This is a genomic window from Pseudarthrobacter sp. MEB009 (assembly GCF_030208875.1).
In the GTDB taxonomy this organism is placed as follows: domain Bacteria; phylum Actinomycetota; class Actinomycetes; order Actinomycetales; family Micrococcaceae; genus Arthrobacter.
The window spans coordinates 56,199-171,541 of sequence record NZ_JARVTC010000010.1; the positions used below are offsets into that span (position 1 = coordinate 56,199).

Sequence of the window (115,343 nt, forward strand, 5' to 3'; positions counted from 1 at the left end):
CGTGGCGCACGAGGACCTGATGTATGTGACGGCCATGAACCGGCTGCGCGGCGCCTACGTTGACCTGGATCCCGGCGTGGCTCCCTACCTGATGGCCGGTTACCACGACGACCAGGCCGGGATGGACACTACTTACTACTTCTTCGGGGGCCGCAGCAAGTTCAGCCACGTGGCAGGCAGCAGCATGCTGTTTATCATCACCGCTAACGGCGCCCTCCTGGGTATGCTGGCAGGCGTCCTGCTGGCGGTCCTCGGTGCAGGCACGATCACGTCGTTCCTCGCCGGCGCTGCCGTCGGCCTGGCGTTCATCGCGTGGTCATCGGTGAGCGGCGCGCGCTCCTACCAAGGAATCCTGCGGCGCCACACGCCACTCTCCCCCACGCCGGCCGCCCCGGGCCCGTGACGTGACCCCTGGCCGGTGATTGGCCGGTGATTGGCCGGCAGGCGGACGGTACACCGGAGGACGGTACACCGGCGAGCGGTCCACCCGGCGGCGTAGCTCCCGCAGCGTAGCGCTGGGTCAGTCGATGGCCGCCATAAGTTCAACCACGCGGTCCAGGAACGCGTCCACCTGGGTTTCCTCGTAGCCGTCGGCGCCGGCGGCGGGGCGGAAGACGGCGCGGCGGACGTTGTCCACGCTCAAGGGCTTGTCGTTTTCGAGGTAGGCCACGAGTTCGCTGCAAAGGCTGTCCACGTCAGCCGTGTTGTAGCTGCGGACTTTGCTCTTGGCGGGCCGGCGGAACCTTTCGCCGTCAGGCCGGTGCAGACGGCCCCGGAGGATGCCGGACAGGTTGCCGATCTCCCGCAGCCAGGCTTCTTCGCCGCTGGCGGCGATCAGTTCATCGCGTTCCCGGCGGGCGAAGGCGTCTTCCAGCCGGTCCAGCGCGGCGTCCACCACGGTGGCGGAGTAGCCGCCCTTGACCGGGTCAAAGGACACTGCACGCACGTCCGAGCTGTGCACCGGCCGGTTGGCGGGTTCCGGTGCCTCGAGGGACACCCTGGCCTGCTGCAGGAACTTGTCCACCTGTTTGGCGTTATAGCCGTAGTCGCTGCGCTGTACGCGCTCGAAGGACGCGGGGATGTGCCGATGAATGTCCAATGCCACTTTCATTCCTTCAATGCTTTGGCCGGCCCGGCTTCTGTGCGGGGCCCGGCTGCGGTTGGGTCAGGCCCCGGAGAACAGGACGTACAGGACAAAAACGAGGGGCGAGGCAAAAACGATGGAATCCAGCCGGTCCATCACGCCGCCGTGGCCCGGGAGGATGTCGCTCATGTCCTTGACGCCGAGTTCACGCTTGACCATGGATTCGGCCAGGTCCCCGATGGTGGCGGCCACGACCGTGCCCACGGCCAGGGCGACACCCACCCACCAGGGCTTGTCCAGGATGAAGATGCACGCCAGGATCCCAATCAGCATCGCGCCCGCCACCGAGCCGGAAAAACCTTCCCAGGTTTTTTTGGGGCTGATTTTGGGTGCCATGGGGTGTTTGCCCAGGGACGCGCCCACCAGGTATCCGAACGTGTCGTTGGAGACCACCAGAAGCAGCATCACCGCTACCTGCCAGGCCCCTTCGGGGATGGTTCCGCCCGGCCACAGGCCCAACGGGGTCGCCCCGCCGGCCACGTGCAGCGGCAGGGCCGCGAAGCTGATGAAGAACGGCACCCAACCCAAAGTGAAGACCCCGGCGAAGATGCTGTTGGCCGAGCCAGCGGCGCTTTCGATGGACCGCCATAACAGCACCGCAATGCAACTCGCCAGCATGGCGAACAGCAGGCTTTCGATGCCGCCGAGGTAGGCCACAAACGGCATGGCCACTGTTCCGGTCATCACCGGAATGATGGGCATCCTGGTGCCGTTGGCTTCCAGCGCCCGGTAGATCTCCCAGACCCCGAAGACGCCGAACGCGGTGGTGACCGCGACAAACCCGAGGGGCAGGAACAGCAGCCCGCCCAGGACCGCAATGAGCATGGCCAGCCCCACCACAACGGCGGCGGGCAGGTTACGCCCGGCCTTCGGGGTGGGATTGGGCCTGGGCTGCTTCCCCCGGGTGCGCGGCCCTGGTGCCGGGGCCTGTTCTGCCTGGCCCATCAGACTTCGAGCAGCTCTGCTTCCTTGCGCTTGAGCAGCTCATCGATGCCGTCCACGTGCGCTTTGGTCAGGCCGTCCAGTTCCTTTTCGGCACGGTTGCCGTCATCCTCACCGGCCTCGCCGTCTTTGACCAGGCGGTCAAGGGTTTCCTTGGCCTTGCGGCGGATGTTCCGGATGGACACCTTGGCGTCCTCGCCCTTGTTCTTGACGATCTTGACGTATTCCTTGCGGCGTTCCTTGGTCAACTCCGGGATGGTGATCCGGATGACGTTGCCATCGTTGGACGGGTTGGCGCCAACCTCGGAGTCGCTCAAGGCCCGCTCGATGTCGCGCAGGGCGGTCTTGTCGAACGGGGTGATGAGGATGGTGCGGGCGTCCGGGATGGCGAAGGAGGCCAGCTGCTGCAGGGGCGTGGGTGAGCCGTAGTACTCCACCAGGACCTTGTTGTAGAGGCCCGGGTTGGCGCGGCCGGTGCGGACGGAAGCGAAATCGTCCTTGGCTACCTCTACGGCCTTGTCCATCTTTTCTTCGGCTTCGAGCAAGGTTTCTTCGATCACGGCATCTCCTGACGGTTCGGGTGCAGTCCGGGGCGCCGGTTTCCTGCACACACGTGGTTCTTCTGTTGCTGGTTCCGGCCCCGCCTGCAGGGCGGGGAACGGAAGGGTCCTGAAATCATCCTAGCCGCAGCTAGGCGGAGACCAGGGTGCCCAGCTTTTCGCCCTTGATGGCGCGGGTGACGTTGCCTTCGCCTTCCATGCCGAACACAACCATGGAGAGGTCGTTGTCCTTGCACATGGTCATGGCGGTCTGGTCCATCACGCGGATGTCGCGGCGCAGCGCGTCGTCGTAGCTGAGCGTCTCCAGCCGCTCGGCGGTGGGGTCCTTCTTGGGGTCCGCCGTGTACACGGCGTCCACGCCGCTCTTGGCCATCAGGACCACGTCTGCGTGGACTTCGAGGGCGCGCTGGGCGGCCACGGTGTCGGTGGAGAAGTACGGCAGGCCGGCGCCGGCGCCGAAGATGACAACGCGGCCCTTTTCCATGTGGCGGATGGCGCGGCGCGGAATGTAGGCCTCTGCGACCTGGCCCATGGTGATGGCGCTCTGGACGCGGGTTTCAACGCCGGCCTGTTCCAGGAAGTCCTGCAGGGCCAGGCAGTTCATCACGGTTCCCAGCATGCCCATGTAGTCGGCGCGGGAACGGTCCATGCCGCTCTGGGACAGCTCTGCCCCGCGGAAAAAGTTGCCGCCACCCACCACGATGGCCACTTCAACGTCCGGCACGGCTGCGGCGATCTGCTTGGCGACGTCGCGGACGGTCTCGGGGTCAACACCGAGCTTTCCGCCGCCGAAGACCTCACCCGAGAGCTTCAGGAGGACCCGCCGCTTGTTTTTTTCCGGTTGGATTACACTGTTGACGGCTTCCATGATGCCTTCCCGTTGATGAGTCTGAAAAAAGGTTATCCTGCCGGGGCCGATGCCCGGTAACGGCCGGTTGCATGCAAAAGGGGCAGCCACCGAAGTGGCCGCCCCTTGGCAGGATCGGCTAGGAGCCGACGCGGAAGCGCGCGAACGCGGTTCCCTTGACACCGGCCTCTTCGAGGACCTGTGCCACTGACTTCTTGGCGTCCTTGGCGAAGGACTGGTCAACCAGGACCTCACCCTTGAAGAAGCCCGTTACGCGGCCTTCAACAATCTTGGTGAGGGCGGCTTCGGGCTTGCCTTCGGCCTTGGCGGTCTCCTCGGCGATGCGGCGCTCGGAGTCAACCAGGTCGGCCGGAACGTCCTCGCGGGTGAGGTAGTTCGGGGCCATCGCGGCGATGTGCACGGCAACGTCGTGGGCGGCGGTGGCGGCGGCTTCGCCTGCACCGTCAACAGCGAACAGCACGCCGACCTGGGCCGGAAGGTCCTTGGAGGTCTTGTGCAGGTAGGCGTCAACCGTGCCGCCTTCGATGCGGGAGATCCGGCGGACAACAACCTTTTCACCCAGGATGGCGCCCTCTTCGACGACAACCTCGGACAGCGGCTTGCCGTCAACTTCGGTGGCCAGCAGGGTTTCGAGATCGGCAGCGCCGGACTCGACAGCAACAGCCAGGACCTGGTCGGCGAGCTGGATGAACTTGTCGGCCTTGGCCACGAAGTCGGTTTCGCAGTTGACTTCGATCATGATGCCGACGCCGTTGCTGACCTTGGCAGCAACCAGGCCTTCAGCGGTGGAACGGCCTTCGCGCTTCGTGGCACCCTTGAGGCCCTTGATGCGGATGATTTCGATGGCCTTCTCGGCGTCACCGTTGGCTTCGTCAAGAGCCTTCTTGACATCCATCATGCCGGCGCCGGTGCGCTCACGCAGGGCTTTGATGTCCGCGGCAGTGTAGTTCGCCATGTGAACCCCTCTGTCTAGAAATTTGATGTGGTGTACGGACTGACAGGATGGCAGCCCACACCGTGGGCGGCCATCCTGTCAGTGGCTCCGGCTGCACGCAGCGCGGAGAGTCCGGATTTACTTGTGTTACTTGGCTTCTTCGGCAGGAGCCTCGGCGGCGGGAGCCTCGGCAGCAGCCGGGGCTTCCTCTGCAGCGGCTGCAGCCGGAGCTTCTTCGGCGGCGGGAGCAGCAGCTGCGGCTTCCTCGGCCTTGTTGCCTTCGAGGAGCTCGCGCTCCCACTCGGCCAGCGGCTCTTCCGGAGCTTCCGTGGTACCGGTTGCACGCTGGTTGCGGGCGATCAGGCCCTCAGCAACGGCGTCGGCAACAACGCGGGTCAGCAGGTTGACGGAGCGGATGGCGTCGTCGTTACCCGGGATCGGGAAGTCGACTTCGTCCGGATCGCAGTTGGTGTCCAGGATGGCCACAACCGGGATGTTCAGCTTCTTGGCCTCGTCAACGGCGAGGTGTTCCTTCTTGGTGTCCACGATCCAGAGCACGGAGGGTGCCTTGGTCAGGTTGCGGATACCACCGAGGTTGGTTTCCAGCTTGGTCAGTTCACGGCGAAGGAGCAGCAGTTCCTTCTTGGTGTACGCGGAACCGGCGACGTCGTCGAAGTCGATCTCTTCGAGTTCCTTCATGCGCTGGATGCGCTTGGAGACCGTCTGGAAGTTGGTCAGCATACCGCCGAGCCAACGCTGGTTCACGTAGGGCTGGCCCACGCGGGTTGCCTGCTCGGCGATGGATTCCTGCGCCTGCTTCTTGGTGCCGACGAAGAGTACGGTACCGCCGTGTGCAACGGTGGCCTTCACGAACTCGTAGGCACGGTCGATGTAGGACAGCGACTGCTGCAGGTCAATGATGTAGATACCGTTGCGCTCCGTGAAGATGAAACGCTTCATCTTCGGGTTCCAACGGCGGGTCTGGTGTCCAAAGTGGACGCCGCTGTCAAGCAGCTGGCGCATAGTTACGACGGGCATGCCGACGCTCCTTCCGGCAGGTCATTCATGAGAGAGCCCATGGCTCTCTTACCCTGCCAATTGTTGACGGTTGGTTTAGCGTGACCCGGGTTGGGCCGTGCTCCTGGCATCCATCACGCTTCCCATCAGGACCGGTAAGGTCCTGACCGCAGGAGGCGCGATCCTCCCAGGGAAAGCCGGAGCTTTCCCGCAGGAGGGCTGGATGCGCGTAGTCAGCCACCGCTCCCCCACACTCCTGAATGAGATGTGCCGACGCGCCCCGGACAGGGGTGTACACCGCTGGGGTGGACCACCGGGACGGGAGGCGTTGAGGGCGCAGCAAACTGCTCCGTCAAGTGTACTACAGCCGCCCGCTTCCGCTGGACACCGGGAGCGGCCCGGCAGGACGTTTTCCACATGGCCAGGCCGGCAGCTTCCGGGGCGTCCCCGGCAGGTGGATGCTGGGTTGATGAAGAGCTTACTGCTCCTGGCGGCACTGGTACTGGTGGCCGGAACCACGGTGCCGGCGGATACGCCGCGGGCCGGCTGGCAGTGGCCGCTCTCCCCCCGTCCGCAGGTGCTGCGTCCGTTCGCACCGCCGCCCCAACCGTGGCTCAGCGGGCACCGCGGGGTGGACCTGGTCGCAGCGTTCGACGGCGCCCCGGTCGCCTCGCCTGCCGCCGGCACCGTGTCCTTCGCCGGGGTGGTGGTTGACCGGCCGGTGCTGACCATCGACCACGGAAACGGACTGCGGAGCAGTTTCGAACCGGTACTCAGCACCCTTCCGACGGGCACGGCCGTGACCGCCGGACAGGTGGTGGGGCAGCTGGCGGGGACCGCCGCGGGCGGGCACTGCGGCTCCGTTCCCTGCCTGCATTGGGGCGTCCGGCAGGGAGGCGCCTACCTGGACCCGCTGGAGTTTGTGATGGACCTGCGCCCATCCGTCCTGCTGCCGCTAAGCGGCGAACCGCCGTGAGGCACGGATCGCTAAAGAGGGACAGCGGAGTGGGCCCCGGTCAGACGATCGCTGAGATCCCGGTAACGGCACGGCCGGTCACCAGGGTGTTGATCTCGTGTGTTCCCTCATAGGAGTAGATGGCTTCGGCGTCCGCGAAGATCTTGGCCATACCGTAGTCGGTGACGATCCCGTTGCCGCCCAGGATGTTCCTGCCGATTGCCACACTGTCCCGCATCCGTTCGGTGGTGAAGGCCTTGGCCAGGGCCGACTGCTCATCCTTGGCCTGACCCGCGTCCTCCAGCTGGGACAGCCGGACCATCATGCCCATGGAACTGACGGCGTTGCCCAGGATGCTGACCAGCTGGCTCTGGACCAGCTGGAAGGATGCCAGCGGCCTGCCGAACTGCTGGCGCTCCACGGCATAACTCCGGGCCACGTCGAACGCTGCCAGCTGCTGGCCTACTGCCTGCCACGCAACGCCGAGGCGGGTGACCTTGAGGACTTTGTTGACGTCGCGGAAGCTGTTGGCGTGCGCCAGCTTGAAGAAGTCGGGCACCACCACGTTGGTCAGGGTGATGTCGGCATTCTGGACGGTGCGCAGGGAGATCTTGTTCTCGATCTTTGTGGCCGAGTAGCCCGGCAGGCTGGTGTCCACCAGGAAGCCCTTGACCTTGTTGTCGTCCAGGTCCCGGGCGTAGATGACCACCCAGTCCGAGAAGGTGGCGTTGCCGATCCAGCGTTTTTCACCGTTGAGGATCCAGGAATCGCCGTCGCGGCGGGCTGTGGTGCGGGTCCCGCCGGCCACGTCGCTTCCGCCCAGCGGCTCGGTCAGGCCAAACGCGCCGATCTTCTTCATGGCGTAGATGTCCGGCAGCCAGGCATCCTTTTGTTCCTGCGAGGCAAGGGCTTCGATGGAGCCGGTAAACAGGCCATCGTGGACGCCGAGGAAGGTGGCGATGGAGGCGTCGGCGCGGGTCAGTTCGGCGTGAACCAGCCCCGCGAAGAGGTTCGAGTGGCCTTGCCGCCGGACGGGGCTGATCAGGTCGATTTCCGCGAGCTTGGGAATCAGGTCCATGGGGAACTCGCCGCGGTTCCAGCAGTCAACGGCGATGGGCTTTACTTCGCGGGCCAGGAAGTCCCTGATCTCAGCCAGCCGGTCCTGCTCCTTCTGCGTGAGGAGCTGCTCGAACGCGAAGAAGTCGCCGTCGGCGTACGGAAGGGTATTAAGGCCTGCAGGGGTGGCGGACATGGTTACCTCACAGCGGAATCGTCGTTGACCGGGGATCGCCCGAAAAAGCAGATGTTACTGGTCAGTAACTTACCGCACGAAGGCTGAATAGCCAAGCACCGCGGCCACCCTTCCGCAGTTGACTCACCCTGTGGAGCCATTGGGCATAGGCTCAGCGACGATGCGAACTGATCCGGCGGGGGCGCAGGGCACTGACCCTAACGCCGGCTCTGGAAAGCGAAAAAATGCCCGGTCCGCCGACAGGTGTCGGGAACCGGGCATTACTTGAGCGGTAGGGCTACTCGGACTTGAACCGAGGACCTTAGGATTATGAGTCCCGCGCTCTAACCAGCTGAGCTATAGCCCCGTGATGCCCGGCGCCGGGTGGGCGCCTGCCGGTGGACCGGAGGGCAAAAACACTCTAGCAAACCTGCGAAAGCGTTCAGACCACCTTGTCCTCGTAGCAGGCTCCCCGGTAGAGGTCCTCGAAAGTCTGCAGCGTCCCTTCGATGCTGTGCGGTTCCACCATCCTGCGGCTCGCCTGGCCCATGGCGGCCCGCTGGTCAGCCGGCAGTTCGAGGATCTGGGTGATCTTCTTGGCCAGGTCATCGCTGTCGTTGGGGATGAAGAGGTAACCGTTGGCGCCGTCCCGGACCAGGTGCGGCAGGGCCATGGCGTCCGCGAGGACCACGGGCGTGGACGCCGACATGGCTTCCAGGGTCACCAGGGACTGCAGCTCGGCGGTGCCCGGCATGCAGAACAGGTCCGCCAGGATGTAGGCCTTCCGCAGGTCCTCGTCGGTGGCAAGGCCCAGGAACTTCACCCGGCTGCCAAGGCCCAGCTTTTGGACCAGCGCTTCGAGGGCAGGACGCACCTCGCCACCGCCCACGATCTCCAGGTGAACGTTCAGTTCCGGAGGCGTCTTGCCAATGGCCCGGATCAACACATCAACGTGCTTCTCCTCCGCCAGCCGGCCGGCAAACATGACCGTGGGATGCGGGTGCGGCTCCAGCTGCTCCCCGGGCTGCAGTTCGTAGGCGGCCGAATCGATCCCGTTGGACAGCGGCAGGACCTTGCCCAGGAAGGCGTGTTCGTGCATGGCTTTGGCTGCCAGCGGGGTGGGGGTGGTGATCACGTCCGCCTGGCCCATCACTTTGCCCATGTCCCGCCAGGACACCTTGCCCACAATGTCCTTGAACCACTGCGGGAACGGCAGGAACGGGTTGAGGTTTTCCGGCATGAAGTGGTTGGTGGCAATGATCCGGATGCCGCGTTTTACGGCCTCGTACAGGACGTGCTCGCCGATCATGTAGTGGCTCTGGATGTGCACCACATCCGGCTGCACCCGGTCGAAGAGGAGGCTGATCTCCTTTTTGATCTCCCACGGCAGGCAGATCCGGAACGATTCGTGGGTGAAGGCCCGGTGGGAGCGCAGCCGGTGCACGGTGGCCTCGGACCGGAATTCGGTGTAGCTCTTCCCGCTCTCCGGGCGGCCGGCCAGCACGTGCACGTTGTGGCCTCGCCCGGTCATCCCCTTTGCCAGGCGGTAACCGAACTGGGCGGCGCCGTTGACATTGGGCGGGTAGGTTTCGGCGGCAATAAGAATTGTCAGCTTCTGCTGGTCTGCGGGCGTGGTCATGGGGACTTCTCCTGATGGTCACGGTGCGGACAGCGGAGGCTGACAGCACGGTTGGCTGCCGGCAGGGGTGGCGCCGGGCCTCGTGGGCTTACTGGACTGCTGGGCTTACTCGACTGCTGGGCTGGTTTGGTTCACGCTGGTGCGGTTCACGACGGCGGCCGGCCCGCGGCCTTCCGCGCGTCCTTCCTGCGCTTGGTGACCTCGGGATGGTGCCGCGAAAGGGCAATCACCCCAACGATAGCAAGGGAAGCGGCGGTTCCCATGGCAATCGCCATGACGGCGTGCACATCCGGGCGCAGTTCGCCGAGGATCACAATGCCGATCGCGATGCCCACGATCGGGTCGATGACCGTCAGCCCTGCAATCACCAGGTCCGGCGGTCCTGCCGAGTAGGCACTCTGCACAAACCAGGACCCCAGTCCGCCGGCAGCGATGATGGCCACCACGGTGTACCACTGGACGTTCAGCAGGAACTGCCCGTTCGGGTCGAGGAGGTGCTTGCCGATGATGCGGGTAAGGACGGCGACAAAACCAAAAAGCACGCCGGCGCCCAGGATGTAGACGAATGCGTTCAGCCGGTGCCGGAACAGGACGGCGAGGGTGCCGAACAGCCCCACGGCCAGCGCCAGCAGCAGCACGATGGTCAGCTCGTTGTCCACGCTCACGTGGTGGTTTTCCTGGGTGACGTTGACCGCCAGGAGAACAAACAGGGCGGAGCCTGCCACGCAGGCGCTGATGGCCACCACCGTGGCCCGGTTGATGGTGAGATCCTGGTCCCTGGCATTGACGATGGTGGTGATGACCAGGGCAATGGCCCCGATGGGCTGGACCACCGTCAGGGGTGCAGACACCAGCGCCACGGCGTTCATGCCCATGCCCACCGCCAGCAGGACCAGCCCGAAAACCCAGCGCGGGTTCCGCAGCAGGCGCAGGAAACTGTTCGAGCTCAAGGCAAGGCCGCCGGTATCGGCCTTGACGGCGCTCCCCTGGCGCTGGGCGCCCAGCGCCAGGCAGAAGGCGCCCAGGACCGCCAGGATGACGGCAAGCCACACCATCAGGCGTTCCCGCCGTCGGTAGCGGCATGCAGCCGGCCTTTACGCAGGATGGCCCAGAAATAGTTGTAGGCGGCAATCCAGTGGCCGATCAGGCCCAGGATGAGCACAATCCAGGCCGCGGTAAACAAAGCGGCGGAGGATCCGGTATCCAGCCGGGACAGGAGCAGCATGGGCGTGCCCAGCAGGAGCAGGCCGGTGCGGATCTTCCCGACGGAACTGACCGGCAGGTCCGGGTGGCCGCGAAAGAAGAACAGCGTAAGGACCAGGAGCACGGCGTCCGGAACCACCAGTGCGGCCAGGTACAGCCAATGCACAACACCGGCGATCACCAGGGTGACCGCGACGGCGATCAGCGCCAGGCGGTCGGCGATGGGGTCCATGACCCGGCCCAGTCTGGAAGCCTGGTCGAAGCGGCGGGCCACATAGCCATCAACCCAGTCGGTGCCGGCCATCACCGCCAGGACCACTACCCCGGCACCGTACTCCTGCCGGGCCAGCACCAGCCAGATGAACAGCGGGACACCCATGAACCGGATGACGGTGAGCAGGTTGGGAATGGTGAAGATGAGGTCGTGGTCCACCTGGGGGCGGTCTGGGCTGGAACCGGCGCCAATAAACTTCACCAGGTCCCCTTCCCTTGTTCCGCGTCATGCGGTTTTCTTGTTGTGCTGTGATCCGGCGGCCGCTGCGTGCTGCGGGGGCTAGTAGGTGCGGATGAGTTTCCGGATCAGGACCACCAGGGCGGCGCCTGCGGCGGCCAGGGCTGCCAGCGGCTTCCACCGGTTGGGCAAGTCAGTCGATTCGGAGAAACCGGCCAGCTTCCGGCCGGCCACGTCCGCCCCGTGCGCGGCTGCGGCCTGTCCCTCGCGGGCCTTGTCCTGCGCCACACCCAACAGGTACCGGGACTGGGTCCGGACGTCCAGCTGGGTGCCGAGGTCGTCGCGGACCTCGGCCAGGTGGTGGCGGCGCTGGCCCAGGCGGCGGGCCAGTTCGGGTTCGGAGGCGTGTGGGAATTCCTTCCGGTGCTCCGCCTCCTTGGCTTCCTTTTCGGCCTTGGCCTTTGCCGCGGCCTCTTCCTTGGCGGCCTTCGCTGCCTTGGCTTCGGGGCTGTTGGGGTCCAGGATTGCCGGGTTGAAGGCGGAACCTTCCTTGGCGACGCCGAGGTCATGGCGGATGCCGCGGATGGTTTCCTCCGGCACCAGCGGCATTGCCTGCTTGAGTTTCCTGAGTCCGATCAGGCCGCCGATCAGGGCAATCAGCAGGAACACACCGGCCACGGCCAGCGCGGCAAGCCACGCCGGCATGATGGTGGCCAGCCCCATGATCGCTGCCACGATCAGGGCAACCACCAGCATCAGCACGAACACCAGGGCCACGCCGAAGAACGCAGCGGCGACGCCCAGCTGGATCCCCTTGCGTTTGAGCTCCACCTTGGCGAATGCGATTTCGTCGTTCAGCTGGCGGGGCGCCAGCCGGGAAAGGAGCTTCAGCGTCCCCGGCAGCGCGGTGAAGCGCAATCCCGGGCTGGTCCGCCCGCTGTGACGTCCACTCATCGGTTCCGCCTTACTAAAAATCTGGGGGTCAATATTGCTTCCCTGCGCTGCGGGATGGTGCACGTGCACCTTCCCCGCCACCAAAACTATCATTCAGGTTCAGGGCGAACTTCGGGGCTTGCCGGAGCGGCGCGGACTACAACGCTGAAAAAAGGTACGCCGGCGGGCCTAGGATTGTTGTCCGTGACCACTTCCGCCAATCCGGGCGACCTGCTGAGCCGGCGCCGGAAACTCCTGTACATCCTTCTCCTCGGCGCCCTGACGGCCTTGGGCCCGTTCACCATCGACCTGTACCTGCCTGCGTTCCCGGCGCTGGAGGCGAGCCTTGGAGTCACGGAAGCCCAGGTGCAACTGACCCTGGCGGGCACCACGGTGGGCTTTGCCCTGGGGCAGCTGGTGGTAGGACCCATCAGTGACAGGTTTGGCCGCCGGGCGCCGCTGATCCTGGCCACTGCCCTTCACATCATGGCGTCCCTCGGCGCAGCGCTGTCAACGGACATCACCACGCTGGGTATCTTCCGTGTCCTGATGGGCATCGGTGCCGCCGGCGGCGGCGTGGTGGCCATGGCAATGGTGCGGGACCTGTTCTCGGGGTACGCCATGGTGCGGATGTTCTCCCGGATGGCGCTGGTCAACGGCCTTGCCCCGATCCTGGCACCCGTCATCGGCTCGCAGCTGCTGCTGGTGATGCCGTGGCCGGGAATCTTTGTGTTCCTCGCCTCCTACGGCACCTTGGTGATCATCGCGGCCCTGTTCCTGGTCCGCGAGACGCTTCCACCCGAAAAGCGGGGCCAAAGCGGCCTGACCATGCGGCAGCGGTACCGGGTGCTGTTCAGCGACCGGATCTTTGTGGGCCTGCTCATCGTTGCAGGGATGAACTTCGGTGGCCTGTTCACGTACCTTTCTGCCTCGCCGTTCCTGTTCCAGGACGTGTTTGGGTTTTCCCCACAGGAGTACGGGCTCCTGTTTGGCATCAACTCGCTGGGGATTGTGGCCGGCGTGCAGACCAGCTCCCGTTTGATCCGCCGGGTGCCCCCGCAGTGGATCCTGGCCTGCGCCACGGCCTGGATGTTCCTGATGGCTGTGCTGATTGTGGTGTTCGACCAGCTGGGCTTCGGACTCTGGGGGGTCCTGGTGCCGCTGTGGTTCTACATCCTGGGCACCGGCTTTATGTTCCCGTGCGTCCAGGTCCTGGCGCTGGCCAACCACGCAGCCCAGGCCGGCACGGCGGCGTCCCTGCTGGGTGCCGCGACGTTTATGGCCGCCGGGCTGATTTCACCTGTGGTGGGCTGGCTGGGGATCGAGAGCGCCACCCCGATGGGGGCGGTGCAGGCCGCCTGCATCCTGCTCTCCATCGCGTCCCTGTGGCTGGTGGTCCGGCCCCGCACCGTTCCGGCCATCCAGTGACACCCGCACGCCCCGCAGAGCCCGGGAGTCCGGCATGACCCGCGGCCGTCCGCACCGCAACGGCAGGGGCCTTTTCCTCGGCGCGGTGCTGGGCGCCGTCGCCGGCTATTTTGCCGGCCGGATGCTGGGCAGCCCGGCCGTTGGCATCGTGCTGGGCGCGCTGGTGGGCTCCGCAGTGCTCTACCGGGTTAATCCCGGACCCCGCAAGCGGCGATGACGCACCGGAAACCACAACGGCCGCCGATAATCGGCTGATCCGCGATAAAATGGGCCCGTGCCCAAACGGCAGGACCAGCCGCCACTACCGGCCACATGGCAACGGTGCGATAACCAGATACTGCCACTGTGGTGGGACCGGCTGTGCGCCCAGACAGGCCGGCAGTCCGCTGCCCTGTACGCTGCAGGCCTGTTCAACGGGGACCGGCGGCGGCCCATCGCCCAGTGGTTCAATCCGGCCTTCAACGCCGCGCTGCTGGTAGCCCCGGAAACGTCCCCTGAATGGCCCGTGCAGCGCTTCGGGATCTTCTACGCGCCCGCCGATGCCGGCTTCGTCCGCGTCCATTCAGCGCCCCACGAATGGAACCCGCGCCAGCCGCGCACCTCCCCCACCGAACAGGAAGCCTTCCTGGCCGCGGTTGTTGAAGCTGAGCGCTTCCTCCAGGTTGAAATGGACTTTGCCTAGGGAACAAAAAATCCCCGTCCTGCCAGCGGCGGGACGGGGATTTTCCGGTTTGCTCCTCCTGCTGGACTTGAACCAGCAACCCTTCGATTAACAGTCGAATGCTCTGCCAATTGAGCTAAGGAGGAATGAAGCAGGTATGACATTAGCAAAGGATCACAGGCAATGGAAATCGGCGGAATCCCGCGGAATTCCGGCACCCCGGGAAAACAAAAATCCCCGTCCCGGGAACCCGGAACGGGGATTGTGCGCTCCTCCTGCTGGACTTGAACCAGCAACCCTTCGATTAACAGTCGAATGCTCTGCCAATTGAGCTAAGGAGGAATGAAGCAGGTAATAGCCTAGCAAACTCCGGGCCGGGAAACGAAATCGGCGCCGCGGCCGGCCGCTGCGTGCCTGGAACTCAGGTCTCCGCGCGCAGCGCCCTGCGTTCCATTTCCAGCATCATCAGTTCCCGGTTGAGCCGCTGGTAGGCCTCCGGGTCCGCGGCAGGGTCCAGCCGCTGCAACTGCCCCATCTTGTCCGCCTTGACCCGGGTGATCTGCAGCTCGAACAGGCGCGAAAGGATGTCCCGGCAGTATTTCTGCACCGCTTCCTCCGTGCTGGCCGGCAACGGCACCACCGCAAGTTCGGACACCAGCGGGCGCAACGGCTCCGGCACCTCGTGCATCACATGCTCCACCCACCGCACAGGCTCGGCGGTCAGGCCGTGCCCCGTGGCGCGCATGGCGTCATGCACGGCCTGGAACGCGGGGGTGGCGAAGCGGGCGGCCGTAAAACGGTCCCACACCTCCCCCGCCAGCACGGCCGGCTCCTGAAGGGCCACTTCGAGCGCCTGGCGCTCCATGGACGCCACAGGGTCCCGCGGGTCAGGCCGGTGGTAGGACGGGACAGCGCCCGACGCCGGACCGGCAGCAACACCGGGCCCGCCGGCTTCCGCGGGCCTTGCGGCAGCCTGGCCGCCCTGTTGAGCCGCCACAGGCCCTGCCCCGCCCTGCATGCCCGCCGGGGCGCGTTTTATGGCAACCGCCACGGCCCGGTTGACCTCTTCGACGGACATGCCCAGCCAGCCTGCCAGTTCACGGGCGTAGCCGGGCCTGATGCCGCCGTCGCGGATCTGGCCCACCACCGGTGCCGCTTCGCGCAGCGCGGCGACGCGGCCTTCCACGGTGTCCAGGTTGTGGCGCTTCAGGGAGGCGCGGATGGCGAATTCGAACAGCGGCCGGCGGCTGCTGATCAGGTCCCTGACGGCCGCGTCGCCGCGGGTCTGGCGCAGGTCGCACGGATCCGCCCCGGTGGGTTCCACCGCCACATAGGTCTGCGCGGTGAACCGCTGGTCCTCCTCGAAGGCGCGCAGGGCAGCTTTCTGCCCGGCGGCGTCGCCGTCGAAGCAGAAGACCACTTCGCCGCCGGTGCCGTCGTCCGAAAGCAGCCGGCGGGAAACCTTGATGTGCTCGGTGCCGAACGCGGTGCCGCAGGTGGCCACCGCCGTCGTGATTCCTGCGAGGTGGCAGGCCATCACGTCCGTGTAGCCTTCCACCACCACCAACTGCCGGTCCTTGGCGATGCTGCGTTTGGCGAGGTCGATGCCGTAAAGGACCTGGGACTTCTTGTACAGCGTGGTTTCGGGGGTGTTGAGGTACTTGGGGCCTTGGTCGTCCTCGTAGAGTTTGCGCGCGCCGAAGCCGATGGTGTCCCCGGCGATGTCCTTGATGGGCCAGACCAGCCGGCCCCGGAAGCGGTCGTAGATGCCCCGGTTGCCTTCCGAAAACATGCCGGTCAGCTTCAGTTCGGCGTCCGTGAAACCGCGGCCACGGAGGTGTTTCAGCAGCGCGTCCCAGCCCTGGGGTGCGTAACCCACGCCAAAGTGCTCGGCGGCGGCCCGATCGAAGCCGCGCCCAAACAGGAAGTTCCGGCCCTCGGCGGCGCCGGGCGTCAGGAGCTGGGCGCGGAAAAATTCGTCGGCGATTTTGTGGGCGTCCAGGAGCCGCTGCCGGCGGCCCACTTCCTCCCGGCTGGGCCCGCTGCCGCCGTCCTCGTACCGCAGTTCGTAGCCGATCCTGGCGGCCAGCTTCTCCACCGCCTCGTGGAAGGAGCTGTGGTCCTGTTTCTGGACGAAGGCGATGACGTCGCCGTCCTCGCCGCAGCCGAAGCAGTGGTAGCGGCCCACTTGCGGACGGACCGTAAACGACGGGGACCTTTCGTCGTGGAAGGGACACAGTCCCTTGAACGTTCCCAGCCCGGCGCCCTTGAGGGTGACGTAGCCGTCCACCACTTCCTTGATGTCCGTGCGTTCGCGTACTTCGTCAATGTCTTCGCGTTTGATCAGGCCGGCCACAATGCCATCCTAGTCCGGGCCACTGACAGTGCCGGGCCGGGGGTAACCGGCCTCACCACAGCGACGGCAGGCTCCCCACCAGGCGCTCATACATGGCCAGGGCCGAGCCGTCAGTCAAGGACGCCACCTGGTCGATGACCACCCGGAGCCGGGCACCGTCGTCGGCCGCGTCGCGCCAGTCCGCGGCGAACATGGGCTCCAGGTGCCTGTCGCCGGTGGCGCTGAGGGCGGTGACCAGGGCGTGCAGCACCTCGCGCTGGCGTTCGTAGATGGGCTGCCGGTGGTCGGTGGTCATCACGAAGGTGGTGGCCAGGCCCTTCATCACGGCGATTTCCATCACTGTTTCGTCCGGGACCATCAACTCGGCGTTGTACCGGGTGAGGTTTTCGGGGCCGTAAACCGCACGGGTGGCTTCCAAAGCGCTCTGGCAGAACCGGCCGATCAGCTGGCTGGTCATGTTTTTCAGGGCCGCCATGGCTTTCCGGCTGCCGTCGGCCTCCCGGACCCACACGTCGGTGGCTTCGAGCCGGGCCAGGGCAGCGTCGATGGCGGCCGGATCGTTGTGCGGCAGGTACCACTGCTTGGCATAGCCCACCACCCGGGCCCGGTGGTCCGGGTTTTTCATCCAGCCCAGCTGGAAGTGCCCGGCCACAATCGCGTCCTCCACGTCGTGGACGGAGTAGGACATGTCGTCGGCCAGGTCCATGACCTGGGCTTCGAGGCAGGACCGGCGTTCCGGGGCGCCTTGCCGCAGCCAGGTGAAGATGGGCAGGTCGTCCTCGTAGGCGCCGAACTTGCTGGTCCGCTGGCCGTGGATCACCGGGGCTTCCAGGGCCGACCACGGGTACTTTGAGGCGGCGTCAAGGCTGGCCCGGGTGAGGTTCAGCCCGGCAGGCTGTCCGTCCACCGTCAGCACTTTCGGTTCCAGGCGGGTCAGCAGCCGCAGCGTCTGGGCATTGCCTTCAAACCCGCCGATTGCATGCGCCACCTCGTTGAGCGCCGATTCGCCGTTGTGGCCGAAGGGCGGATGGCCCAGGTCGTGGCTGAGGCAGGCGGTGTCCACCACGTCCGGGTCGCAGCCCAGGGTGCGGCCCAGTTCCCGGCCCACCTGCGCCACTTCGAGGCTGTGCGTCAGCCGGGTCCGGACGAAGTCGTCCGTGTCCGGTGCCACCACCTGGGTTTTGGCGCCCAGCCGCCGCAGGGCGGAGGAGTGCAGCACCCGGGCCCGGTCGCGTTCAAAGTCGGACCGGTAGGTGGTTTTGGGGGGTTCCTCCACCCAGCGCGCGGAGTCGTCCGCGTTGTAGCCGGGAAGGACCGGCGCAGCAGTGCGGGTTTCAGCCACCGGAAACGTCCAGTTCTGCGGCGGAGATGTCGCGGGACTGGTCGGCGTTCAGGGCCCGGGATTCCAGCCAGTCTTTAGGCAAAGCAGGTTTTTTGGGTGAGCCGGCCCGGCCGCGGGGGCCTTCGGCGTCGCCGCCCGGATACGGGGACTCCGCGTCGAGCTCGGCCAGGGCCGCGCGCAGTTCCTCGAGGCTGTTCACCAGCGCCATCCGGGTGCGGAGCTCGCCGCCCACCACATACCCCTTGAAGTACCAGGCGATGTGCTTGCGGATCTCGCGGAGGGCCTTGCCCTCGTCGCCGAAGGTCTCCACCATCAGTTCGGCATGCCGGTACACGCCCTGCGCCACCTGGCCCAGGTTGGGCGTGTGCCGGATGTCCTTGCCTTCGAAGGCGGCCTGCAGGTCGCCGAAGAGCCACGGCCGGCCCTGGCAGCCGCGGCCAATGACCACGCCGTCGACGCCGGTCTCGCGGACCATCCGGACGGCATCCTCAGCGGACCAGATGTCGCCGTTGCCCAGCACGGGAACGTCCGGCAGGGCCTCACGGAGGCGGGCGATGGCGGACCAGTCAGCCTGGCCGGAGTAGAACTGGGCGGCTGTGCGGCCGTGGAGGGCGACGGCGGCCACCCCGGAATCACGGGCGATCCGGCCGGCCTCGAGGTACGTCAGGTGGTCATCGTCGATGCCTTTGCGCATCTTGATGGTCAGCGGGACGTTGCCCTTGCCCGCTTCCCGGACGGCGGTCTGCACGATCGAGGTGAACAGGTCCGTTTTCCAGGGCAGGGCCGAGCCGCCGCCGCGGCGGGTGACCTTGGGCACCGGGCAGCCGAAGTTCAGGTCGATGTGGTCTGCGCGGTCCTCTTCCACCAGCATCCTGACGGCTGCGCCCACGGTGACGGGGTCCACGCCGTACAGCTGGACCGAGCGGACCTTTTCATCGTCGTCGTGGGAGATGATGCGCAGCGATTCGGGGGTCCGCTCCACCAGGGCGCGGGAGGTCACCATTTCGGCCACGTACATGCCGCCGCCGTACTCGCGGCAGAGGCGGCGGAACGCGGAATTGGTAATGCCGGCCATGGGCGCCAGGATCACCGGCGTGTCCACGGTGAGGGGTCCCAGCTTCAGGGGCGGGAGTTCCAGCTTGGGAGCGGGCGGGGTTGCTACAACAGTCACCTGTCCATTGTTGCAAAGCCGGGCAAATCGTGCCGGAAGGTCAGGGCGGCCAGCGGCCCCGGGGCCTGCCTCAGCCCCGGTCTGCCCGCCGGCCCCGCCGGGTGGCCGCCGCTTCGTCCCCCGCTGCCGTTGCGGCTGCGGCGAGGCTCCCGGTATCCAGCCGCCGGCTGTCCCTGGCTGCGCCGCCGTCGGCAGTTCCGCCGTCCGTTCCGCCGCCGTCGGCCGTTCCATTGGCCGCTGTTGCGCCTGCCGAAACGCCGGCTTTTGCGCCGGAACCGCCGGCGTGGCGGATGCTGGTGGCCTTGACCACCAGGACGGCGATCAGGGTGGTCACGGGGATGGCCAGGACCAGGCCGATGGATCCGACGAGGGTCCTGATGACTTCCTCGGACAGTTCGGCGCTGGTGAGGGTCTCGCCCAGGGGCCGGTCGTACAGCATCACGATGATGAGGATGGGCAGGGCGGCGCCGGCATAGGCGAAGGCGATGGTGTAGACCGTGGAGGCGATGTGGTCCCGGCCAATCCGCATCGCGGAGGTGAAGAGCTTCCGGGCGCTGCTCTCCGGGGCCAGCTCGTAGAGCTCCCACACGGCCGAGGACTGCGTGATGGTCACGTCGTTGAGGACGCCGAGCCCGGAGATGATGAGGCCGCACAGGATCACCCCGGAGATGGAGATGTTGGCCGAGGTGTTGATAAGGGTACTGGCGTCGTGATTACCAACACCGGCAAGGTTGGCGGCGTCGGTGGCCCAGGCAGCCAGCAGCGCCGTAATGCCCAGCCCGAACATGGTGCCCAACAGCGCCGTGGACGTCCGGGCCGAGAAACCATGGGCAAAGTACAGGACCCCGATCATGATCACCGTGGATCCCACCAGCGCCAGGAGCAGCGGCGGTTTGCCCTCCACCAGGCCGGGCAGCATAAAGCCGGCCAGCACAAAGTAGGCGCCCACCAGTCCCACCAGAGCACGCAGGCCACGCCAGCGGGCCACAGCGATCACCACTGCCGCGTACAGCAGGGCCAGCAGCACAATGGGAAGGGTCCTGACGAAGTCCACAAAGATGTAGGCGGGTGATGTCTGCGTGGCGGAGGCGCCCTGGGCGTTGGACAGGTTCAGGTACCTGATCTGGTCGCCGGGTTTCACGCCGTGCGAGGCTGCAACGTCCGGGTTGATGACCACCTTGACCGGGTTGCCGCCCTTGTCCGGCTCGGTCGAGGCGAAGGTGCAGTCGGAGCCTTGATTGGCCCCCTGGGCTGCGTCCGGGCCCGCCTGCTGCCCGGCCTCCCCGGGCGCCGCCGTAGAACCCTGCATACAGCTTTCGACGCTCACACTCTGGATGGTGCCGGTATCAAACGTCACACCGGGTGCCGCAGCGTACGGATTGGCCAGCGAGATGCCCTCCTTGCTGCCGGAGGGCCAGAGCATCGCCATCCCCGCGAGCGTCAGCAGGGTGAGGGGAATCAGGATGGCCGCGAGGATGCGGTTGGCTTTGCGCCGTGCGGCCATCGCTTCCGGGGTTGGCTCCGAATGACCTTGTGAAGCGTGGGAGTGGCCGGCTCCCATCAGCAGAAAAACCTCATGCGTTGAACTCTACTTCCGGCACCTTAGGGTTGATAAATGGATGACCGGGACTGGGAGGTACCAAGCGTGGCCAACCGAAGTACTGACAGCAGTGGGCAGCAGGCCGCCCAGGGAACACCGGGCCACAGCCACCAGGCGGTCCTCACCGTCCTGCCGGCATCCGGTGCCACCAAGGGCGTGGTGCTGGTGCTGCACGGCGGCAAGTCCCGCAGCCGCGAGCCCGTGGAGGCACGCCATCTGAGCCCGGCCCGGATGATTCCCTTTGCCCGCCAGCTGCACCGTGCGGGCGGGCGCAGCGGCCTGGCCGTCTGGTCCCTGCGGAACAGCGTCCGGGGCTGGAACGGACCCGACATGTCACCCCTGCGTGATGCCCGCTGGGCGCTGGCGCAGATCACCGAAAGACATCCCGGCGTGCCCATCTACCTGCTGGGCCACTCGATGGGCGGCCTGACCGCCGTCTGCGCCGCCGACCACCCCCAGGTCGAGGCAGTGGTGGCCCTTGCGCCGTGGCTCAGCCCGGAAACGCCTGCCACAGGGGTGGCTGGCCGGAAAGTGCTGATTGTGCACGGCACCGTGGACCACTGGACCAGCGCCGCCCAGTCGCTGGCTTTCGCCCGCCGGGCCTCCAGATCCGCAGCCAGCATGCAGTACGTGACCCTGAACGGGGCCGGGCACTTTATGCTCCGCAAGCTCCGGCTCTGGCAGGGACTGGCCACCGGCTTTGTCCTGAGCGCCTTCAACGAGTCCACGCGTGCCGGCGCCCCGGTCCCCCGCTCGTATGCCCAACTGCTGCCGGAATCAGCAGTCCAGGTCACCTTGTGAGGATGCCGTGGCGCCCGGCGCCGAGTGACCGCTTCTACCGCCTGGTGGTGCGGACCGGGCTGGCGCTGCGGGCCGCGTTCAGGGTCCGCATCATCACCACGGGCCAGGAGAACCTGCCGGCACCTGCCCCGCGGCTGGGTGCGTCCCGGCCGGTCCGGCCCGGGACCGGCGCGGTGTTTGCCGTGACGCATTTCGGCTACCTGGACTTCGCGGTGGCTGAGCTGCTGCTGTGGAAGCACGCCCGGGCGCAGCTCCGGTTCCTCATCCACCAGGGCGCCGCCGACCACTGGTTCGCCGGACCGGCCATCAGCGCGTCCGGGCACGTGGTGGTGGGATACACGGAGCGTAAGGACGCCTACGACGCCGCCGTGGCCAAACTCCGCGCCGGCGAATACCTGGCGGTTTTCCCGGAGGCCGGCGTGAGCCGCAGTTTCACCGTCCGGGAGTGCAGGACGGGTGTGGTCCGGATGGCGGCGGAGGCCGGGGTTCCCGTGATCCCGGTGTCCGTGTGGGGTGCGCACCGGCTACTCACCCGCGGGCACGGTTTTTCGGCCCGGCGGACCTGGCGGGCTCCGGTCCGGGTCCAGGTGGGCGAACCCGTACGGTATGCGCCGGGGGTAGACGCCGAGGCGGCGACTGCTGCGCTCCGGGAGGAGCTGCAGGCCGGCATCGACCGCTGCACTGACGACTTTCCGTTGCCGGCCCGCCCTGGTGCGTGGTGGCAGCCCGCCCATCTTGGCGGCGGAGCACCGTCCGACGCCGAGCGGGCCCTGCTGGACGCCGAGGACGCAGCCAGGGGCCGCCGTCGTGGTCCCCGCTGACGGTCCACGCTGAGGTGCCCTGCTGACGTGCCCTGCTGATACGCAAGGGGCCGCGGAAATTTCTTTCCGCGGCCCCTTGGCTTCGACCGGTTGGCCGGGGCAGCAGGGCAGGATCAGTCCGAGACCACCAGGGTTTCCGGTCCGGCCAGCCGGGCTTTTCCGCCCGCCAGGAGCGGCTCGACGGCGGCCCGCAGGGCGGTCATCGAATCGTCCAGTTCCAGCATCACGGGGTGCTGGTAGGCGATCAGCGACAGCATGTCCCGGACCGCTTCGGCAGCATCCGCGGCCTCCAGCGCCGGGTCGTGGCCAACAAAAACGTCGGTTGCCGCGCCGGTGTCGCCGAGCGGCCGGCCGTCCGGGTCCTGGGTGGGTGCCGCGTAACTGACGGCGAAGGCCCGGATTTTGCCCTTCCGGGTGGGTGCCACGCCCGGCCCGAAGGCCGAGCCCGGCTCAGCGCGCAGCACAATGGCGCCGTGCGCACCGGTGAGGTCGTCCAGGAACAGCTTCTGCACCTGGCCCACTGACAACTCGCCCGGGGAGTCCCAGCTGTGGATGGCCGTGTAGTAGCGTCCCACCACGTCGGTGAGCTCCACCGAGCCCGTGGCCAGGTCCATCACCACGTCCGAACCCGCGTTTTCGCCGGCCGCGCCGTTGTCAGATTCAGGGAACACCGGAAGCCGCAGCGCGCCGGGTTCCACCACCACCAGGCGGGACCGCTGGATGGAGGCCAGCCCGAAGGCTGCCGCGAATTCGGCACCGGGGGTGCCGGGCTCCACTTTGGCGCGCAGCTTTGAAACGCCCGACGGCGACTGCTCCGCTTCGCGGCGGAGCATGGTCAGGAGCGTGGCGCCGATGCCGGAGCGGCGATGGTCGCGCGCCACCTCGACGTACGTCCACAGCCGTTCCGGGTGCAGGGACGCTTCATAGACCACGCCGGCGGCCACGGGGATCCCGACGCCGTCCAGCACGTCCTCGGCGACGATGCAGCGCCGCCACGGGGTGCCGTTGGTCCCGGCCGAGGACTCGGCCAGGGCGCCACGGAACTGCCGGGCCTGGTGGGTCTCGGGCCCGCCCCAGAGTTCCAGGAGCGCCAGGTCGTCGCCTTCGCGCCAGCTGCGGTATTCGATGGCCATGCTCAGGCGCCGATCAGGCGGGCGGCCAGGTAGCCTTCCACCTTGTCCAGGGACACACGTTCCTGGCTCATGGTGTCCCGCTCGCGGATGGTCACGGCCTGGTCCTCGAGGGTGTCGAAGTCCACGGTGATGCAGAACGGGGTGCCGATCTCGTCCTGGCGGCGGTAGCGGCGGCCGATTGCGCCGGCGTCGTCGAAATCGATGTTCCAGTTCTTCCGCAGCTGCGCGCCCAGGGCCTTGGCCTTCGGGGACAGATCCTCGTTGCGGCTCAGCGGCAGCACGGCGGCCTTGACCGGCGCCAGGCGCGGGTCGAGCTTCAGCACGGTGCGCACGTCCACGCCGCCCTTGGCGTTGGGGGCCTCGTCCTCCGTGTAGGCATCCACCAGGAACGCCATGAAGGACCGGGTCAGGCCGGCGGCCGGCTCGATCACAAACGGCGTGTAACGCTCATTGGTGGCCTGGTTGAAGTAGCTCAGGTCCGTGCCGGAGGCCTTGGCATGGGTGGACAGGTCGAAGTCGGTGCGGTTGGCGATGCCTTCAAGCTCGCCCCACTCCGAGCCCTGGAACCCGAACCGGTATTCAATGTCGGTGGTGCCCTTGGAGTAGTGGCTGAGCTTTTCCAGCGGGTGCTCGAAGAAGCGCAGGTTCTCTTCCTTGATGCCCAGGCCGGTGTACCAGGACATCCGCTCCGTCATCCAGTAGCGGTGCCATTCCTCGTCAGTGCCGGGCTCAACAAAGAACTCCATTTCCATCTGCTCGAACTCGCGGGTGCGGAAGATGAAGTTGCCGGGCGTGATCTCGTTGCGGAAGGACTTGCCGATCTGGCCGATGCCGAACGGCGGCTTCTTCCGGGCGGTGGTGAGCACGTTGTTGAAGTTCACAAAGATGCCCTGCGCGGTTTCGGGGCGCAGGTAGTGCATGCCCTCTTCGCTGGCGACGGGGCCCAGAAAGGTTTTGAGCAGGCCGGAGAATTCCTGCGGGGCGGTCCATTCCCCGCGGGTGCCGCAGTTTGCGCACGCAATGTCCTTGAGGCCGTTTTCCGCCGGCCGGCCCTTCTTCTCCTCGTACTCTTCCTCGAGGTGGTCTGCGCGGTAGCGCTTGTGGCAGGAAAGGCACTCCACCAGCGGATCGGAGAAGACGTCCACGTGGCCTGAGGCTTCCCAGACCTGGCGGGGCAGGATGACGGAGGAATCGAGTCCCACCACATCCTCGCGGCCGCGGACCATCGACTGCCACCACTGGCGCTTGATGTTTTCCTTCAGTTCGGCGCCGAGGGGCCCGTAGTCCCAGGCAGAACGCGAACCTCCGTAGATCTCACCGGCCTGGAACACGAAGCCCCTCCGCTTGGAGAGGGAAATGACCTGGTCAAGAACGGATTTTGCTGCCATGGGGAACTCCAGTTTCTACAGGGCCGCTGGGTGCGGTCCGCGGTTTTTTCGGTGCCGGCACTCCGGTGGTGGGGCACCACGGGTTTCCGGCGGATTGGATGAAGGAAAATGTTGCAGAAAGCTGCGTGTCCCAGCCTACCGGCCCTGCCTGCGGAGCGCGCCCCGCGGCCAGGGCAGGGTGGCCAGGATGATGGCCCCCAGGGTGAGGACAGTTCCCAGGACGGTGGCCGGAGCCACAACGGAGCCCGGTGCGGGCAGCGCCACGTCCAGGGCCAGGGACCCCAGCAGCTGGCCGGCGATCATGCCCAGGCCGGTGACCAGCACACCCAGGCTGCGCACCAGGAGCGCGCCCACACCGATGAAAACGCAGCCCATGGGTCCGCCCACGTAGTACCACCACTCGACCGGCAGCGGGTTCCCGGCCCCGGCCACTGCCACCTTGATGCCGTACACGGTCCACAGCACGGCGCAGCCGGCCACGAAGTTCACCAGGGTGGCGGCGATGGGTGTTCCGTAGTGGACGGTGGCGGTGCCGTTCATGGCCTGCTGGAAGCTCATCAGGAACCCGGCCAGCAGGGGCAGCAGCAGCGGCAGGACCAGCCCGCCGGCGTCGGCCGCTCCCGGGCCGCCGGCGAACCTCGGCGAAACCGCCCAGGCCACGGCGGCGATGGTCAGCACGCAGCCCACCACGCGGATGCCGGTGATGGATTTGCGGCCTGCGGGGCCGATGCCCAGCCGGTCCACCAGCAGCCCGCTGAGGGTCTGGCCTGTCACCGTGGCCACCGTGAACAGCGCCACGCCCAGGATGCCCACCGTGAATGACTGGGCGAAGACAAAGATGGCCCCGATCCCGCCGGCCATAACGTAGACGCGCGGGAAGGCGCGGGTGCGGACGGCCGGCAGGATCCGGGCCAGCCCGGCCCGGCCCCGGGGCAGCAGCACCGAGATGAGGAGCATCACCAGCAGGCCTGTGCTGAAGCTCACCACGGACGCGGCGACGCCGTCATCCAGGCGGGTGGCCAGCGCCCCGTTGATGCGGCCCTGGGCGGGGATGGCGAGGCCGGCCAGCACCGCAAGCGGGAGGCCCGCCAGGAGCGGCAGGCGGGAGGGTGAGGTCATTGGATCCACCTTACGTCAGGCATTATTGCTGTATGAGCAACCCCGTAGAGGACATCCCCATCCGCGACAGCATGATCCGCCTGGGCCAGCTGCTGAAGCTTGCCAACCTGGTGGAAGACGGTGTTGAGGCCGCCGAAGTGGTGAAGAACGGGCTGGTCAAGGTGAACGGCGAGATCGATGACCGCCGCGGCCGCCAGCTCCACAACGGCGACACCGTCACCGTGAACGGGCAAACCGTCCGGGTCAGCGCCCCCGCAGCGGACTGACCGGAAGCGGCCGGCTGACGGCGGGAAGCGGCGGGCTTACGGCGGGCTGATCGCGGGCGGCACGACCCGCTGAGGTGCTCCGGGACTGGCCGGCCGCCGTCGTCAGTCCTGCTTGTTGAGCACCTCATGGGTGAGGAATTCTCCCACGTGCCCGATTTCCTGCTGGTTGATGCCGTGCCACATGCCCGTGTACAGCACCTTGGTGAGCTTGACGTGTTTGCGGACCCAGCCCATGGTGAAGTCGATCTTGTCCGCGGTGATCACCGGGTCCTGCTGGTCCCGGCCCCAGAAGAACGGCACGGTGCCCTGCAGGTCGGCGTCGTGGAATGAGGGGTCTGCGCCGGCGTCGACCGCAAAACCGGACAGCCCGACGACGGCCGCATAGTCCTGCGGCCGCTGCCGCAGGAGCGTGGTGGCCATGGCCATGCCCATGGAAAAGCCCAGCAGTGTCACTGACGGGTGGTGTGGCCGGATCCCGTCGATCCACTCCTGCACATAGGCGGACGCCTCGGTGACGCGCTCCAGCGTGTACTCGATGGACGCCGTCAGCGGGAACCAGGTGTAGCCCTGGCCCATGGCGAGGGGTGCACGGACCGAGGCGATGGCGAATCCTGCCGGCAGCATGTCGGCCAGGCCCATCAGGTCCTGTTCGTTGGCGCCGTAGCCGTGGAGCAGCACCAGCAACGGCTTGCCCGCACGCTGGTCCTCGGGGTGGGACCACTGGACAACGGGGGCAGGAAATACAGAAGCATCAGTCATGGTTTCCATTCTTACAGTTACCCGAAAGTAACAACCTACGTTGGCGTAGCCAGCGCAGCAGAAGGCAGGATAGGAACGTGAGTGACACAAACGCCAGCCAGACCCCGCACCCCCGGACCGAATCGCACCCCTGGACCCGGTATGTAGCCCTGGGCGATTCCTTTACGGAGGGCATCGGCGATCCCGAGCCCTCGTCCCCCGGCGGGTTCCGCGGCTGGGCGGACCGGGTGGCGGAGGAACTTGGCCGCACGCAGAAGGACTTCGCCTACGCAAACCTCGCCGTCCGCGGCCGGCTCCTGCAGCAGATCGTGGACCAGCAGCTGGCACCGGCCCTGGCCCTCCGCCCGGACCTGGTGACCCTGTCCGCGGGCGGCAACGACCTCCTGCGGCGCGGCGGCGATCCGGATGCGCTGGCCGGGAAACTTGATTCCGTGGTGCAGATCCTGGCCATGAACGGTGCCACGGTGGTGTTGTTCAACGGCCCGGATACGGGTTCGTCGGTGCTGGGCCGGATCCGGTCCAAGGTGGCCATCTACAACGAGAACCTCCGCACCATAGCCGCCCGGCATGACGCCGTTATTGCGGATATGTGGTCCCTGCGGCAGCTCCGCGATCCGCAGATGTGGGACCAGGACCGGCTGCACTTCTCGCCGGTGGGCCACCACACCATCGCCGCGATGGTGCTGGACTCACTCAACGTCGAGCACACCCTCGAACCCCTGCACCCGAAACCGCTGCCGCCCAGCACATGGCGGGAAGCCCGGAGCGGGGACCTGGTGTGGGCCCGCGAATATTTCGTCCCGTGGGTCCTGCGCCGGCTGCGCCACCAGTCCTCCGGCGATGGCATCACCGCAAAACGCCCGACGCCGGGTCCCGCCTTTGGCCCGGGCGTCCCGTTGGGGTCCGGCGAAGGTCCGCTGGGGACCACGGCAGCCACAGCGGAGTAGCCTGCCCTTCCCGTCGGTTCTGGTTGAGGTGCGCGGATTCCTTCCGGCGCACCCTCATCCGGCGCGCCCCGGCTAAGCTGGGAGGACACACACGAGAGGCGCGGCACCGTGAGCAACCTGTTTTTCTGGATCATCATCCTGTCCTTTGTCATCCCCATGGGCATGCGGATGTACCGGAAGTCAGTGGCCCGCCGGAACCAGGACCAGAGCTTCTCCGGCCGCTATCCCAACCAGTTCCCCGGCGGCCCCGGACCGCAGAACAACCAGCCCCGCGACGGCTACACCCAGCAGGACTACTACGGCGGCGGTTTCCGCCAGATCGACGCGCCGCAGCCCATCGACCGGCCGCAGCCGCTGCCTGACCCGTTCGGCCGGCCGCAGGCCCCGCACCAGGGCGGGTACCCGGGCCAGCCCGGTTACCCCGCACAACCCGGCCAGGGCGGGTACCCGGGTCAGCCCGGCCAGCCCGCTCCGGAACAGCCGCAGGCGCCCGCCACTCCCCCGCCGCCGTCGGCCCCGCAGGGCTTCCGGGCCCGCAAACTCGCCGAACTGGACCAGCAGTACAGCAACGGTGAGCTCTCCATGGAGGAGTACATGACCCGCCGTGGCGAGATCATGAAGGGCTGACCAACCCGGCCGGGGTAGCCCGACTAGACGAGGAACGATGCCCGCAGCTGCGCCCCCAGCTGGCCGATCTCGGTCAGGAAGCCGTCGTGCCCGATCGGCGCCTGGATCAGGTGGACGTCCACCTCGCCCGGCAGCGCCGCCGCCAGCTCGTAGGACTGCGCAGGGAAGTACAGCCGGTCCGAGTCGACGGCTGCGACAAAAAACCGGACTCCCGGCACGTCCAGCGCCTGCGCCAGCGTGCCCCGGTTGCGGGTGACGTCATGGCTCATGAGTGCCTCGGTGAGCGCGATGTAGCTGTTGGCGTCGAACCGCTGGACCAGTTTGTTGCCTTGGTGGTCCAGGTAGCTTTCCACCTGGTAGCGGCCCCGGGCGGCCAGCGAATCCGCGCGGACCGGTGTTTCGGCGGCCTGCGCCTGCCGGCCGAACCGGCCTTCGAGTTCCGCGGCGGACCGGTAGGTGATGTGGGCGATGCGCCGGGCCAGGGCCAGACCGTCCCCGGGGAACGGGCCGCCGTAGTAGTCGCCGCCCTGGAAGTTGGCATCCTGGCGGATGGCCAGCGTCTGCGCCTGCGCAAACGCGATCTGCTCTGCGGTGCTCGCCGCACCGACGGCGATGACGGCGCACCGCTGCACCCGCTCCGGGTAGGTCACCGCCCATTCCAAGGCACGCGCACCGCCCATGGAGCCGCCCAGGACGGCGAACCAGCTGCGGATGCCCAGCTGGTCTGCGAGCCTGGCTTCGGCCACGGTGCTGTCCCGCAGGGTCACCAGCGGAAACCGGGAACCCCACGGGCCGCCGTCCGGCGCGGCTGAGGACGGTCCCGTGGACCCGTAACAGCCGCCCACAATGTTGATGGACACCACAAAAAACCGGTCCGTGTCCACGGGTGCGCCCGGACCGGCCAGCTGTTCCCACCAGCCGGGCTCGTCGCTGTCGCCGCGGGCAACGTGGGTGCTGCCGGTCAGGGCATGCTCGATCAGGATGGCGTTGCTGCCGTCGGCGTTCAGGGTGCCCCACGTTTCGTAGGCCAGGGTGACGTCCGGCAGGTATCCGCCGGCTTCAAGTTCCAGGGCCCCTACGGAGGCGAAGCGGACAATCCCGTGTTCGGGAACGGTGGTACGGGCGACGGTAACCGTCATGGCAAGACCTCTTCTACGCGCTTGCCTGCCGTCGAATGACCGGCAGGCCAGGTCTTCACCCGGGGCACCCCACCGCGGAAGGAGGGTTGCCGGCCAGCAAGCCGGGGCTGTCACTGGCACTCATGACCTTGTTCGAGTGTACGAAGAACACCCCACCCCGGGCCAAGAGTGTGACTGGTTGTGACTTGCCCCGGCCCAAAGGCAGCCGGTCCGTTAGGGTCCGGTCAGGAACCTGCTGCCGCCTTGGCCGCCCGGAAACCTGCTTCCAGGTCGGCCAGGATGTCATCGATGTGTTCCAGTCCCACGGACAACCGGACCAGGCCCGGCGTGACCCCGGCAACGGCCTGCTGCTCAGGGGACAGCTGGCTGTGGGTGGTGGACGCGGGGTGGATCACCAGCGACCGGACATCGCCGATGTTGGCCACATGGGAGTGCAGTTCCAGCGCATCGACAAAACGCTGGCCGGCCGCGGCCCCGCCGGCGAGGTTGAAGGCCACGATCGCCCCGGTGCCCCGCGGCCCGTACTTTTGGCCGCGCTCAAACCAGGGGCTGGAGGGCAGGCCGGCGTAGGCAACGGATTCGACGTCGTCCCGCGCCTCGAGCCAACGGGCCACCTCAATGGCGTTGGAGACATGCCGCTCCACCCGCAGGCTCAGGGTTTCCAGGCCCTGGGCGATCAGGAACGCGTTGAACGGTGACACGGCGGAGCCCAGGTCACGCAGCAGCTGCACGCGGGCCTTCAGGATGTAGGACAGGTTGGCACCCAGGGCGCCGTCGGCACCCAGGTCGCGGCCGTAGACCAGGCCGTTGTAGGTGGGGTCCGGGGTGTTGAAGCCGGGGAACTTCTCCGGTTCCCTGGTGAAGTCGAACTTGCCCGAGTCCACGATCACGCCGGCGATGGCGGCGCCGTGTCCGCCCAGGTACTTCGTGGCCGAGTGCAGGACGATGTCCGCGCCCCACTCCAGCGGCCGGATCAGGTACGGGGTGGACAGCGTGTTGTCCACGATCAGCGGCACTCCCGCCTGGTGCGCCACCCCGGAAATGCCCTCGATGTCCAAAACGTCCTGGCGCGGGTTGGATACCACCTCGCCGAAGAACAGCTTGGTGTTGGGCTGCACGGCGTCGCGCCACTGGTCCAGGTTGTCCGGGTCCGCCACAAACGTCACGGTGATGCCGAACTTCTTCAGGGTGTGGGCGAAGAGGTTGTAGGTCCCGCCGTAAAGGCTGGGGCTGGCCACGATGTGGTCGCCGGCCTCGGCGATGTTCAGGACCGCGAACGTCTCGGCGGCCTGCCCGGAGCTGAGCAGGAGGGCCGCGAGGCCGCCTTCCAGGCTGGCGATCCGCTGCTCCACGGCGTCCTGGGTGGGGTTGCCGATGCGGGTGTAGATGGGCGAGAGTTCGGCCAGGGCGAACCTGTTGGCCGCGCTTTCGGCGCTGGGGAACACAAACGAGGTGGTCTGGTAGATGGGCAGGGCCCGGGCGCCGGTGGCGCTGTCCGGTTCCTGGCCTGCATGGATCTGGCGGGTTTCAAACGACCATCCGTTGGACATCTTTGGCTCCACTTCACAGGGGCCCGGCATGCAGGAAGCAGCACGGGCCGCGCTTGCCATCCGGCCGGTGCCGGACAGCCAGGTCCTCACCCGGGGCACCCCACCGCGGGTGGAGGGTTGCCGGCCAGCGAGCCGGGGCTTGATGCTGGCACTCATGACCTGTGCCCAGTGTAGGAACTGTCCGGGAGCGCGGTACAGGATTGTGACGAACATGGTCCCACGGCCCCGTTGCCGGGCCACAACAGGAACTCCGCCCAGCGGAAAAATCATGTAAGGCAAGCCTTAGCTGAGAGGCGGATCACAAAGTGCCAAGATGTTGGCATGCGCATGGATCACGTCTCTTACGCCTGTGAACAGGATGGCCTGGCGGCCACCACCGAACGAATCGCTTCCGCCCTGGGTGTGGAAGCCGTCAAGGGCGGGGTGCATCCCCGTTTCGGAACCCGGAACATGATCATTCCCCTCGCGGGCCACAAGTACCTTGAGGTGGTGGAGGTTCTGGCGCACCCCGCCTCGGACAAGGCGCCTTTCGGGCAGGCTGTCCGCGCCCGCTCCGAAGCCGGTGGCGGCTGGATGGGCTGGTGCGTCGAAGTGGACGACCTTGCCCCTTTCGAGGAGCGGCTGGGCCGGTCTTCCGTCAACGGCAACCGCAAGTTCCCTGACGGCCGCGAACTGGTCTGGAAGCAGATCGGCATCCTGGGCCTCATCGCGGATCCCCAGGTGCCCTACATGCTGAAGTGGGAGGGCGACCCCTCCCTGCACCCGTCCAACGCCTACGAAGGCAACGTTAAGATGAGCTGCCTGACCATCGCCGGTTCCGCCGAGCGGGTCACCGAATGGCTGGGCGAACCGGTGGAGAAGCCGCTCGAGGATGTTGCAGTGGATTGGGTTGCCCCGCACGGCACGCCCGGAATCCTCTCGGTCACCTTCGAAACCGCCAACGGCGCAGTCACCATCTGATCCTCCGCCGCACCGGATCCGGCCTGCGCCGGGTCCGGTGCTTCCGGGCGTCCGCGCCCACCCACCCTTCGACCGCCATCAGCAGCTGACAACGGCGTCACCTGCTGATGGCGGCCGAATCATTGAGCGGCAAAAGCATCAACCGGACGACGGCGGCCGCCCGCCACCGCGGGCAGGCATGAGGCCCGGGACGGTCAGCCCAGCCCCACCGCCTTGCCAAACAGGCTGAAGCCGACAAACGCCACAATGTCGAGCAGCGCGTGCGCGATGACCAACGGCATCACGCGTTTGGTCCGGGTGTAGAGCCACGCGAAGACAACGCCCATCACCACGTTCCCGATGAAGGGCCCGAAGCCCTGGTAAAGGTGGTAGCTGCCACGCAGCAGCGCACTGGCCGCGATGGACACCGGCAGGCTCCAGCCGAACTTGCCGAAGCGGTTCATCAGGTACCCCACCACAATGACCTCTTCCACAATGCCGTGCCGGACGGCGGAGAGGATCAGCACCGGAACGGTCCACCAGTAGGCATCCAGGGCGCTGGGGATGATGGCGGTGGTGATGCCCAGCGCCCGCCCGGCGGCGTAGAGGCCCAGTGATGGGATGCCGATCAGGGCGGCCAGGCCGAGGCCCTGGAGCAGGTCGCGGCCGGGCCTGTCGAAGGTGAAGCCAAGCTGCCGGAAAGCGGAGCCCGTGTGGCGGGAGGCGTTGGCGCCGCCGATGACCGGCGGGTTGCCGGGTCCGGCAGGTGCCGCCTGGCGCTGGTCGGTCAGGAAGTAGATCACCAGGAGGACCGGCACCAGGGCAAAGGCGATGTCCAGCAGCTGGTAGGTCAGGTCGAAGTATTCCCGGGTACTTTGCGAGCGGTTCAGGGTTGAGGTGCCCTCCACCAGCGGCGCGCGGGACAGCTTGTCCAGCAGCTGCACCACGGAATAGACGGCGGATTGTCCCAGGGACAACCCCAGGACAATCCAGACTTCGAGCCGCAGCCTGCGGCGGGAGGGAACCAGCATGTACCCATTTTGCCTGCTGTTGCTGGATCCGGGCTGACCGCCCCGGCCGGCACTGGATCCCGGTGGTCCCCGTGGGCCGGCGGCCCTTTATCCGGGAGCGACGATCACTTCGGTGCCGTTGGCTTCAAACGCGGCCTTGTCCCGCGGCGAGATCCCGGCGTCCGTGATCAGGCGGGTGAAGTTGTAGCCGTCCATCGTGGCAAAGGCCCGCACGCCCACCTTCGACGAGTCGGCCAGGACATACGAAATCCGGGCCCGGCTGGCAAGCAGCGCGTTGACGGAGGCCTCCCCTTCGCCCGTGTTGGTGGGACCCACCTCCGGGTCGATGCCGTTGACGCCGATGAAGGCGATGTCCAGCACCACCTTCTGCATGATGATGTCCGTATACGGGCCCACCAGCTCATAGGAGCGCGGGTTGAGGATGCCCCCGGTCACCATGACCTTGATGTTGGGCCGCACGGCGAGCTGGCCGGCGATGTTGATGGCGTTCGTGACCACCGTCAGTGTGTGCTGGTTCGCGGGAGCATTGAGGTCTTCCCGCGTGGCCAGGATCTGCGCTAGGGCAGTGCTGGTGGTCCCGCCGCACAGGCCGATCACCGCACCGGGGCGGACCAGCGCAGATGCGGCCTGGGCGATCTGTTCCTTGGCCTGGCCGTGGTCGTCACGGTTGTACCGGCCGGGAAGGTCGTAGGCCAGGGCGCCGGTGGTGGCGCCGCCCCGCGTCCGGGTCAGCAGCCGGCGCTTCGCCAGGCTGTCCAGGTCGCGGCGGGCCGTGGCCGGGGAAACCGCAAGGGTGGTAACGATCTCGTCCACTTCCACCTGGCCGGTCCGGGCCAACAGGTCAAGGATGGCCGTCAGGCGGTCGGTACGGGTCATGCGGAAGGCCTCCAAAGTGCTTGAGCCATCGCACATGATGACGTTTTATGATCATAACAGACCCTAAACGATCATAAAACGTCAATTTCGCGGCAGTATTAGCGCTCGCGGCGTCCGGCCCGCCACACAGCGTACGTCAACGGCATCCCCGGTCGGTAGGCGAGGTGCGTGGCGGACGGCGCGTTGAGGACGTGCAGGTCCGCCCGGTGCCCCACGGCGAGGGATCCCACGGCGCGCTGGCCGTCGGCGTCGCTGCCGGTGTCCCGGTGCAGGGCGAGGGCCCCGCCGTAGGTGGCGGCGCGGACGGCTTCGTGGACGCTGAGGCCCATCTGCAGCACCGCCGTGGTGACGCAGAAGGCCATGGAGCTGGTGTAGGACGTGCCGGGGTTGGCGTTTGAGGCGAGCGCCACCTGGACGCCGGCGTCCAGGAGTCCGCGGGCGGGCGCCAGCGGCTGGCGGGTGGAGAGGTCGCAGGCGGGCAGGCAGGTGGCCACCGTTCCCCGCTGTCCCGTGCCGCTTCCAGGATCCCAGCCGGCCCAGGTTCCGGCCAGGGCCTCGATGTCGGCGCAGGCCAGGTAATTGACGTGGTCCACGCTGGCGGCGCCCATCTCGACGGCGAGCCGCACCCCGGGCCCCTCCCCCAGCTGGTTTCCGTGGACCCGCAGGCCCAGCCCGGCATCGCGGCACGCAAGCAGCACCCGGCGTGACTGCTCCGCCGTGAAGGCACCTTCCTCACAAAACACGTCCGCCCATTGCACATAGGGCAGGACGGCGGCCAGCATCGGCCCGCAGACCAGGTCCGTGTAGGCCTCCGGATCCTGGCCGGCCGGCACCAGGTGCGCGCCGAGGTAGGTCACCTGGTCCGCCACGGTGGAGGCGATCCGAGCGCTGCGGGCTTCGTGGTCGATGTCCAGCCCGTAGCCGGTCTTCGTCTCCAGGTAGGTGGTGCCCTGGGCGACGGCCTCGGCCACCCTGCCCATTGCCAGCCGCGTCAGGTCGTAGTCGCCGGTGGCCCGGGTGGCGGCCATGGTCACGGCGATGCCGCCGGCGGCATACGCTTCCCCCGCCATCCTGGCTTCGAACTCGGCTGTCCGGTCGCCGGCGAAAAGAAGATGGGTGTGGGAGTCCACCCAGCCGGGCAGCACGGCCCGGCCACCGGCGTCCACCGCCTGGTCCGCTGCAGGGGCGTGCGCGGCGGGGCCCAGCCAGGCGATCCGCTCCCCCTCGAGCACCAGGGCGGCGTCCTTGAGGACGCGGTGGTCCAGGTCCTGGGTCATCAGCTCGGCGATGTTGGTGATCAGGGTGCTCATGGAATCATTCTTCAGCGCCGCACGGACCAGCGGGTGGCTGCAAGCGCCCGTGCTGTCCGGGATTCCGGACCTGGGCGGCCGCCCAGGTGCGCCAGGATCTGCCCCGCGGCAAGTTCGGCCATGGCGGCAGATGTTTGGAACCCGTACCCGCCTTGCCCGGCGAGCCAGTAGAACCCGGCGGCCTCCGCGTCGAACCCGGCCACGGGGATGCCGTCGGCAGCCTCGGTCCGGAGCCCGGTCCACGCGCGGCGTACGCCGGTAATGCCCAGCGACGTCACCCGGTTGAGGAGGGCCACCAGGTTTTCCACATCGCCGGGGCGCGGTTGTGCGTCCTCGGGGCCGCTGGGCACTGTCTCGGACGGCGAAATCAGCACGTCGCCGCCGTCGGGCCGGAAATAGTACGAGTCATCCGCGGCGGCCACCATGGGGCTGCCGGCGGGCAGGGAACGGCCGACGGCGGCAATCGCTGCGGTGCGGCGGTAGGGCTGCAGGCCCAGCTTCTCCACGCCGCTGATGACGGCCAGCTCATCGGCCCAGGCGCCGGCCGCGTTGACCACCACAGTGGCTGCGAAGGCCTCCGTGCCGGCGCCGACCTGCCAGCCGGTTCCCAGGCGCTGGGCTGAGTGCACGCGTGCGCCGGTGATGATCTCCGCCCCCGCGGCCAAGGCTGCCTGCCGGTGGCCTGCCAGCAGCAGGGGCGCGTCGCAGCCGTAGGAGCCTGTATCCAGCCCGGCGGCTTCGAAGCTGCCGGGGACCAGGGCAGGACAAAGCTCCAGCGCCTGGTCCGGTGTCACCGGCACCATGTGTCCGCTTGCCCCGGCCGCAACCAGGACTTCGGTGCCGACCAGCAGAAAACTGCGCGGCGTCAGGACCGGCACGGGCTGCCCGGCGTCCCGGGCGGCGATGAGTTCCAGGGTCCGCATAGTCAGTTCCTGCACCACCGGCGGGCCGTAACTGGGGATCAGCTGCCGGGCGGAGCGGGAGGACGTGTGGTAAGCCAGCTCCTGCTCCGCCTCCACCAGCGCCACCGTGCAGTGATCCGCCAGCGCGGCCGCCAGGGAAAGCCCGGCGATGCCGCCGCCAACAATCAGGACATCGTAATGTGCTGCCATGGCACCATCCTTGCAGAGTTGGCGGCTGCCGGCGGCGCCGGGCTTAGCCTGCTACTGCGGCACGGCTGGCGACGAACGCACCCACGCACGCTTCGACGTCGGCCGCTGAATGCGACGCCGAGAGCTGCACGCGGATCCTTGCGGCACCGCGTGGAACCACCGGGAAGCTGAAGGCCGTGACGAAAACTCCGTGGGCCAGCATCCGGTCCGCCACCTTCGCCGCGAGGACGGCGTCACCAAACATCACCGGCACAATCGCGTGCTCGCCGGGGAGGAGCTCGAAGCCCTCCTCCGTCATCCGGCGGCGGAACAGCTCCGCATTGGCGAACAATCTGGTCCGCAGGTCAGCGGAGGTTTCCACCAGGTCAAGTGCCTTGATGGTGGCGGCCACGATCGCCGGCGCCAGGGAGTTGGAGAACAGGTAGGGGCGGGCCTTCTGCCGGAGCATGGCCACCACTTCGGCGCGGCCCGAGACGTATCCGCCGGAGGCGCCACCCAGGGCCTTGCCGAATGTGCCCGTGTAGATGTCCACCCGGTCGGAGACGCCGGCATGCTCGGGCGTACCCGCGCCGGTGCCGCCCATAAAGCCCACGGCGTGCGAGTCGTCCACCATCACCAGGGCGTCGTAGCGCTCGGCCAGGTCGCAGATGGCAGCCAGCGGGGCGAGGTAGCCGTCCATGGAGAAGACGCCGTCCGTGACGATGATCCGGCGCCGTGCGTCGCCTGCCTCCTGCAGCCGGGCTTCGAGCTCGGCCATGTCCTGGTTGGCGTAGCGGTAACGGCGGGCTTTGCAGAGCCGGATGCCGTCGATGATCGAGGCGTGGTTGAGGGCATCGGAGATGATGGCGTCCTCGGGTCCGAACAGGGACTCGAACACACCGCCGTTGGCGTCGAAGCAGCTGGAGAACAGGATGGTGTCCTCGGTGCCCAGGAAGCGGGAGACCCTGGCTTCGAGTTCCAGGTGCAGGTCCTGGGTGCCACAGATGAAGCGGACGCTGGCCATGCCGAAACCGCGCTCGTCCATGGCGGTCTTGGCGGCCGTGATGATGTCCGGGTGGTCGGCCAGGCCCAGGTAGTTGTTGGCGCAGAAGTTAAGGACGGCGGCGCCCTGTTCCCCGATCCGGGCTGCAGTGATGTGGCTGGACTGCGGCGAGTTGATGCTGCGCTCGGTCTTGAACAGCCCGGCGGTGCGGAGGCTGTCCAGCTCGGTGGCCAGCTGGTCCTTGATGGCGGAGTACATGGGGTTTCCTTAGAGTTGGGTCCAGTCGAGGACAACTTTGCCACCGGAACCGCTGCGGGCCAGGTCAAAGCCTTTTTCCCAGTCCGTGGCGGGCAGGGTGTCCGTCACCACGGCGGAGATGCCGGCGTGGAGCACGGGGTTGGAGGAGAGCATGGCGCTCATGGCGTACCAGGTCTCGTACATTTCGCGGCCGTAGATGCCCTTGAGGGTGAGCATGTGCGTGACCACCTTGGCCCAGTCAATGGTGATGTCCTGGCTGGGCAGGCCCAGCATGGCGATCCGGCCACCGTGGTTCATGTTCTCGATCATCTCCGGCAGCGCCGTGGGATGGCCGGACATTTCCATGCCGATGTCGAAGCCCTCGCGCAGGCCGAGCGCACGTTGGGCGTCGCGGACCCGGGTGGTGGAGACGTCGATGGCCAGGTCCGCGCCGAGGGTGCGGGCCAGCTCCAGGCGGGGTCCGGACACGTCCGTGATGGCGATCTTGCGGGCCCCTGCGTGCCGGGCGACGGCGATGGCCATCAGGCCGATGGGCCCGGCGCCGGTGATCAGGACGTCCTCGCCCACCAGCGGGAAGCTCAGGGCGGTGTGCACGGCGTTGCCGAAGGGGTCGAAGATGGCGCCGAGCTCGGGGGTGATGGACGGATCGTGATGGACCCAGACGTTGGTTTCCGGGATCACCACGTATTCGGCAAAGGCGCCGTCGCGCTGCACGCCCACGCTGACGGTGTGAATGCACATCTGGCGGCGGCCCGCGCGGCAGTTGCGGCAGATGCCGCACACCACGTGGCCTTCGCCGGATACCCGGTCGCCCACTTTCACGTCGCGGACGTCCACGCCCACAGCCACCACTTCGCCGTAGAACTCGTGGCCGGCGATCAGGGGTGCCTCGATGATGCCCTGCGCCCAGGCGTCCCAGGACTGGATGTGGAGGTCGGTGCCGCAGATACCGGTGGTCATCACACGGATTTTTACGTCGGCCGGACCGGCTTCCGGTTCGGGCCGGTCCACCAGCTCGAAACCGGCCTGGGGGCCTGACTTGTACAAAGCCTTCATCGGCTTCCTTCCTCTTTATCGCCACACCGCGGGCGGGTGCTTCCGTCCTCATTAGAACGGGGATAACGGCTTAGTACAACAGGGAATTTCTCAATCGACGATGTAGCTTTTGCTAATGCATAGACTGGGGGGATGGAGATCCATCAGCTTGAAATCCTGCGTGAGCTTGGCGCGCTGGGCAGCGTCAAGGCGGTGGCGGACACCCTGATGGTCACGCCGTCCGCCGTCTCGCAGCAACTGGCCATCCTGCAGCGGACGGTCGACGTGCCGCTGACGCGAAAGGAAGGCCGCAACCTGGTGCTGACGGAAGCAGGCCAGGTCCTGGCCGACGCCGGCGCCGCCGTGGTCAGTGCGCTGGCGGACGCTCGGGATGCGATCGGGATCTATCACGGGTCCGCAGCCGGCCGGGTGAGCCTGTGTGGCTTCCACAGCGCCGGCCAGGCAGTCTTTGCGCCGCTGGCCCGGATCCTGGACGGCCCGGAGAAACCACGGATCGAATTGTCCGACGAGGACGTGGCCCAGCAGGACTTCCCCGCGTTGACGGCCCGGTACGACCTGGTCCTGGCCCACCGGATGGACCACAGCCCCCGGTGGCCCACCGAACGTGTCACGGTGATCCCGCTGGCCCACGAACCGCTGGACGTGGCCCTCCCCGCCGGGCACCGGCTGGCCGGGCAGGACACCCTGAGCGTGCAGGACGTGGCGGCCGAGGCCTGGGTGACCAGCCACGCCGGCTACTCCCCCGCCGACGTGCTGTCCGCCGTCGCGGCCGTTTCCAGCAGGGAACTGAACATTGTGCACCGCATCAATGACTACTCCACCGTGGCCGCGCTGGTGGCGGCCGGCGGAGTGGTTGGCCTGCTGCCGCGGTACACCGCGGGGCCGGTGCTGAATCCGGACATTGTGCTCCGTCCCCTGTCCGGGATCAGCACGCGCCGCCGGATTGACCTGCTGGCCAGGCCGGAGAACCTCAAGCGCCGCTCGGTGCTGATGGTGTGCCAGGCACTGGAGGACATCATGGCGGGGCTGGTCAAAATCAGCTGAATCCGCCGCGCTCAGGCTTTGGGTCCGTGGCCTTGACCCTGCCCCTGACTCTGCCCAGCGCGCTTGCCGTGGCCTTGCCCGTGTCCTTTCCCGCGGCCCTGGCCCAGTCCCATTCCGGGCCCGTCGCCGGCGCCCTTGACAATCCTTTGGGCAGTGGCCGTGCCGCCATCCTTCACGCCGGCAACCAGCACGGCGTCCCCTGTGGCGAGGTCCGCACTGGTGCCGTCCGTGGGCTTGAGCCGTTTGCCGTCGTCGCCCGTTGCCGGTGAGCCGTCCGCGGCGGGGGCGGGAATCACCGTGATCCGGGTGCCAGCGGTGACGGCGTAGGTCTGGCTGTAGCCGTCCTCGCTTTTCACCGTGATGGCCGTGGAGCTGACGGCGTCCACCGTGCCGCGCTGCGACAGGACCGTGCGGTAGGTGCCGTCGGCCTCCTTCACCACACTTTCACTGTGGAGGGGACGGGCGTGTGCGGCTTTGTCCTTCGCCGGATCCGTGTCCTTGCCCGAACCGGTATCCGGCGCGGCCGCACTGGGCGTGTCCGGGGTGGGCGTGGGGGTCCCGGTTGCCGACCAGGCGATGGCGGCTCCCGTGCCGGTCAGCGCCAGCGCAACGGCGCCGGCCAGGAAAGCCTTGCGAAGCCTCAACGGTTCCCGGACGGTCATGGCCATACCTCCCACAGAGCGGGCAGGGCGCTGTGCCCTGGATCTTCAGTGTAGGACCGGGACGCGGCCCTGAACACGGGTAGTTCGGTGCCTGTGGATGCGAGTAGTGCTTAACGCCCAACTGGGTCGCAGTTGTTGTCGTTTTGAGGGGTCAAAACGACAACTACTGCGACCCAGTTGGGTTGGAGCGGGCGGTGTCAGCCTTCGACGCCGAGCTTCGCCAGGATCAGCTCACGGACGCGGCCGGCGTCCGCCTGGCCACGGGTGGCCTTCATCACGCCGCCAACAATCGCGCCGATGGCCTGGACCTTGCCGCCGCGGATCTTCTCCGCGACGTCCGGCTGTGCCGCCAGGGCAGCGTCGATGGCTTCGAGGAGGGGGCCGTCGTCCGAGACCACTGCCAGGCCGCGGGCCTCGACGATTTCGGCCGGGGTGCCTTCGCCGGCCAGGACGCCGTCCAGGACAGCGGTGGCCATCTTGTTGTTGATCTTGCCGTCATCCACCATTTTCGCAAGCTCCACGATGGTGGCGGGTGCAACGCCCAGCTGGCCGGGGTCGACGTCGGCGTTTTTGGCGCGCCCAACGATTTCGCCCATCCACCATTTACGGGCCACCGAAGCGGAGGCGCCGGCGGCAATGGTTTCCTCGATCTCGTCCAGGACTCCGGCGTTGACCACGTCGCGGAATTCCAGGTCGGAGTAGCCCCAGTCGGCCTGCAGGCGCTTGCGGCGGGCGGCCGGCGGCTCCGGCAAGGTGGCGCGGAGCTCCTCCACCCATTCACGGGACGCCACCACGGGCACCAGGTCCGGTTCCGGGAAGTAGCGGTAGTCGTCAGCGTCCGACTTGGGCCGGCCCGACGTGGTGGTACGGGTGTCCTCGTGCCAGTGCCGGGTTTCCTGGATGACCGGGTTGCCGTTGTCCAGGACGGCGGCGTGGCGCTGGATCTCGTAGCGGACGGCGTGTTCGACGGCGCGCAGCGAGTTCACGTTTTTGGTTTCGGACCGGATGCCGAACCGTTCCCGGCCGTGCGGGCGGAGCGAGACGTTGGCGTCGCAGCGGACGTTGCCGCGTTCCATCCGGGCATCGGAGACGCCGAGGTTCTTGACGATCTCGCGGACGGCGGCCACGTAGGCCTTGGCCAGTTCCGGCGCGCGGGAGCCGGCGCCTTCGATGGGCTTGGTGACGATTTCCACGAGCGGCACGCCTGAGCGGTTGTAGTCCACCAGGGAGAAGTCGGCGCCCTGGATGCGGCCGGCCGCGCCACCCATGTGGGTCAGCTTCCCGGCGTCCTCCTCCATGTGGGCGCGTTCAATCTCAACGCGGAACACCGTGCCGTCGGCGAGTTCGATGTCCAGGTAACCGTCGTACGCGATGGGGTCCTCGTACTGGGAGGTCTGGAAGTTCTTGGGTGTGTCCGGGTAGAAGTACTGCTTCCGGGCAAAGGTGCAGGACTCGGCGATGCTGCAGTTCAGCGCCAGGCCGATCTTGATGGAGGACTCGATGGCCGTCCGGTTGACCACGGGCAGCACGCCCGGCAGGCCGAGGTCCACCTCGTTCACGTTGGTGTTGGGCTCGTCGCCGAACACGTTGGGCGCGGAGGAGAACATCTTGGTTTTGGTGTTGAGTTCCACGTGGACCTCAAACCCCAGGACGGGGTCGTACTTCTCCATGGCCTCTTCGAAGCTCAGGGTTGCGTCGGTGCTCATTATTTCGCCTCCTGGGCTTCGAGTGCCGGTGCGCCGGCAAGGTCGGGGGCCTGGGCCAGCAGCGGGCCGCCCCACTTGGCCTCCAGCAGCGATTCCAGGACGGCGCCCACGCGGTAGAGCCGGGCGTCCTCGCGGGCCGGGGCCAGCAGCTGGATACCGACGGGCAGTCCGTCCTCGTCAGCGAGGCCGCCCGGGAGGGAGAGTCCGGGGACGCCGGCCAGGTTGGCCGGGATGGTGGCGACGTCGTTGAGGTACATGGCCAGCGGATCGTCCAGCTTTTCGCCCAATTTGAACGCGGTGGTGGGCGCCGTGGGGGAAATCAGCACGTCCGCCTGTTCAAACGCGGCGTTGAAGTCGCGCTGGACCAGGGTGCGGACCTTCTGGGCCGAGCCGTAGTAGGCGTCGTAGTAGCCGGCGCTCAGGGCGTAGGTGCCCAGGATGATGCGGCGCTTGACCTCGTCGCCGAACCCGGCGGCGCGGGTGGCTGCCATGACCCGTTCAATGGTGAGCGGCGGGTCGGTGGGCAGGACGCGCAGGCCGAACCGGACGCCGTCGAACTTTGCCAGGTTGGAGGACGCCTCGGAGGGCATGATCAGGTAGTAGGCGCCCAGGGCGTACTGGAAGTTGGGGCAGGAGACCTCAACGATCGTGGCGCCGGCGTCCTTGAGCAGTTCCAGCGCCTCGTTGAACCGGTTTTCGACGCCGGCCTGGTAACCCTCGCCGTGCAGTTCCCTGATGATGCCGATCCGCAGGCCCTCGACGTTGCCGGTGCGTGCCGCGGCCACGAGGTCCGCCAGCGGCTCCGGCAGGGAGGTGGAGTCCTTGGGGTCGTGCCCGCCGATGACCTGGTGCAGCAGTGCCGAGTCCAGCACGGTGCGGGTGACGGGGCCGATCTGGTCCAGCGAGGAGGCCATGGCGATGGCGCCGTAGCGGGACACGCTGCCGTAGGTGGGTTTGACCCCCACGGTGCCGGTGACGGCGCCCGGCTGCCGGATGGAGCCGCCGGTGTCGGTTCCGAGGGCCAGGGGCGCCTCGAACGCGGCGACGGCGGCCGCGGAACCGCCGCCGGAGCCGCCCGGGATCCGGTCCAGGTCCCAGGGGTTGCGGGTGGGGCCGTAGGCGGAGTGCTCGGTGGAGGAACCCATGGCGAATTCGTCCAGGTTGGTTTTGCCCAGGATGGGCATCTTCGCGGCGCGCAGCCGGGCCACCACGGTGGCGTCGTACGGGCTGTGCCAGCCTTCGAGGATCTTCGAGCCGGCAGTGGTGGGCTGGCCCACCGTGACGATGAGGTCCTTGACGGCGATGGGGACGCCTGCGAGTTCATGCAGGGCGTCGGCTTCGGGGCCGCCGGCGGCGCGGATGGCGTCCACCTCTGCAGCGACGGCGAGCGCTTCCTCGGCGTTGACGTGCAGGAACGCGTTGATGCCGCGCTCACCGCCATCCACCTGGGCGATGCGGTCCAGGCAGGCCCGGGTGATCTCCACGGAGGTCACTTCACCGGCGGCCAGCTTGGCGGCCAGCTGCGCTGCGGACAGGCGGATCAGGGTGCCGGCGTCGGTTCCGGCGGGGTTCAGTTCGGTCATGGTTTATGCCTCATCCAGGATGGCCGGGACCTTGAAACGGTTATCGAGCGAATCCGGCGCGCCGGAGAGTGACTGTTCAGCGGTGAAGGTGTGCCCCACCACGTCGTCCCGGAAGACGTTGGTCAGCGGGATGGGGTGGGACGTTGCCGGGACGTCGGCCCCGGCGGCCTCACTGACGGACTTGACGGAATCAACGATGACGGCGAGCTCGCCGGCCATCCTGTCCAGCTCTTCGGCACTCATCTCGATGTGAGCGAGTCGCGCCAGATGCGCAACATCGTCACGGTTGATCGCAGCCATGGATCTCCCCTGCAGGTGTATGTGTTCATTCCGGGCGGGCCCCGGTCGCTTCGCAAACAAGTGCCACTTGTTTTTCCAACCAGTCCCGCTTGTTTTCCGGAACCAGTCTAGTGCGGAAACGCCAGTGCCCGTCTGACGACCCCCAGCGGGCGTCAGACGGGCACTTCGGTCCCGTAGGCCGGCCGAAGCCGGTCCACAGGCAGGTTTAGACTAACCGATTCCGACGGCCCCGGTCAGCACACCAATTCCCAGCATGACCAGGGAAACCACGGCGGTGCGCCACAGTACCTTTTTGTGGTGGTCGCCCAGGTCCACCTTGGCCAGGGAGACCAGCAGCAGGATAGCCGGAACCAGGGGGCTCTGCAGGTGGAACGGCTGGCCGGTGATGGAGGCCCGGGCCATGTCCGCGGCGGGGATGCCGTAGTGGCCGGCAGTTTCGGCGAGTACCGGCAGGACGCCGAAGTAGAAGGCGTCGTTGCTCATGAAGAACGTCATGGGGATGCTCAGGACACCGGTGATGACGGCCATGAACGGTCCCATGCTGGACGGGATGATCTGGACCAGCCACTCGGACATGGCTCCCACCATGCCGGTGCCGGTCAGGACCCCGGTGAGGACTGCTGCGGCCATGACCATGCTGACCACGGCAACAACTGACGGTGCGTGGGCCACCAGCTGGCGGCTCTGTTCCTTGACGTTGGGGAAGTTCACCAGCAGCGCGATGGCCGAACCGACCATAAAGACGTAGGGCAGCGGGACCAGGTCGGCCACCAGCATGGTCATCACGGCCACGGTCAGGACCAGGTTGAACCAGAACAGCTTGGGCCGCAGGGTGGCGCGGTTCGGGTCCAGTGCGGTGTCCGCCATGGCGGAGTCGAGGTCGTCCACCAGCGTTTCGGGGCGCTCCAGGACAGCGACGGAAGAGCCGCCGACGGCGGGGGCTGCTCCGCCGGGGTTGTTGCCCTTGCGTCCACGGCCGGTTCCCGACCCACCGGCGGGTGCGCCGCCGTCGGCCGTGTCAGCACCCGGGGTGGCCCAGATGCCCGGCTCGGTGGCGCGGAGCCGGTTGCGTTCCTGCAGGCCCAGGAGCCAGGCGAAGACCATAACAACCACCAGGCCACCGATCAGGGAGGGGACCATGGGGACAAAGACGTCGTTGACGTCGATGTTCAGCGCGGTGGCGGCGCGGGCCGTGGGACCGCCCCAGGGCACGATGTTCATGGTGCCGTTGGCCAGGCCGGCCACGCAGGTGAGGACCACGGGGCTCATCTTCAGGCGCAGGTAGACGGGCAGCATGGCTGCCGTGGTGAGGATGAAGGTGGTGGAGCCGTCACCGTCCAGCGACACGGCGGCCGCGAGGATGGCGGTGCCCAGGACCACTTTGGCGGGGTCGTTGCCCAGCTTGCGGAGGATGAATTTGACCAGCGGGTCAAACAGTCCCACGTCGATCATCAGCCCGAAGTAGATGATGGCAAACATCAGCAGGGCTGCGGTGGAGGTCATGGCTTTCATGGACTCCAGGACCATGTCGCCGATGCCAAGGCCGGCGCCTGCGAAAAGTCCAAAAACGGTGGGGACGATGATGAGCGCCAGTACTGGCGTCAACTTCTTCGTCATGATCAGCACCATGAATACCGCGATCATTGCGAATCCAAGTATTACCAGCACGGCCGGCTCCTTACATGTGTTCGGCGGCACAGCGGTGTGACGCGTGCTACAGACTGTAGGGTGGCGGCCGTCACGGCCGTGCCTTTGGCTCAATTGATTGGCATACTGCTTATTGGGAGCATTTTGCTCATTGTGCTCACACCGTCCGGTGGAGCCGGGAACTGCCATTAATCACTGCCCGTCGAGGAGGACCATGCCGCGCCCCGCGCCCCGCACGCCCCTGCGGTTCTCGACGCAGACGCTGTTGCTCCAGCTGGGGGTGGTGCTGCTGGTGGTGCTGCTGAGCACCGCGGTGCACGCCTGGCTGACCTATGACCGGGTGGGCAGCGACGCGGAGAACCAGGCCCTGACGCTGGCCCGGACCGTGGCCTCGGACCCGTCGGTCCGCGCGGACGTGCTGGCCATCAGTGGCCAGGCGGGCACCCCGCCGCCGGCGGAGCTTGCCGCCGGTCCCCTGCAGGCCGCCGCGGAGGCCGTGCGGACCCGCACCGGTGCGCTCTTTGTGGTGATCACCGACGAAACCGGTCTGCGGCTGGCGCATCCGGACCCGGACCGGCTGGGCGAGGGTGTCAGCACCGATCCGTCCGAGGCCCTGGCCGGCCAGGAAATCACCACCCGGAACACGGGGACGCTGGGCCCGTCAGCGGGTGCAAAGGTCCCGGTCTACGCGCCGGACAGCAACACCGTGGTGGGTGAGGTCAGCGTGGGCTACTCCATGGAAACCGTGGGCCAGAGCGTGGCGCGCGACATCGGCCCGGTGGCCCTGACGGCGGCAGGCGCCCTCGGCGCCGGCGTGCTGGGCTCCTTCCTGCTGCGCCGCCGGTTGCAGCGGCTCACACTCGGCCTGGAACCGGAGGAGATCAGCACCCTGGTGCACGACCAGGTGGCGGTCCTGCAGGGAGTGGACGACGGCGTCATCGGCGTTTCCGCGGACGGCAGGATCAGTGTTTTCAACGCCGCCTCGCAGCGGCTTTTGGGATTGCCGGACCTCACCGGCACCCGGTGGGCGGACGCGCCGGTCCCGGCGCAGCTGGCCGCCCTCACCCGGCCGGGATACGCCGGCCCGGAAGCCGTGGAGGTGGTGGCCGGCGGCCAGGTCCTGGTGGCCAGCGCCCGCAAGGCCCTGCACCGGCGGGAAGATTTGGGCTGGGTGCTGATGCTCCGGGACCGGACGGAACTCCAGCAGCTCACCCGGCAGCTGGACGCCGTGGGCACCCTGTCCGATGCGCTGCGGGCGCAGCGCCACGAGTTCGCAAACCAGCTGCACACCCTCGCCGGGTTTATGGGCATCGGCCAGCACCAGCAGGCCCGCGAGTACCTGGCCGGGCTGGCTGCCACCGGGCCGTTGCGGTTCCCGGTGGACCAGGCTGAGCTCCTGCAGGACCCGTACCTGCAGGCGTTTGTGGGTGCCAAGGGGGTTGAGGCCGATGAACGGGGGGTGTCCCTCCGGATCGGCCCCGAGACCCTGGTCCGCGGACAGGTCTCCGAAGCCCAGGATGTAACAACGGTCCTGGGCAACCTGATCGACAACGCGGTAAACGCTGCCGTGGCAGGCTCCGCCGAAGACCGGTGGGTGGAGGTGGAGGTCCTTGACGAACCCGGTGCCGGTGGCGGCACCCTCCATATCGTGGTGGCCGACTCCGGAAACGGGCTGGCCCCCGGGACCGGCCCGGAAGACGTGTTTGCGTCCGGTTTCACCACCGCGTCCGGGCCGGTCCGCGCGGGCGGCGGGCAGGGCTTCGGGCTGGCCCTGGCCCGGCAGCTGGCCCGGCGGCGCGGCGGCGACGTTACCCTGCTGGCCGCCGGGACCGACGGCGGACCCGGCGCCGTGTTTATGGCCACACTCCCCGGCACCACCGCGGCGCGCGCCGCAGCCCCTGGACGCGCCGCAACCCCTGGACGCGCCGCAACCCCTGGAAAGGACAACGATGCCTGACGATTTCCGTGTGCTGATCGTGGACGACGACTTCCATGTGGCGAAACTCCACGCCGCCTACGTGGACTCTGTGGCGGGGTTCCTGGCCCTGGCGCCGGTGGGGACAGCATCCCTGGCGCTGCAGTCCATCCACAGCCTGCGCCCTGACCTGGTGCTCCTGGACGTCTACCTTCCGGATGCCTCCGGGCTGGACCTGCTCCAGCAGCTCGATGTGGACACCGTGATCCTCAGCGCCGCCTCCGATGCGGCATCCGTCCGGTTGGCCCTGCGCCGCGGCGCCCTGGGGTACCTGCTCAAGCCCTTTACCGCTGATGCGCTGTCGCAGCAGCTGCGCTCCTATGCCCGGTTCCGGCGCCTCCTGGCCCAGCCCGGGGCCCTGGACCAGGACGGGGTGGAGCGCGCAAAACGTGCGCTGATCCCGGGGGATGTCACGCCGTCGGCCAAGCCCCGCTCCGCCACCGAAGCGGCGGTGCTGGAATCGCTGCTCCCCGGAGAGCAGTACTCGGCGGCCGAGGTGGCGGGCCGGGTGGGAGTCTCCAGGGCCACGGCGCAGCGGTACCTGTCCTCACTGGCCGACGACGGCGCCGTGGACATCCAGCTCCGCTACGGCACCACGGGCCGGCCGGAGCACCGCTACGGCCTGCCCGCCGCGCCCTGACCGGGTCAGCAAGGCCTGGTCAGGCAGCCGGGTCAGCTGGCGCTTTTCTGCGCAACCAGTTCGATTTCCACCAGCATCTGCGGGTCCAGGAACGGCAGCACGTGCACCAGGGCCAGGGTGGGGCGGATCTCGCCGAAGACCTCGCCATGGGCCCGGCCGGCTTCTTCCCATTTGCTGATGTCCGTCAGGTACAACTTGGACTGGACCACGTCGGCCAGCGCGAAGCCTGCGTCCGCCAGGACCGTTTCGAGCTTCTGCAGGATGAATGCGGTCTGGGTGTAGAAGTCGGTACCCACAATGCCGTTCTCGCCGCTGGCAGCGGTGGCTGAGATGTAGAGCGTGTTGTCCACCTGGACGGCGCGGGAGTAGCCGAGGGTCTGTTCCCAGACGGAGCCGGTGCCGAAGGTTTTGCGCATGGGTGGGCCTTTCATAGCTGGATGAGTTCGGCACCACTTTAGGGCGGCTAAAGGTCCAGCCGGTAAACCAGCAGTTTTATGTCAGTTCCGGGAACCAGCCAGTCACGTTCGGGGACCCGATGGAAGCCGGTTTTGCGGTACAGGCCGTGGGCGCTTTCCCAGGTCAGGCCGGTAGTGAGGGCCACGGCCTCGATGCCTGGCAGGGACCGGCCGTGCTCGATGATGGCGGCCACCATCGCTTTGCCGGCACCGCTGCGCTGGACGTCGGGGTCCACCACCAGCATCCGGAATTCGAGTTCGCCGGGCCGGGCGATGTCCGCGAACGGTTCCCCTGCCACCGCCAGGGTGACGGACCCGACGATCCGGCCCTGCCGTTCGGCCACCCAGATCACGGCGTTCGCCGCCCGGTGCGCCACTTCCTGGATACGCTGCATGTACGGGTGCGTGCTGTCGTCGAAATAGCCGGCGGCCAGGTAGGAAGCGACGGTAATCCGGGCGATTTCGGAATAATCGGCGGGGACGGCGGGTCTGATCAGAATCTGCTGGTGCACCCATCAATGGTAGGGGTTAGTCCTGAAATCTGATTTCAGGAAGCTGAAGCCGGCGCAGACCTTTACCTGGACGGCCAGCTCCAGAGCGGCCCTTCCAGCGCGCCCCTCCCCCGGACCCGGGTTTCCCCGACGTCCTTCTCCAATTCGTGCTCCGTGACGTGCCCGCTTTCCCGCAACGCCGTGATGAGGGCAGTGGAGTGGGACACCACCAGCAGCTGCGACCGCTCAGCAGCCTGGCTGATGAGCCCGGCCAGGGCCGGCATCAGGTCACGGTGCAGGCTGGTTTCGGGTTCGTTCAGTACCATCAGTTCCGGCGGTTGCGGGGTGAGGAGCGCTGCGGTGAGCAGCAGGAACCGGAGGGTGCCGTCTGAAAGCTCCGGCGCCTTCAACGGCCGCAGCATCCCCTGCTGCCGCAGCTGGACACCGAACATCCCGTCGTTGATGCTGATCTCCAGCTTGCTGCCGGGGAAGGCCGCGTTGATCACTTTGTCCAGGAGGAAAGTGTCGCCGGTCTCCCGGATGGTCTGCAGCGCGGCCGGCAGGTCCGCGCCCGTGGGATCGAGGACCGGCGTCCGGGTACCCACCTGCACCTGCCGGGCGGGCGCAGCAGCGTCGGTCCGGAAGTGGTCGTAGAACCGCCAGGACCGGACCGTGTTGCGGACCTGCAGCACTTCCGGGGACCGCTCCGGGTCCGCGATCTCGGTCAGGACGCTCTGGTACGGCTGCAGGGTGATGTTTTCCGGTTGCCATTCCCCGGCGGTGCCCCGGACCCGGACGGCAGCGCCGCGGCGGTCCACCAGCCAGGACGCAGGCCGGGCCAGCGGGCCCGAGAACACCACCTCCCGTTTGATGTCCGGATCGTTGGCAAACAGGGACGCCTTGGGCTTCCGGCTCCGCTCATCCATCTCGCCGGCGACCGGGACAGGGATCCCCAAATCCACGAGGTAGCCGAAGTCGTCCCCCGAGAATCCCATTCTCAGGTTGATCGGGTTCCTGCGCAGGGTCCCCTGTACGGGCACCTCGCCGCGGCGCATGGCACCGCTGACGGTTTCCGGCCCCGCCCACAGCGTGGAGGCCAACCCGCCTTCACGCGCCAGCGACCCCACCACGTTGCCGCCGGCACCGCCTGCGCAGTCGGCGAGCAGCCGCAGCGCCCGGTACAGGGAGGACTTGCCGCTGCCGTTGGCGCCGGTGACCAGGTCCAGGCCGGTCAGGCCCAGGGACAGGTCCCGGATGGACCGGTAGTTGGCAATGGCGAGAGTCCGGATCATGGGCTCAGAGCGGGAATTTGCCGGCGAGTTCCAAGGTCCCGGCGCAGGTCCAGGCGGCAAGGCGGTCGGCGTCGTCCGGTCCGCCGTCCAGCGGGCTGGTCAGCCGGGGCCGCCGGACCCAGCAGCCCGCTTCCTCCGCCACCAGCGCACCGGCGGCGAAATCGTGCTCGTTGAGGCCGCGCTCGCCGTAGGCGTCATGGGTGCCATCGGCCACCAGGCACAGGTCCAGGGCGGCCGAGCCGAGGCGCCGGACGTCCGCGAAGCCCTCCATCAGCCCGCCCAGCAGTCCGGCCTGTTCGGCCCGGACGTCAGGGTCGTAGCTGAAGCCGGTGGCCAGGATCCGGCCCGTGCGCCCGTGCTGCGGGCCGGTCAGCCGGGTGCGGGTGCCACCGGCCTCGAGCCAGGCGCCCTGGCCGCGGGAGGCGTAGTACACCCTGCCCAGTGCGGGGGCGTCCACCACTCCGGCCAGCCACTGGCCGTTGGCGTCCGCCACGGCCACCGACGTCCCGTAGTACACAATGTTGCGGATGAAGTTGGTGGTGCCGTCCAGCGGGTCGATGGACCAGCGGTAGCCGGACGGGTCCTCGGGCCGGGTGGGCCCGTGTTCCTCCCCGGTGATGGCGTCATGGGGGCGGTGGGCCGCGATAACGTCCCTGACAGCGGTTTCGGCTGCCAAGTCGTAGGCGGTCACCCAGTCGCCGGCCTCGCCCTTGTTGTTTACGGCAGCGTCGGCAGCCAGGGCGGCATCGTTGCGGCCGGCCAGGACCTTGGCGCCGGCCGCGGCTGCCAGCCGGGCCACACCCAGCAGTTCGGCCAGCAGGTCCTCGGCTCGAGGGGATTCCGGTGCGGCGTTCATGCTGGAGCCCCTTCCTGGGCAGGTTCGCCCGCGGCAGGTTCGCCGTCAGCGGATTGTTCGTCAGGAACGGGTTGATCGTCAGGCGCAGGTTGCTCGTCAGGAGCAGGTGCCGGGCCGTTGGCCAGCAGTTCGCGGAAGCCGTCCTCGTCCAGGACGGGGATGCCCAGCTGCTCGGCCTTGTCCAGCTTGGTACCGGCACTTTCGCCGGCCACCAGGTAGCTGGTGTTTTTGGAGACGGACCCTGCGGCCTTGCCGCCGCGGATGAGGATTGCCTCTTTGGCTTCGTCGCGGCTGAAGTTTGGCAGCGAGCCGGTGACCACCACTGTCAGGCCCTCCAGGGTGCGGGGGGTTGATTCGTCGCGTTCGTCAGCCATCCGCACTCCGGACGCGGCCCAGCGGTCCACGATCTCGCGGTGCCAGTCCTCGGCAAACCATTCCTTCAGCGCGGCGGCGATGGTGGGGCCCACGCCATCAACGCCGGCCAGTTCCTCTTCCGAGGCGGCACGGATGGCGTCCATGGTGCCGAACCAGGTGGCCAGGGCGCGGGAAGCCCGCGGACCCACGTGCCGGATGGACAGCGCCACCAGGACCCGCCACAGCGGCTGCGCCTTGGCTTTTTCCAGTTCGGCGAACAGTTTGGTGGTGGTGGCCGTGGGTTTGGAGGGCACTTTCGCGGTGCCCTTGGTGAAGAAGTACGGCACCAGTTCGAATTCACCCGTAGGAACGCCCTTGGCACGTTTTTCGCGCCGGATCCGGACCCCGGCGAGCACCTCGGGCGTGAGGTCGAACAACCCGGCCTCCGAGGTCAGCGGCGGGACGTCCGGTTCGGTGGGCTGGGTGAGGGCGATCGCCGCTTCCCAGCCCAGCGCCTCGATGTCGAACCCGCCGCGGCCGGCCAAGTGGAAGACCCGTTCCCGGAGCTGGGACGGGCAGGACTTCGCGTTGGGGCAGCGGATGTCCACGTCGGCTTCCTTGGCGGGTGCCAGTGGCGTCCCGCAGGAGGGGCATTCGGTGGGCATCACAAAGTCGCGGACCGGCGGGTCCTGCTGGTCCCGGAGCGCCAGGACCGGGCCCACAATTTCGGGGATAACGTCCCCGGCTTTGCGGAGCACCACGATGTCGCCGATCTTGACGCCCTTGGCTTTGACGACGTCCTGGTTGTGCAGGGTGGCCATCTCCACCGTGGAACCGGCCACCTTGACCGGTTCCATCAGGCCGAACGGGGTCACCCGGCCGGTTCGTCCCACGTTGACGGCAATGTCCAGCAGCTTGGTGTGCACTTCCTCCGGCGGGTATTTGTACGCCACCGCCCAGCGGGGCACGCGGGACGTGTAGCCCAGGGCACGCTGGGTGCCGAAGTCGTCCACCTTGATGACGATCCCATCGATCTCGTGCAGCAGTTTGTGCCGCTTTTCGCCGTAACCCTTGATGAAGGCCAGGACGTCCTTGACGCTGCCCAGGACCTCGAAGTACGGGCTGACCGGCAGCCCCCAGCCCTCGAGGAGCTTGTAGGTTTCGGACTGGGTGGTGGACTGGAGCCCTTCACGGGCGCCGATGCCGTGCACAAACATCTTCAGGGGCCGCTTGGCGGTTTCCGCGGGATCCTTTTGGCGCAGCGACCCGGCGGCGGCGTTGCGCGGGTTGGCCAGCGGGGCCTTGCCTGCCTCGATCAGGGCTTCGTTGAAGTCGGCAAAGGCCTTGGAGGGGATAAAGACCTCGCCCCGGATCTCCACTTCACCAGGGAACCCGGTGCCGGAAAGTTCCCGCGGGATTTCCTTGATGGTCAGGACGTTGTGGGTGATGTCCTCCCCCGTGAACCCGTCGCCGCGGGTGGCGGCGCGCACCAGCTTGCCGTCCCGGTAGAGCAGGTTGACGGCCAGGCCGTCGATCTTGAGTTCGGTGAGCCACGCAACCGGTGGTGCCGAGTCGCCGAGCTTGCCGACGCCGGCCACGGCCTTGGCCAGCCAGGCCTCGAGTTCCTCGAGGGAAAAGACGTCCTCCAGGCTGTACATGCGCTGCAGGTGCTCCACGGCGGCGAAGGCGGCCGAGACTTCGCCGCCCACTTCCTGGGTGGGCGAATCGTTGGCCACGAGCTCGGGATGCAGGGCCTCGATTTCCTCCAGCCGGCGGAAGAGCGTATCAAATTCCGCGTCGGAGACCAGGGGTTCGTCCTCCTGGTAATAGGAGAACCGGTATTTCCGGACCAGGTCCGCCAGCTTCTCGTATTCGTCCCTGATGGTTCCTGCGGGAACCTCGGCGGGCTCGTCGGGGGTGCCGGTCCGGGTGGCGGCGTCTTCTGCGGGGCCTGGAACTGTGCTCACAGAACTATCTTGCCCTATGCGGCCGACACTGCCCGGGCCGCGCCGGGACCGTGGCCCGGCCGGGTCAGTGGGCCCGGAGCCGGCCCCGGCCCCACCAGGCAAAGGCGGCGCCGGCGAGTCCCAGCAGGAGCAGCCCGGCCACGAGCGGCAGGTTGGGGCCCGCGCCACCGGCTCCGTCCAGGGAGGTGACGGATGCGACGCGCGTTGGCGTCGCGGACCTGGTGATGGGCTTGTTCCAGTTGGACTCCACAGAAGGAGCGGCCGACGTCGGGCTGGCCGTGGGTGCCTCAGCCGCCGTCTCCACGGCTGCTTCGGCGGTGGCCTCGACGGCGGGCACCGGAACGTCAGTGGTGGGCTGCTCAATCGGCGCCGCGGGAACGGCCGGAGCTGCCGGCGCGGTGGACGGTGCCGCCGGGGGTGCCGTCGGCGCGGGCTCGAAGGAGGGCCCCCGCGGCTTGTCCGTCTTGACGGGCGCCGGCGCGGCGGGCACGGAGGGCGTTGCAACGGCCGTGGTGGCCGGCGCCGTGGGTGTGGGCGAGTCGGCCAGCGCCGTGCCGCCGGCCAGGAAACCGGCGGACACGGCCAGTACGGCGGCCGCCACAAGGGTGCGGGGTGCCGGGGAAGAGAAGGTCATTGCTGCCTTTCGATGCGCGCGGTCCCCCGGCCACGGCGTTCTGGAGTCGAGGGGTAGTCTGCTACACCGCGGGGAAGGGCCGCAAATCCGCAGCGGCTGCGGCCCTTCCCCCTCGTTGCCTGCCAGCCGGGCTCAGTCGCGGTTTTCCGGCGGCAGCGCCACCTGGATCTTGCGGGCCTTGCCGCGGCCCACCACAAACCCGCGGCCGGGGATGAACCCGTCACCCACCCGGCCCAGGGAGGTGTTCAGGAGGCTGTCACCCTCGATGTCGCCCGGGTTCAGGAGCAGGCCGCGCCGGCCCGACTTGAACGGCTGGGCGAGCTGCCAGGCCGCGGACCAGGTGGACGATTCGGATTCGCCCACCACCCACTGGTCGGCCTTGATGGCGGCCGTCACCAGCTGCGCAACGCCGGACTCGGCGATGCTGTCCGTGAATTCGGTGAGGCCCTCGATGAAGATGGCCAGCTTGCCCGGGTTCGCGCTGGAGTGTTCCGTCAGGTCCTCCACCATGTCGGCCACGTCGTCCGGGCCCACCACTGAGCGGTTCCAGACGGGCAGCGCCGCCACGGCGGAGCGCCGGGAGCCCAGGTAGAGAATTTCGATCTCCGGGTTGGCTCGGCGGAGGGCGTAGGCAAGGGTCACCAGCGCAACGGTGCGGCCCGAGCCCGGCGGCCCTGCCACCAGCAGCGACCCCTTGGCCGTGATCCCGGCAGGCTGCAGGGTTTCGTCGTCCACGCCGATCACGGGGACCTCCGCGTCGCCGGCGGGCAGCACGTCAAGGTCCACCTGCTCGGGCAGCTGTTCGATGCCGGGTGCCGCGGCCAGGCCCTGGCGGAGCATGGCGGCGCTGAGCTTGTGCACTTCGCGTGCCTGGACCGCCAGGTTGGAGTTTCCGCCCAGCACGGCCAGCTGGACTTCCAGCCCGTCCAGGAGTCCGCGCCCGGGCGGGGACGCGGCGCTGAGGACATCCCGCGGCACGTCCATGGACAGGTAGTCGTCCTCTGAGGACAGGCGCAGCACCAGCCGGCGCTGGATGGAGGCCAGCAGCGACGGCGGGACGGCGCTGGGCCGGTCGCCGGAGACCACCAGGTGGATGCCCAGGGTGCGCCCGTCGGTTGCGAGCTGCAGGAAAATGTCCCACAGCGACGAGAGGCGGCTGTGTTCGTAGGATTCACGGAACGCCGACATGCCGTCCACCAGAACAAAGATCCGCTTCTCGTCCGGCCGGTTCGCGAGTTTCCGGTACTCCACGATGGTGGACGCGCGGACCTCGGCGAAGCGGGCGGAGCGCTGGTCCGCGACGTCGCGGAGCATCCGCAGCAGCCTGCCCACACGCTCCACATCGTCCCCGTTGAGGATTTCGCCAACGTGGGGCAGCTCCTCGAGCATCCGCAGCCCAGAGGAGCCGCAGTCGATGCCGTAGACGTGGACCGGACCGCCGCGGGGGGTGACGGCTGCGGCGATGGCGATGCCGCGCAGTGCCGCCGATTTACCGGACCCACCGGTGCCGTAGATGGCCATGTTGCCGTCCCGGTCCGGTTCGTAGAACACCGTGGGCTGATCCTGGCGGGACGGGTGGTCGGCCACGCCGAGGAGCAACTGCTCGTCCGTCCGGGGGTTGGGCAGGAGGGAGAAGTCGTAAGTCTGGGCCAGTTCGTCCAGCCATGGCTTCCGGGGCGGGGCGATGGCCAGCGAATCGGCGGCCCGGACTATGTTGGCAGTCATCCTGGAGATGTCGTTGGGCCCGGCCGGTTCCTGCCGTTCGGGTTTCTCCGGCGCCGGCGCTTCCCAGCTGGTCCCCGACCCGAAGGCCATTTCCACAATGTCGATCTGCGGCCGCTGCGGCTTCCCGGTGGTCCAGCCGCCGGCGTAGCCGGTCTGGAAACCCTGGATCCGCCCGGGACCGGTCTTTGCGGCGCCGCGGCCCGGGATGGCGGGGTCGAAGTAGGCCGCGTCGGGGACACCCAGGATGTCGGCGGCGTCGTCCTCATCCGCCATGCGCAGGGCCACACGGAGGTTGGTGTTGGCCCGCAGGCTGTCCTTGATCACACCGGCGGGGCGCTGGGTGGCCAGGATGAGGTGCAGGCCCAGGGACCGGCCACGGGCGGCCACGTCCACCACCCCGTCCACAAACTCCGGCACCTCGCTGGCGAGCGCCGCGAATTCGTCCACGATGATGACCAGATAGGGCGGGGCCTCCGGATCGGCCTCCCGCTGCATGGCCAGCAGGTCCTTAGCCTTTTTCCGGTTGAACAGCTGCTCGCGGTGGTGGAGCTCGGCCCGCAGCGAGGTCAGGGCCCGGCGGACCAGGTGCGGGGACAGGTCGGTGACCAGCCCCACCGTGTGCGGAAGGTTGATGCAGTCGGCAAATGCGGCGCCGCCCTTGTAGTCAACAAACAGGAAACTGACCCGGTCGGGGCTGTAGGCGGCGGCCATGCCCATCACCCAGGACTGCAGGAACTCGGACTTGCCGGCGCCGGTGGTGCCGCCCACCAGGGCGTGCGGGCCCTCGTTCTTCAGGTCCAGGTAGAGGGGTTCAACACCCTTGGAGCCCACCAGGGCCCGGAGGGTGCCGTTGTCCTTGCGGTTGGCCACGGCGCTGGCGTGCACCGAGTTGTTTTCGGTCCACCGGTCTGCCACGGCCTGCGGGCTGTCCAGGAAGTCCTTGCCGATCAGGGTGGCGTAGGAAACGGCGCGGGGCAGGTCGGAGTCGTCGGTGACGGGCTTTCCCACGTCCACGACGGGCGAGAGCATACGGGCCAGCTGGCCGGCGAGCTCCGCGTCCACGCTCTCGCAGCTCACGGGGTAGGTGTGCCGGCCCAGCCGGACCTGGCCGGTGGTGGTGCCGTGGTCGCCGTCCACCACCATAAAGTCGCGGCAGGCAGCAGGCAGGGCCTGGATGTCCGTGGCAACCCACATCACGTGGACGCCGGCGTCCGGTCCGCATTCGGCCAGCCGGGTCAGGCGGCCGCGGTCCACGGGCGCGTCGTCCTCAACAATCACCAGCACGGCAGGCAGTACCGGCGCGGGGACTTCCAGCTTGGCCGGGTCCACCTCGGGGCGCAGCTCCGGTCCGCTGCGCTTGGCGGCGGCTTCCCGGGCTTCGACGAGGTCCTCGAGCCGCGCCAGAAGGGAGGCGCCGCCGGCTGAGCCCGCGGCCAGGTGGTCCCCGGCGAGGGGGCTGTGGCCTGAGCCCACGTGGGGAAGCCACTGCAGCCAGTTCCAGCGTTCCCGGGACTGCGCAGAGGTGATGGCGGTGAGGACCACTTCGGCCGGTGAGTGCAGGCCCACCAGCTGGAGGACCACGCCGCGGGCAACGTCGTCCACCAGCCCGCGCGGACCGGCGACGCCCAGGGCGCCGGACGTGCGGAACTGGGACACCACCGGCACGCCTTCGATCACCCGGAACTGCCGGAGGCTGTCCTGGATTTCGCGGGCGTACTGCGCTTCGGTGTCGTTGTTGTTGGGTTCTTCCAGCACCAGGCGCGACGGTGCACTGCCCAGCCCGAACCTCAGGCCCAGGAACCAGGCGTGCTCCGGCCGGTGGGTCCACAGCAGCGGACCGAGTTTGTAGATGGCGTCCACGGTGTCGCTGACCGAGGGGGCTTCCTGCAGCCGGACGGCCCGTTCCACCTTCTGGAGTTCGGTGACGTCTTCCCGGAACGCGGCCATGGCTTCCCGGAAATGCTTGAGCCCTTCCTTCTGCTGCTTCCGGCCGCGCATCTTCTGGTCCACGTAGTGGCCCACGATGAACAAGGGCATCATCAGCATAAACAGCACCGACAGCGGGTTCCGGGTGACAGCGAAGATCACCGCGCCCATCATCAGCGGCGCAATCAGCATGATGTACGGGAACGGGTTGTCCTCAGGCCGTTTGGGCCCGGCGGGCAGGACGCGTTTGGGTTCCTCGAACCGCGGCACCACGCGCGGGGACCGGTTGAAGTCCACCAGGGGCGACGTCGGTACTGCCGCCTGGTTGCGCCCCAGCGGCACCACCGTAAGGGTGGTATCCCCCAGGGTGACGGTGTCCGAGGAGTTCAGGGTGGCGCGGGTGACGGCCAGGCCGTCCATGAGCAGGCCGTTGGCGGAGTTGGTGTCCACAATCTCCACGCTTTCCCCCACGGTGATGCGGGCGTGGCGTTTGGAGGTCATGGGGTCGGTGAGCCGGACGTCCACGTCCCGGTCCCGGCCCACGTAGCTGGTGCCGGTGGGCAGCGAAAATTCGCGGCCGACGTCGGGCCCGGAAAGGACACGGAGCGTGGCGGCGGCGGGTCCGCGGCCCGCGCCGGGGACCTGGAACTGGGTGCTGACCTGCGCCAGGGACACCACCGAACCCGGCCGCAGGCCTGATTCGAGCAGGTTGTCGCTGCGGGTCAGGACATTCCCGGTCATGCCGGCGCCCACAAACGCCTCGTCGATCCGCAGGGAAAGGTTCTCCGGCGCAGGGGTTCCCTTCCTGTCGGGGTCGGCCGCCCAGAGCACAGCGGCGATGTCAGCCACCGTGGCCAGGCCGTCCACGGTGACGGCCAGGTCCTTGGTTTCCGCGGGGTCGCGGCGCAGTGTCAGCCGGATCCTCATCCTTCGTCCACTCCCCTCATCTTTTCGAGCAGGTGCAGGTCATCGGCGGTGACCAGGTGCGAGGTCACGGCGTGTTCCACGAGGCGGGCGCGCCGGTTGGTGGCCAGTTTCCCGCCGCCGCCGCGCAGGCCCACCACACCCACGCGGTCCAGCTTGTCGCAGACGTTGTCGAGTTTGCGGTTGAACCGGGTCAGGGCCCAGCCCAGGGTTTTCGCTGCCGCCGCCGAGGACGGGATGGCGCTGAAGCCGGTCCCTTCGCGGCGGAGCATGGGCTCGGCCAGGGCCACGATCAGGGCTTTCTGCGAATCCGTGAAGACCACCGGGCCGATCGTGGTGTCGCCGTTGCTGTCGTCTTCCCGGGCTTCCTGCCGGAAGGAAGGGGTTTTCAGGTGCACAGCGAACTCGTAGGTGGTGGGTCCGGCAGTGAAAATGATGTTGGTGTGGCTGAACACCAGCGGGATCCGGGCGCCCGGCGCCAGCCAGGCCTGCATGCCGCCGGAGCCGTCGGCCACGGTGGCGGAAAGCATGCTGCCCACGTTGCTGAGCCACCAGATGCCGTCGTACCGGGCCACTTGCAGGAACTGCCGGTGCAGGTACGGATTGTCGTCCACTTCCAGGTCGCCTTCACGGCCGATGTTAAAGACGTCCTCGTCTGATGGTTCGTACCATTCCCCGCAGAAATCTATTGCCAGATCCCCCATGTCCTGTGCCTCCTTCAGGGCCAAACTTCGTGGTGTTGACGGTGCCGTGTGATGGACTGTGCGTCAGGGCCCCGTGCAGGCGATGGAGGGTGCCTCCATCGGTGAAAACGCCCCGTCGGTGCGGACGATCATGACCTGGACGCAGGTCTGTCCGGAGGGGTTTGGCGTGACCTTGACGGGGGGCGCCTTGATGGACTGGAACTCCCCGCCCCCGCCGCCGATGGTGTACACCTTCCACTTGTAGGTGTCCCCCGGTTTGGGTTGCGGGTTCTCCCACGTGAAGCTGGCCTGGCCGCCGGCCAGTGTTCCGGCGAGCTTTTCGACGTCGGGAACGGTGCCGTTGTCCAGGGCATCGGCGGGTGGCTTATTGGGTTCCTGGCTGGCCACGGTTTTGGGCGTCTCGGCGGCGGCGTTGGCCATGACCACGCCCACCACGACGGCGGCAGCCAGCAGCGTTCCGCCTGCGACAGCCAGCCAGACGTTGCGTTTGCCGCGTTCCGGGGCCGGCGCGGGCTCCTGCGGCGCGGTGGCCGCAGGCCGCTGGACGGTGGCGTCTTCAGGTTCCGGACCGGTACCGGCAGCAGGCGCTGCGGGCCGCAGCACCGTGGATTCGTTGTCGTCGGCTGCGCCGGCCGCAGCGGTTCCTGCGGGGTCCGCACGGAAGAGGTGCGCAGGAACCTGCGGCGCCTGGTTGGCTGCCGCTGTTGCCGCGGCGGCGGGGTGCCAGGGCGCGGCGGGTCCCGGCGTGATGCCCGACGGCGGCGCGGCGGGGGCAGGGGCGGCAGGACCGGTGAAGGCGGCCGGGTTGGCGGTGGTGGGCCGGGTGCGGGCAGGGAAGGTGGGGGCACTTCCGGTGCGTTCGGGGTCGATGCTGGCGATGCTCCGGACCCGGGTTTCCTCCACGCCGTCGTCCGGGTGGTCCTCGTCCTGGTGTGCTTCTTCCAGGACCTCGAAGGGGGTGACGGAGAGGTTGAGTTCGGCTTGGATGCGCTGCAGGGCCAGGGCGAAGGCGTGCGCCGAGGAGTAGCGCGACTGGGGAAGTTTCGCCATGGCGGTGGCAAGGGCCAGTTCCAGGGATTCCGGCACGTCGGCCCGGCCCAGGCGTGGCAGCGCCATGCTGGAGATCCGGCTGATCAGTTCCCGCTGGGAGTTGTCCGCGCCGGGCATCACAAAGGGCGACCGGCCGGCCAGCAGCGTATACAGCGTGGCGCCCAGGGCCCACACGTCCACCATAACGCCGTCCACGCCGCCATCCGCGAACTGCTCGGGCGGCGACCACGGAATGGACATGCCGGCGTCGTCATCCGAATCGTCCGCGAGGGTGCCGGAGATGCCGAAGTCCGTCAGGGCAGGCCGGTTGTAGTCAGTCACCAGGATGTTGGCGGGTTTGATGTCGCGGTGGGCGATGCCGGCCCGGTGGGCGGTTTCGACGGCGGACGCCACCTGGATGCCAACGGCCAGGACCTCGTCCACGCTGAAGCGCTGCCGCCGGTACCGCACGTCAAGGCTGGGCCGGGAGCAGTACTCCATGGCCAGGTAGGAGTGGCCGGCCTCGGTGACCTCGGCCTCGTAGATGGTGACGATGTAGGGGTGCGAGGACAGCTGGGCCATCAGGTTGGCTTCGGACTCGAACCGCCGGCGGGCGCCTTCGGTCTTCAGGTCGGAGAGCAGCACCTTGACGGCCACCTTGCGGCGGGGCCGGTCCTGTTCGTACAGGTAAACGTCGGAGAACCCGCCGGAGCCCAGCAGGCTGACGTAGGTGAAGCCCGGGATGAGGGGCGGCGGCGCCACAGGCCGTTTGGAACTCAAGGAATCTCCTCAAAACGCAGCGAGATGTTATCGCCCAGTTCGGCGATGTCACCGTCAAGGAGGATGGCCATCTCGTTCTGGGCGAGGCGGCGGGGCGGCTGGCCTTCCCGGACCAGGACGGTGCCGTTGGTGGCTTTCAGGTCACAGAGCATCACGTGCCAGCCCTCCAGCCGGACCTCCACGTGGGATCGGGAAATGTCGCCGCCCGGACTGGCCACCTGCACCAGCCGGGGCATCACGCCGCCCTGTACCCGGGACACGGAAGGCTGTCGGCCGATCACCAGGGACTGGTCAAGGTCCACCAGTTCGCCGGTGGACACGCGCATCCGGCCCAGCCGGGGGCGGGCCACCTGGACGGCGTCCGGCAGCAGCGCGGCGCCGCACTCCGAGCACTGGGCGCTGGTGGGCGGATTGGCGTGGCTTTGGGCGCAGACCCGGGCCAGGACCACAGGGCCTGCCGCCGGATCCGTCCCGGCACCCGGCGCCGGAGCCGGCGCGGACCGGCCCTGCACGCTGCTTTTCATCACCGTCTGGCCGTCGTGGTCGCCGTCAGGATCGCCGCTGATGGGGTCAGCGGCGCCGGGCTGGTTGAAGGTGCCGGGCTGGTTGAAGGTGCCGGCCTGGTCCGGGGTAGCGGGCTGTTCCGCCGCAGGTTGAATGGCGGCAGGGGCGGGCTGGTGCGCCGGGACCTGGTCCGGGGCAGGGGCAGAGCCGGTTCCCGCGGTGCGCCACGGCACCGAGTCGATCAGCAGACTGGCCGGCTTGGCAGCAGGAACGGGAGCCGCAGCGGGCGCCGCGACGGGCACAGGCAGCGGGTCCTTCTCTTCCGCTTCGGCCGCCGGCGGCACAACGGGCTCTGCCTGGTTCTCTTCGGCGTCCGGGTCCTCCCGGACCGCGGCGTCCTCGATGCTCCGCATGACGGTCCGCTCCCACAGGTGGTCGTAGGAGCCGGTGGGTTCGCTTTCCACGGCCACGGCAGCAGGAGCGGCAGGTGGCGTTGCGCCGCTGGAGGCGTCGCCGGGGGCATCATGGCCGGAAGCAGGCTCGCCGGGGGCGTCGCCTAAGACATGCCCGCCGGGGGCTTCGTCGCCGGCGGCATCGTCCGGAAGGTCATCGTCAGGGATGCCGTAGACCGTCTCACCGGAGGCACCATGCTCCGGCAGGATGGTCAGCGCCGAGGCTTCAAGCTCGGCTGCTTCGGACTCTGCTGTTTCGGACTTTGCCGTTTCGAGGTCGGCCAGGTCAGGAGCAGCCGTTTCGGGGTCAGCCAGTTCAGGAGCAGCGGTTCCAGGCTCAGCCGTTCGTGGCTCGACCGCTTCAGATTCAGCTGTTCCGGGCTCCCCTGCCTGACGATTGGCTCCGACAGGGGTTTCTGTTTCGGGGATTTCTGTTTGGCGGCTCTCCGCGCCCGGTTCAAGGGCATCGGCCCCGCCCGCAGCCGGCGCCTGCTCCGCTGCGTCTTTGGCATCACGGGCGTCACGGGCCGCTGCACCTGTTTCCGGATCCGGCCGCGCGGCGGGTTCAACGGCGATCGCAACACCTCCGATCGCGGCACCGACAGCCTGGCCCACCGCAATGGCGGGGGTCCCGGCGTCGAGGGTCAACGCAAGCGACTGCAGCAGGACCACGCCTTCGTGCAGGGGCAGGTCGGGCAGCTCCGGACCGGCCCCGCCAGGGATGGCAAGCCGGCACTTGACGGCGGCGTCGAACCGTCGTTCATTCCAAGTGGTCACGTCCAGGCCGTCCACCTCGACCGTCCCGGCGGGCAGCTCCACAGTGAGGTCCAGGCCGCCGCGGAGGAACACGCGCAGCGGGCCGGTGAAATCCAGGATGCCAAAGGCGGGGATCTGCGCCAGTGAACCGCCGGAGCTGCTGGTGACAGCGTGCAGCACCTCATGGACCTGCGGCTGGCCTGCCAGGAGGTTCCACAGGGTGCCGGCCAGTGCCGGCGGCGAGTCCGGGCCCAGCAAGACGGCGGTACGCGAGCGGACAACAGCCACCCAGGTGCCGGGCCGGTAACTAGCGGCGGTCATCGTGGGCCTCTCCGTTGCCAGCGGCCCCGTCAGGAGCCTGCTGCGGGATGGGCTGCGTGGTTGCCTGCCGGGTGGCCTGCGAGCGCGGCAGCGTATCCTGCTCCTCAGTGTCGGGGTTGTGGCGGGGTGCGGTGGTAGCGGCGCCGGCGTCGTTCAGGACGTTGCGGGCGTCCACCACGATGACCGTGATGTTGTCGCGGCCGCCGCCGCGCAGTGCCGCCTGGATGAGGGCATCCGCGGTGTCCTGCGGAGTCCCCCCGGAGCTGAGGACGCGCAGGATCTGCGGGTCCGTCAGTTCGGCGTTAAGCCCGTCGGAGCAGACAAGGACACGGTCGCCCTCCTCCACGGGGAGCAGCCAGAAGTCAGCTTCGGTTTCGTCGCCGGTGCCCAGGGCACGGGTCACCACGTGCCGGCGCGGATGGACGGTGGCCTGTTGCGCGGTGATCTGGCCGGCGTCCACCAGTTCCTGGACTTCGGAGTGGTCCACGCTGATCTGCTCGAACTGTCCCTGGCTGAGCCGGTAGGTGCGGGAATCCCCGATATTCATGACCAGCCAATACGGCATGCCCATCTGTTCCACCACCACCGCCCCGGTGAGGGTGGTCCCGGCGCGGGCGCCGGTGGCTTCGCGGATGGAAGTGTCCGCACGGACCAGGTACTGCTGCAGGACCGCTGCGGTGACGGTGCGTTCGCCGGTGGCAAGCTGCGGGATGGCGGCAAGGGCCCGGACGCACATGCCGCTGGCAATCTCGCCGGCCTCATGGCCACCCATACCGTCTGCTACGGCAAAGACGGGGTCCGAGGCGATGTAGGAGTCCTCGTTCAGCTCCCTGCGGAGCCCCCGGTCCGTGCCATGGCCATAGTCCAGGCTGAGGCCCGGCCGGAGGGAGGAAACGCTGGCGGGCTGTTCGTTCATGCTTGTCCTAGGTAAAAGGTCCGGTCACCGAAGTGGATGCCGGATCCGGGTGTAACGAACGTGGGAACGCCGGGCGCCAAGGGTGTGCGCCGGCCGTCCGGTGCGGTCACGGCGCTGCCGTTGGTGGAGTTCCGGTCCGTCACCCAGACACCTGCACCGTCGGTCAGGAGGTGCAGGTGGGTTTTGGAAATGGAGCGGCCGGGATCGTCCACGGCCAGCAGCTGTGCATGCTGTTCGCCGGCCGAACCTACCGGGTTGCGTCCCACAAGGACGTTCCGGTCCAGCTGGAAGTCCCGGCCGTCGTCGAGCCGGACCCGCAGGACCGCCGCGGGTGCGGGGGCTGCGGTACCGGCGGCCGCGGTGCCGTGCCGGATTTGGGTGCGTTCGACGTCGTCGTCCGGGTGGCCCTGGAAGCCGCTCCCGGCTGGGCCGTGGCTGCCCGCCGGGGCTGCGGCGGCGTGGGGGCCGGCCGGCGCGAAGGGTGCCGGCTGGACGGGCGCAGCAGGCTGGCTGGCTGCGGGCTGGATAGGCGCAGCAGGCTGGCTGGCTGCGGGCTGCGCAGGCCGGCTGGCTGCCGGCTGGGCCAGCGGAGGCTGCGGCTGGGCCGTGGGTGCGGCCGGCGCCTGGACAACGGCTCCGCTGGCAGGCCGGACACCGGCTACGGGTGACTGGACCTGCTGGACGGGCGGCAGGTCAAGAGGAGCGAAGCTGTACGGGCCCTGGATCCCGCCGCTGGTAATGGGGTTCCGGCCCGCCTTGACGTCGAACACCAGGGTCTTGGCAGCCGCGTCATGCCAGCCACGCACCCCGCCGTTTTTGTCCCACCTGTTGGAGATAACCACCAGGACGGCCCACACGGCGGCCAGCAGCTGCAGCGGCCCAAGGATCAGCAGCGCAGCATCAAACCATTTGAAGACCACCACCAGGACGGCGGCGATCAGGACCAGCACGGCTCCTGCCCCGGTGATGATGCTTCGCAGGAACACCGGGCCGGCGCCTGGCGCATACCCGTCATTGTCGGCGCTGCGGATTCCCAGCAACAGATTGCCCGGCGTTTTTCCGGTGCGGGCTTCCAGGCCCAGGAGGACAAAAAGGTACACCAGCGCCAGCCCGGTTCCGATGCCGCCGAACAGCACCACCGATCCGGTGTCGTAGGTGATGAACCCGCCGCTGCGGGTCCGGGTCACGCCGGCGAAGCCGATGCTGAACAGCACGGCCGGCACAACGAGGGGGAAGAGCCAGTCCGTCACGGCAGCACCGAGCCGCTTGCCCGCCGTGGCCGGTACAAGCTGAAGGTTTACTGCCATCCGGGTTCCTCCCCCTGGAACGTTGCTGGTTGTGGCGCCGGGCAGGTTTCTGCCCGGTTGCCCGGGGCCCGGACGTGCCATGCCGCCGGCGTGGGCCGGGAGCCTTTCCACTACCGGGATAGTACCGGGAATCCCTGGCCCGTGCGGCGCGGACGGACCCTGCGGGACATCAGCACCGGCGGCCTGGCCGTACTCCTGGTTACGCGTGCTGCGTGCTGCCCGGTTGGGCAGCGGCGCCCCGCAGGCCGTGCAGAACGCAGCGCCGGTGCGCTGCAGCTGCTGGCAGCGGGGGCACCGCTCGGCTTCAGCCGTCACTGCGCCACCGGTCCCTGTGGCTGGGGTTCGATGCCGGCTCCGGGCTGTTGGGCGTCCGGTGACGGCGGCTGGTTTCGGGCTGCAGGTTCGCCGCCTGCGGGTTTGCCGCCTGAAGGCGTCCCGCCGGCCGGTGCCGGCTGTTTCCGGCCCCGGCCGCCCAGTGCAGTCCGCGCGTCGGCCAGGAGGGAGCGCGGCGAGAACCTGGCCTGCTGCCGGCGCCAGAAACCCACTGTTGAGGTGATCTCCTTCAACGATCCGTCCACAATGCTCCAGTACTCCCGGACGTCCTCCTCGCTGGGTTCGCCCGCACCGAAGATGGACGCATCGGCGCGCCGGGCCAGCTTGGTGGTGGTGCTGCCGCTGGCGGGGAACGCGTCCGCCAGGACGGCGGCACTTTCCCGCCGCGTGGACTTGGTGTCGACGGCGGCACCCATGTCGGTGGCCAGGCTCATCACCTCACTCCATCCGCCGCCCACCCGCTGCGCGGGGTGACCGGCCCTGAAACGCGACTTCCGGCGTCGTGATTTCAACAGGGCGATCAGCAGCAGCGGGAGTGCCAGGACGGCAATCGGGATGGCGGCGATGCCCAGCGCACCGAGCAGCGCACCCCAGAACAGCCACGGGTTGTCCTTTTTCTCGTCCGCGTCGAGCGCGTCCGGGGAGGAATCCGGGGGCAGGTCCGCGGGCTCCTGCGGCGGGGGCGGGGGCTGCAGCACCTGCGGCTTGGGCTTGGACTTGTTCTCCGGGTCCGGCGGGATGGGGACGTTGTCCTTGGGCGGGGTGGGGTCGAAGCTGACCCAGCCCACGCGTTCAAACGCCACTTCAACCCAGGCGTGCGCGTTTTTGCCGGTGATCTTCACTTCGCCGGCACCGTTTTCCGGGCTGGTGGGATCCGGGTAGAAGCCCATCACCACCCGGGACGGGATCCCCAGGTGCCGCAGCATCAGGGACATGGCCACTGCGTACTGCTCGTCGTCGCCCAGCATCTGCTTGGCGGTCAGCAGGGTCCGGATCCTCGCGGCGCCGTGCCCCGAAACGCTGGGCAGCTGGCCCTCGCTGACCAGCCCGTTGCTGAACGCACCCGTCTTCTGGAAGTGCGCCTCGATCTGGCGGACCCGGTCGATCGCGGTGGGTGCATCGGCGGACAGGTCGTTGGCCTGCGAGCCCACCACGGGCGGGACCTCCAGGACGTCGGGAAGCGAAAGTCGGGCAAAGTCGTACTGGGTCAACTGGCCGTGCTCCAGCTTCACGGGTTCCGAGACCTGCACCCGGTAGGAATCGCCGCGGGAGAGTTGGTTGGTGGTCACGGCGGTATCGGTGCCGGCGTTGAAATAGAGCCCGGATGCCGCGGCGGAGGCATTCTGGTCAAAACTCAGGCCGGTGGTTTTCCGGCCGCCGGGGACAAAAAAGCCCTGGTAGTCCTCGACGCTGATGTTGATGGCGTAGTCGTTGGTGGGCACCACGCCGCCGGAATCGGCGAGGGTATTGATGGACTCGGTGTCCCCCACCTTGCTGAAGTTGCCGGACCCGTTGGGGTCCATGGTGTAGTTGGTGCCGTTGAAGGAGTCCAGGGCACCCAACCGGACGCGGCCGTCGCGGGGCAGGCCCTTGACCACAAACAGGGTGTCGTCCTTCTTGTCCTTCACATAGGTGCGGAAGCTGGCCAGGGGCGTGATGTAGTCCTTGGGGTCAAACGGCGGGACTACGACGTTCCGGAGGACCCGGCGCTCGTCGTTGGCGGTGACCAGCGGCGCGGCAAGGGTGGTGACGCCCACGCTGACGGCGATGACGCCGGCGGCCATCCCCAGCCGGCGGAGCTGCGCACGGCGGGCGGTCCCGGCGTCGGTCTGCGGGTTGTTCACTGCCACCTTGCGGGTGCTGTTCCGCCGGAGCGCGTCGCGGCGGAACGTGGCCCAGGCGATGCCCAGGACCGTGAGGCCGATGCCGCGCTCCAGGGTGAGGAAGGCGGCGTTGGTGCTGAACGCGATCCCGGTGACAAACAGCACCAGGACGGGCAGCAGCGGGAAGTACGGGCTGCGGGTCCGCCAGGTCAGGATGCCCGCCACCAGCGCAGTGATAAGGGAGCTGAGGAACGGGACGATCAGCACGCCGCCGCCGGTGCCCACCGGCACGCCCACCGTGAGCATGTCCTTCCAGGCGAACACAACTCCGGGCAGCAGGATCCGGAGCGAGTCCAGGGTGGGGACAAAACCGGCGATCGCGGAGTCCGGGACGGCGAAAAGGGTACCAAACACCAGGTAGGCACCCAGGGCGAGGGCCGTGGTGATCAGCAGCCCCAGCCGCAGGTGCGCGTTCAGGGCCGCGATGGCCAGGCCCAGGACAATGCCGCCGAAACCGGAGACCAGGTAGTAGGCGTCGCCGCCGAAGCTCAGGCCGAAGCCCAGCAGGCCCAGTCCCAGCAGGACGGCCAGGGCCCCGGCGTCGAGCAGGAAATGCCAGGCCGGCTGGCCGGTGGCGAAACCGGATTCCGGCCCGTTGGTTGCCCTGCGGCTCCGGGCGCGTTCCTGCGGGATGCTGCGGGCGGCTTTTCTGTTGGTGCGGGGGCGTTGGCCCGGTGCGGTGCTCATGCTGCCGCCTTTCTCAGCACGATGGCCAGGTCGGACAGGTCGCCCAGGGTCAGGACCGTCAGTTCGGCGATATTGGCGCGGGTGGGGGCGGCGCCGGCTTCGATCCTGACGGCCAGGCTCCGGACGCCGGGCGGCACGGAGGCGGCCGCTTGCCGGAGCTGGCCGGCGGTGACGTTGCTGCCCACCACAAAAAACACCACGGAGGCGTTGGGCACGGTGTCCGCCAGGGTCCTGGCCAGGTCGACGGCGGTGCGCCGCATCGGTGTCCCGACGATCCGGGTCATGTCATCGAGCATGTTACGGCCGGTTTCGCAGCGCAGCGGTCCTTTTTGGGTCAGGACATCGAGCTCGCGCTGTTCCCGGATGGCCTGCCGGCCAATGGATGCAGCCGCCGAGATGGCCATCTCGAATTCGGCCTCGCCGGCGTATTCGTCGGTGTTGATGGAGAGCGAGATGGCCAGGTGCGCCCGGCGGGTCTCCTCGAACTGGCGGACCATCAGCTTGTTGGTCCGGGCCGTGGTCTTCCAGTGGATGTGCCGGCGGTCATCCCCCGGCACGTAGTCCCGCAGGGCGTGGAAAGAAACGTCTGCGCTGGAAAGGTCGGTGGTGGGCATGCCCTCCAGGTCGCGGATGAACCCTGCGGCGGAGCCTGCCAGGGCCACGGTCCGCGGATGGACAAAGAGGTCCTCCGGCGCGGTCCACAGGACCTGGCGGCGCAGCAGGTGCAGCGGATCGGCCCGGACGGACCGGACCGGGCCCACCACAATCACGGCGCGCCGGGCGGTCGGAATGGTGAAGAGGTCCTCGTGGACCTGCTGCGGCTTCATGCGGGGCAGATGGAACACGGCCGTCGCGCTGCCGACGGGCAGTTCCAGTGCCGCCGGCAGGAGCGGGCGGGCGGACGTGTTGGACACGGCGATGCTGCCCACGGCGCTGTCGCCCACGGCTACCCGGGTGCGGGCCAGGTCCAGCACCACACCATAGGAGGAGCGGCCCAGGATGAAGGCCACGGCCACCACAAAGAGGACAAACGCGGCGATGGCTGCTGCTTTGGCTTCCTGCCAGCCGAACGCCTGCCCGGTCCACCAAAGGAGCACCGCGGCGGCCAGCACGGACCACCCCAGAACGCTCACCACGGACAGCACCGGCCAGGGGTACTTCAGCCACAGTTGCCGGACGGTGCGCCAGGCCGGGGCAAGGACCAGCCCTGCGGTGTTGGTGGCTTCCGCCCAGACGGCGGAAGGATGCAGGGCGGTGGGGCGGCCGTTCCGCAGGAAGGGCCGCTTCAGGCGCTCCGCGAGCCTGGTCACCGGGGTACCGCTGGACATATGTGTGCCTTCGTTTGGTGCGCTGGTTGAAAATGGTGCCGGGGGTACGACGGCGGGTCAGGCGTGGGTGCGCTGCTGCGGGGCGGCGACGTCGGCCAGGATGCGCGTCAGTACGGCTTCCGGAGTGGCGCCGGAGAACTCGGCTTCGGCGTCCATCACAAACCGGTGGGTCCACACAACGGCGGCCAGTTCCTTGATGTCGTCAGGCAGCACAAAGTTCCGGCCCTGCGCGGCGGCCCAGACCTTCGCGGCGCGGACCATGGCCAGGGCACCGCGGACGGAGACACCCAGCCGGGTTTCGGGCGCGGAGCGGGTTTCCTCGCAGAGCCGGGAGATGTACTCCAGTACTGCGGTGTCCACGTGGACCGTGGCGGCGAGGTCCGCCATGTCGGCCACGGCGGAGGTGGTGATCACGGCGGACAGGTCCTGCGAGCGGTCCTTGAGGTTGGCCCCGCCCAGCAGCCGGACGGTGGAGGCGTGGTCCGGGTAGCCGATGGAGGTTTTGATCAGGAACCGGTCCAGCTGGGCCTCGGGCAGCCGGTAGGTGCCTGCCTGCTCGATCGGGTTCTGGGTGGCCATAACCATGAACGGCCGGCCTGCGGAGTGGGTGATGCCGTCCACGGTGACCCGGGACTCTTCCATTACCTCGAGCAACGCCGACTGGGTTTTCGGGGATGCACGGTTGATTTCGTCGGCCAGGACGATGTTGTTGAAGATCGGGCCCTTGTGGAACTCGAACTTCTGCGTCTTCTGGTCGTAGATGGTCACGCCGGTGACGTCGGAGGGCAGCAGGTCTGGCGTGAACTGGATCCGGTTGTTGGAACCCTGGACCGTGGCGGCCAGGGCCCGGGCCAGGGAGGTCTTGCCGGTCCCGGGGGCGTCCTCGAACAGGACGTGGCCTTCAGCCAGCATGGCGGTGAAGGTGAGCCGGATGACGTGTTCCTTGCCCAGGACGGCCTGGCCAACGTTGGTAACGAGCTTTTCAAAAGTGTCGGCAAACCATTCGGCCTGTTCGGTGGTCATGGTCATGATGGGTTCCTTTTTGTCTGGGTTCGTAGGTGGGGACCGGTGTGCCGGTCCCTGGGTGCAGGGCGGTGGTGCTGGCTAGCCGTTCGGCATGCCATTGGGCGGGTTGCAGCCGCGGCTGGAGGTGTCGCAGCGGATCCAGTTCCCGGCGGCCATGCCGCTGGTGAGGTGGTACCAGATGCCGGACGGGTTGTTGGAGGTCTTGTACCAGACCTGGTACCTGTCCGTATCCGCTGACGCGCCTGCGTCCAGCCATTTGCCTGCCCCGTTGCACTGGGACGGGTTGCCGGCCACGAAGCTGTCGGTCCCCTTCCTCGGTTCGGTGCAGCTGCGGGTCGGGGTGGCGGTGATGCTCCAGGACGTTGGCGGCGGCGGGGTGGGATTGTCTCCGGACTTGGCGTTTGCCTGTCCCGGCGCCCCGGGCACCACGGTGACGGCCCGGACCTGGAGGGTGCGGCTCTGGTTCCAACCGCCGGCGGAGCGGTCAAACTTGTTGGTTTTGCCCACGTTGGTCCAACCGCCGCCTTCGTAATTGACCTCGTAGTGGCTGAGCGCGCGTCCGTTGGTGGCCGGGTTGTTCCAGGTCCAGTGCACGTCGCCGTCGCCCTTGGCGGACGTGCCGCCGTTGACGTTGGGGGCGTTGGGCGGGCCATAGGGGTTGGCGGCGCCCACCGGCTTGGCGTCCCCGGAAATGTTGTTTTTGGTGGACGTGGCGATGATGGTGACGGTGATGTCCCGGCCGTCGGTCATGCCAGTGATGGTGGTGCCGCCGGCCGGGATGGGACCGCTCCGGCCGTCGGCGTTGTAGCTGTAGCTGATCTCACCGTCGGTGGAGCCGTTGCGCTGTGCTTGCGTGAGCGGTTCGAAAGTCACCTGGAGCTGCCCGCTGGTGCCGGTTTCCTTAACCGATCCACTGCTGACCTGGCCCGGTTTTCCTGCTGCCCGGATGGCCGCGGACTGTGCACTGGGATCGCTGGTACCGGCCTTGTTGGTGGCCGTGACCGTGAAGGTGTAGTTGCTTTCCGAGTTGTCCACCGTGACGTTCTGCGTGGTGCCGGTGACCTTCTGGCTGGACACGGCGGCGCCGCCGCGGAAAGTAGTAAGGGTGTAGCTGGAGACGGCGTCACCGTTGTTGTTCGGCGCCGCCCACGCCACCTTCAGCTGGCTCTGCGCCCCCACGGACCCTGCCTGGGCCGCGGTGGGCGCGGCAGGCACGGCCGGCGGTCCGGCCGGGACTTCCGCAGCGGAGTAGGGGCTCCATTCGGAGGGGTCCTTGGCGTCGTTGCGGGCCAGGACCCGCACCTTGTAGGAGACGCCGTTCTTGAGGCCCTTCCAGACGTAGCTCACGGCGGTGAGGTTCTGGATCTGCGCGTTTTGTCCCGGCGGAGCAGGCGAGATCTCCAGGTCGTAGGACTTCACCGGTGAGCCCTTGCTGGCGGGCGCCGCCCAGGCGACGGAGAGCTGCTTGTCGCCGAACTTGAGCGACGGCGCCAGCGGGGTGTCCGGCTTGACGTCCGGGCGTACCTCCGCGGAGGCCGGCGACCGGTCCGACTCGCCGAACTCGTTGGTGGCGGTGACCTCGAAGTTGTACTTGGTGTTGTTGGTCAGCCCGTTCAGGGTGCACGTGTTGGCCGGGCAATCCTGGCGGAAACCGCCGGCGCCGTACACGGTGTACTTGGTGATGGCGGCGCCGCGGTCGGCCGGGGCCGTCCAGGCCAGCAGCGCTGTCCGGTCCCCCACGCTTTGCGCCTGGGGCGTGGCCGGGGCCAACGGCTTGTCCTTGACGGTAAGCCGGATCCGGGCGGTGGCCTGGCGCGACGGGTCGTTGGTTTTGTCCGCCACGGTGTAGCTGACCACCATGGTTCCGGTGAAGCCCGGGGCGGGGGTCACCACCACGGAGCCGCCGTCGACATCCACATTGCCGCTGCCGGTCTCCGCGCCGGCGGCCGTGATCTTCAGGGCCGTCTCGGGGAAGGGGTTGGAGTCGTTGGCCAGGACGTTGACGGTGACGGGCTTGCCCGCTGCTGCGTTGGGTTCCAGGTCGTCGTTGGCCACCGGCTTGGGCCGGTTGGAGGCGGTGACGGCCAGTTGGTAGGTGGCGGTGGCTTCGAGGCCGCGCGGGTCCTTGGCTTTGACCTGGACGGCCGCGGTGGTTCCGGTGGCGCTGGATCCCGCCGACGCCTTCAGGACGCTGCCGTCCAGGGACGCGCTGAACCCTGCGGGCGCGCCGCCCTGGATCTCGTAGCTCATGTTGTCCGCGTCATCGCCATCCGGGTCGGAGGTCAGGCTGCGCAGGTCCAGGCTGGCGGAATCCCCCATGGGAACGTCAAGGGCCGAGCCCAGGAGTTCGGGCGGGTTGTTCCGGTTGGGGTCCGGCAGCACCCTGGTCCGGATGCTGAGGGTGGACTTGAGCCCATCGGGGTCATCGGGTCCGCTGCCGTCGGTAACTTCAAAGGTCATGGAGCCCGGGCCCACGTAGTCGATTCCGGCGGTGTACTTCAGGGACGTGGCGCTGCCGGCGGTGGGGTCGGCGCCGTCGGCCCCGATGAACTTGATCCGGTCAGCCTGCGTCAGCCGGGGTGACCGGCCGTCGCGGACCTTGACCCATTCGGTGAGGTCCACCGTGGCGGACTGGCCGGCGATGACCTCCACCACGTCATCCTTGGCCAGGGTGGGCACCTGCTGGCCGAGGCCCGGAACCCAGATGACCGCCGTCGACTGCTGTCCGTCCACATCTTCAACGGTGTAGGGAATGAGCTGCGGCGCTTCGGTGAGTTCAACGATCACGTTGCCGTCACTGCCGGGCCGGGCGGTGGGGGCTTCGGTGGCGACCACCAGGTTTTCGCCTACCCCGTCCGGGTCCTCGTCATTTTTCAGGACCGGAACGTCCACTGCGGTGCGGCCCATGGTCTGGGCGGAGGTCACCCGGTCATCGCGCGCAATCGGGGCCTTGAGCGGGACGTCATTGTCCACCACCACGCGGATGGTGGCCTGGGCGGTGGCGTCCCGGTCATCGGAGACGGTGTAGCGGACGTTGACGGTGCCGGCTTCCTCCGGGGCCAGGAGGATCACGCGGCCGCTGGTTTTGCTGACGGTGGCCTGGAATGCGGGATCGGCCTCGATGCCATCGGTCCGGATCCGGACAATGTCGCCGTCCGGGTCGGTGTCGTTCCTGACGGCATCGACGGCGATCTGCCGCCCCGGGCGGACCCGGACCTCGTCGTCCACGGGGGTGGGCTTCTGGTTCACTTCGCCGCGCGGAGCGATGCCAACTGTCACGGTTCCGGTGTTGACGGCGCCCTGGCGGTCCACCACTTTGTAGCGGAACGTGTCAGTGCCGGCGCCGTCGCCGGCGGCCGTGAAGTCGATGAAGTTGCTGCCCACGGTGGCGGTGCCCATGGCCGGCGTGCTGTCGATCCCGGTCAGCTGGACGGAGTCGCCGTCGGGGTCGATGCCGTCCAGCGGGACGGGGATCCTGACGGTTCCGGCGGCCACCACGCGGGCGGTCAGGTTCTGCGGCTGCGGCCGGGAGTTTTCGGCGCCTTCCAGCGGCAGGATGTGGATGGTGACCGCGGCAGCGCTCTTTTGGCCCTGCGGGTCCACGGCGTTGTAGATGGCGCGGACGGTCTTCGGTTGGCTGCCCGCGATGAACCGGAGCGTGTTTTCCGAGACGAAACCCTTGCCGTCCGCCGCGTCTACTGCCTGCGGCAGAACGGGGTCAACGGTCAGTTCCTGGTTTTGCGGGTGGGTGTCGTTGTCCAGCACGGGGATGGTCACCACGTCGTTGACGCGGACGTTCACCTCATCCGGTTTGGGCTGCGGCGCTTCCACCACGGCCGGGGCCGGTACGGGTACCACCGAGACGCTGCCGGTGGCGGATTTGGTGCCGTTGGACATGGTGTATTCGAACAGGAGCGGGTCTTTGGTTCCCCGGATGTCGGTGATGCGCAGGACGCTGTGGTCGATCACGGAGACGGAGACGGGCGCGTTGTCCGGCAGTTTGACGGATTGCAGCACCAGGACGCCGCCGGAGGGGTCGGAGTCGTTGGCCAGCGGGTCCAGCAGGACGTTGCCGCCGGTGGGCATCAGGGCAACGTCGTGCACGGCGACCGGGTTGCCGGGGTCGTTGCCGGATTCCACATCCACGCGCACCAGGCCCTGGCTGCTTTGCGGGCCGTTGCTGGCGATGTAGGTCAGGTAGACGGGCCCAGGGGTGGTGCTGCGGAAGACGAAGGTACCGCCGTCCGTGACCGGGCCCAGCTCGGCCGGCCCGTTGGCTTCCACCTGGGCCAGCCGCAGGGCGCCGCCGTTGGGGTCCACGTCGTTTTTCAGCGGGGCGATGACCAGGTCCTGGCCCACCACGGCCGTGACGTGGTCGGCGTTGACCACCGGGGCCAGGGCACCCGGCGGCTGGACGTTGACCACCACCTTGCCGGTGACGGTGTCGCGGCCGTCCCAGATACTGACTTCCACGCTCTTTTTTCCTGCGGTGGCGCCGGAGTCCTGGAACGTCAGCAGGCCGTCGCGGCGGACCTTCACCTGGTCCTGGTCGTTGTCCGCCTTGGCGTCGAGGAGGACCAGGTCATCGCCGTCGGGGTCGATCCAGTCGGTGAGGATGTTCTGGCTGACGGTTTTGCCCTGCTCCACCAGGATGGTGGTGTCTTCGCCGCGTTTGAACTGTGGCGGCTTGTTGTCGTTGGGCCCCACCACGGTGAGGCTGACCTGCCCGCCTGCCGAAAGTCCGCGCCCGTCCGAGGCGTTGTAGCCAAACGTTTCGGTGCCCGGTTTGGCGTCGGCCGGGACGGCGACCTGGAAGGCGGTGCCGCCGTAAATGCTGTCGAGGGTGCCGGCCTGCGGTCCCGAGCCTGCCAGGGCAGCGGTGAGCACGTCGCCGTCGGGATCCGAATCATTGTCCAGGACGCTGAGGATGGTGGTCCGGCCGGGGCGGACGCCGATGGCGTCGGGTTTGGTCTCCGGCGGCCGGTTGGGTTTGGTGCGGTCCGGCAGGACGTTGATGGTGTTGTTGTCCGCGGACTCCTGGTCCTGTTCGTCGGATTCGTTTTTGGGCGGGACCACGTCGTCCCAGTTGTTGACCAGGAGCATGTTCTGGTTCACCAGCCACACATTGCCCGAATTCACGTCATTGAGGACCACCAGGTCCCGGTTCACCCGGAAAACATACGACGGCGACGCACTCGCCTTCGGCACTGCCACGTTTTTATCATCAGCATCATTCACGCAGTCCCGGACGTATTTGTTCGCCCCCGACCACGCAGCATGCACACACCCGGCCAACTGGACCGGAGCCGCCGGCACACCCTCACCGTCAAAACCCACCGTCTTCGCCGTACCACCATCCAGGGGCTGCTTCAGCAACGCCTTCTGCGTGGCAACCGCCACAAAATCACTCGCCGGACCGGACGCCTGCAGCTTCGCGTCCCGCGCATCCGCCAGGTCCAGCTGCCTGCCACCGGGCAGGAACAACCTCCCGGCAGCAGCATCCAGAACAACGGGCTGGTCCCCCACCACCGTCAGCTGGAGGTCCCCCGCACCCTTCAACGCATCCCACGTCTCGGACTCCGAAGAGAGCACCACTCCATTGGCATCAACACCGGTCACCGTCACCACGCCCGAGTCAGGGTCCACCGAATAAATCCGGTCATCGGCACCGACGGCGGAAACCATGCCCTCGGCGCCCACCAAGACGGGCTCAACGGATTCCTCGTCAAAACCATTGACCGTGGACGGCGAGACGGCCCAGACCTTTCCGGAGGCCTCATCGGTCACCGAAATCACCGCGGTACCAAAACTCACCTCCGCAGCACCGGGGAGCTGCTTGTCCCCGCCCAGGCGCATGTTGGCCGGCGAGACCTGGTTCAGAGTGGAGCCTGCCTCGTCATCAACAAACACGTCGCCTGCGTGCTGGAGGACGTCGAACGTTGTGGACGCCGGCGTCACCGCACCGTCCAGCACCCGGGACGGGTAATTCAACCGGCCCACGGCGTTCTTCGACTTCGACACCACCCACACACCGCCGTCGTTCAACTCCACCTCAGTGGTTTTAAACCCCGGATAGAGGATGGCACCGGTCACCACAACAGCCACTGCAGCACCAAACGCGGTGCCTGCGGCGATTTTTTTGTGGCGCCTTTTCAGCCCAAGTTTCCCCAGCAGTGATGTCAAAGCGGTATCGTTCCCTCGATCGTGCAGCCGCCCCAAAAGCGGCACGCCCAAGGGCCCCGAGCGGGCCCCGTATCCCGGGCCAGCCTACCGAACGTGCCGGGCCCCCGCGATGGGCAGAGGTCCCCCCGCCACTGACCTGCGACAACGTCCGTGGCGTGGCTCAGCATGGCGGTGCACCCAGCCCGGCCGGGTCCGGCAGGTTGGTGTGGCCGGCGATGATGTAGCGGCCCACGTTGCGGTATGAACCAGGCTCGAGCCGCCACCAGCGGACCACGCCACCGTTGGACCAGTTATCGCTCTGGTCGATGTAGCACTTGACCACCAGCTTGCCCTGGGTGGCGGTTGCCATCCACGGCGGGGTATCGCCGCCCTTCCGATCGCAGTCGTAGTACGGCTCGGGGCGGTAGTTGGAGCCGCCCAGGGTGTAGCTGCAGGAACGGACCACGGCGTTGGACATGGTGGTTTCCCACAGCCCCTGCCGGCCGGACGTGGCGGAGGCGGAGACCACCCCGCTGCCGGTGCCCACGGAGTTGATGGTCTGCACGTCAATGGTCCGGCTCTGCTCCCAGCCGCCGGTGTTAATGGTGCGGGTACCCGACGCTGCGACGTTTTCCCAGGCGCCGCCGTTGATCCGGATCCGGGTGGTGGCAACGTCATTGCTCCCCGTGGACGGGGAGCCCCACGACAGCTTGACGCTTTGGTCGTTGACGGCCCCGTTGGTACCGGCGGCGGACGGGGTTCCGGGTGAGCCGAAGGGAGTGGCCGTGGCAGGTGCGCTCGCGTCCGAACTGGGCGCGACGCTGGAGACCGCGGTGACGGTCACGCTGACGGCCTGGCCGTTGGGGAAGCCGCCAATCACTTCGCCGCTCCGGATGGGTCCGGACCGGCCGCCCGCCCGGTACTGGTAGCTGATTTCGCCGGGCGCGGACCCGTTGCGCTGGGCGGCGGTGAGGTTGTTGAAGGTGACGGTGAGCTTCCGGCCCGCGCCGCCTGTGTCGGCGGGCACCGCTGCCACGCCTGTGACCTGCCCGGGTTTTCCGGTGGCGCGCCGCGGCGCGGACGGGTTGCTGGCCGGGCCCTTGCCGGCTTTGTTGTCCGCCTGGACGGTGAACGTGTACGCGGTCTCGGAGTTGTTGGCTTCGAAAACGGCGGACCGCACGGACCCGGAAACGGTCTGGGTCTTGGCTGCCCCGCCGCCGCCGGTCATGGTGACGTAGTAGTTCCTGATCGGGTCGCCGTTGGTGTTGGGCTGGTCCCAGGTCACCTGCAGCTGGTTGCTGCTGCCCACGGACGCGGCCACTGCCGTGGTCGGCGCCGCGGGCGCCGCGGGGACACCTGCAGGGTTGTCTTCAGCGGAATAGGTTCCCCAGTCCGAGGGGCCCAGTTCGTTGACTGCCTGCGCCCGGACCTTGTACTTGACCCCGTTGGTGAGCCCTGGCCAGGTGTAGTTCAAGCCGGTGACCCCGGTCTTGACCGCCACACCGGAGGCCGGCGGCGGCGAGATTTCCAAAGTGTAGGACGCCACTGCCGAGCCTTCAGTCCTGGCTGCGGGCCAGGAGATGGCCATGTCCTTGTCCCCGGCTTTGACCGTGGGCGCCTCGGGCGGCGAGGGTTTCTCATCCGGCCGGATTTCATTGGACGGCGCGGAGGCTGCGGAGTCCCCCACCTCGTTGGTCGCCTTGACCGTAAAAACGTACTTCACGTCGTTGGTCAGCCCGCTGAGGGTGCAGGTGGTGGTGGGGCACTCCTGCGAGAAGCCGTTCGCGGATGTCACGGTGTACTTGGTGATGGCTGCGCCGTTGTCCGACGGCGGCGCCCACTTGAGCACCGCGGTCCGGCTCCGGACGTCGGTCGCGGTGGGCGCGGAGGGGGCGTCGGGGGCGTCCCGGACGGTGATCCGGACCCGGCCATCGACCTGCCGGGAGAGTTCGTTGGTTTTGTCGGCCACCGTGTAGCGGACCACCAGCACACCCTTGAACCCGTCGGCCGGGGTCACGGTGATGGAGTCGCCGTTGGCTGCAGGCTGGCCCTGCGCCGAGCCCGTCTCCACGGTAGCCCCCACAATACGAAGCGGGGTATCGCTGAACGGGTTGAAGTCGTTGCCCAGGACATTGACGGTTTCGCTCCGGCCGGCGTTGGCTTTCTCCACTACATCGTCGTTGGCCACCGGCATGGGCCGGTTTGAGGCCACGTGGCGCACCTGGATGGTGGCCGACACCGGGGCCGACCTGCCGTCCGTCACGGTGGCCTGGAGGTTTCCGGCCACGCCGACGCCCACGTCGTTGCCCGCGCTGACGGTCAGCACGGTGCCGTCCAGCTTGGCCTGGAAGCCGGGGGGCGGTGTGCCCTCTAGGGCATACACCAGGTTGCCCTGGTCGCGTTCGTCCACGTCCGCTGCCAGCGCGGCCAAATCAATGGTTCCGGTCTCGGTTTTGGGAACGTCCACCGAAGCGCCTCGGAACGTGGGCGGGGTGTTGGCTTCCTCGGGATCCGGGATCACGCTGGTCATGATCACCAGCGTGGATTTGAGGCCTGCGGGGTCATCGGGCCCGTCGCCGTCGGTGACCTCGAAGGTGATTGAGCCGGGACCTGCGTACCCGGCGCGGGCGGCGTAACGCAGGGCGTCGCCCTCGCCCACAATCACGCCGTCGGGGGAACCGCCCAGCACCGTGACCGCTTCCGCCACGGTGATCCGCGGCTTCCGGCCGTCCCGGACGCGGACGTAGTCGGCCAGGTTCAGGGTGACGTCCTTGCCCGCCATGACTTCCACGGGGTCGGTGTTTGAGAGTGTCGGGTACTGCGCGCCCTGGCCGGGCACCCAGATCACGGCGGTGGCGCTGAGGCCGTCGGCGTCGGTGACGGTGTAGGGAATGAGCTGGTCTTCAGGGGCCAGGTCCACCAGGACGGTGCCGGTGCCGGTGGCCCTGGCGTTGGGGTTGCCGTCCGGCAGGGTGATGTCCAGTTCCGAGGCCACCCCGTCAGGGTCCGAGTCGTTTTTGAGCACCGGGACGTCCACCGCGGTTTTCCCCAGTGTCTCGGCCAGGGTGACCCGGTCGTCCTTGGCGATGGGACGCTTGAGTTCTGCGTCCGGGCTGATCCGGATCCGGATCACGGCGCCGGCCTGGGCTTTTTTATCGTCCTGGATCTGGTAGCGGATGCTTTCGTTGCCGGCGGCATCCGGTGCGGTAAAGAGGACTTTGGCGCCGTCCACCACTTCCACTTTGAGCCCGGGCGCGGCTTCGAAACCGTTGCTGAGCAGGGAGATGGGGTCGCCGTCGGGGTCGGAGTCGTTGGCCAGGGCATCCACGGCGACGTTCCGGCCGGGCCTGACGTCCACGGCGTCATCCACGGCGATCGGCTTCTGGTTGATGGCCTCCGGCGGGGCGATGCCCACAATCACGGTCCCCGTGTTCTCGGCACCGATGCGGTCCCGGACCCGGTAGGTGAAGGTGTCCGTGCCGGCGCCGTCGCCTGCGGCCGTATATTCCAGGTAGCCGTCGCGGACCACGGCCGTGCCCATGCCGGCGGCCTTGTCAATGCCGATCAGCTGGACCGAGTCGCCGTCGGCATCGATGCCGTCCAACGGCACGGGGATCTTAACGGTCATGCCGGTCACCACGCGTCCCGTGAGGTTTTTGGGTTCGGGCCGGGTGTTGCGTTCGTCATCCCGCGCCAGGATGCGGATGGTGACCTGCTGCGAGTCCTCCTGGCCGGTGGCGTTGCGGACCTTATAGATGGCGTAGACCGTTTTGGGCTCGGGGCCGGCAATGAAGCGGAGCTGGTCGCCTGCCACAAACATCCGACCGTCCGCCGCGTCGGGTACCTGCGCCAGTTCGGGCACCAGGGTCAGCGCGCCGCCGTTCGGTTCGGTGTCATTGGCCAGGACCGGGATGGTCACCACGTCACCTGCGCGGACCACCGCTTCATCGGGTTTGGCCTGCGGTGCCTGCAGTTTGGTGGGGGCGGGCACCACCACAACGGCGATCTCGCCCATGGCTGAGGCCCGGCCGTTGGAGATGGTGTATTTGAGGCTCAGCTGGCCTTCCGCCCGGATGTCGGTAATGCGGACCACCGAGTGGTCCAGGACGGACACACTCACGGGCAGCGCGGAATCGGCGGTCACGGACTGCACCACCAGCACACCACCGGAGGGATCGGAATCATTGCCCAGGACGTCCACCAGGACGTTGCCGCCTGTGGGGAGCAACGCAATGTCCCGCACGGCCACGGGGGCGCCTTCGGTGTTTCCGGGCACAACGTCCACACGCACCAGTTGCTGGGCGCTGGCGGGCCCGTTGGTGACCAGGTACTCCATGTAGTGGGATCCCAGGGCGTCCGAGGTGAAGGTGAAGGTCTGCTGGTCGGCGCCGATGGACACCCGCGATTGTTCATCCGGGGTGGCCTGCGCCAGGCGCAGCGTGCCGCCCTGCGGGTCGAGGTCGTTCTTCAGCGGGGCGATGACGGTTTCGGTGCCCGCCACGGCGATGACGTGGTCGGCATTCGCGATGGGCGGCAGCGAACCGGGAGCGCGGACGTCCACGGTGATCCGCCCTTCGGTGCTGGTCCGGCCGTCGGAAATCTCCACGGTAAGGACTTTCCGGCCCGGGGCCGTGCCGGAATCCTGGAAGGTGAGCTGCCCGTCCGGCCGGATGCGGACCTGGTCCAGCGCATCCGGGCTGGCCGCGGTCACCGCGAAGAGGTCGTCGCCGTCGGGATCCAACCAGTCGGGCAGGATGTTCCGGGTCACCGATTTGCCCTGCTGCACCACCAGGGTGGTGTCCCGGTTGGGTTTCTGCGCGGGTGCCGCGTTTTCGGTCACCGGAACGATCCGGAGCGCCACGTCGGCCGTGGCGGAGAGCCCGCGGCCGTCGTCCACCGTGTACTGGAAGGAGTCGCTGCCGGTCCTGTCAGCGGGGACGGACACCTGGAAACCGGTGTCGCCGTAGATGGTGGACAGGTCGCCGGACCTGATTTCGCCGGGCGGGCGGACAGTGAGGATGTCGCCGTCGGGGTCGGTGTCGTTGTCCAGGACCGGCAGGATGGTGGTGCGCCCGGGGCGGACGCCGAACGAATCCGACTGCGCCACGGGCGGGCTGTTGGGCTTGCTCCGGTCCGGCAGGACTGTCTGCTGGACCTGGTCGGCGGAATCCTTGTCCGCATCGTCCGAGGTTTCCTTGGGCGGAATCACGTCGTCCCAGTTGTTGACCAGGAGCATGTTCTGGTTCACCAGCCACACATTGCCCGAATTCACGTCGTTGAGGACCACCAGGTCCCGGTTCACCCGGAAAACATACGACGGCGACGCACTCGCCTTGGGCACGGCCACGTTTTTGTCATCAGCATCATTGACGCAGTCCCGGACGTACTTGTTCGCCCCCGACCACGCAGCATGCACACACCCGGCCAACTGCACCGGAGCCGCCGGCACACCCTCACCGTCAAAACCCACCGTCTTCGCCGTACCACCATCCAGGGGCTGCTTCAGCAACGCCTTCTGCGTGGCAACCGCCACAAAATCACTCGCCGGACCGGACGCCTGCAGCTTCGCGTCCCGCGCATCCGCCAGTTCCAGCTGCCTGCCACCGGGCAGGAACAACCTCCCGGCAGCAGCATCCAGAACAACGGGCTGGTCCCCCACCACCGTCAGCTGGAGGTCCCCCGCACCCTTCAACGCATCCCACGTCTCGGACTCCGAAGAGAGCACCTCTCCATTGGCATCAACACCGGTCACCGTCACCACGCCGGACTCCGGGTCCACCGAATAAATCCGGTCATCGGCACCCACCGCAGAAACAGTCCCCGCCGCGCCCACCAGCACCGGCTCCGTCGCTTCTTCATCAAAGCCGTTAACGGTGGACGGCGAGACCGCCCACACCTTCCCCGAAGCGGCATCCGTCACCGCCAAAACGGCGGACCCGAAACTGACCGCAGCAGCACCCGGCAGCTGCTTGTCCCCGCCCAGGCGCATGTTGGCGGCGGACACCTGGTTCAGCGTTGAACCCGACTCGTCATCAACAAACACGTCGCCTGCGTCCTGCAGGATGTCAAAAGCCGTCGACGCCGGCGTCACCGCACCGTCGAGCACCCGGGACGGATAATTCAACCGGCCAACGGCGTTCTTCGCCTTCGACACCACCCACACACCGCCGTCGTTCAACTCCACCTCAGTGGTTTTAAACCCCGGATACACCACGGCGCCAACAACAAGGGCCACCAGGGCGAGGCCGAAGACGGTACCGCGAAGGGCGGCGGACCGGCGGAAACGGTTAAAGGCGGCGGCTGGTGTGCGGCGCGCGCGTTGTCCGCTGCGGCTCATAAAAAGGTTCCCCCCGGTTGGTCCCCGCCTTGCCGGATTCGGGCATAACGACGCGGGGGCGCAACAAATATACCGCGTAAAGCCAACAAGTGGATAAACCACGTGGAGCGGGAATCAGTCCAGGATCAGGCCCTTGCCCAGTCCTCGCGTGAGCCGGACGGGGCGGATCTCACCGAACCCGCGGACGTTTTCCGGCGGCTGCGCCATCATCACAAAGCGCTCGTCGTTTTCCAGCGCCGAGGCTGTCATGGAATCCACCAGGACGGTTCCCGGTTCAGCCAGGGTGGTGAGCCGGGCAGCGAGGTTGACGGTGGGGCCGTAGATGTCGCCGAGCCTGGACAGGATCCGGCCCCAGACCATTGCCACCCGCGCTTCGGGCAGGATTTCGTCCTCCGTCAGGGCCTGGGCCAGGGCCAGGGAGATTTCCGCGCCCGCGGCCGGGGTTTCGGCGATGTACAGGACTTCGTCGCCCACTGTCTTGACCAGCCGGCCGCCGCCCACGGAGATGATTTCGGCGCATTTGTTTTCGAACCGCTGCACCAGGCGGGCCAGGGTCTTCTCGTTCATCCGGCGCGACAGGCTGGTGTAGGACACCAGGTCGGCAAAGCCCACGGCGCGGGCCAGCGGCAGGGGCGCGTCGTCCTCATCGCCTTCGCGGCCTTCCTCGCTGGCCTGCAGCCCCGCTTCGGCGCGGACGGCCAGGCGCTGCACACCGGCGTTGAGCTGGCGGCGCCAGGAGTAGACCAGCACCTCTTCGAGGGCGTCGACCATGTCCGGAAGCTCGTTGACCAGGCGCTTGCGGGCCACGGCATCGGTGACACCCTGTTCGTGGACCATGTCCTCGACCAGCGCCTCGATCTGCCACACCACCATCCGGTCGGTCATCTGGCCGATGGCGCGGGTGACGGAAATCGCCGCTTCCTCGGTGAGCATGCCGGAGCGCACCAGGTCCACCACGGTGGAGAGCGCGGCCTGGTCGCGTTCGGTGAACGCGACATCATCATCGCCGAAGTTGGGGAAGCCGAGGGCGCGCCAGAGTTTCCGTGCGGACAGCAGGGACAGTCCCGCGCCGGAGGCCACCTCACGACGGCGGAGCTTGCGTTCGCCGCCCAGCAGGCGGGCCTCCAGGGCTTTCACGGCCAGGCGCTCCGCGGACATGGTGCCCGTGGGAGGGTGCGGGTCGGCTGCTGCGGCGGGTGCGACGGCAGGAACCTGTTCGTCCTCATCGTTCATCGCGTCCACCTTCTCTCATGTCCCAGGGCATTGCTCCGGCCGGATGGCCCACTGTTTCGCCCGGCCAGGGACCAGTGTCTTCCGGGAGTTCACCGATCGCGTCGAGGATGAAGTCCCGGAACCGGGCAACCTCGGGGACGTCCTGGAACGTCGCCACGCTTTGCTGTCCGGTTTCCAAGGATATATTCCCGGAGCGCAGGAGTCGTTGCAGCAGCGTTTCGTGGACACGCACGTTGCGGACGTTGGCCAGGTTGACCTGCTGGTCGTGCCGTTTCAGCAGGCCGTGCCGCGCCACCATCCTGGTGCTGGTGAGGGTGTAGCGGGTGTGCTTCCAGCGGAGCAGCCGGGGCAGGCAGTAGCCCAGCCAGACCCAGGCCGCGGCCAGGACGCAGGCGCCCACCAGCCATGGCGTCCATTGGCTGTCCAGTTCGGGCACAGCCTGCCGGGCGCCGCCCCGGACCACCCAGGCGGCGCAGAAGGCGGCCACGGCGGGCGCAAGGATGAAGGCCACCGCGGCCCCGGTGAGTTTCCGCGGCTGCGGGCGGGTGGAGACAATGACCTGCTCGCCCGGGTGCAGTTCCTTACGCATAACCGCCGGTGCCGGAGCCGTCCCCTGCGGGCCAGGGCCGCAGGTGCACCACGTCCCCGGCGGTGACCACATGCTCCCGGGAGTCCCGGTCCACCACCAGCAGGGACCCGTACTCGTCCAGCCGGGATGCGTGGCCAATGATCTCGTGGTCGCCGGGAAGCTGGGCGCGCACCTGCTTGCCGAGGGTGGCCATGTTGGCCTCGACCCGTTTGTGCAGGGACGCCCCGCCGCCCATCCCGGCGGTGGGATCGCCGTCGGCATTGCAGAACTGGCGGTAGAGCACGGCGAAGCGCTGGAGGTAGCCCTTCAGCAGCAGGGTCCGGTCAGTGGTGGTGCCGCCGGCCAGCAGCACGGAAGTGGCGGTAGGGACGGGCAGTTCGTCCTGGCCCAGCGTCACGTTCAGGCCGGTACCCAGGATCACCGGAGGCACTGTCCCATCTGTCATGGGGCCCAGCTGGGCCAGGATGCCGGCGATTTTCCGGCCGCCCACCAGGACGTCGTTGGGCCATTTCAGTTCGGCGGCGAGGCCTGCCGTTTCGAGCAGCATGTCCCGCAGGGCCAGGGCTGCGATCAGGGACAGCCAGGAGTAGCTCTGGGTGGGCAGCGGCCGGCCGTAGGCGTTCACGGGCCGGAGCACCAGCGATACGGAAACGGCGCTGAGCGGCGGTGCTTCCCACTGCCGGTCCAGGCGGCCGCGGGCAGCGCTCTGGTATTCAGCGGTCAGCACCGAGAGGTCCGGCCAGTTCCCGGGGTCAACGCCGGCAGCCCGGAGGAGGTCGGCGTTGGTGGAGCCGGTGGAGTCCACCACGTCGATCCTCGAAATGCCGGCGGCGGCCAGGAACTGCGGCTCTGCCAGGTCCCGCCGGTTCAGGGGGCTGCCGGAATTATGTGCATCAACCATGCCTGAATCCTACCGACTGGCGCCGCCCGCCGCCTGCGGTTTCCCTGCCGGCCGGCAGGCCAAAGGATTCCCGGCGGCAGGTTCCGGGGGAATCAGGGCGGCGTCCTAGAGGAAGATATCGGGGACCAGACTGTGCTCGTCAGCGCCCATGCTGTAGGGCCGGAAGTCCGTGACGCCCGCCGCCGCGAGGATCTCCTCGTCGGTATGGAAGTTCCCGCTGGACACGACGCCGGCCTGGAGGTGTGCCCCTGTGAGCAGGGCATGTGCGGCGTCGGCCATGATCTGCGGGCCGCGGGCGGACCGGACCATTGCCTCGCCGTGGGGCATGTTCCGGATGGCTGCCGTGTCGATCAGGGTGCATGGCCACAACGAGTTCACGCTGATGCCATCAGCCTTGAGCTCCTCGGCGAGTCCCAGCGTGGTCAGGCTCATGCCGTACTTGGCCATGGTGTAGGCCAGGTGCCTCCCGGCCCAGTGGGGGTCGAGGTTCAGGGGCGGCGACAGGGTCAGGATCTGGCCGGCACCGGACCTGCGCAGGGCCGGCAGGGCGAGCTTGGACAGCAGAAACGTGCCGCGGACGTTGATGTCCTGCATCAGGTCGTACTTTTTCATGTCCACCGCATCCGTCCTGGACAGGTCGATTGCGGAGGCGTTGTTAATAACAATGTCGATCCCGCCAAAGCGTTCCTCCGCGGCTGCGACGGCCCGGGCAACGTCCTGATCCTGGCGGACATCACCCACCAAAGGCAGCGCCTGGCCGCCAACGTCCGCCAGCTGCTGCGCGGCAGTAAACACCGTGCCGGCAAGTTTGGGGTGCGGCTCCCCGGTCTTGGCCAGCAGGACGATGTTGGCGCCGTCAGCGGCGGCCCGGCCCGCGATGGCCAGGCCGATCCCACGGCTCCCACCGGAGATCAGGATGGTCCGGCCCCGCAGCGATCCGGTGGCCTGGTAGGGGCTGGCAAAGGCGGGGGAAGCGTCGTCGCTCGAAGTCATGAATCCACTGTAACCCAACTAAGTTACCGGCGAGTAACAAGGCGTTGCGGGTGGAGGCACGGCAGAAAATTGTAGGTTCCCTACAGCTGCAGGCGCCCAGACCCTCATTAGACTTGCCTGCAGGGTCCGTTCTTTGTGCGGAAGCTACTTAAGCAGCACCAGCCGGAACCCGCCAGCAACGCACTGCGCCACAGAACCAATCTGCAACAGAGCCGGAGACACTTGATGAGCCACGATCTGACAACGACAGCGGGAAAGATCGCCGATTTCCGTGACCGCCAGGCCCGTGCCGAACAGCCCTCCGGCCCCGAGGCCATCGAGAAGCAGCATGCGAGGGGCAAAAACACGGCCCGTGAACGCATCGGGCTGCTGCTGGACGAGGACTCCTTTGTGGAGTTTGATGCGCTGGCCGTCCACCGCTCCACCGCGTTCGGGATGGAAAAGAAGAAGCCCCTGGGCGATGGCCTGGTTTCCGGCTACGGCACGGTGGATGGCCGCCTGGTGGCCGTCTACAGCCAGGACTTCTCCGTGTACGGCGGTTCGTTGAGCCAGGTCAATGGCGAGAAGATCGTCAAGGTGCAGGAGTTCGCGCTGCGCAACGGCTGCCCCGTGGTGGGCATCCTGGACGGCGGCGGCGCCCGCATCCAGGAAGGGGTGGCCTCGCTGGCCATGTTCGCCGATATCTTCCGCAACAATGTGCACGCCTCCGGGGTGGTCCCGCAGATCTCGCTGATCATGGGCCCGTCCGCCGGCGGCGCCGCCTACTCCCCGGCCCTGACCGACTACGTGGTGATGGTGGACAAGACCTCGCACATGTTCATCACCGGCCCGGACGTGATCAAGACCGTCACCGGCGAGGACGTGGACATGGAAACCCTCGGCGGTGCCCGCCAGCACAACGCCACCACCGGCACCTCCACTTACCTTGCATCGGACGAAGCGGACGCCGTCGAGTTTGTCCGCGAACTCCTTGATTTCCTGCCGTCGAACAACCTCGCCGAAGCTCCCGTCCAGGAGCACCAGCAGGAACTGGAAATCGACGACGACGACCTCGCCCTCGACACGCTGGTCCCGGACTCCGCCAACCAGCCCTACGACATGCGCACCGTCGTCGGGCAGATCGTTGACGACGGGCACTTCCTGGAGATGCAGGCCCTGTACGCCCCCAACGTCATGATCGGCTACGGCAGGGTGGAAGGCCACACGGTGGGCATCGTTGCCAACCAGCCGCTGCAGTTTGCCGGCACCCTGGATATCGCCGCCTCCGAGAAGGCCGCCCGCTTTGTCCGGCACTGCGACGCCTTCAACATTCCCATCATCACGCTGGTGGACGTCCCCGGCTTCCTGCCCGGCAAGGACCAGGAGTTCCAGGGCATCATCCGCCGCGGCGCCAAGCTCCTGTACGCCTACGCCGAAGCCACTGTCCCCAAGCTCACCGTCATCACCCGCAAGGCCTACGGCGGCGCGTACATCGTGATGGGCTCCAAGAAGCTCGGCGCGGACCTCAACCTGGCCTGGCCCACCGCGCAGATCGGCGTGATGGGGGCCCAGGGCGCCGTGAACATCCTCTACCGCCGCGACCTGGCCGGTGTGGCTGAAGCCGGGGGCGACGTTGAAGCCCGCCGCGCCGAAGTAATCCAGCAGTACGAGGAGGAACTCCTCAACCCGTACCAGGCCGCCCAGCTCGGGTATGTGGACGCCGTGATCGCCCCCTCGGACACCCGGCTGCAGATCATCCGGGGCCTGCGCGCCCTGCGGGACAAGCGGGCCAGCCTGCCCGCCAAGAAGCACGGGAACATCCCGCTGTGACCGGCGGCGCCAGCGGGGACGGCACCCCGGCACCCGCCGAACCCCTGCTTTCCGTGGTGAAGGGCAATCCGGACGCCGAAGAGCTGGCGGCGCTGACCGCCGTCGTCCTTTCCCTGGCCGCTGCCGGACCGGAGCGGCCCAGCGAACCGGCTGCACGCACCTGGGTGCGCCGGCACCAGCTGCGGCTGGCGCCCACTCCCGGGCCCGGCGCGTGGCGCCGCAGCCGCGGCTGAATCAATGGGCCGGGGCCCTATTATGCGCCCGGCAGCGTGTGTAGGCTCAGCAGCATGGGTACTGCAGTGGTTGTCGGCGTGGACGGCTCGCCTGCGTCGGTTGCAGCCCTCCAGCATGGGCACCGGCTGGCCGCCGCGATGGATGTTGAGGTCCATGCCGTGGCCTGCTGGCTCGCGCCGCAGATGGCGCAGGGCCATGCCGTCATGGGGATCAGCCATTTCGAGGAAAAGGCCCGGCTCACGCTCAACGACGCTGTGGTGGCCGCGTTCGGTAACCCGCCGCCACCAAACCTGCGCACCCGCCTGGTGAACGGTGATGCCCGACAGGTCCTTTTGTCCGCGGGCAAGGACGCCGGCATGCTGGTGGTCGGCAGGCGCGGTCACGGTGGCTTCGGCGGCTTGCTGCTCGGCTCGGTAAGTTCCGCCTGCGTTGCCCACGCCGAGTGCCCGGTGTTGGTTGTCCATGCCGCCCGGGCCGCGTTGTGAACTTAACCGGCCGCGGGAGCCGGGCGGGGCGTACGGTCCTTCCATGACCGGACCGCGAAGGCCCGGCGCGGATTCCTGTTTCGCCAGCGCCGATCCGGCTAGTCTCGGAGGGTGACTACAGAGACCACCCCTGCCGCCCGCCCGCACACCAGCATCGACGCCGTCGCCGACAGGTACACGGATACCCTCATCCGGCTTAATCCATCCTTCGCCACCACCCTCGGCGTGCCCGGACATGAAACGGAATACCAGGACTTCTCCCCCGCCGGCATCGCCGCTTTCGCTGCGGCCGCCCGCGAGGCGCTGGCTGAACTGGCGGGCCTGGAACCGGTGGACGACGTTGACGCCGTCACCCTCGACGCCATGCAGGAGCGGCTGGGCCTGCAGCTGCTGATCCACGCGTCGGGGTGGGAGTACGCCGACCTCAACAACATCGCCTCCCCCGCCCAGGATATCCGCGCCATCTTCGACCTGATGGCCACGGAGACCGTGCAGGACTGGGAACACATCGCCGGCCGCGCCCACAACGTTCCCGCTGCGATCGCGGGCTACATCGAATCCCTGCGGCAGGCCCGCGACGCCGGACTGGTTGCCGCGGCACGGCAGGTGCGGATCGTCGTCGAACAGGCCTCGCGTTACGCCGCAGCGGACGGGTTTTTCGCCAAGCTGGCTGCCGGGGCGCATACCGCTGACGGTCCGCTTCCGGCGGAAACCCAGGAAAAGCTCGACGCCGGGGCTGCCGCCGCCGGCCGCGCCTACCTGGGCCTTGCGGAATTCCTCACCACGGAACTGCTGCCCGCTGCGCCGGAGAAAGACGCCGTGGGAAGGGCCCGGTACGCCCTCGCTTCGCGCTCCTTCCTGGGCGCCACCGTTGACCTCGAAGAAACGTACGCCTGGGGCGTTGCCGAACTGGACAGCCTGATCAGCCAGCAGGAGCAGGTGGCGGGCACCATCAAAGCGGGCGCCACCGTTGCCGAAGCCAAGGAAATCCTCAACAACGATCCCGTGCGGCAACTCAAAGGCACCGCCGCGCTGCAGGCGTGGATGCAGGAGCTCTCGGACAAGGCCATCGCGGATCTGGCCGGCGTCCACTTCGATATTCCGGAGGTGATGAAGGAACTCGAGTGCCTCATCGCCCCGACCGACGAAGGCGGCATCTACTACACCGGCCCCTCCGATGACTTCAGCCGCCCTGGACGCATGTGGTGGTCCGTTCCGGCCGGCGAGGACACCTTCACCACATGGGCCGAAACCACCACCGTTTTCCACGAAGGGGTGCCCGGGCACCACCTGCAGGTTGCCACCGCCACCTACCGCCGGGAACTGCTGAACAAGTGGCGCCGCAACGTTTGCTGGACGTCCGGGCACGGCGAAGGCTGGGCCCTGTACGCGGAGAAGCTGATGCAGGAACTCGGCTACCTTTCGGACCCTGGCGACCACATGGGCATGCTGGACATGCAGCGGATGCGTGCCGCCCGCGTAGTTTTCGATATCGGCGTCCACCTGGAACTCGAAATCCCCGCGCGCTGGGGCTCAGGCACGTGGACTGCGGACAAGGGCTACGCCTTCCTGAAGGAAAACCTGCCCATCAGCGAGGGCCAGTTGAACTTCGAGTTTGCCCGCTACCTCGGCTGGCCGGGCCAGGCCCCTTCCTACAAGGTGGGCCAGCGCCTGTGGGAGCAGATCCGCGCCGAACTTGAAACCCGGCCCGGTTTTGACCTAAAGGAATTCCACACCCGGGCCCTGAACGTGGGCTCAGTGGGGCTCGACACCCTGCGCCGGGCACTTCTCGACTAGTCCCCTTCATTTCCTTTTTCCGGGCCGGTGTTTCCTGGTTTTGGGTGCGTTTGGGGGCCCGCGGAAATGTCGTAGGGTGCTGGAATACTTGGGCTATGGAGGTCCTTCCGGAACCAATGAAGCTGACGACGGCGGCACGCACCGCCGCCCTCAGCCTCGCCGGGGTGCGGGAGCCAGGGGTGGAGGACCTGGCCGCCGGGGTGCAGGATTTGGTGGCCGGGGTGCGGTCCTTGCGTCCGGCGGCCACGGGTGCGGGCCTGATTGACCAGATCCGTGGGTTGGAGGACCTGAAATCCGCTGCGGCCGCGGCGCAGGCCCGCCTTAGTATCGCCTTTGACCACCTCGAACGGCAGCGCCAGGCCGGGGCCGGGGTGCCCGCCGCAGAGCAGGGCCAAGGCGTCGCGGCGCAGATCGCGTTGGCCCGACGCGAATCCCCCACCCGGGGCAGCCGCTACCTGGGGCTGGCCCGCGCACTCGTGACGGAAATGCCGCACACCCTTACCGCCCTGGATACCGGCCAGCTCAGCGAATGGCGGGCCACCCTGATCGCCAAGGAAACAGCCTGCCTCACCGCCGCGGACCGGGCCGCCGTCGACGAAGAACTCGCCCCGGACACCGGGACCTTCGACGGAGCCGGAAACAGGACCATCACCACCGCCGCCCGGGCCGCCGCGTACCGGCTCGACCCGCTCTCCGTCACCCAACGCGCCGCCCGCGCCGCCAACGGCAGACGCGTCGCTCTCCGCCCCGCACCGGACACCATGACCCTCCTCACCGCCCTCCTGCCCGTGGCCGAAGGGGTGGCCGCCTACAAAGCCCTCACCCAGCAGGCAGACACCACCAAAAGCGGTGGTGACCCGCGGACCCGGGCCCAGATCATGGCCGACACCCTCGTCGAACGCATCACCGGTACCCCCGGCGGAATCACCGGGGTCACCATCAACCTCGTGATGACCGACCGGAGCCTCCTGCAGGCTGACAGCGAACCCGCCCGGCTCCCCGGCTACGGAACCATCCCCGCCGGCTGGGCCAGGCACCTCGCCCGCCACGGGACAAAAACCCGCAACCCCGACGCGGCAGAGTTGAAGACCTGGATCCGGCGGCTCTACACAGCCCCAAGCACCGGAGACATCATCGCCATGGACTCCACCGCCCGGCTCTTCCCACCAGCCCTGCGCCGCCTTATCGAAGTCCGCGACGACACCTGCCGCACCCCCTACTGCGACGCCCCCATCCGCCACTACGACCACGTCCTGCCCTGGCACAACGGCGGACCCACCACAGTTGAGAACGGCGCCGGACTCTGCGAAGCCTGCAACCACACCAAAGAACAACCCGGCTGGAACACCACCACCACACCACCCAAACCCAGCACACCCATCGCCCCACCCCAAGGCCGACCCAGGCACCACACCCAACTCACCACCCCCACCGGCCACACCTACCACTCAACCGCACCCCCGCCGCCCGGCACATCAATCAGCAGCAGCAGAAAACCACAGCGCCCGCCCCAGCCGGCAAGCCGGGCCGCCAGACCCGGACCCGAGGCACCGGAACCCAACACCCGCACGCTCCGCCAGCTCGCCCGGCGAAGATTCCAGCGGCGTCGAAGCGCCGGTCAGGTGGCCTGAACAGGCTTCGAAAGGCAGAGCAAGGCAAGACTTGGTCAGCGGGCGCGGAGTACCTCCCGCGCGGAGGTCCACTGCCGGGAACCGTAACGGTCGTTGTCCAGGGTGTGGAAGGCCCCGTCACCGCTGAACATGTTGCCGAAGTACTGCATGCCCTGCCAGGCAGGGTAAAGGTCAGTCGAAGGTTTGGCCAGCATCCGGCCAACCCGCGCCATCAGGCGCAGGGATCCGATGCTGCCGGCATACAGCGTCCTGTACGGCGTGCCGCTGATGTCCGTCATGATCGCTGCCAGCTCCCGCGATGAGACCGTGTCCCCGGCGATGCGCAGGAACCGCGGCGCCTCCGGGTCGAGTGCCGCTTTGGCGGTGTAGCCGGCAACATCGTCCATGGTGGTGAACGCCATCGGCTGGTCCGCGTCGCGCCAGAAGAGGACGCGCTTTTGCCGGAACAGGATCAGCGGCGCCACCCCCGTCAGCATGTCGGCGAAAGCGCCGCTGAGCACAGACGTGGCCCGGATGGGTGCCGCATCCACAATCTTCCGGAATTCGCGCCGCCACTGCAGGTTGCGGTTGGACCCTTCCTTGATGGTGGTGAAGTCCACCGCATAGTCGGAGGGAATGAACCGCGGGACGCCCGCGGCCACGGCCGCCATCAGCAGCCGGGTCTGGGTCTCCAGCATCACCGGGGCCAGCCCGCTGAGCGCCGAGACCACTGCGTCAGCGCCCGCGAGCGCATCCTTCAACGTTGATGCATCAAGATAATCCACCTGCACCACGCTGACGCCTGCCTCCTGCAGCACCCCCGGGATTGCCTTACCTGGCCGGACCAGCGCGCGGACGCCCGCGCCTTCGGCCAACAGGGAGCGGATGATGCGTCCGCCGAGGTCTCCGGTGGCGCCTGCAACAACAATGGTTTGTGACATGGAGGCAACACTAACCCCGCGGCTGCATGACCTTTGTTACACCCCAGACGGGAATAACTTCACAATCCCCGGCACTGACGCCGGTTCCAGGCCCCTGGCGACGCAAATCGACTTTCCACCCACGTAACATTTCTCAACATGCTTTCGCCGTGATAGTGGACCCGGGCCTAGCGTATTCGAGTGAGCACTCAAACCCGCCCCTCAGATTCCGCAGGAAAGACCGGCTTCCAGCTTCCCAAGTGGGCTGGATCGTTCGGCTTCCAGATCATCGCCGCCCTGATTGTTGGCCTGGGCCTCGGCCTGCTGGCCAAGTACACCGGCAGCACCAAGGAGGCCCCCAACGGCCTCGGCGCCACACTGCAGACCATTGGGTCCAGCTATGTGGCCCTGCTGCAGACCGCCGTTGTCCCCCTGATTTTCACTGCTGTTGTCAGTTCCATCTCCAACCTCCGCCAGGTCTCCAACGCTGCGCGGCTGGCATGGAACACGCTGCTGTGGTTCGCCATTACGTCCCTGATCGCCGTGCTGATCGGCATCGGCCTTGGCGTCCTGCTGCAGCCGGGCGCCAACACCGGGATCACCGGCGAGGGCAAGGCTCCTTCATCAGTTGGTAACTGGTGGGCATTCCTCACCGGTCTCTTCCCCAAAAATTTCCTGGGCCTCGGCGCCAGCTCCAGCGTGGCCGAGTCCGGCGCGGTGACAACATCCGTAAGCTTCAACGTCCTGCAGATCCTGGTGATCGCCATCGCCATCGGTGTGGCTGCCCTGAAGGTCGGCAAGGCCGCCGAGCCGTTCCTGGCCCTCAACGCCTCCGCCCTGGCCGTAATCCAGAAAGTCCTCTGGTGGATCATCCGCATTGCGCCGCTGGGCACCGTGGGCCTGATCGGCAACGCCGTCGCCGTATATGGCTGGGACACCATCGGTTCCCTGGGCAAGTTTGCCGTGGCCATCTACCTGGGCCTGGCCCTGGTGCTCTTTGTGGTCTACCCCATCCTGGTCCGCAGCCACGGGCTGTCCATCAAGCAGTACTTCTCCGGCGTCTGGCCGGCCGTGCAGCTGGCCTTCGTTTCCCGGTCCTCCGTGGGTACCTTGCCGCTCACGCAGCGTGTCACCGAGCGCAGCCTGGGTGTCCCCCGCGCCTACGCATCCTTTGCCGTCCCGCTGGGCGCCACCACCAAGATGGACGGCTGCGCAGCCATCTACCCGGCCATCTCCGCCATCTTTGTGGCCCAGTTCTTCGGGGTCCAGCTGGACTTCAGCCAGTACCTGCTGATCGCACTGGTCTCCGTGCTCGGGTCCGCCGCCACTGCCGGCACCACCGGCGCCGTGGTGATGCTCACGCTGACCCTCTCCACCCTGGGCCTGCCGCTGGCAGGCGTTGGCCTGCTCCTGGCCATCGACCCCATCCTGGACATGGGCCGCACGGCCGTCAACGTGGCGGGCCAGGCCCTGGTCCCCACCATTGTGGCCAAGCGGCAGGGAATCCTGGACGAGTCCCTGTACAACGCCCCGCGTAACGGCACCCCGTTCGTCGATGACAACAACGACGACGACACTGCCGCCACGGACGGCACCAGCACCGACACCACTCCCCGCGAGTTGCAGGACGCCCGCGCCTGATACCGGCGTGCCACTGCGGTGCTGATCGAGGACGTCCCCGGGAATCATCCCGGGGACGTCCCTCGTTAAGGAACCTTCAGCCCATCAGCGTCCGCCGCCGCCAATCACGCCGCTCTCCACAGCCTTGGTGACGGCATCCGCTTCGGCCTGGGTGAGCTTGCCGTCGGTGACGGCCTGGTCCAGCCGTGTCTTCAACGCCGCTGCCCGGTCCGCCTGCGCGGCGGTCCGGAGCTCCGACAGCGCCGCAGTGACCTTGGCTTCGTCGATGCCCAGGGCCTCGGCGAGCGATTTCGCCAGGGCAGTATCCCGGGCTGACTCATCGGGACGGGTCCCTTCCGCAGGCTTGGTGCCGTCAGCCGGCTTCTGTGGCTTGTTGGCCTCACGGAACGCCTGCAGGGCGTCGCTGACCTTGGCTTCCTCCACGCCGAGTTTTTCGGCCAAGGCAGAGGCTGATGCTCCTGCACCGCCGGGCCCGCCGTGACCGCCATGCCTGCCCATTCCACCAGGAGCGCCCGAATCGGTGCCCGTGCCGCCATCAGCAGGAGCGGTGGAGCTGGCGCTTGGGGACGGTGTGGGTGTTGTGGTGGCGGAGGCCATGCCGGCAACTCCGATGCCGGCCGCAAGGGCCAACGCCGTGGCTGACAGGCCGAGGGTCAATTTCTTTGTGCGTGACATTTAAGAGTCTCCTGGATCCGCCGTCCGTTGACGGCTGCTGGAACTTCCATCCCTGCCGGGACAGTTCAAGCCTGCGCCGCGGGGTTCAGGGGAGCCTGTTGGGAACCTTTCATTCTGCTGTGAATGCAAGTTGCGCAGAGTGCAAAGTTGCACGTAGTGTAATTCCGTGATCCCTTCCGTTCCGCCTGAACCAGCGGCCGGCCCAACCCGGCGCGAGCTGAACAAGGCCGCCACGCGCCAGGCCATCATCGACGCCTCGCTGGGGCTCCTGCGTTCCGCCGGCCCCGGCAACTTCACCGTGGAGGACATCGCCGCGGCGGCGGGCATTTCACGGCGTACCTTCTTCAACTACTTCAGCAGCACGGACGCGGCCCTCGCCGCCATCTCGCATGGCTTCCTGGAGTCCGCCATCTCGCAGCTGAAGCTCCGCCCCACTGACGAGCCGATTCTCAAATCCGCACAGGCAGCACTGATGGCCCTCGCGGATCCGCAGACGGTGGCACCGCTGGCCGAACTGTTTTCGCTCACCCAGTCCAGCCCGCTGATGGCTCACACCGAGCTCGAAGCCTGGGAATACTGCCGCGAACAGGTGTTCGCCGTGGCCCGGGACCGCTTGTCAGCCACCCCGGCAGCCTCGGACGAGCTGTACATCAGGGCGCTGGCCGGCTCGGTGATCTCCTGCGGCAAGGCCGCCATGGAGGCGTGGTTCAGCCGGCGCGGCCAGGACCTGTCCCCGGCCTCCCTGGCCGAACTTCGGCAACTGCTCATTGATTCCATGGCCCTGCTGGACTCCGGGTTCACCGCCGGCGCACCGACGGCTGCCACCCTCCCCTCCTTTTCCCGTTCCTCCTGATCAGATCGGTCCCCACCATGGCACTGCTTCTCTACCGCCTCGGCAAATTCTCGTACCGCCGCCGCTGGCTGGTCCTCTCGCTCTGGATCGCCGTGCTCCTGGCCGTGGGCGGTTCCGCAGCCGCTTTCCACGGCACGCTGTCCAACAACTTCCAGATCCCCGGCACTGAAACCCAGCGCATCGCGGACAAACTCCAGAAGGAACTGCCGTCGGCCTCCGGCGGCACGGCAACAATCGTTTTTGAAGCCCCGGAAGGCGGCTTTACGGATGACAGCCGGGCCGCTGTCACCGATGCGCTGAAGAAGCTCCAAGAGCTGCCTGACGTGCGCGGCACCGTGGACCCGTTCGCCACCCAGTCCCAGGTGGACCAGGCAGGGCAGGCCATTGCCGACGGCGAGCAGCAGCTTGCAGCAGGCCAGGCCCAGCTGGACGCCTCCCGCACGGAGCTCCAGGCCGGCCAGGCACAGCTGGCGGCAGCAGAACAGCAGCTCACCGCTGCCGGCGCTGACGCTGCCACCATCGAGGCCCGGCTGGGCCAGCAGAAGGCAGCACTGGCAGACGGCCAGGCCAAGCTCGACGCCGGCACCCAGGAGCTTGAGGCCAGCAAGGCCAAGCTTGCACTCGGCGAGCGCCAGGCCGAAGCGTCCGAAGCCATCCGCTTTGTCTCCGAAGACGGCCGCGCCGCCGTGGCCCAGGTGCAGTTCAACACCTCCATCAACGGCCTGAGCCCCGCCGTCCGCGAAGAGGTCCAGCAGATCGCCCACGAAACCTCGGAGGCCGGCGTCACCGCCTACGCCAGCAAGGAAATCACCGAGGACATCTCCGAGCTCTTCGGCGCTGCGGAAATCATCGGCATCGCCGTGGCCGCCCTGGTGCTGATCATCATGCTGGGCACCCTGATCGCCGCCGGCCTGCCCCTGCTGATGGCCATCATGGGCGTCGGCGTTGGCGTCGGCATCACGTTCGCCCTCTCGGGCCTGTTCGACATGAGCTCCATCTCCCCCATGCTCGCCCTCATGCTGGGCCTGGCGGTGGGCATCGACTATTCACTGTTCATCGTCAACCGGCACCGTACCCAGCTCCTGGCCGGCATGGAGCCCGGTGAGTCGGTGGCCCGCGCCACCGGCACGTCCGGCAACGCCGTGGTCTTTGCAGGCCTGACGGTCATCATTGCCCTGGCCGCCCTGGTGGTTCCCGGCCTTCCGTTCCTCACCGTGATGGGCCTGGCAGCAGCCGGCACCGTCGCGGTGGCCGTGCTGGTGGCCATCACCCTGACCCCCGCCATGCTGTCCCTGATCGGGCGCCGCATCATCTCCCGGCGCGCCTGGGCCAAAGCGGAAGCCCACAACGCCGAGCCCGGCCACGAGGCCGCCGACGAAGCCACCGACCGCGAACGCAGCACCCGCGGCTGGGGCGGGCTGGTCACCAAGCATCCCGTCCTGGCCCTCGTCGCCGGCGTGCTCCTCCTGGGCACCCTCGCCCTGCCTGCCACCCAGCTTCAGCTGGCCCTGCCCGACGGCGGTTCCGAACCCGTGGACTCCGAGGCTTACCAGGCGTACGACCTGACCGCCCGCAGCTTCGGCGAAGGCGTCACGGGCCCCATCGTGGCCGTCGGCGAATTCCCGGCCAACCTCGACGAGGCACAGGCCCAGACCCTGCAGTACGACGTGGCGGACAAGCTCCGCGCCGTGGACAACGTTGTGGCCGCTGTTCCCGTCGCGCTGAGCGAGGACCGCCGCACCGCCGTCTTCCAGGTCATCCCCCGGGAAGGCCCGGCCAGCGCCAGCACCGTCCAGGTGGTGGCTGAACTCCGCGGCCTGAATGAAGAGATCCAGTCCGACTACGGGGTGGCCATGGGCCTGACCGGCCAGACCGCAGGCAACGTGGACGTCTCCACCAAGCTGGGCGACGCGCTGCCCCCTTACCTGGCGATCGTCGTCGGCCTCTCCCTGGTCCTGCTCCTGCTGGTGTTCCGCTCCATCGTGGTGCCGCTCCTGGCCACCGGTGGGTTCCTGCTGTCGCTGGCCGCAGCGTTCGGCGCCGTGGTGGCCGTTTACCAGTGGGGCTGGCTGGGTGGCGTGTTCGACGTTGCGAACCCGGGCGCCGTGCTGAGCTTCCTGCCGATCATCCTGATCGGCGTCCTGTTCGGCCTGGCCATGGACTACCAGGTGTTCATCGCCTCCGGCATGCGGGAGGCCTACATGCACGGCGCCCCGGCCAAGGCCGCCGTCCGGATCGGTTTCCGGCACGCGGCAGCCGTGGTGACCGCTGCAGCCATCATCATGGTCAGCGTCTTTGCCGGCTTCATCTTCAGCCACCTGACAATGGTCCGGCCGCTGGGCTTCGCAATGGCCTTCGGTGTGCTGCTGGATGCCTTTGTGGTCCGGATGACCATCGTCCCGGCCATCATGTACCTCCTCGGTGAAAAGACCTGGTGGCTGCCCCGGTGGCTGGACCGGATCCTGCCGGACGTGGACGTGGAAGGCGCCAAGCTGGAAAAGCTGGAGCACACTGCGGCCAGGACGGCCGAACCGGTCCACTAGGCTGAATCCGTGACCCGTCTGATCCTGGCTTCCCAGTCCCCCGCCCGCACCAAACTCCTCACCGAGGCCGGCATCCGGCACACCGTCCTGGTCTCGGATGTGGACGAGGACGCCGTCCAGGCACGCTACGGGATCACGGATCCGCACGATACAGCGCTGCTGCTGGCCCGCGCCAAAGCCGAGGCAGTGGCAGCGCTCCCGGAGGCCGACGGGGCCCTGGTGCTGGGCTGCGATTCGGTCTTCGAGTTCGACGGCGAGGCGCACGGCAAGCCCTACACGGCCGAGGTGGCGCGGGAACGGATGCTGCGGATGAGCGGAAACACCGGCGTCCTCCACACGGGCCACTGGCTGGTGGACTGCCGGGACACCGATCCCGACGACGGCACAGAGACCGGGACGGGGGCCACCCTGGGAACGGTGGCCTCCGCAGGGGTGTCCTTCCTGGACATGGAACCTGAAGAGATTGACGCGTACATCGCCACCGGGGAGCCGCTCCTGTGCGCCGGTTCCTTCACCATCGACGGCCTGGGCGGGGCCTTCATCAGCAAGGTTGACGGCGACCCGCACGCCGTCGTTGGCCTGTCCGTGTCCACGCTGCGGGGCCTGCTGGCCCACGCGCAGGTGCGGATCACCGACCTGTGGCCCGCCCCCTGAACCGGAAGTTTTCCGGCAGTCTTGTAGCTTCCCTACAAAGGCTGGGTACTTTACACGCGGAATCCGCAAGTAATATCGGCGGAACCTCCAAAACCGCGCTAGGCTCCCTGAAGGAAAGAAGGAGACGCCTTGTCAGCAAATTTCGAGCAGTCCGCAGGTCCCACGCCGTCAGCCATCACCAAGGTGCTGATCGCCAACCGCGGTGAAATCGCCGTCCGCATCATCCGGGCAGCCCGCGATGAGGGCATCGCGTCCGTGGCCGTCTACGCCGATCCGGACCGTGATGCACTGCATGTCCGCCTTGCTGACGAGGCCTTCGCACTCGGCGGGAACACCGCCGCCGAGTCCTACCTGGTGATGGACAAGATCATCGACGCCGCCAAGGCCTCCGGTGCCGACGCCATCCACCCCGGCTACGGCTTCCTCGCCGAAAACGCCGCCTTCGCCGCCCAGGTGATTGCGGCCGGCATCACCTGGATCGGCCCTTCCCCCGAGGCGATTTCGGCCCTCGGCGACAAGGTCCAGGCCCGCCACATCGCCGAAAAGGTCGGCGCCCCGCAGGTCCCCGGCACCGCCGATCCAGTGGAATCGGCCGAGGAAATCCTCGCGTTCGTAGACAAGTTCGGTTTGCCCGTTGCCATCAAGGCGGCCTTCGGCGGCGGCGGCCGCGGCATCAAGGTGGCCCGCACCCGCGAGGAAATCCCCGAGCTCTTCGAATCCGCGGTCCGTGAGGCCGTCGCCGCCTTCGGCCGCGGCGAATGCTTCATCGAGCGTTTCCTGGACGCACCCCGGCACGTGGAAACCCAGTGCCTGGCAGATGCCCACGGCAACGTTGTGGTGGTCTCCACCCGTGACTGCTCCCTCCAGCGCCGGAACCAGAAACTCGTGGAGGAGGCCCCCGCGCCGTTCCTCACGGACGAGCAGAACCAGCGCCTCTATGAGTCGTCCAAGGCCATCCTCAAAGAGGCCGGCTACCTGGGGGCAGGCACCTGCGAATTCCTGGTGGGCCAGGATGGCACCATCTCCTTCCTGGAGGTCAACACCCGCCTCCAGGTGGAGCACTGCGTTTCCGAGGAAGTCACCGGCATCGACCTGGTCCGTGAGCAGTTCCGGCTGGCCCGTGGCGAGGAACTCGGCTACGGCGACCCCGAGGTCCGGGGCCACTCCATCGAGTTCCGGATCACCGGCGAGGACCCGGGCCGCAACTTCATGCCCGCCCCCGGCACCATCACCCGCCTGGTGAACCCCACCGGTCCCGGTGTCAGGGTTGATTCCGGCGTGGAACAGGGCGACGCGATCAGCGGCAACTTCGACTCCATGCTCTCAAAGCTCGTAGTCACGGGCGCCACCCGCGCCCAGGCCCTGCAGCGCTCGCGCCGGGCCCTGTCCGAGATGGTGGTGGAAGGCATTCCCACCGTGATCCCCTTCGACCTTGCCGTTGTGACCAACCCGGACTTCGCACCCGCGGAGGGTCCGTTCAAGGTCCACACCCGCTGGATCGAAACGGCGTTTGTCAACGACATTCCCGCCTGGACCCCCACCGGCACGGAGACGGAAACGCCCGACGCCGGCGAACGGCAGCGCGTGGTGGTTGAGGTGGGTGGCAAGCGCCTTGAGGTGGTCCTGCCCGCGTCCCTGGGTTCCATCGGTTCCGGCGGCGGCACCGCCAAACCCGCCAAGGCCAAAAAACGGTCCCGTTCCGGCGGCGGCGCCGTGGCAGCAGGCGGCAACGCCCTGACCTCGCCCATGCAGGGGACCATCGTGAAGGTGGCAGTGGCTGAAGGCGACGTTGTTGCCGAAGGTGACCTGGTGGTTGTCCTGGAAGCGATGAAAATGGAGCAGCCCCTCACTGCCCACCGCGCGGGCACCATCACCGGCCTCACCGCTGCTGCCGGCGAAACGGTTGCCGCCGGCGCCGTCATCGCCACCATCGAAGACTGACGGGCCCCGGAAGGCACCATGCTTGCACCCAGTTTTGAAGAAGAAGTTGCCCGCTACCACCTGGCGGTGCCGGGAATCACGCAGGGCGATCCTGCCCCGCTGAAGGAGCTGTACTCACGCCTGGACGACGTCACCCTGGCCAACCCGTTCGGCGGCATCGCCAGGGGCTGGGCCCAGGTGGAGGCCCGGCTGGACCAGGCCGCCCGGCAGTTCCAGGACGGCGAGATGCTTGGTTTTGACACCATCACCTCCTACACGGCGCGGGATACCGCTTACCTGTTGGAGACCGAGCACTTCCGCGCCCGCCTGGACGGCGCCGCAGCCCCCGAGGAATTCGCGCTCCGCGTCACCAGCATCTTCCGCCGCGAAGAGGGCTACTGGAAGCTGCTGCACCGCCACGCCGACCCCGCAGCCCGTCCGCAGGCCCGCCGCTCCCTGGCGCAGCCCGCCCACAGCTGAGCCAATGCTGCCCTTCCTGCTGCTCGCGTCCCGGGCCGAGGACGCCGCCGCCGATGACGAGTACGCCGCCTACCTGAAGTACGGCGGGCTCGAACCCCACCAGCTGCACCGCGTCAGGATGGAAGCCGCTCCCCTGCCGGAGCTGGACCTGGCCGGCTATTCCGGGGTGATTGTGGGCGGCAGCCCGTTCACCTCCAGCGATCCGGACACGCAGAAGTCAGCGGTCCAGCACCGGGTGGAAAGCGAACTGGCGCAACTCCTGGATGAGCTGGTGGCCCGGGACTTTCCGTTCCTGGGCGCCTGCTACGGGGTGGGGACGCTGGGCCGGCACCAGGGTGCCGTCATCGACAGGACGTACGGCGAGCCGCTGGGCGGGGTGGAGATCAAACTCACCGAAGCCGGCCTGGCAGATCCGCTCCTGGCCGGCATGCCCGGGACCTTCACGGCCTTCACCGGGCACAAGGAGGCCTGCACCACCCTGCCGCCGCACGCAGTGCTGCTGGCCAGCTCCGCAACGTGCCCTGTGCACATGTTCCGGATCCGCACCAACCTTTACGCCACGCAGTTCCATCCCGAGCTCGACGTGGACGGGCTGGTCACCAGGATCGACATCTACCGGAACGCCGGTTACTTCCCGCCGGACTCGGCCGGCGAGCTGATGGCCAACGCCCGCCGGTTTACGGTCACCGAGCCGATGGGGGTGCTGCGGAACTTCGTGGCCCGTTACGCCACCGGGGCATAAAAATGCCCGGCCGGTCCCAAAGGACCGCGCCGGGCATTTCCGCAGGCTGCCGCGCAGGTCAGGCCACGTTGTTTTCGTAGTCCAGGTCGCGGGTTTCCTTGCTCACAAACAGGGCGATGAGCGTCAGGACGGCCATCACGCTGAGGTAGACACCCACCAGGACCGGGCTGCCGTCAGCCAGCTCCCACAGTGCCACGGCGATGAACGGTGCCACCGCTGCGCCGAGGATGCTGGAGACGTTGTAGCTGACAGCTGAACCGGTGTACCGCACGTTGGTGGGGAACAGTTCGGGCAGCAGCGCGCCCATGGGGCCAAAGGTGAGGCCCATCAGGGAGAAGCCGATGACCAGCAGCGCCATGGTGCCCACGAACCCGCCGCTGAACAGCGGGACAAACAGCAGGCCGAAGACCAGGATGCCGCCGGTAACGGCCAGCAGCATCTTGCGGCGGCCGTACTTCTCTGCCAGGGGGCCGGAGACCAGGGTGAAGATACCGAAGAACACCACGCCGGCAATGAGCATCCAGAGGAAGTCGTTGCGGGTGAACCCCAGGCCTGGAACAAAGGCTGCGGCCGCGGCCTCGGTCATCGGCTTGCCGGCCTTCTCCGCTGCGGCCTTGGCCGCATCCAGGCTGCTGGCGCGGGTGCCGTAGGTCAGGGTGAATGTGGTCATCAGGTAGAAGAGCACGTAAGTGGCGAGCATGATGAACGTGCCCAGGATCAGCGGACGCCAGCTGGTGTTGAAGACGCGGGCCAGCGGCAGCTTGGCCACCTCGTTGGATTCGAGCACCTTGGTGAACGCCGGGGTTTCGATCAGTTTGAGCCGGACGTACAGGCCGATGATGACCATCACGGCGCTGAGCAGGAACGGCACACGCCAGCCCCAGTCCGTAAAGGCCTGCGGGGTCAGGGTGTAGCTGACCACCAGGAAGATGACGTTGGCGATAATGAACCCGATGGGGGCACCCAGCTGCGGGAACGTCCCGTAGATGGCGCGTTTGTTGGCCGGGGCGTTCTCGGTGGCCAGGAGGGCAGCGCCGCTCCATTCGCCGCCGAGGGCAAGGCCCTGCGCAAAGCGCATCACCACCAGCAGGGCGGGGGCCCAGAACTCCCAGCCCTCCACCTTCGCTGTGGGCAGGCAGCCGATCAGGAACGTGGCAATGCCCATGGTCAGCAGCGAAGCCACCAGGGTGCCCTTGCGGCCGAACTTGTCACCGAAGTGCCCAAAGACGATTGAACCGAGCGGGCGGGCCACAAAGGCCACGCCGAAAACTGCGAAGGAGCTGAGCAGCTGGGTGGTTTCGTTCTGGTTGGGGAAGAACAGCTGCGGGAAAACGAGCACCGCGGCGGTGGCGTAAACGTAGAAGTCGTAGAACTCGACTGTGGTGCCAATCAGGCTGGCCACGATCACGCGGCCACGGGAATTCACCGGCTGCGGCTGGCCCGGCACCGTGGAGGTATCGGTGGAAGACATAGTAAACGCTTTCATCAGGAGCGGCCGGAAACATCGGACTGGCCCGGCTCGAAATAATCAGAGTTCAATATTAGTTCCCCCAGTCCAGTCAATGGACGAAAGGTCCACCATGCGGACGTGTGGGATGTGTCTCATTTCCCGCGCCTTGGCCTTCGCCTAACGCCGCCCCGGGGGCCCCGATAGGCAAATGTCACAGCGCGTTAACAAAGCGGGTCGGTCCGCGAAACGCGCCTTACCTACCTTGGAGGAACAACATCCCCCGAAGGAGGTAACCCGTGACTGTCGATCGCACCGCTGATGCCGGCACCGGAAATTCCCTTGATCTCACCGAGGTCAATGGGTCCGCAGCCGCCAGCGCACAGCCCGGCACTGCCGGCACCACCGCCGCTCCCGCCCTTGAATTCCGCCCCGGCCGCTGGATCGCCAACTGGGATGCCGAGAACAAGGAACAATGGGAGTCCGGCGGCCGCGCCATCGCCCGCCGCAACCTGAACTGGTCCATCTTCGCCGAATTCCTCGGCTTTGTGGTGTGGCAGCTGTGGTCCATCGTGGTGGTCCAGCTGCCGGCCGCAGGCTTCACGTTCAGCACCTCGGAAATCTTCTGGCTCATCTCCATGCCCAGCCTGGTGGGCGCAACGCTCCGCATCCCTTACACGTTTATGGTTCCGCGCTTCGGCGGCCGCAACTGGACCATCGTCTCGGCCCTGCTGCTCCTGATCCCAGCGACGGGACTGGCGCTCTGCGTCTCCAACCCGGAAACCCCGTTTGGCGTCATGCTCCTGGTGGCGGCGCTGGCAGGCTTCGGCGGCGGCAACTTCGCCAGCTCCATGGCCAACATCACCTTCTTCTACCCGGCCCGGGAAAAGGGCTGGGCGCTGGGCCTGAATGCGGCCGGCGGCAACATGGGCGCCGCCGTCGCGCAGCTGGCCGTCCCGATCGTCATCACCCTCCTTGCAGTGGGCACCGTCAACCTTCCACTGGCCGGCTGGATGTGGGTTCCCTTCATCCTGATCGCCGCGTTTGGTGCCTGGAAGTACATGGACAACCTCACCAGCGCCAAGGGCGACATCGCCGGTTCCGTGGCAGCCCTGAAGGAACCGCACCTGTGGATCATGGCGTTGCTGTACATCGGCACCTTCGGTTCGTTCATCGGCTTCGCCGGTGTCTTCCCGAAACTGATCAAGGACTACTTCCCGGCCTTCTCCTCCATCGGGATCGGCACCGTGGCCCTGTCGCTGGCCTTCCTCGGCCCGCTGGTGGGCTCCCTGGCCCGCCCCTACGGCGGCCGCATGGCTGACCGCATGGGCGGCGCCCGGATGACCGTCGCGGCCTTCGCCGCCATGGCCGTCATCACCCTGACCATGATCTGGACGCTGCCCCTGAAGAACTTCTGGCTCTTCCTGGTCCTGTTCCTGATGCTCTTCACCGCCAGCGGCTTCGGAAACGGCGCAACGTACCGAATGATCCCGGTCATCTTCGCCATCTCCAGCCGCGCCGCCCGGAAGGGCGCCAACTCCGTGGCAACCCAGCGGCTGGCGTCCTCGGCCCTGGGCCTGATCTCGGCGATCGGCGCCTACGGCGGGTTCGTGATTCCGCAGGTGCTCAACGCCTCCAACACGGCCACCGGCTCGTACACCCCGGCCTTCTACGGTTTCGTGGGGGCCTACGTCCTGATGCTGGTGGTCTGCTGGTTCTTCTACATCCGCAACGCCAACCGAAATGCGATGGGACACGTCTAACATGACCACAAGCGCCGACACGCACTGCCCTTACTGCGCCCTGCAGTGCGCCATGACGCTGACCTCCCCCGCGGATCCGGCCCCGGCGTCAACGCCGGGGCCGGTCCCCGTGACCCTGCTTCCTCCCGCACCGTCGGCAGCCCCCGTCCTGGACGTGGCCGGCCGCGACTTCCCCACCAACAAGGGCGGCCTGTGCCGCAAGGGCTGGACCTCCGCCTCGCTGCTGAACCACCCGGGCCGGGTCACCGAGCCGCTCCTCAAAGGGCCCGACGGCGTCCACCGCCCCATCACGTGGGACCACGCCCTGGAGCTGGCCGCCAATGCCGTGCAGGCCACGCAGGCCCGCTACGGCGCGGATGCCGTGGGTGTCTTCGGCGGCGGCGGGCTCACCAACGAAAAGGCCTACATGCTGGGCAAGTTCGCCCGGTTGGCTCTGCGCACCTCCCGGATCGACTACAACGGCCGGTTCTGCATGTCCTCCGCAGCGGCCGCCGGAATGCGGGCCTTCGGTGTGGACCGCGGCCTGCCGTTCCCACTCGTTGCCCTGGACACCGCCGCCACCATCCTGATGCTCGGCTCCAACGTGGCCGAAACCATGCCGCCCTTCGTCCAGCACCTCAAGGGTGCCCGCGACGCCGGCGGCCTGATCGTGGTGGACCCGCGGCGCTCCGCCACTGCCGACTTCACCGCCGACGGCGCCGGCCTCCACCTCCAGCCCCTGCCGGGCACCGACCTGACCCTCCTGCTGGGCATCGCCCACGTGGTCATTGCCGAAGAACTGGTGGACACCACCTACGTGGCGGACCGTACCTCCGGCTACAGCGCCGTGGCCCGCAGCGTCAGCGCCTTCTGGCCGGAACGGGTCCAAGGACTCACCGGGGTCCCGGCCGACCTGATCCGCGAAACCGCCCGGCGACTCGCCGCCGGCGCCACCCGGGGCGGGGCCTACATCCTCACCGGCCGCGGCGTGGAACAGCACGTGGACGGCACAGATACCGCCACCGCCGCCATCAACCTCAGCCTCCTGCTGGGCCTGCCCGGCTCAGCCCGCAGCGGCTACGGCACCCTCACCGGCCAGGGCAACGGCCAGGGCGGCCGCGAGCACGGCCAGAAGGCCGACCAGCTGCCGGGCTACCGCAAGATCACCGACCCCGCCGCCCGCGCCCACGTGGCCGGGGTGTGGGGCGTGCCCGAGAGCCTCATCCCCGGCCCCGGGCTCCCCGCCGTGCAGCTGCTGAAGTCCCTGGGCCAGCCGGACGGGGTGCACTGCCTGTTTGTCCACGCCTCCAACATCGCCGTGGCCTCCCCCGATGCAAACGCCGTCATCGCGGGCCTGCGCAGCCTGGACTTCCTGGTGGTGTGCGACTTCTTTATGTCCGAGACCGCCGCCGAGGCGGACCTGGTCCTGCCGGTACTGCAGTGGGCGGAGGAGGAAGGCACCCTGACAAACCTCGAAGGCCGGGTCCTGCGCCGCCGCCGGGCCCTGGCACCGCCGGCCGGTGCCCGCAGCGAACTCTGGATCATGGCCCGGCTGGCGGAAGCCCTCGACGCCCCCTCCACCTACAGCGAGGACCCGGAGACAGTCTTCGAGGAACTCCGGCTGGCCTCCGCCGGCGGCCTGGCCGACTACTCCGGGATCGATTACGCCATGCTGGACCGCGGCGAAGCCGCCTACTGGCCCTACCCGGCCGGAAGCACGGGAACCCCGCGCCTGTTCACGGACGGCTTTGCCCACCCTGATGGCAAGGCGGTGATGACAGCGGTGGTGCCCCGCCGCCGTCGTACGCCTGCGCCGCCAGCCGCGGCTAACGGCGCCGCCCCCGCCAAAACCATGACCCTGGTGACTGGCCGGCTCCTTGAGCACTACCAGTCCGGCGCCCAGACCCGGCGGGTGGCCGAACTCCTGGCCACCCGCCCCGAGGCCACCGTCCAGATCCATCCTGCCGCTGCCGGGTCGCTGGGCATCACCGCCGGAGCGTTGGTGTCGGTCTCCAACGAACGCGGCGAGGTGGTGTGCCGGGCCGAGCTCAGCACCGCCATCCGGCCCGAAACCGTGTTCCTGCCGTTCCACTTCCCCGGGATGGAAAGCGCCAACCGGCTCACTGAAGCCAGCACGGACCCCATCTCCGGGATGCCCGAATTCAAGTTCAATACCGTGCAGGTCCGGCCCGTTGCCGTACCTGTTTCGACCAACGCGGACCAGATGTCGGAGGCCTCATGAGCGAGCAGACAGTCATTGTGGGATTCGGGCCCGTCGCGGCCCGGCTGGTGGACGAACTCCTGCCGGCCGTCCGTTCCGGCCAGGTCCGGCTCACGGTGGTGGGCGAGGAAAACGAAGCCGCCTACAACCGGGTCCTGGTCGCTGACCTGGGCGTGGGCCGGACCACCGCCGATGCCCTCGCCCTGGCGGACGCCGCGGCCCTGGCCGGGGACGGCGTTGACGTCCGGCTGGGCACCCGGGTCCGCCGGGTGGACAGGGCCCGGCAGCTGGTCATCCTCACGGACGGCAGCACCGTCCACTATGACCGGCTCGTTTTCGCCACCGGTTCCCGGCCCGTCATCCCCAACCTCACCGGCATCAATCCGGACCCCACCTCGCCGGTCCTGCCAGCCGGTGTGACAGCGCTACGGGACCTCCGCGATGCCGGGGTGCTGCGCCAGGCCGTGGCCGGCGGCAAACGCGTGGTGGTCCTGGGCGGTGGCGTCCTGGGCCTGGAAACCGCGCTGGCCGCGGCGGAGGAAGGCGCCACCGTCACGGTGGTGCACAACGGCCCGCACCCGCTGGGGCGCAACATTGACAGGGGCGGCGGCGCCGTCCTGGCCGCGGGCCTGCGGCGCTGCGGCGTTCGGGTGGCCGGCAACGCGCGGTCCACGGGCGTTGAGCACAAAGCGCCCGACGGCGGGTTCTCGGCACTGCTCCTTGACGACGGTTCAGCGATTGACGGGGACCTCCTGGTCCTCTCGTGCGGCGTCCGGCCCCGGACGGAACTGGCCGAAGGCTGCGGCCTGTCCACCCAGACCGGCATCCTGGTGGACCATCGGCTCCGGGCGCACCACGAACCGCACATTTTCGCGATCGGCGACTGCGCCGAGGTGCGCTGCCCCGACCCGGACTGCACCGACTGCCGCAACGCCAAGGGCCCCTCCGGCCTGGTGGGACCGGGCTGGCGGCAGGCCGAATGGCTTGCCGAATACCTGGGCCTCCTGGCCGCGGGGCTGGTTGAGGACGCGGAAGCGCTGCCGGCCCTGCCGCCGGAGCAGGCAGGAGTGGTGGTGCTCAAGGCGCGCGGCATGAACATGGCCGTGGCCGGGGACAACAGTGCCGATCCGTGGGACGACGAGGCACTGTCCGCCGGTGCCGTGAATGGCAGGCCGCGCCTGCAGATTGCCCAGTGGGCTGATCCCGAGCACGGCCGCTACGTCAAAATGACCACCCGCGGCGGTGTCCTGGCAGGCCTGGTCTCGGTGGGGATGCCACGGACCGCGGCCGAACTTGTGGGTCTCTTTGAACGCGGCGCCGAACTGCCGGCGGACCGGTCCCTGCTGCTGCGCCTCGATGGCCCGGACCAGCTGCCCGTTACCGCCGATCCGCAGGGAACCGTGTGCCGGTGCGCCGGTGTCAGCGGTGCGGTGATCCAGGACGCCGTGGCGGGAGGCTGTGCCACCGTTCCCGAGGTTTCCAAAGCCACCCGGGCGGGAACCGGTTGCGGCGGCTGCCACGACGACATCCGCGGGCTGATCGAAAAACACTTCCAGGCGGTCCCCGCCGCCTGAGGAACCCCCCGAACCCTGAGGCCCTTCCCTTCCCGCCCCGAAGCTCCTAAGATTCCCGCACGGGATCCGTCCCGGGGGTTGCAGGCCTGCGCTGGGCAGTGCCAGGGTTTGCACCGGATCGGCATGCGCCTGTGGCCTGGAAGTTTCAGCACTTCTAGAGATCGAGGAAAGCTATGCGCAAAAAATCATTAATTGGTGCTGCTGTGTGCACCCTTGCCCTGGCGGCGATGACAGCCGCACCGGCGTCGGCCGCAGGCAAGTACGAGCAGGGCGTGGATACAGCCCGTTCAATTTGTGCCTATTCGGGTCTGAACGACCAGGATCCAAAAGAACCCTATCCGTACGTCGGGAGGGTCCAGTCCTATGGGCAACTGGTTAACAAGGGCTTCAAGAACACCGAACTCGCGCCGAGTCCTGGAATAGCCTGCAACCCCAACCGAGGCTTCGGCGAACCCTAGGCCGGCCGTGTTGGGCCTCCGGCGCCGGGGGCCCAACCTTGCCTAGGCTGCGTCCTTCGGAATCAGGACCCAGAGGATGATGTACACCAGTTCCCCGATGCCCACCACACCAAAGATCACAAAACCCAGCCGGACCAGGAATTTTGGCAGCCCGAACCGGGCGGCGAGGGCAGCGCAGACGCCGCCGATGATTTTTCCGCGGCGGGGCCGCACCAGTGAAGTTGCCATGGGCCTAACCTACATGTGAACGTGCAGGCGGCGCGCGGCTTCCGAGATGGACCCCGTCAGGGACGGGTAGACGGTGAAGGTGCTGGCTACATCATCAACGTGCAGTTTCTGCTTGACGGCGATGGCGATCGGGAAGATCAGCTCGGAAGCGTTGGGACCCACCACCACCCCGCCGATCACGGTTCCGGAGCCCTTCCGGGCGAAGATCTTCACAAAGCCGTCGCGGTGGTTGCGCATCTTGGCCCGGGCGTTGCTCCGGAGCGACAGCTTGATGACATCGCCCTGGTACTTGCCGGACTCGATCTCCGCTTCCGTCACGCCCACGTTTGCGATCTCCGGTGAGGTGAAGATGTTGGACGCCACCTGGTGCAGCTTCAGCGGGGTCACGCCGTCGCCCATAAAGTGCGCCACGGCGATGCGGCCCTGCATGGCGGCCACGGACGCCAGCGGGAGCACTCCCGTGCAGTCGCCGGCAGCATAGATGTTCGGGGCGGTGGTGCGGGAGACGCCGTCCACCTTGATGTAACCGCCGTCGCTGACCGCCACACCGGCCTCTTCCAGGCCGATGCCGGCCGTGTTGGGAATGGAGCCCACGCAGACCAGGCAGTGGCTGCCGGTGACCTTGGACCCGTCGCCCAGCGTGACCACCACGCCGTCCTCCGTGCGTTCCACAGCCTCGGCGCGGGAGCGGGACAGCACGCGGACGCCGCGGCGTTCGAAGACTTCCTCCAGGACCACTGCCGCGTCGACGTCGGAACCCGGCAGCACGCGGTCGCGGCTGGAGATGAGGGTGACCTTGGAGCCCAGGCCGTTGTAGGCGGAGGCGAATTCGGCGCCGGTCACGCCGGACCCCACCACAATCAGGTCCTCGGGCAGCTCGTCCAGATTGTAGATCTGGGCCCAGTTCAGGATCCGTTCGCCGTCGGGACGGGCGGTGGGGAGCTCTCGCGGGTGGGCCCCGACGGCCAGCAGGATGGTGTCCGCCTCGACCGTCTCGGTGCCGTCGGCGGTGAGGACCTCGATGGTGTGGTCATCCAGCAGCCGGCCGGAACCGGTGAGGATCCGGACGCCCTGCAGGGCCAGGCCGTCGTGGATGTCCTTGGACTGGCTCCGGGCCAGGTTCAGCAGCCGGTCGTTGATGTGCTTGAGGTCCGCGCGCATCACGGGAACAAAGTCGCCGCCGTCGACGTCGAACTTCACGCCCAGTTCGCCGGCCTCACCGACCCGGGTCATCAGGTCAGCCGTGGCAATGAGGGTTTTGGACGGAACCACGTCCGTGAGGACTGCGGAGCCGCCCAGGCCGGCACGTTCGATGATGGTGACCTGCGCCCCCAGCGAGGCGGCCACCATGGCGGCTTCGTACCCGCCCGGACCACCTCCCAGGATTGCGATCCGGGGTGAACTGAAATCTGGGTGCGTAGTCACAATCAACCATTCTCGCCCCTGTTCCGCCGAACCACCAAAGAAACCGTTCTCTCACCAAACCCCACCGAAAGGTGGGCCTCGCCCGGGGCGGCAGGATAGCTTGTACCAGTGAGTACAACAGACTTCCTGAACACGGATCCCTTCGCCGCCGCCCAGGCCGCGGCCGACTACATCGCCGAGGAAACCGGCGTCGACAGCCATGACGTGGCCCTGGTCCTCGGCTCCGGCTGGGGCGAGGCGGCCGACCTGATCGGCGAAACCACCGCCACACTCTCCGCCGCGGAGGTCCCCGGCTTCCACGCCCCGGCGGTGGAAGGCCACGTGGGCACCATCCGGTCCATCCTCACCAAGGACGGCAAACGGGCCCTGGTCCTCGGCGCACGCACCCACTACTACGAGGGCAAGGGCGTGCGTGCCGTGGTCCACGGGATCCGCGCCGCCGCCGCTGCAGGCTGCAAAACCCTGGTCCTCACCAACGGCTGCGGCGGGCTGAACGAAGCCTGGACCCCGGGAACGCCGGTCCTGATCAGCGACCACATCAACCTCACCGCGGCCTCGCCCCTGGAAGGGGCCACGTTTGTGGACCTGACCGATCTCTACTCCGCGCGGATCCGGGACCTGGCCCGGGAAGTGGACCCCACCCTGGACCAGGGCGTTTACGCCCAGTTCACGGGTCCGCACTACGAAACCCCCGCGGAAGTGCAGTACGCCAAGCGGATCGGGGCGGAACTGGTGGGCATGTCCACGGCGCTGGAAGCAATCGCCGGGCGGCACGCCGGCATGGAAGTCTTCGGCATCTCCCTGGTCACCAACCTCGCCGCCGGCATCAGCCCGCAGCCACTCAGCCACCAGGAAGTCATCGAATCCGGCCAGGCCGCCGGCCCGCGGATCTCCCGGCTCCTCGCGGACATCATCACCAAACTCTGAACCACGTGCGGGGCCGCAACCAGGCTGGAAAAAGCCCGGCATCCGGCCGGTTGCGGCCCCGCAGTGGCTGAAACGCCAGCCCAATGACGATAGCGTTAGGGGCATGACGACCCCCGCTGCCGAGTCCCGCCTGCTCACCGAGGCCCGTGAATGGGCCGCCCAAGACCCGGACCCGGCAACGTCCGCCGCCCTCCTTGAGTTGCTCCGGCGCGATGGGGAGGGCGATCCCGCCGCCCGGCAGGAACTCGCCGACAGCTTCAGCGGCACCCTCCAGTTCGGCACCGCCGGCCTGCGCGCAGCCCTCGGCCCCGGCCCCAACCGGATGAACCGCGTGGTGGTGCGCCGCGCCGCCGCCGGTTTCGCGGCGTTCCTGCTGGCTGCCGTAGCTGAGGCTGCGCCCGGAACCCGGCCGCGCGCCGTCGTTGGCTACGACGCCCGGCACAATTCCGACGTCTTCGCCGCCGAAACGGCGGCGATCTTCACCGCAGTGGGGATTGAAACGTTCCTGCTCCCGGCGGCGCTGCCCACTCCCCTGCTGGCCTACGCCGTCCGCGCGCTCGGATGCGACGGCGGCGTGATGGTCACCGCCAGCCACAACCCGCCCCAGGACAACGGCTACAAGGTCTATCTGGGCCGCCACGCGGTGCCGGAAAGCGGCAACGGCGCCCAGATCGTGGCCCCGTTCGACGCCGCAATCGCCGCCCACATCGACGCCGTGGGACCGCTGGCGGGCATCGCCCTGGCCACCGAGGGCTGGACCGTCCTGGACGGCTCCCTCGCCGCCGCGTACCGGGAAGCCACCGCCGGGCTGGCCCGCCCGGACCGGTTCCCGGCCCGGGACCTGCGGATCGTCCTGACCCCGCTGCACGGGGTGGGCGGGGCCACCGCACTGGCTGTCCTTAACGCCGCAGGTTTCCAGAACGTCACCCTGGTGGCGGAGCAGGCCGAGCCGGACCCTGGCTTCCCCACCGTCAGTTTCCCCAACCCGGAGGAGCCGGGCGCCCTGGACCTGGCACTGCAAGCCGCAGAGCGGCTGGACGCGGACATCGTTATCGCCAACGACCCCGACGCCGACCGGGCCGCTGTAGCTGCCAAGGACCCGGATACGGGTGCCTGGCGGATGCTCCGCGGCGACGAAGTGGGTGCGCTGCTGGGCGCGCACGTCGCGGCCAGGTCCGCCAACGCCGACGGCACCCCGGAAGGGGAACACCGGGTCGTCTTTGCCAACTCGATTGTGTCCTCCCGGCTGCTGGCCCGCATCGCCGCCGCAGCCGGTTACGACCATGAGGAAACCCTCACCGGCTTTAAATGGATTTCCCGTGTTCCCGGCCTGGTGTACGGCTACGAGGAAGCGCTGGGCTACTGCGTGGCCCCGGACCTGGTGAAGGACAAGGACGGTATTTCCGCCGCTGTCCTGATCGCCGAGCTGGCCGCCGCCGCAAAAGCGGACGGCCGGACAGTTTTTGACACGCTGGATGACCTTTATCTGCGGCACGGGCTGCACGCGAGTGACCAGCTGAGTATCCGCGTGGCGGACCTGGGGCTGCTGGATGCCATGATGAACCGGCTCCGAGTCTCCCCGCCCGAATCCTTTGCGTCCTCCGCAGTGGAGGTCTACACGGACCTGGCGGAGGGCAGCCCGCAGCTGCCGCCCACGGACGGCCTCCTGTATGTCACCCGGGACCTGACCCGGGTGATCATCAGGCCCAGCGGCACCGAGCCCAAACTCAAGTGCTACCTCGAGGTGATCCAGCACGTGGGGTCCGCGGCTGAGCTTCCGGCCGCCCGGCAGGCGGCACGTTCGGCACTGGACGCGGCCCTGCAGGATGTCAGCGAAGCCCTCGGCCTGTAGCGGCCGGAACGCTGCGGCGTCCTAGAGCTCGACTTCCAGGAAGCCGCCGGCCAGCCGCGTACTGAACGTGTCCAGGGCAAGGCCCGGGCTGGTCAGGCATTCGCCGGTCTCGAGGTCATAGACCTCTTTGTGCAG

Annotated in this window: 91 protein-coding genes, 3 tRNA genes and 2 riboswitches (2 of these 96 cut by a window edge); of the genes, 32 read left to right on the forward strand and 62 right to left on the reverse strand. The window is 67.9% G+C overall.

Translation table 11 applies throughout. From position 1 onward, the window contains the following. A protein-coding gene (locus QRN07_RS09260) for a hypothetical protein (protein WP_235504711.1) crosses the window boundary here: on the forward strand, positions 1-403 show its 3' portion. 350 nt of this gene lie to the left of the window's left edge; 403 of the gene's 753 nt are visible here — the last part of the coding sequence; its start codon lies off the left edge, out of view; its stop codon occupies positions 401-403. A gap of 117 nt (positions 404-520) precedes the next feature. Here QRN07_RS09260 and QRN07_RS09265 read toward each other — a convergent pair whose 3' ends face one another. The 6 genes from QRN07_RS09265 to rpsB form a co-directional block, all read right to left on the reverse strand. Beyond that, positions 521-1,105, reverse strand: a complete 585-nt coding sequence (locus tag QRN07_RS09265) for a DivIVA domain-containing protein (protein ID WP_056598977.1) — start codon at positions 1,103-1,105, stop codon at positions 521-523. Positions 1,106-1,165: 60 nt separating this feature from the next. Next, positions 1,166-2,089, reverse strand: a complete 924-nt coding sequence (locus tag QRN07_RS09270; protein WP_050685462.1) for a phosphatidate cytidylyltransferase — start codon at positions 2,087-2,089, stop codon at positions 1,166-1,168. After that, positions 2,089-2,646, reverse strand: a complete 558-nt coding sequence (frr, locus tag QRN07_RS09275; RefSeq protein WP_050685461.1) for a ribosome recycling factor — start codon at positions 2,644-2,646, stop codon at positions 2,089-2,091. Before frr ends, QRN07_RS09270 begins: the two co-directional genes overlap by 1 nt. A 130-nt stretch (positions 2,647-2,776) precedes the next feature. Beyond that, on the reverse strand, positions 2,777-3,514 hold the full coding sequence (gene pyrH, locus QRN07_RS09280; protein ID WP_050685460.1) for a UMP kinase: 738 nt from the start codon (positions 3,512-3,514) through the stop codon (positions 2,777-2,779). 118 nt (positions 3,515-3,632) lie between these two features. Further along, positions 3,633-4,469: a translation elongation factor Ts gene (tsf, locus tag QRN07_RS09285; protein WP_050685459.1), complete on the reverse strand. Its 837-nt coding sequence runs from the start codon at positions 4,467-4,469 to the stop codon at positions 3,633-3,635. Positions 4,470-4,595: 126 nt separating this feature from the next. Further along, entirely contained in the window at positions 4,596-5,486 is an 891-nt protein-coding gene (gene rpsB / locus QRN07_RS09290) for a 30S ribosomal protein S2 (protein WP_056598980.1), read from the reverse strand. Between the two features lie 448 nt (positions 5,487-5,934). On the opposite strand from rpsB, the gene QRN07_RS09295 reads away from it, so the two are divergent. Next, positions 5,935-6,441, forward strand: a complete 507-nt coding sequence (locus QRN07_RS09295; RefSeq protein ID WP_050685457.1) for a M23 family metallopeptidase — start codon at positions 5,935-5,937, stop codon at positions 6,439-6,441. Positions 6,442-6,481: 40 nt separating this feature from the next. Here the strand turns inward: QRN07_RS09295 and QRN07_RS09300 are convergent, their stop codons facing one another. The 6 genes from QRN07_RS09300 to QRN07_RS09325 all read right to left on the reverse strand — a co-directional run bounded on the left by QRN07_RS09300 (position 6,482) and on the right by QRN07_RS09325 (position 11,898). Beyond that, a complete protein-coding gene (locus QRN07_RS09300) occupies positions 6,482-7,672 on the reverse strand; it encodes an acyl-CoA dehydrogenase family protein (RefSeq protein ID WP_050685456.1) in 1,191 nt (396 codons plus the stop codon). A gap of 272 nt (positions 7,673-7,944) precedes the next feature. Beyond that, positions 7,945-8,018, reverse strand: a tRNA-Ile gene (locus tag QRN07_RS09305). A gap of 75 nt (positions 8,019-8,093) precedes the next feature. Then, entirely contained in the window at positions 8,094-9,290 is a 1,197-nt protein-coding gene (locus QRN07_RS09310; protein ID WP_285240912.1) for a glycosyltransferase, read from the reverse strand. A gap of 146 nt (positions 9,291-9,436) precedes the next feature. Next, a complete protein-coding gene (locus QRN07_RS09315; RefSeq protein ID WP_050685454.1) occupies positions 9,437-10,345 on the reverse strand; it encodes a DMT family transporter in 909 nt (302 codons plus the stop codon). Continuing rightward, entirely contained in the window at positions 10,345-10,968 is a 624-nt protein-coding gene (locus QRN07_RS09320; RefSeq protein WP_056598986.1) for a CDP-alcohol phosphatidyltransferase family protein, read from the reverse strand. Before QRN07_RS09320 ends, QRN07_RS09315 begins: the two co-directional genes overlap by 1 nt. A gap of 78 nt (positions 10,969-11,046) precedes the next feature. Continuing rightward, the gene (locus QRN07_RS09325) at positions 11,047-11,898 is read right to left on the reverse strand and encodes a phage holin family protein (RefSeq protein WP_050685452.1); all 852 of its coding nucleotides are present in this window, start codon (positions 11,896-11,898) and stop codon (positions 11,047-11,049) included. 183 nt (positions 11,899-12,081) lie between these two features. On the opposite strand from QRN07_RS09325, the gene QRN07_RS09330 reads away from it, so the two are divergent. The 3 genes from QRN07_RS09330 to QRN07_RS09340 are packed head-to-tail and all read left to right on the forward strand — an operon-like array spanning position 12,082 to position 13,987. Next, complete coding sequence (locus QRN07_RS09330) at positions 12,082-13,305, forward strand: multidrug effflux MFS transporter (RefSeq protein WP_502934788.1); 1,224 nt, start codon at positions 12,082-12,084, stop codon at positions 13,303-13,305. 34 nt (positions 13,306-13,339) lie between these two features. Continuing rightward, positions 13,340-13,522 carry a hypothetical protein gene (locus QRN07_RS09335; RefSeq protein WP_050685450.1) on the forward strand — a complete coding sequence of 61 codons (183 nt, stop codon included), beginning with the start codon at positions 13,340-13,342 and terminating at the stop codon, positions 13,520-13,522. A 57-nt stretch (positions 13,523-13,579) separates the two neighbouring features. Next, positions 13,580-13,987 (forward strand): hypothetical protein, encoded by a 408-nt coding sequence (locus QRN07_RS09340; RefSeq protein ID WP_050685449.1) that lies wholly within the window; start codon positions 13,580-13,582, stop codon positions 13,985-13,987. A gap of 52 nt (positions 13,988-14,039) precedes the next feature. Here the strand turns inward: QRN07_RS09340 and QRN07_RS09345 are convergent. The 6 genes from QRN07_RS09345 to QRN07_RS09370 form a co-directional block, all read right to left on the reverse strand. Beyond that, positions 14,040-14,112 (reverse strand) — tRNA-Asn (locus QRN07_RS09345). A gap of 123 nt (positions 14,113-14,235) precedes the next feature. Then, positions 14,236-14,308: transfer RNA gene (locus tag QRN07_RS09350), tRNA-Asn, on the reverse strand. Between the two features lie 79 nt (positions 14,309-14,387). Beyond that, the gene (gene dnaG / locus QRN07_RS09355; protein ID WP_050685448.1) at positions 14,388-16,322 is read right to left on the reverse strand and encodes a DNA primase; all 1,935 of its coding nucleotides are present in this window, start codon (positions 16,320-16,322) and stop codon (positions 14,388-14,390) included. Between the two features lie 52 nt (positions 16,323-16,374). Then, positions 16,375-17,664: a deoxyguanosinetriphosphate triphosphohydrolase gene (locus tag QRN07_RS09360; protein WP_285240914.1), complete on the reverse strand. Its 1,290-nt coding sequence runs from the start codon at positions 17,662-17,664 to the stop codon at positions 16,375-16,377. Next, complete coding sequence (gene dusB, locus QRN07_RS09365; protein ID WP_285240915.1) at positions 17,657-18,835, reverse strand: tRNA dihydrouridine synthase DusB; 1,179 nt, start codon at positions 18,833-18,835, stop codon at positions 17,657-17,659. Before dusB ends, QRN07_RS09360 begins: the two co-directional genes overlap by 8 nt. Before the next feature lie 70 nt (positions 18,836-18,905). Continuing rightward, positions 18,906-20,339 (reverse strand): YibE/F family protein, encoded by a 1,434-nt coding sequence (locus QRN07_RS09370; protein WP_285240916.1) that lies wholly within the window; start codon positions 20,337-20,339, stop codon positions 18,906-18,908. Positions 20,340-20,450: 111 nt separating this feature from the next. On the opposite strand from QRN07_RS09370, the gene QRN07_RS09375 reads away from it, so the two are divergent. Together QRN07_RS09375 and QRN07_RS09380 are read left to right on the forward strand one after the other, a co-directional pair. Beyond that, entirely contained in the window at positions 20,451-21,236 is a 786-nt protein-coding gene (locus QRN07_RS09375; RefSeq protein WP_082178276.1) for an alpha/beta hydrolase, read from the forward strand. 2 nt (positions 21,237-21,238) lie between these two features. Further along, complete coding sequence (locus QRN07_RS09380; RefSeq protein WP_050685443.1) at positions 21,239-22,057, forward strand: lysophospholipid acyltransferase family protein; 819 nt, start codon at positions 21,239-21,241, stop codon at positions 22,055-22,057. Positions 22,058-22,170: 113 nt separating this feature from the next. Here the strand turns inward: QRN07_RS09380 and QRN07_RS09385 are convergent, their stop codons facing one another. From QRN07_RS09385 to QRN07_RS09395, 3 genes are all read right to left on the reverse strand, one after another. Beyond that, positions 22,171-23,190, reverse strand: a complete 1,020-nt coding sequence (locus QRN07_RS09385) for a GNAT family N-acetyltransferase (RefSeq protein WP_050685442.1) — start codon at positions 23,188-23,190, stop codon at positions 22,171-22,173. 2 nt (positions 23,191-23,192) lie between these two features. Continuing rightward, positions 23,193-24,578, reverse strand: coding sequence for a glycine--tRNA ligase (locus tag QRN07_RS09390; protein WP_050685441.1), 1,386 nt, complete (start codon positions 24,576-24,578; stop codon positions 23,193-23,195). A 135-nt stretch (positions 24,579-24,713) separates the two neighbouring features. Beyond that, the gene (locus QRN07_RS09395) at positions 24,714-25,697 is read right to left on the reverse strand and encodes a DMT family transporter (protein WP_056599000.1); all 984 of its coding nucleotides are present in this window, start codon (positions 25,695-25,697) and stop codon (positions 24,714-24,716) included. Positions 25,698-25,729: 32 nt separating this feature from the next. On the opposite strand from QRN07_RS09395, the gene QRN07_RS09400 reads away from it, so the two are divergent. Further along, positions 25,730-25,963 carry an RNA-binding S4 domain-containing protein gene (locus QRN07_RS09400; protein ID WP_050685439.1) on the forward strand — a complete coding sequence of 78 codons (234 nt, stop codon included), beginning with the start codon at positions 25,730-25,732 and terminating at the stop codon, positions 25,961-25,963. Positions 25,964-26,065: 102 nt separating this feature from the next. Here the strand turns inward: QRN07_RS09400 and QRN07_RS09405 are convergent, their stop codons facing one another. Then, positions 26,066-26,722, reverse strand: coding sequence for an alpha/beta hydrolase (locus tag QRN07_RS09405; RefSeq protein ID WP_285240917.1), 657 nt, complete (start codon positions 26,720-26,722; stop codon positions 26,066-26,068). 77 nt (positions 26,723-26,799) lie between these two features. Here QRN07_RS09405 and QRN07_RS09410 point away from each other — a divergent pair, with 77 nt between their 5' ends. Both QRN07_RS09410 and QRN07_RS09415 read left to right on the forward strand, forming a co-directional pair. After that, positions 26,800-27,669, forward strand: coding sequence for an SGNH/GDSL hydrolase family protein (locus QRN07_RS09410; RefSeq protein WP_050685437.1), 870 nt, complete (start codon positions 26,800-26,802; stop codon positions 27,667-27,669). A 108-nt stretch (positions 27,670-27,777) separates the two neighbouring features. Continuing rightward, complete coding sequence (locus QRN07_RS09415; RefSeq protein WP_056599007.1) at positions 27,778-28,296, forward strand: hypothetical protein; 519 nt, start codon at positions 27,778-27,780, stop codon at positions 28,294-28,296. Between the two features lie 23 nt (positions 28,297-28,319). On the opposite strand, the gene metX is transcribed toward QRN07_RS09415, so the two are convergent. Further along, positions 28,320-29,435 carry a homoserine O-acetyltransferase MetX gene (metX, locus tag QRN07_RS09420; RefSeq protein WP_285240918.1) on the reverse strand — a complete coding sequence of 372 codons (1,116 nt, stop codon included), beginning with the start codon at positions 29,433-29,435 and terminating at the stop codon, positions 28,320-28,322. Between the two features lie 12 nt (positions 29,436-29,447). Then, positions 29,448-29,563, reverse strand: a riboswitch (SAM riboswitch). A 96-nt stretch (positions 29,564-29,659) separates the two neighbouring features. Next, positions 29,660-30,985 carry a bifunctional o-acetylhomoserine/o-acetylserine sulfhydrylase gene (locus QRN07_RS09425; RefSeq protein WP_050685468.1) on the reverse strand — a complete coding sequence of 442 codons (1,326 nt, stop codon included), beginning with the start codon at positions 30,983-30,985 and terminating at the stop codon, positions 29,660-29,662. A gap of 44 nt (positions 30,986-31,029) precedes the next feature. Continuing rightward, a riboswitch (SAM riboswitch) is annotated at positions 31,030-31,145 on the reverse strand. 161 nt (positions 31,146-31,306) lie between these two features. Here QRN07_RS09425 and QRN07_RS09430 point away from each other — a divergent pair. Then, the gene (locus tag QRN07_RS09430; RefSeq protein WP_050685434.1) at positions 31,307-31,945 is read left to right on the forward strand and encodes a VOC family protein; all 639 of its coding nucleotides are present in this window, start codon (positions 31,307-31,309) and stop codon (positions 31,943-31,945) included. Positions 31,946-32,139: 194 nt separating this feature from the next. Here the strand turns inward: QRN07_RS09430 and QRN07_RS09435 are convergent, their stop codons facing one another. From QRN07_RS09435 to tdh, 6 genes are all read right to left on the reverse strand, one after another. After that, the gene (locus QRN07_RS09435; RefSeq protein ID WP_050685433.1) at positions 32,140-32,955 is read right to left on the reverse strand and encodes a CPBP family intramembrane glutamic endopeptidase; all 816 of its coding nucleotides are present in this window, start codon (positions 32,953-32,955) and stop codon (positions 32,140-32,142) included. Between the two features lie 87 nt (positions 32,956-33,042). Next, a complete protein-coding gene (locus QRN07_RS09440; protein WP_050685432.1) occupies positions 33,043-33,831 on the reverse strand; it encodes a DeoR/GlpR family DNA-binding transcription regulator in 789 nt (262 codons plus the stop codon). A 98-nt stretch (positions 33,832-33,929) separates the two neighbouring features. Then, entirely contained in the window at positions 33,930-35,141 is a 1,212-nt protein-coding gene (locus QRN07_RS09445; RefSeq protein WP_050685431.1) for an amidohydrolase family protein, read from the reverse strand. 11 nt (positions 35,142-35,152) lie between these two features. Next, positions 35,153-36,253 (reverse strand): NAD(P)/FAD-dependent oxidoreductase, encoded by a 1,101-nt coding sequence (locus QRN07_RS09450; RefSeq protein ID WP_285240919.1) that lies wholly within the window; start codon positions 36,251-36,253, stop codon positions 35,153-35,155. A 43-nt stretch (positions 36,254-36,296) separates the two neighbouring features. Next, the gene (locus tag QRN07_RS09455) at positions 36,297-37,493 is read right to left on the reverse strand and encodes a glycine C-acetyltransferase (RefSeq protein ID WP_050685429.1); all 1,197 of its coding nucleotides are present in this window, start codon (positions 37,491-37,493) and stop codon (positions 36,297-36,299) included. A gap of 9 nt (positions 37,494-37,502) precedes the next feature. Continuing rightward, a complete protein-coding gene (gene tdh, locus QRN07_RS09460; RefSeq protein WP_285240920.1) occupies positions 37,503-38,549 on the reverse strand; it encodes an L-threonine 3-dehydrogenase in 1,047 nt (348 codons plus the stop codon). A 132-nt stretch (positions 38,550-38,681) separates the two neighbouring features. Between tdh and QRN07_RS09465 the strand changes: the two genes are divergently transcribed. Further along, entirely contained in the window at positions 38,682-39,593 is a 912-nt protein-coding gene (locus QRN07_RS09465; RefSeq protein ID WP_285240921.1) for a LysR family transcriptional regulator, read from the forward strand. A gap of 11 nt (positions 39,594-39,604) precedes the next feature. Here the strand turns inward: QRN07_RS09465 and QRN07_RS09470 are convergent, their stop codons facing one another. The 5 genes from QRN07_RS09470 to QRN07_RS09490 form a co-directional block, all read right to left on the reverse strand. Beyond that, positions 39,605-40,255 (reverse strand): hypothetical protein, encoded by a 651-nt coding sequence (locus QRN07_RS09470; protein WP_285240922.1) that lies wholly within the window; start codon positions 40,253-40,255, stop codon positions 39,605-39,607. 197 nt (positions 40,256-40,452) lie between these two features. After that, positions 40,453-41,961 (reverse strand): Asp-tRNA(Asn)/Glu-tRNA(Gln) amidotransferase subunit GatB, encoded by a 1,509-nt coding sequence (gene gatB, locus QRN07_RS09475; protein WP_285240923.1) that lies wholly within the window; start codon positions 41,959-41,961, stop codon positions 40,453-40,455. Continuing rightward, positions 41,961-43,544, reverse strand: coding sequence for an Asp-tRNA(Asn)/Glu-tRNA(Gln) amidotransferase subunit GatA (gene gatA, locus QRN07_RS09480; RefSeq protein ID WP_285240924.1), 1,584 nt, complete (start codon positions 43,542-43,544; stop codon positions 41,961-41,963). The genes gatB and gatA overlap by 1 nt, the downstream gene beginning before the upstream one ends. Positions 43,545-43,547: 3 nt before the next feature. After that, complete coding sequence (gene gatC / locus QRN07_RS09485; protein ID WP_050685424.1) at positions 43,548-43,844, reverse strand: Asp-tRNA(Asn)/Glu-tRNA(Gln) amidotransferase subunit GatC; 297 nt, start codon at positions 43,842-43,844, stop codon at positions 43,548-43,550. Between the two features lie 210 nt (positions 43,845-44,054). Continuing rightward, positions 44,055-45,512, reverse strand: a complete 1,458-nt coding sequence (locus tag QRN07_RS09490; protein WP_050685423.1) for a CitMHS family transporter — start codon at positions 45,510-45,512, stop codon at positions 44,055-44,057. 193 nt (positions 45,513-45,705) lie between these two features. On the opposite strand from QRN07_RS09490, the gene QRN07_RS09495 reads away from it, so the two are divergent. Both QRN07_RS09495 and QRN07_RS09500 read left to right on the forward strand, forming a co-directional pair. Next, positions 45,706-47,448, forward strand: coding sequence for a sensor histidine kinase (locus tag QRN07_RS09495; protein WP_285240925.1), 1,743 nt, complete (start codon positions 45,706-45,708; stop codon positions 47,446-47,448). Next, positions 47,441-48,106, forward strand: a complete 666-nt coding sequence (locus tag QRN07_RS09500) for a response regulator (RefSeq protein WP_056599030.1) — start codon at positions 47,441-47,443, stop codon at positions 48,104-48,106. Before QRN07_RS09495 ends, QRN07_RS09500 begins: the two co-directional genes overlap by 8 nt. A 32-nt stretch (positions 48,107-48,138) precedes the next feature. On the opposite strand, the gene QRN07_RS09505 is transcribed toward QRN07_RS09500, so the two are convergent. The 21 genes from QRN07_RS09505 to QRN07_RS09605 all read right to left on the reverse strand — a co-directional run bounded on the left by QRN07_RS09505 (position 48,139) and on the right by QRN07_RS09605 (position 86,971). Beyond that, the gene (locus QRN07_RS09505) at positions 48,139-48,522 is read right to left on the reverse strand and encodes a RidA family protein (RefSeq protein ID WP_056599033.1); all 384 of its coding nucleotides are present in this window, start codon (positions 48,520-48,522) and stop codon (positions 48,139-48,141) included. Positions 48,523-48,569: 47 nt separating this feature from the next. Continuing rightward, a complete protein-coding gene (locus QRN07_RS09510) occupies positions 48,570-49,073 on the reverse strand; it encodes a GNAT family N-acetyltransferase (RefSeq protein WP_056599036.1) in 504 nt (167 codons plus the stop codon). A gap of 62 nt (positions 49,074-49,135) precedes the next feature. Next, entirely contained in the window at positions 49,136-50,344 is a 1,209-nt protein-coding gene (locus QRN07_RS09515) for an AAA family ATPase (protein WP_050685419.1), read from the reverse strand. Between the two features lie 4 nt (positions 50,345-50,348). Further along, positions 50,349-51,200 carry an inositol monophosphatase family protein gene (locus QRN07_RS09520; RefSeq protein ID WP_056599040.1) on the reverse strand — a complete coding sequence of 284 codons (852 nt, stop codon included), beginning with the start codon at positions 51,198-51,200 and terminating at the stop codon, positions 50,349-50,351. Further along, complete coding sequence (ligA, locus tag QRN07_RS09525; RefSeq protein ID WP_056599042.1) at positions 51,197-53,521, reverse strand: NAD-dependent DNA ligase LigA; 2,325 nt, start codon at positions 53,519-53,521, stop codon at positions 51,197-51,199. The genes QRN07_RS09520 and ligA overlap by 4 nt, the downstream gene beginning before the upstream one ends. A gap of 64 nt (positions 53,522-53,585) precedes the next feature. Continuing rightward, positions 53,586-54,155 (reverse strand): hypothetical protein, encoded by a 570-nt coding sequence (locus QRN07_RS09530; RefSeq protein WP_050685416.1) that lies wholly within the window; start codon positions 54,153-54,155, stop codon positions 53,586-53,588. Positions 54,156-54,287: 132 nt separating this feature from the next. Beyond that, positions 54,288-58,733, reverse strand: a complete 4,446-nt coding sequence (locus tag QRN07_RS09535) for a type VII secretion EssC family protein (protein WP_285240926.1) — start codon at positions 58,731-58,733, stop codon at positions 54,288-54,290. Then, positions 58,730-59,434, reverse strand: coding sequence for a hypothetical protein (locus QRN07_RS09540; RefSeq protein WP_050685414.1), 705 nt, complete (start codon positions 59,432-59,434; stop codon positions 58,730-58,732). The genes QRN07_RS09535 and QRN07_RS09540 overlap by 4 nt, the downstream gene beginning before the upstream one ends. 63 nt (positions 59,435-59,497) lie before the next feature. Next, positions 59,498-61,243, reverse strand: coding sequence for a serine/threonine-protein kinase (locus QRN07_RS09545; RefSeq protein WP_050685413.1), 1,746 nt, complete (start codon positions 61,241-61,243; stop codon positions 59,498-59,500). Next, on the reverse strand, positions 61,240-63,276 hold the full coding sequence (locus tag QRN07_RS09550) for an FHA domain-containing protein (RefSeq protein ID WP_285240927.1): 2,037 nt from the start codon (positions 63,274-63,276) through the stop codon (positions 61,240-61,242). The genes QRN07_RS09545 and QRN07_RS09550 overlap by 4 nt, the downstream gene beginning before the upstream one ends. Beyond that, positions 63,263-64,192, reverse strand: coding sequence for a PP2C family protein-serine/threonine phosphatase (locus QRN07_RS09555; RefSeq protein ID WP_050685411.1), 930 nt, complete (start codon positions 64,190-64,192; stop codon positions 63,263-63,265). Before QRN07_RS09555 ends, QRN07_RS09550 begins: the two co-directional genes overlap by 14 nt. Continuing rightward, complete coding sequence (locus QRN07_RS09560) at positions 64,189-65,499, reverse strand: RDD family protein (protein ID WP_285240928.1); 1,311 nt, start codon at positions 65,497-65,499, stop codon at positions 64,189-64,191. The genes QRN07_RS09555 and QRN07_RS09560 overlap by 4 nt, the downstream gene beginning before the upstream one ends. A gap of 311 nt (positions 65,500-65,810) precedes the next feature. Beyond that, on the reverse strand, positions 65,811-68,402 hold the full coding sequence (locus QRN07_RS09565) for a transglutaminase TgpA family protein (RefSeq protein WP_285240929.1): 2,592 nt from the start codon (positions 68,400-68,402) through the stop codon (positions 65,811-65,813). After that, positions 68,399-69,730, reverse strand: coding sequence for a DUF58 domain-containing protein (locus QRN07_RS09570; protein WP_285240930.1), 1,332 nt, complete (start codon positions 69,728-69,730; stop codon positions 68,399-68,401). Before QRN07_RS09570 ends, QRN07_RS09565 begins: the two co-directional genes overlap by 4 nt. Positions 69,731-69,787: 57 nt before the next feature. Beyond that, complete coding sequence (locus QRN07_RS09575) at positions 69,788-70,759, reverse strand: AAA family ATPase (protein WP_056599057.1); 972 nt, start codon at positions 70,757-70,759, stop codon at positions 69,788-69,790. A 75-nt stretch (positions 70,760-70,834) separates the two neighbouring features. Next, on the reverse strand, positions 70,835-76,939 hold the full coding sequence (locus QRN07_RS09580; protein WP_285240931.1) for an Ig-like domain-containing protein: 6,105 nt from the start codon (positions 76,937-76,939) through the stop codon (positions 70,835-70,837). A gap of 160 nt (positions 76,940-77,099) precedes the next feature. Beyond that, positions 77,100-83,255: an Ig-like domain-containing protein gene (locus QRN07_RS09585; RefSeq protein ID WP_285240932.1), complete on the reverse strand. Its 6,156-nt coding sequence runs from the start codon at positions 83,253-83,255 to the stop codon at positions 77,100-77,102. Between the two features lie 114 nt (positions 83,256-83,369). Continuing rightward, a complete protein-coding gene (locus QRN07_RS09590; protein WP_050687648.1) occupies positions 83,370-84,488 on the reverse strand; it encodes an adenylate/guanylate cyclase domain-containing protein in 1,119 nt (372 codons plus the stop codon). After that, the gene (locus QRN07_RS09595) at positions 84,478-85,077 is read right to left on the reverse strand and encodes a PH domain-containing protein (protein ID WP_050687649.1); all 600 of its coding nucleotides are present in this window, start codon (positions 85,075-85,077) and stop codon (positions 84,478-84,480) included. The genes QRN07_RS09590 and QRN07_RS09595 overlap by 11 nt, the downstream gene beginning before the upstream one ends. Next, on the reverse strand, positions 85,070-85,978 hold the full coding sequence (locus QRN07_RS09600; RefSeq protein ID WP_285240933.1) for a biotin--[acetyl-CoA-carboxylase] ligase: 909 nt from the start codon (positions 85,976-85,978) through the stop codon (positions 85,070-85,072). The genes QRN07_RS09595 and QRN07_RS09600 overlap by 8 nt, the downstream gene beginning before the upstream one ends. A gap of 105 nt (positions 85,979-86,083) precedes the next feature. Beyond that, positions 86,084-86,971 carry an SDR family oxidoreductase gene (locus QRN07_RS09605; RefSeq protein WP_285240934.1) on the reverse strand — a complete coding sequence of 296 codons (888 nt, stop codon included), beginning with the start codon at positions 86,969-86,971 and terminating at the stop codon, positions 86,084-86,086. Between the two features lie 225 nt (positions 86,972-87,196). Here QRN07_RS09605 and QRN07_RS09610 point away from each other — a divergent pair, with 225 nt between their 5' ends. The 5 genes from QRN07_RS09610 (at position 87,197) to QRN07_RS09630 (ending at position 92,927) form a co-directional block, all read left to right on the forward strand. Then, the gene (locus QRN07_RS09610) at positions 87,197-88,780 is read left to right on the forward strand and encodes an acyl-CoA carboxylase subunit beta (protein ID WP_050687655.1); all 1,584 of its coding nucleotides are present in this window, start codon (positions 87,197-87,199) and stop codon (positions 88,778-88,780) included. After that, positions 88,777-89,013, forward strand: coding sequence for an acyl-CoA carboxylase subunit epsilon (locus QRN07_RS09615; RefSeq protein WP_050687657.1), 237 nt, complete (start codon positions 88,777-88,779; stop codon positions 89,011-89,013). Before QRN07_RS09610 ends, QRN07_RS09615 begins: the two co-directional genes overlap by 4 nt. A gap of 54 nt (positions 89,014-89,067) precedes the next feature. Further along, the gene (locus tag QRN07_RS09620; RefSeq protein WP_050687659.1) at positions 89,068-89,499 is read left to right on the forward strand and encodes a universal stress protein; all 432 of its coding nucleotides are present in this window, start codon (positions 89,068-89,070) and stop codon (positions 89,497-89,499) included. Positions 89,500-89,610: 111 nt separating this feature from the next. Further along, entirely contained in the window at positions 89,611-91,296 is a 1,686-nt protein-coding gene (locus tag QRN07_RS09625) for a DUF885 domain-containing protein (protein WP_285240935.1), read from the forward strand. Positions 91,297-91,391: 95 nt separating this feature from the next. Then, positions 91,392-92,927: an HNH endonuclease gene (locus QRN07_RS09630; RefSeq protein WP_285240936.1), complete on the forward strand. Its 1,536-nt coding sequence runs from the start codon at positions 91,392-91,394 to the stop codon at positions 92,925-92,927. A gap of 35 nt (positions 92,928-92,962) precedes the next feature. On the opposite strand, the gene QRN07_RS09635 is transcribed toward QRN07_RS09630, so the two are convergent. After that, a complete protein-coding gene (locus tag QRN07_RS09635) occupies positions 92,963-93,847 on the reverse strand; it encodes an aromatic alcohol reductase (protein WP_285240937.1) in 885 nt (294 codons plus the stop codon). A gap of 180 nt (positions 93,848-94,027) precedes the next feature. Here QRN07_RS09635 and QRN07_RS09640 point away from each other — a divergent pair, with 180 nt between their 5' ends. Continuing rightward, entirely contained in the window at positions 94,028-95,467 is a 1,440-nt protein-coding gene (locus QRN07_RS09640) for a dicarboxylate/amino acid:cation symporter (RefSeq protein ID WP_050687858.1), read from the forward strand. Between the two features lie 84 nt (positions 95,468-95,551). On the opposite strand, the gene QRN07_RS09645 is transcribed toward QRN07_RS09640, so the two are convergent. Next, a complete protein-coding gene (locus QRN07_RS09645; protein WP_056598046.1) occupies positions 95,552-96,142 on the reverse strand; it encodes a hypothetical protein in 591 nt (196 codons plus the stop codon). Positions 96,143-96,311: 169 nt separating this feature from the next. On the opposite strand from QRN07_RS09645, the gene QRN07_RS09650 reads away from it, so the two are divergent. From QRN07_RS09650 to QRN07_RS09675, 6 genes are all read left to right on the forward strand, one after another. Then, the gene (locus tag QRN07_RS09650) at positions 96,312-96,995 is read left to right on the forward strand and encodes a TetR/AcrR family transcriptional regulator (RefSeq protein WP_050687860.1); all 684 of its coding nucleotides are present in this window, start codon (positions 96,312-96,314) and stop codon (positions 96,993-96,995) included. Positions 96,996-97,012: 17 nt separating this feature from the next. After that, a complete protein-coding gene (locus QRN07_RS09655) occupies positions 97,013-99,538 on the forward strand; it encodes an MMPL family transporter (protein WP_285240938.1) in 2,526 nt (841 codons plus the stop codon). Between the two features lie 9 nt (positions 99,539-99,547). Further along, on the forward strand, positions 99,548-100,192 hold the full coding sequence (locus QRN07_RS09660; protein WP_285240939.1) for a Maf family protein: 645 nt from the start codon (positions 99,548-99,550) through the stop codon (positions 100,190-100,192). A 129-nt stretch (positions 100,193-100,321) separates the two neighbouring features. After that, positions 100,322-102,133, forward strand: a complete 1,812-nt coding sequence (locus QRN07_RS09665; RefSeq protein WP_056598040.1) for an acetyl/propionyl/methylcrotonyl-CoA carboxylase subunit alpha — start codon at positions 100,322-100,324, stop codon at positions 102,131-102,133. Between the two features lie 18 nt (positions 102,134-102,151). After that, positions 102,152-102,592: a YybH family protein gene (locus tag QRN07_RS09670; RefSeq protein WP_056598037.1), complete on the forward strand. Its 441-nt coding sequence runs from the start codon at positions 102,152-102,154 to the stop codon at positions 102,590-102,592. Positions 102,593-102,596: 4 nt separating this feature from the next. Beyond that, positions 102,597-103,334 carry a glutamine amidotransferase gene (locus QRN07_RS09675; RefSeq protein ID WP_050687852.1) on the forward strand — a complete coding sequence of 246 codons (738 nt, stop codon included), beginning with the start codon at positions 102,597-102,599 and terminating at the stop codon, positions 103,332-103,334. Between the two features lie 58 nt (positions 103,335-103,392). Here QRN07_RS09675 and QRN07_RS09680 read toward each other — a convergent pair whose 3' ends face one another. Continuing rightward, positions 103,393-104,805: an MFS transporter gene (locus tag QRN07_RS09680; RefSeq protein WP_285240940.1), complete on the reverse strand. Its 1,413-nt coding sequence runs from the start codon at positions 104,803-104,805 to the stop codon at positions 103,393-103,395. Positions 104,806-105,080: 275 nt separating this feature from the next. On the opposite strand from QRN07_RS09680, the gene QRN07_RS09685 reads away from it, so the two are divergent. The 4 genes from QRN07_RS09685 to QRN07_RS09700 all read left to right on the forward strand — a co-directional run bounded on the left by QRN07_RS09685 (position 105,081) and on the right by QRN07_RS09700 (position 110,776). Then, complete coding sequence (locus tag QRN07_RS09685) at positions 105,081-106,544, forward strand: MFS transporter (protein WP_050687850.1); 1,464 nt, start codon at positions 105,081-105,083, stop codon at positions 106,542-106,544. A gap of 1 nt (position 106,545) precedes the next feature. Continuing rightward, positions 106,546-108,765, forward strand: a complete 2,220-nt coding sequence (locus QRN07_RS09690; protein WP_285240941.1) for a molybdopterin oxidoreductase family protein — start codon at positions 106,546-106,548, stop codon at positions 108,763-108,765. Further along, the gene (locus QRN07_RS09695) at positions 108,762-110,318 is read left to right on the forward strand and encodes an FAD-dependent oxidoreductase (RefSeq protein WP_285240942.1); all 1,557 of its coding nucleotides are present in this window, start codon (positions 108,762-108,764) and stop codon (positions 110,316-110,318) included. Before QRN07_RS09690 ends, QRN07_RS09695 begins: the two co-directional genes overlap by 4 nt. A gap of 173 nt (positions 110,319-110,491) precedes the next feature. Next, positions 110,492-110,776 (forward strand): hypothetical protein, encoded by a 285-nt coding sequence (locus tag QRN07_RS09700; RefSeq protein WP_285240943.1) that lies wholly within the window; start codon positions 110,492-110,494, stop codon positions 110,774-110,776. 42 nt (positions 110,777-110,818) lie between these two features. Here QRN07_RS09700 and QRN07_RS09705 read toward each other — a convergent pair whose 3' ends face one another. Both QRN07_RS09705 and QRN07_RS09710 read right to left on the reverse strand, forming a co-directional pair. Beyond that, positions 110,819-111,004, reverse strand: a complete 186-nt coding sequence (locus QRN07_RS09705) for a PspC domain-containing protein (protein WP_050685051.1) — start codon at positions 111,002-111,004, stop codon at positions 110,819-110,821. Between the two features lie 9 nt (positions 111,005-111,013). After that, complete coding sequence (locus QRN07_RS09710) at positions 111,014-112,429, reverse strand: NAD(P)H-quinone dehydrogenase (RefSeq protein WP_050685071.1); 1,416 nt, start codon at positions 112,427-112,429, stop codon at positions 111,014-111,016. Positions 112,430-112,537: 108 nt separating this feature from the next. On the opposite strand from QRN07_RS09710, the gene QRN07_RS09715 reads away from it, so the two are divergent. Continuing rightward, entirely contained in the window at positions 112,538-113,356 is an 819-nt protein-coding gene (locus QRN07_RS09715; RefSeq protein WP_056598028.1) for a purine-nucleoside phosphorylase, read from the forward strand. A gap of 103 nt (positions 113,357-113,459) precedes the next feature. Beyond that, positions 113,460-115,208, forward strand: coding sequence for a phospho-sugar mutase (locus QRN07_RS09720; RefSeq protein ID WP_285240944.1), 1,749 nt, complete (start codon positions 113,460-113,462; stop codon positions 115,206-115,208). Positions 115,209-115,229: 21 nt separating this feature from the next. On the opposite strand, the gene nirD is transcribed toward QRN07_RS09720, so the two are convergent. Beyond that, a protein-coding gene (gene nirD, locus QRN07_RS09725; RefSeq protein ID WP_082178244.1) for a nitrite reductase small subunit NirD crosses the window boundary here: on the reverse strand, positions 115,230-115,343 show its final stretch. The gene runs 273 nt beyond the window's last position; only the last 114 of its 387 coding nucleotides appear in the window; the start codon falls outside the window, past its right edge — the gene reads right to left on this strand; its stop codon occupies positions 115,230-115,232.

Coding starts and splice junctions, on each gene's coding strand:
- QRN07_RS09385 (WP_050685442.1), bottom strand. CDS start 23,190: ATGGCCATCGAATACCGCAGCTGGCGCGAAGGCGACGACCTGGCGCTC.
- QRN07_RS09680 (WP_285240940.1), bottom strand. CDS start 104,805: ATGTCTTCCACCGATACCTCCACGGTGCCGGGCCAGCCGCAGCCGGTG.
- QRN07_RS09585 (WP_285240932.1), bottom strand. CDS start 83,255: ATGAGCCGCAGCGGACAACGCGCGCGCCGCACACCAGCCGCCGCCTTT.
- QRN07_RS09470 (WP_285240922.1), bottom strand. CDS start 40,255: ATGACCGTCCGGGAACCGTTGAGGCTTCGCAAGGCTTTCCTGGCCGGC.
- QRN07_RS09530 (WP_050685416.1), bottom strand. CDS start 54,155: ATGACCTTCTCTTCCCCGGCACCCCGCACCCTTGTGGCGGCCGCCGTA.
- QRN07_RS09400 (WP_050685439.1), top strand. CDS start 25,730: ATGAGCAACCCCGTAGAGGACATCCCCATCCGCGACAGCATGATCCGC.
- QRN07_RS09495 (WP_285240925.1), top strand. CDS start 45,706: ATGCCGCGCCCCGCGCCCCGCACGCCCCTGCGGTTCTCGACGCAGACG.
- tdh (WP_285240920.1), bottom strand. CDS start 38,549: ATGAAGGCTTTGTACAAGTCAGGCCCCCAGGCCGGTTTCGAGCTGGTG.
- QRN07_RS09405 (WP_285240917.1), bottom strand. CDS start 26,722: ATGACTGATGCTTCTGTATTTCCTGCCCCCGTTGTCCAGTGGTCCCAC.
- QRN07_RS09435 (WP_050685433.1), bottom strand. CDS start 32,955: ATGCTGGTTCCCTCCCGCCGCAGGCTGCGGCTCGAAGTCTGGATTGTC.
- QRN07_RS09610 (WP_050687655.1), top strand. CDS start 87,197: ATGAGCCACGATCTGACAACGACAGCGGGAAAGATCGCCGATTTCCGT.
- QRN07_RS09605 (WP_285240934.1), bottom strand. CDS start 86,971: ATGACTTCGAGCGACGACGCTTCCCCCGCCTTTGCCAGCCCCTACCAG.
- QRN07_RS09395 (WP_056599000.1), bottom strand. CDS start 25,697: ATGACCTCACCCTCCCGCCTGCCGCTCCTGGCGGGCCTCCCGCTTGCG.
- QRN07_RS09540 (WP_050685414.1), bottom strand. CDS start 59,434: ATGGGGGATCTGGCAATAGATTTCTGCGGGGAATGGTACGAACCATCA.
- QRN07_RS09705 (WP_050685051.1), bottom strand. CDS start 111,004: ATGGCAACTTCACTGGTGCGGCCCCGCCGCGGAAAAATCATCGGCGGC.
- QRN07_RS09465 (WP_285240921.1), top strand. CDS start 38,682: ATGGAGATCCATCAGCTTGAAATCCTGCGTGAGCTTGGCGCGCTGGGC.
- QRN07_RS09570 (WP_285240930.1), bottom strand. CDS start 69,730: ATGTCCAGCGGTACCCCGGTGACCAGGCTCGCGGAGCGCCTGAAGCGG.
- gatC (WP_050685424.1), bottom strand. CDS start 43,844: ATGGCTGCGATCAACCGTGACGATGTTGCGCATCTGGCGCGACTCGCT.
- QRN07_RS09505 (WP_056599033.1), bottom strand. CDS start 48,522: ATGCGCAAAACCTTCGGCACCGGCTCCGTCTGGGAACAGACCCTCGGC.
- QRN07_RS09635 (WP_285240937.1), bottom strand. CDS start 93,847: ATGTCACAAACCATTGTTGTTGCAGGCGCCACCGGAGACCTCGGCGGA.
- QRN07_RS09445 (WP_050685431.1), bottom strand. CDS start 35,141: ATGAGCACCCTGATCACCAACATCGCCGAGCTGATGACCCAGGACCTG.
- QRN07_RS09620 (WP_050687659.1), top strand. CDS start 89,068: ATGGGTACTGCAGTGGTTGTCGGCGTGGACGGCTCGCCTGCGTCGGTT.
- QRN07_RS09700 (WP_285240943.1), top strand. CDS start 110,492: ATGCGCAAAAAATCATTAATTGGTGCTGCTGTGTGCACCCTTGCCCTG.
- QRN07_RS09370 (WP_285240916.1), bottom strand. CDS start 20,339: ATGGCCGCACGGCGCAAAGCCAACCGCATCCTCGCGGCCATCCTGATT.
- gatA (WP_285240924.1), bottom strand. CDS start 43,544: ATGACCGAACTGAACCCCGCCGGAACCGACGCCGGCACCCTGATCCGC.
- QRN07_RS09655 (WP_285240938.1), top strand. CDS start 97,013: ATGGCACTGCTTCTCTACCGCCTCGGCAAATTCTCGTACCGCCGCCGC.
- QRN07_RS09335 (WP_050685450.1), top strand. CDS start 13,340: ATGACCCGCGGCCGTCCGCACCGCAACGGCAGGGGCCTTTTCCTCGGC.
- QRN07_RS09325 (WP_050685452.1), bottom strand. CDS start 11,898: ATGAGTGGACGTCACAGCGGGCGGACCAGCCCGGGATTGCGCTTCACC.
- QRN07_RS09430 (WP_050685434.1), top strand. CDS start 31,307: ATGCGCATGGATCACGTCTCTTACGCCTGTGAACAGGATGGCCTGGCG.
- QRN07_RS09575 (WP_056599057.1), bottom strand. CDS start 70,759: ATGACCATGACCACCGAACAGGCCGAATGGTTTGCCGACACTTTTGAA.
- QRN07_RS09565 (WP_285240929.1), bottom strand. CDS start 68,402: ATGAGCACCGCACCGGGCCAACGCCCCCGCACCAACAGAAAAGCCGCC.
- QRN07_RS09390 (WP_050685441.1), bottom strand. CDS start 24,578: ATGGCAGCAAAATCCGTTCTTGACCAGGTCATTTCCCTCTCCAAGCGG.
- QRN07_RS09440 (WP_050685432.1), bottom strand. CDS start 33,831: ATGACCCGTACCGACCGCCTGACGGCCATCCTTGACCTGTTGGCCCGG.
- QRN07_RS09630 (WP_285240936.1), top strand. CDS start 91,392: ATGGAGGTCCTTCCGGAACCAATGAAGCTGACGACGGCGGCACGCACC.
- metX (WP_285240918.1), bottom strand. CDS start 29,435: ATGACGGTTACCGTCGCCCGTACCACCGTTCCCGAACACGGGATTGTC.
- QRN07_RS09595 (WP_050687649.1), bottom strand. CDS start 85,077: ATGCGTAAGGAACTGCACCCGGGCGAGCAGGTCATTGTCTCCACCCGC.
- QRN07_RS09555 (WP_050685411.1), bottom strand. CDS start 64,192: ATGAACGAACAGCCCGCCAGCGTTTCCTCCCTCCGGCCGGGCCTCAGC.
- QRN07_RS09675 (WP_050687852.1), top strand. CDS start 102,597: ATGCTGCCCTTCCTGCTGCTCGCGTCCCGGGCCGAGGACGCCGCCGCC.
- QRN07_RS09600 (WP_285240933.1), bottom strand. CDS start 85,978: ATGGTTGATGCACATAATTCCGGCAGCCCCCTGAACCGGCGGGACCTG.
- pyrH (WP_050685460.1), bottom strand. CDS start 3,514: ATGGAAGCCGTCAACAGTGTAATCCAACCGGAAAAAAACAAGCGGCGG.
- QRN07_RS09300 (WP_050685456.1), bottom strand. CDS start 7,672: ATGTCCGCCACCCCTGCAGGCCTTAATACCCTTCCGTACGCCGACGGC.
- QRN07_RS09425 (WP_050685468.1), bottom strand. CDS start 30,985: ATGTCCAACGGATGGTCGTTTGAAACCCGCCAGATCCATGCAGGCCAG.
- QRN07_RS09380 (WP_050685443.1), top strand. CDS start 21,239: ATGCCGTGGCGCCCGGCGCCGAGTGACCGCTTCTACCGCCTGGTGGTG.
- QRN07_RS09500 (WP_056599030.1), top strand. CDS start 47,441: ATGCCTGACGATTTCCGTGTGCTGATCGTGGACGACGACTTCCATGTG.
- QRN07_RS09560 (WP_285240928.1), bottom strand. CDS start 65,499: ATGGCAGTAAACCTTCAGCTTGTACCGGCCACGGCGGGCAAGCGGCTC.
- QRN07_RS09455 (WP_050685429.1), bottom strand. CDS start 37,493: ATGTACTCCGCCATCAAGGACCAGCTGGCCACCGAGCTGGACAGCCTC.
- QRN07_RS09590 (WP_050687648.1), bottom strand. CDS start 84,488: ATGAACGATGAGGACGAACAGGTTCCTGCCGTCGCACCCGCCGCAGCA.
- QRN07_RS09315 (WP_050685454.1), bottom strand. CDS start 10,345: ATGGTGTGGCTTGCCGTCATCCTGGCGGTCCTGGGCGCCTTCTGCCTG.
- QRN07_RS09515 (WP_050685419.1), bottom strand. CDS start 50,344: ATGATCCGGACTCTCGCCATTGCCAACTACCGGTCCATCCGGGACCTG.
- QRN07_RS09520 (WP_056599040.1), bottom strand. CDS start 51,200: ATGAACGCCGCACCGGAATCCCCTCGAGCCGAGGACCTGCTGGCCGAA.
- rpsB (WP_056598980.1), bottom strand. CDS start 5,486: ATGCCCGTCGTAACTATGCGCCAGCTGCTTGACAGCGGCGTCCACTTT.
- gatB (WP_285240923.1), bottom strand. CDS start 41,961: ATGAGCACCGACGCAACCCTGAGCTTCGAAGAGGCCATGGAGAAGTAC.
- QRN07_RS09670 (WP_056598037.1), top strand. CDS start 102,152: ATGCTTGCACCCAGTTTTGAAGAAGAAGTTGCCCGCTACCACCTGGCG.
- QRN07_RS09450 (WP_285240919.1), bottom strand. CDS start 36,253: ATGGCAGCACATTACGATGTCCTGATTGTTGGCGGCGGCATCGCCGGG.
- QRN07_RS09695 (WP_285240942.1), top strand. CDS start 108,762: ATGAGCGAGCAGACAGTCATTGTGGGATTCGGGCCCGTCGCGGCCCGG.
- QRN07_RS09690 (WP_285240941.1), top strand. CDS start 106,546: ATGACCACAAGCGCCGACACGCACTGCCCTTACTGCGCCCTGCAGTGC.
- QRN07_RS09535 (WP_285240926.1), bottom strand. CDS start 58,733: ATGAGGATCCGGCTGACACTGCGCCGCGACCCCGCGGAAACCAAGGAC.
- QRN07_RS09375 (WP_082178276.1), top strand. CDS start 20,451: ATGGATGACCGGGACTGGGAGGTACCAAGCGTGGCCAACCGAAGTACT.
- QRN07_RS09310 (WP_285240912.1), bottom strand. CDS start 9,290: ATGACCACGCCCGCAGACCAGCAGAAGCTGACAATTCTTATTGCCGCC.
- QRN07_RS09645 (WP_056598046.1), bottom strand. CDS start 96,142: ATGTCACGCACAAAGAAATTGACCCTCGGCCTGTCAGCCACGGCGTTG.
- QRN07_RS09270 (WP_050685462.1), bottom strand. CDS start 2,089: ATGGGCCAGGCAGAACAGGCCCCGGCACCAGGGCCGCGCACCCGGGGG.
- QRN07_RS09720 (WP_285240944.1), top strand. CDS start 113,460: ATGACGACCCCCGCTGCCGAGTCCCGCCTGCTCACCGAGGCCCGTGAA.
- QRN07_RS09550 (WP_285240927.1), bottom strand. CDS start 63,276: ATGACCGCCGCTAGTTACCGGCCCGGCACCTGGGTGGCTGTTGTCCGC.
- tsf (WP_050685459.1), bottom strand. CDS start 4,469: ATGGCGAACTACACTGCCGCGGACATCAAAGCCCTGCGTGAGCGCACC.
- QRN07_RS09295 (WP_050685457.1), top strand. CDS start 5,935: ATGAAGAGCTTACTGCTCCTGGCGGCACTGGTACTGGTGGCCGGAACC.